123 protein-coding genes, 2 tRNA genes and 1 pseudogene (2 of these 126 running past the window's edge) are annotated in these 107,935 nt (G+C 62.0%); 63 read left to right on the top strand and 63 right to left on the bottom strand.

Annotation, left to right across the window (positions count from 1 at the left end; all coding sequences use genetic code 11):
- The 9 genes from ACGYK9_RS02285 to ACGYK9_RS02245 all read right to left on the bottom strand — a co-directional run.
- On the bottom strand, window positions 1–32 hold the beginning of the coding sequence (locus tag ACGYK9_RS02285) for a DsbE family thiol:disulfide interchange protein (protein ID WP_394408084.1). It extends 547 nt beyond the left edge of the window; 32 of the gene's 579 nt are visible here — the first part of the coding sequence; it begins with the start codon at window positions 30–32; the stop codon falls past the left edge of the window.
- Entirely contained in the window at window positions 29–505 is a 477-nt protein-coding gene (locus tag ACGYK9_RS02280; protein WP_394408081.1) for a c-type cytochrome, read from the bottom strand. Before ACGYK9_RS02280 ends, ACGYK9_RS02285 begins: the two co-directional genes overlap by 4 nt.
- Window positions 502–639: a hypothetical protein gene (locus ACGYK9_RS02275; RefSeq protein ID WP_394422374.1), complete on the bottom strand. Its 138-nt coding sequence runs from the start codon at window positions 637–639 to the stop codon at window positions 502–504. The genes ACGYK9_RS02280 and ACGYK9_RS02275 overlap by 4 nt, the downstream gene beginning before the upstream one ends.
- Before the next feature lie 16 nt (window positions 640–655).
- Window positions 656–1,150 carry a DUF411 domain-containing protein gene (locus ACGYK9_RS02270; protein WP_394408075.1) on the bottom strand — a complete coding sequence of 165 codons (495 nt, stop codon included), beginning with the start codon at window positions 1,148–1,150 and terminating at the stop codon, window positions 656–658.
- A complete protein-coding gene (locus ACGYK9_RS02265; RefSeq protein WP_394408072.1) occupies window positions 1,147–2,094 on the bottom strand; it encodes a WD40/YVTN/BNR-like repeat-containing protein in 948 nt (315 codons plus the stop codon). The genes ACGYK9_RS02270 and ACGYK9_RS02265 overlap by 4 nt, the downstream gene beginning before the upstream one ends.
- Window positions 2,095–2,192: 98 nt before the next feature.
- Window positions 2,193–2,621: a hypothetical protein gene (locus ACGYK9_RS02260; RefSeq protein WP_205570872.1), complete on the bottom strand. Its 429-nt coding sequence runs from the start codon at window positions 2,619–2,621 to the stop codon at window positions 2,193–2,195.
- Between the two features lie 54 nt (window positions 2,622–2,675).
- Complete coding sequence (locus tag ACGYK9_RS02255) at window positions 2,676–3,623, bottom strand: cation diffusion facilitator family transporter (protein ID WP_394408068.1); 948 nt, start codon at window positions 3,621–3,623, stop codon at window positions 2,676–2,678.
- A gap of 118 nt (window positions 3,624–3,741) precedes the next feature.
- The gene (locus ACGYK9_RS02250) at window positions 3,742–4,176 is read right to left on the bottom strand and encodes a CBS domain-containing protein (protein WP_120351831.1); all 435 of its coding nucleotides are present in this window, start codon (window positions 4,174–4,176) and stop codon (window positions 3,742–3,744) included.
- A 97-nt stretch (window positions 4,177–4,273) separates the two neighbouring features.
- Window positions 4,274–4,741 (bottom strand): DUF411 domain-containing protein, encoded by a 468-nt coding sequence (locus ACGYK9_RS02245; RefSeq protein WP_394408063.1) that lies wholly within the window; start codon window positions 4,739–4,741, stop codon window positions 4,274–4,276.
- 451 nt (window positions 4,742–5,192) lie between these two features.
- Here ACGYK9_RS02245 and ACGYK9_RS02240 point away from each other — a divergent pair, with 451 nt between their 5' ends.
- On the top strand, window positions 5,193–5,825 hold the full coding sequence (locus ACGYK9_RS02240) for a tyrosine-type recombinase/integrase (protein ID WP_394374508.1): 633 nt from the start codon (window positions 5,193–5,195) through the stop codon (window positions 5,823–5,825).
- A gap of 94 nt (window positions 5,826–5,919) precedes the next feature.
- Here ACGYK9_RS02240 and ACGYK9_RS02235 read toward each other — a convergent pair whose 3' ends face one another.
- Window positions 5,920–6,399, bottom strand: a complete 480-nt coding sequence (locus ACGYK9_RS02235; RefSeq protein ID WP_394408060.1) for a GNAT family N-acetyltransferase — start codon at window positions 6,397–6,399, stop codon at window positions 5,920–5,922.
- Window positions 6,400–6,719: 320 nt separating this feature from the next.
- Window positions 6,720–7,061 carry a winged helix-turn-helix transcriptional regulator gene (locus ACGYK9_RS02230; protein WP_394408057.1) on the bottom strand — a complete coding sequence of 114 codons (342 nt, stop codon included), beginning with the start codon at window positions 7,059–7,061 and terminating at the stop codon, window positions 6,720–6,722.
- A 106-nt stretch (window positions 7,062–7,167) separates the two neighbouring features.
- Here ACGYK9_RS02230 and ACGYK9_RS02225 point away from each other — a divergent pair, with 106 nt between their 5' ends.
- The 5 genes from ACGYK9_RS02225 to ACGYK9_RS02205 are packed head-to-tail and all read left to right on the top strand — an operon-like array spanning window position 7,168 to window position 10,737.
- Window positions 7,168–8,097 (top strand): ring-cleaving dioxygenase, encoded by a 930-nt coding sequence (locus ACGYK9_RS02225; protein ID WP_394408054.1) that lies wholly within the window; start codon window positions 7,168–7,170, stop codon window positions 8,095–8,097.
- On the top strand, window positions 8,094–8,798 hold the full coding sequence (locus tag ACGYK9_RS02220; protein ID WP_394408051.1) for an alpha/beta hydrolase: 705 nt from the start codon (window positions 8,094–8,096) through the stop codon (window positions 8,796–8,798). The genes ACGYK9_RS02225 and ACGYK9_RS02220 overlap by 4 nt, the downstream gene beginning before the upstream one ends.
- 11 nt (window positions 8,799–8,809) lie before the next feature.
- Window positions 8,810–9,109 carry a GNAT family N-acetyltransferase gene (locus tag ACGYK9_RS02215; protein ID WP_394408048.1) on the top strand — a complete coding sequence of 100 codons (300 nt, stop codon included), beginning with the start codon at window positions 8,810–8,812 and terminating at the stop codon, window positions 9,107–9,109.
- A gap of 13 nt (window positions 9,110–9,122) precedes the next feature.
- Window positions 9,123–10,100, top strand: a complete 978-nt coding sequence (locus tag ACGYK9_RS02210; protein WP_394408045.1) for a pirin family protein — start codon at window positions 9,123–9,125, stop codon at window positions 10,098–10,100.
- Between the two features lie 46 nt (window positions 10,101–10,146).
- The gene (locus ACGYK9_RS02205; protein WP_394408042.1) at window positions 10,147–10,737 is read left to right on the top strand and encodes a hemerythrin domain-containing protein; all 591 of its coding nucleotides are present in this window, start codon (window positions 10,147–10,149) and stop codon (window positions 10,735–10,737) included.
- Window positions 10,738–11,014: 277 nt separating this feature from the next.
- Here ACGYK9_RS02205 and ACGYK9_RS02200 read toward each other — a convergent pair whose 3' ends face one another.
- Window positions 11,015–11,719: a MauE/DoxX family redox-associated membrane protein gene (locus ACGYK9_RS02200; RefSeq protein ID WP_394422372.1), complete on the bottom strand. Its 705-nt coding sequence runs from the start codon at window positions 11,717–11,719 to the stop codon at window positions 11,015–11,017.
- A 100-nt stretch (window positions 11,720–11,819) separates the two neighbouring features.
- Window positions 11,820–12,338 (bottom strand): DUF305 domain-containing protein, encoded by a 519-nt coding sequence (locus ACGYK9_RS02195; RefSeq protein ID WP_394408036.1) that lies wholly within the window; start codon window positions 12,336–12,338, stop codon window positions 11,820–11,822.
- A gap of 98 nt (window positions 12,339–12,436) precedes the next feature.
- On the opposite strand from ACGYK9_RS02195, the gene ACGYK9_RS02190 reads away from it, so the two are divergent.
- The 10 genes from ACGYK9_RS02190 to ACGYK9_RS02145 all read left to right on the top strand — a co-directional run bounded on the left by ACGYK9_RS02190 (window position 12,437) and on the right by ACGYK9_RS02145 (window position 20,294).
- Window positions 12,437–12,709 carry a metal-sensitive transcriptional regulator gene (locus tag ACGYK9_RS02190; protein WP_394408033.1) on the top strand — a complete coding sequence of 91 codons (273 nt, stop codon included), beginning with the start codon at window positions 12,437–12,439 and terminating at the stop codon, window positions 12,707–12,709.
- Between the two features lie 180 nt (window positions 12,710–12,889).
- Window positions 12,890–13,270 (top strand): hypothetical protein, encoded by a 381-nt coding sequence (locus tag ACGYK9_RS02185; RefSeq protein ID WP_394409433.1) that lies wholly within the window; start codon window positions 12,890–12,892, stop codon window positions 13,268–13,270.
- Window positions 13,271–13,352: 82 nt separating this feature from the next.
- Window positions 13,353–13,646, top strand: coding sequence for a hypothetical protein (locus ACGYK9_RS02180; protein ID WP_136720347.1), 294 nt, complete (start codon window positions 13,353–13,355; stop codon window positions 13,644–13,646).
- Window positions 13,646–15,109 carry a TolC family protein gene (locus tag ACGYK9_RS02175; RefSeq protein ID WP_276153990.1) on the top strand — a complete coding sequence of 488 codons (1,464 nt, stop codon included), beginning with the start codon at window positions 13,646–13,648 and terminating at the stop codon, window positions 15,107–15,109. The genes ACGYK9_RS02180 and ACGYK9_RS02175 overlap by 1 nt, the downstream gene beginning before the upstream one ends.
- Before the next feature lie 17 nt (window positions 15,110–15,126).
- Window positions 15,127–16,485, top strand: coding sequence for a multicopper oxidase family protein (locus ACGYK9_RS02170; protein ID WP_394408026.1), 1,359 nt, complete (start codon window positions 15,127–15,129; stop codon window positions 16,483–16,485).
- Between the two features lie 46 nt (window positions 16,486–16,531).
- Entirely contained in the window at window positions 16,532–17,266 is a 735-nt protein-coding gene (locus tag ACGYK9_RS02165; protein ID WP_394408023.1) for a copper-binding protein, read from the top strand.
- Window positions 17,267–17,334: 68 nt separating this feature from the next.
- Window positions 17,335–17,907, top strand: a complete 573-nt coding sequence (locus ACGYK9_RS02160; protein WP_394408020.1) for a helix-turn-helix transcriptional regulator — start codon at window positions 17,335–17,337, stop codon at window positions 17,905–17,907.
- 41 nt (window positions 17,908–17,948) lie between these two features.
- The gene (locus ACGYK9_RS02155; RefSeq protein WP_394408017.1) at window positions 17,949–18,398 is read left to right on the top strand and encodes an ion channel; all 450 of its coding nucleotides are present in this window, start codon (window positions 17,949–17,951) and stop codon (window positions 18,396–18,398) included.
- A gap of 175 nt (window positions 18,399–18,573) precedes the next feature.
- Window positions 18,574–19,872, top strand: a complete 1,299-nt coding sequence (locus tag ACGYK9_RS02150) for a multicopper oxidase family protein (RefSeq protein WP_394408014.1) — start codon at window positions 18,574–18,576, stop codon at window positions 19,870–19,872.
- Window positions 19,869–20,294 (top strand): c-type cytochrome, encoded by a 426-nt coding sequence (locus ACGYK9_RS02145; protein ID WP_394408011.1) that lies wholly within the window; start codon window positions 19,869–19,871, stop codon window positions 20,292–20,294. Before ACGYK9_RS02150 ends, ACGYK9_RS02145 begins: the two co-directional genes overlap by 4 nt.
- 195 nt (window positions 20,295–20,489) lie before the next feature.
- Here ACGYK9_RS02145 and ACGYK9_RS02140 read toward each other — a convergent pair whose 3' ends face one another.
- The 5 genes and pseudogenes from ACGYK9_RS02140 to ACGYK9_RS02120 all read right to left on the bottom strand — a co-directional run bounded on the left by ACGYK9_RS02140 (window position 20,490) and on the right by ACGYK9_RS02120 (window position 24,347).
- Window positions 20,490–21,461 (bottom strand): alpha/beta hydrolase family protein, encoded by a 972-nt coding sequence (locus tag ACGYK9_RS02140; protein ID WP_394408008.1) that lies wholly within the window; start codon window positions 21,459–21,461, stop codon window positions 20,490–20,492.
- 239 nt (window positions 21,462–21,700) lie between these two features.
- Window positions 21,701–22,900, bottom strand: a complete 1,200-nt coding sequence (locus ACGYK9_RS02135; RefSeq protein ID WP_394408005.1) for an IS91 family transposase — start codon at window positions 22,898–22,900, stop codon at window positions 21,701–21,703.
- 12 nt (window positions 22,901–22,912) lie between these two features.
- Window positions 22,913–23,800, bottom strand: coding sequence for a tyrosine-type recombinase/integrase (locus ACGYK9_RS02130; protein WP_394408002.1), 888 nt, complete (start codon window positions 23,798–23,800; stop codon window positions 22,913–22,915).
- Window positions 23,801–23,943: 143 nt separating this feature from the next.
- Window positions 23,944–24,129: pseudogene (locus ACGYK9_RS02125) on the bottom strand (transposase); the annotation flags it as partial.
- A 50-nt stretch (window positions 24,130–24,179) separates the two neighbouring features.
- Window positions 24,180–24,347 (bottom strand): hypothetical protein, encoded by a 168-nt coding sequence (locus ACGYK9_RS02120; RefSeq protein WP_394407999.1) that lies wholly within the window; start codon window positions 24,345–24,347, stop codon window positions 24,180–24,182.
- A 208-nt stretch (window positions 24,348–24,555) separates the two neighbouring features.
- Between ACGYK9_RS02120 and ACGYK9_RS02115 the strand changes: the two genes are divergently transcribed.
- The 6 genes from ACGYK9_RS02115 (at window position 24,556) to ACGYK9_RS02090 (ending at window position 30,544) form a co-directional block, all read left to right on the top strand.
- Window positions 24,556–25,098 carry a transposase gene (locus tag ACGYK9_RS02115; RefSeq protein WP_394407996.1) on the top strand — a complete coding sequence of 181 codons (543 nt, stop codon included), beginning with the start codon at window positions 24,556–24,558 and terminating at the stop codon, window positions 25,096–25,098.
- A 702-nt stretch (window positions 25,099–25,800) separates the two neighbouring features.
- Complete coding sequence (locus ACGYK9_RS02110; protein WP_394407993.1) at window positions 25,801–25,956, top strand: hypothetical protein; 156 nt, start codon at window positions 25,801–25,803, stop codon at window positions 25,954–25,956.
- Window positions 25,953–26,732: a hypothetical protein gene (locus ACGYK9_RS02105; RefSeq protein WP_394407990.1), complete on the top strand. Its 780-nt coding sequence runs from the start codon at window positions 25,953–25,955 to the stop codon at window positions 26,730–26,732. Before ACGYK9_RS02110 ends, ACGYK9_RS02105 begins: the two co-directional genes overlap by 4 nt.
- Complete coding sequence (locus tag ACGYK9_RS02100) at window positions 26,729–28,945, top strand: hypothetical protein (protein WP_394407987.1); 2,217 nt, start codon at window positions 26,729–26,731, stop codon at window positions 28,943–28,945. The genes ACGYK9_RS02105 and ACGYK9_RS02100 overlap by 4 nt, the downstream gene beginning before the upstream one ends.
- 77 nt (window positions 28,946–29,022) lie before the next feature.
- On the top strand, window positions 29,023–29,904 hold the full coding sequence (locus ACGYK9_RS02095; RefSeq protein ID WP_394407984.1) for an ATP-binding protein: 882 nt from the start codon (window positions 29,023–29,025) through the stop codon (window positions 29,902–29,904).
- A 301-nt stretch (window positions 29,905–30,205) separates the two neighbouring features.
- On the top strand, window positions 30,206–30,544 hold the full coding sequence (locus ACGYK9_RS02090; RefSeq protein WP_394402671.1) for a hypothetical protein: 339 nt from the start codon (window positions 30,206–30,208) through the stop codon (window positions 30,542–30,544).
- A gap of 6 nt (window positions 30,545–30,550) precedes the next feature.
- On the opposite strand, the gene ACGYK9_RS02085 is transcribed toward ACGYK9_RS02090, so the two are convergent.
- Together ACGYK9_RS02085 and ACGYK9_RS02080 are read right to left on the bottom strand one after the other, a co-directional pair.
- Window positions 30,551–31,261 (bottom strand): endonuclease/exonuclease/phosphatase family protein, encoded by a 711-nt coding sequence (locus tag ACGYK9_RS02085; protein ID WP_394407981.1) that lies wholly within the window; start codon window positions 31,259–31,261, stop codon window positions 30,551–30,553.
- The gene (locus tag ACGYK9_RS02080) at window positions 31,258–32,628 is read right to left on the bottom strand and encodes a phosphatidylserine/phosphatidylglycerophosphate/cardiolipin synthase family protein (protein WP_394407978.1); all 1,371 of its coding nucleotides are present in this window, start codon (window positions 32,626–32,628) and stop codon (window positions 31,258–31,260) included. Before ACGYK9_RS02080 ends, ACGYK9_RS02085 begins: the two co-directional genes overlap by 4 nt.
- A 449-nt stretch (window positions 32,629–33,077) precedes the next feature.
- Between ACGYK9_RS02080 and ACGYK9_RS02075 the strand changes: the two genes are divergently transcribed.
- Window positions 33,078–33,677 (top strand): outer membrane protein, encoded by a 600-nt coding sequence (locus tag ACGYK9_RS02075; protein ID WP_394407975.1) that lies wholly within the window; start codon window positions 33,078–33,080, stop codon window positions 33,675–33,677.
- Between the two features lie 67 nt (window positions 33,678–33,744).
- On the opposite strand, the gene ACGYK9_RS02070 is transcribed toward ACGYK9_RS02075, so the two are convergent.
- Window positions 33,745–34,926: a pyridoxal phosphate-dependent aminotransferase gene (locus ACGYK9_RS02070; RefSeq protein ID WP_394407972.1), complete on the bottom strand. Its 1,182-nt coding sequence runs from the start codon at window positions 34,924–34,926 to the stop codon at window positions 33,745–33,747.
- 272 nt (window positions 34,927–35,198) lie between these two features.
- Between ACGYK9_RS02070 and cysS the strand changes: the two genes are divergently transcribed.
- The 4 genes from cysS to ACGYK9_RS02050 all read left to right on the top strand — a co-directional run bounded on the left by cysS (window position 35,199) and on the right by ACGYK9_RS02050 (window position 39,859).
- Complete coding sequence (gene cysS / locus ACGYK9_RS02065; protein ID WP_394407969.1) at window positions 35,199–36,569, top strand: cysteine--tRNA ligase; 1,371 nt, start codon at window positions 35,199–35,201, stop codon at window positions 36,567–36,569.
- A gap of 196 nt (window positions 36,570–36,765) precedes the next feature.
- On the top strand, window positions 36,766–38,382 hold the full coding sequence (cimA, locus tag ACGYK9_RS02060) for a citramalate synthase (RefSeq protein WP_394407966.1): 1,617 nt from the start codon (window positions 36,766–36,768) through the stop codon (window positions 38,380–38,382).
- A complete protein-coding gene (locus tag ACGYK9_RS02055; protein ID WP_394407963.1) occupies window positions 38,379–39,098 on the top strand; it encodes a class I SAM-dependent methyltransferase in 720 nt (239 codons plus the stop codon). Before cimA ends, ACGYK9_RS02055 begins: the two co-directional genes overlap by 4 nt.
- Window positions 39,095–39,859, top strand: coding sequence for a squalene/phytoene synthase family protein (locus tag ACGYK9_RS02050; protein ID WP_394407960.1), 765 nt, complete (start codon window positions 39,095–39,097; stop codon window positions 39,857–39,859). Before ACGYK9_RS02055 ends, ACGYK9_RS02050 begins: the two co-directional genes overlap by 4 nt.
- A 4-nt stretch (window positions 39,860–39,863) precedes the next feature.
- Here ACGYK9_RS02050 and ACGYK9_RS02045 read toward each other — a convergent pair whose 3' ends face one another.
- Window positions 39,864–41,138 (bottom strand): MFS transporter, encoded by a 1,275-nt coding sequence (locus tag ACGYK9_RS02045; protein WP_394407957.1) that lies wholly within the window; start codon window positions 41,136–41,138, stop codon window positions 39,864–39,866.
- 60 nt (window positions 41,139–41,198) lie between these two features.
- Here ACGYK9_RS02045 and ACGYK9_RS02040 point away from each other — a divergent pair, with 60 nt between their 5' ends.
- Genes ACGYK9_RS02040 through ACGYK9_RS02030 form a run of 3 tightly spaced genes read left to right on the top strand, consistent with a single transcriptional unit; the run spans window position 41,199 to window position 43,236 of the window.
- Window positions 41,199–41,945, top strand: coding sequence for a precorrin-6A/cobalt-precorrin-6A reductase (locus ACGYK9_RS02040; protein ID WP_394407954.1), 747 nt, complete (start codon window positions 41,199–41,201; stop codon window positions 41,943–41,945).
- Window positions 41,942–42,574 carry a DNA-3-methyladenine glycosylase family protein gene (locus tag ACGYK9_RS02035; protein WP_394407951.1) on the top strand — a complete coding sequence of 211 codons (633 nt, stop codon included), beginning with the start codon at window positions 41,942–41,944 and terminating at the stop codon, window positions 42,572–42,574. Before ACGYK9_RS02040 ends, ACGYK9_RS02035 begins: the two co-directional genes overlap by 4 nt.
- Entirely contained in the window at window positions 42,571–43,236 is a 666-nt protein-coding gene (locus tag ACGYK9_RS02030; protein ID WP_067267442.1) for an alpha/beta hydrolase, read from the top strand. Before ACGYK9_RS02035 ends, ACGYK9_RS02030 begins: the two co-directional genes overlap by 4 nt.
- On the opposite strand, the gene ACGYK9_RS02025 is transcribed toward ACGYK9_RS02030, so the two are convergent.
- Complete coding sequence (locus tag ACGYK9_RS02025; protein WP_394407948.1) at window positions 43,233–43,676, bottom strand: VOC family protein; 444 nt, start codon at window positions 43,674–43,676, stop codon at window positions 43,233–43,235. The two genes, ACGYK9_RS02030 and ACGYK9_RS02025, sit on opposite strands and share 4 nt — an antisense overlap.
- Before the next feature lie 145 nt (window positions 43,677–43,821).
- Between ACGYK9_RS02025 and ACGYK9_RS02020 the strand changes: the two genes are divergently transcribed.
- Window positions 43,822–44,406, top strand: coding sequence for an HNH endonuclease (locus ACGYK9_RS02020; protein WP_067265843.1), 585 nt, complete (start codon window positions 43,822–43,824; stop codon window positions 44,404–44,406).
- Window positions 44,407–44,408: 2 nt separating this feature from the next.
- Here ACGYK9_RS02020 and xth read toward each other — a convergent pair whose 3' ends face one another.
- Entirely contained in the window at window positions 44,409–45,191 is a 783-nt protein-coding gene (gene xth / locus ACGYK9_RS02015; protein ID WP_394407944.1) for an exodeoxyribonuclease III, read from the bottom strand.
- 347 nt (window positions 45,192–45,538) lie between these two features.
- Here xth and ACGYK9_RS02010 point away from each other — a divergent pair, with 347 nt between their 5' ends.
- Both ACGYK9_RS02010 and ACGYK9_RS02005 read left to right on the top strand, forming a co-directional pair.
- A complete protein-coding gene (locus ACGYK9_RS02010; protein ID WP_394407941.1) occupies window positions 45,539–45,796 on the top strand; it encodes a hypothetical protein in 258 nt (85 codons plus the stop codon).
- A gap of 57 nt (window positions 45,797–45,853) precedes the next feature.
- Entirely contained in the window at window positions 45,854–46,912 is a 1,059-nt protein-coding gene (locus ACGYK9_RS02005; RefSeq protein ID WP_394407938.1) for a DUF6902 family protein, read from the top strand.
- Between the two features lie 14 nt (window positions 46,913–46,926).
- Here ACGYK9_RS02005 and ACGYK9_RS02000 read toward each other — a convergent pair whose 3' ends face one another.
- The gene (locus tag ACGYK9_RS02000; protein WP_209217699.1) at window positions 46,927–47,250 is read right to left on the bottom strand and encodes an iron-sulfur cluster assembly accessory protein; all 324 of its coding nucleotides are present in this window, start codon (window positions 47,248–47,250) and stop codon (window positions 46,927–46,929) included.
- Window positions 47,251–47,346: 96 nt separating this feature from the next.
- Between ACGYK9_RS02000 and ACGYK9_RS01995 the strand changes: the two genes are divergently transcribed.
- The 7 genes from ACGYK9_RS01995 (at window position 47,347) to scpB (ending at window position 54,569) form a co-directional block, all read left to right on the top strand.
- The gene (locus ACGYK9_RS01995) at window positions 47,347–48,504 is read left to right on the top strand and encodes a deoxyguanosinetriphosphate triphosphohydrolase (RefSeq protein WP_067265853.1); all 1,158 of its coding nucleotides are present in this window, start codon (window positions 47,347–47,349) and stop codon (window positions 48,502–48,504) included.
- 48 nt (window positions 48,505–48,552) lie between these two features.
- Complete coding sequence (locus ACGYK9_RS01990) at window positions 48,553–49,173, top strand: hypothetical protein (RefSeq protein WP_394407933.1); 621 nt, start codon at window positions 48,553–48,555, stop codon at window positions 49,171–49,173.
- A 106-nt stretch (window positions 49,174–49,279) separates the two neighbouring features.
- Window positions 49,280–51,025 carry an arginine--tRNA ligase gene (gene argS, locus ACGYK9_RS01985; protein WP_271687167.1) on the top strand — a complete coding sequence of 582 codons (1,746 nt, stop codon included), beginning with the start codon at window positions 49,280–49,282 and terminating at the stop codon, window positions 51,023–51,025.
- A gap of 79 nt (window positions 51,026–51,104) precedes the next feature.
- A complete protein-coding gene (locus ACGYK9_RS01980; protein WP_394407930.1) occupies window positions 51,105–52,115 on the top strand; it encodes an SPOR domain-containing protein in 1,011 nt (336 codons plus the stop codon).
- On the top strand, window positions 52,115–53,122 hold the full coding sequence (gene nagZ / locus ACGYK9_RS01975; protein WP_394407927.1) for a beta-N-acetylhexosaminidase: 1,008 nt from the start codon (window positions 52,115–52,117) through the stop codon (window positions 53,120–53,122). The genes ACGYK9_RS01980 and nagZ overlap by 1 nt, the downstream gene beginning before the upstream one ends.
- On the top strand, window positions 53,115–53,909 hold the full coding sequence (locus ACGYK9_RS01970) for a segregation and condensation protein A (RefSeq protein ID WP_394407924.1): 795 nt from the start codon (window positions 53,115–53,117) through the stop codon (window positions 53,907–53,909). The genes nagZ and ACGYK9_RS01970 overlap by 8 nt, the downstream gene beginning before the upstream one ends.
- Before the next feature lie 3 nt (window positions 53,910–53,912).
- Window positions 53,913–54,569: an SMC-Scp complex subunit ScpB gene (gene scpB, locus ACGYK9_RS01965; RefSeq protein ID WP_067265864.1), complete on the top strand. Its 657-nt coding sequence runs from the start codon at window positions 53,913–53,915 to the stop codon at window positions 54,567–54,569.
- A gap of 14 nt (window positions 54,570–54,583) precedes the next feature.
- Here the strand turns inward: scpB and ACGYK9_RS01960 are convergent, their stop codons facing one another.
- The 8 genes from ACGYK9_RS01960 to ACGYK9_RS01925 form a co-directional block, all read right to left on the bottom strand.
- Window positions 54,584–55,660, bottom strand: a complete 1,077-nt coding sequence (locus ACGYK9_RS01960; protein ID WP_394408955.1) for a 2'-deoxycytidine 5'-triphosphate deaminase — start codon at window positions 55,658–55,660, stop codon at window positions 54,584–54,586.
- A 79-nt stretch (window positions 55,661–55,739) separates the two neighbouring features.
- Window positions 55,740–55,816, bottom strand: a tRNA-Pro gene (locus tag ACGYK9_RS01955).
- Window positions 55,817–55,883: 67 nt separating this feature from the next.
- Window positions 55,884–56,801, bottom strand: a complete 918-nt coding sequence (locus ACGYK9_RS01950; RefSeq protein WP_394407921.1) for a MerR family transcriptional regulator — start codon at window positions 56,799–56,801, stop codon at window positions 55,884–55,886.
- Between the two features lie 3 nt (window positions 56,802–56,804).
- Window positions 56,805–57,107: an integration host factor subunit alpha gene (gene ihfA / locus ACGYK9_RS01945; protein ID WP_067265868.1), complete on the bottom strand. Its 303-nt coding sequence runs from the start codon at window positions 57,105–57,107 to the stop codon at window positions 56,805–56,807.
- Between the two features lie 109 nt (window positions 57,108–57,216).
- Complete coding sequence (locus ACGYK9_RS01940) at window positions 57,217–58,188, bottom strand: beta-ketoacyl-ACP synthase III (protein ID WP_394407918.1); 972 nt, start codon at window positions 58,186–58,188, stop codon at window positions 57,217–57,219.
- A complete protein-coding gene (gene plsX / locus ACGYK9_RS01935) occupies window positions 58,185–59,261 on the bottom strand; it encodes a phosphate acyltransferase PlsX (protein WP_271687173.1) in 1,077 nt (358 codons plus the stop codon). Before plsX ends, ACGYK9_RS01940 begins: the two co-directional genes overlap by 4 nt.
- 50 nt (window positions 59,262–59,311) lie before the next feature.
- Window positions 59,312–59,518, bottom strand: coding sequence for a 50S ribosomal protein L32 (rpmF, locus tag ACGYK9_RS01930; RefSeq protein WP_067265873.1), 207 nt, complete (start codon window positions 59,516–59,518; stop codon window positions 59,312–59,314).
- A gap of 200 nt (window positions 59,519–59,718) precedes the next feature.
- A complete protein-coding gene (locus ACGYK9_RS01925) occupies window positions 59,719–60,270 on the bottom strand; it encodes a YceD family protein (protein WP_394407915.1) in 552 nt (183 codons plus the stop codon).
- 90 nt (window positions 60,271–60,360) lie between these two features.
- On the opposite strand from ACGYK9_RS01925, the gene ACGYK9_RS01920 reads away from it, so the two are divergent.
- From ACGYK9_RS01920 to ACGYK9_RS01910, 3 genes are all read left to right on the top strand, one after another.
- Complete coding sequence (locus ACGYK9_RS01920; RefSeq protein WP_067265877.1) at window positions 60,361–60,825, top strand: outer membrane protein assembly factor BamE; 465 nt, start codon at window positions 60,361–60,363, stop codon at window positions 60,823–60,825.
- A gap of 62 nt (window positions 60,826–60,887) precedes the next feature.
- Window positions 60,888–61,607 carry a GNAT family N-acetyltransferase gene (locus tag ACGYK9_RS01915; RefSeq protein WP_394407912.1) on the top strand — a complete coding sequence of 240 codons (720 nt, stop codon included), beginning with the start codon at window positions 60,888–60,890 and terminating at the stop codon, window positions 61,605–61,607.
- A 55-nt stretch (window positions 61,608–61,662) separates the two neighbouring features.
- Window positions 61,663–63,474: an ABC-F family ATP-binding cassette domain-containing protein gene (locus tag ACGYK9_RS01910; protein WP_394407909.1), complete on the top strand. Its 1,812-nt coding sequence runs from the start codon at window positions 61,663–61,665 to the stop codon at window positions 63,472–63,474.
- On the opposite strand, the gene ACGYK9_RS01905 is transcribed toward ACGYK9_RS01910, so the two are convergent.
- From ACGYK9_RS01905 to tyrS, 3 genes are all read right to left on the bottom strand, one after another.
- Window positions 63,471–64,082, bottom strand: a complete 612-nt coding sequence (locus ACGYK9_RS01905; protein ID WP_394407906.1) for a hypothetical protein — start codon at window positions 64,080–64,082, stop codon at window positions 63,471–63,473. The genes ACGYK9_RS01910 and ACGYK9_RS01905 overlap by 4 nt on opposite strands.
- Window positions 64,082–64,837 (bottom strand): 3-hydroxyacyl-CoA dehydrogenase, encoded by a 756-nt coding sequence (locus tag ACGYK9_RS01900; RefSeq protein WP_209217712.1) that lies wholly within the window; start codon window positions 64,835–64,837, stop codon window positions 64,082–64,084. Before ACGYK9_RS01900 ends, ACGYK9_RS01905 begins: the two co-directional genes overlap by 1 nt.
- Window positions 64,838–64,974: 137 nt before the next feature.
- A complete protein-coding gene (gene tyrS / locus ACGYK9_RS01895; protein WP_209217713.1) occupies window positions 64,975–66,225 on the bottom strand; it encodes a tyrosine--tRNA ligase in 1,251 nt (416 codons plus the stop codon).
- A gap of 66 nt (window positions 66,226–66,291) precedes the next feature.
- On the opposite strand from tyrS, the gene ACGYK9_RS01890 reads away from it, so the two are divergent.
- Together ACGYK9_RS01890 and ACGYK9_RS01885 are read left to right on the top strand one after the other, a co-directional pair.
- The gene (locus tag ACGYK9_RS01890; RefSeq protein WP_394407902.1) at window positions 66,292–67,419 is read left to right on the top strand and encodes an anhydro-N-acetylmuramic acid kinase; all 1,128 of its coding nucleotides are present in this window, start codon (window positions 66,292–66,294) and stop codon (window positions 67,417–67,419) included.
- A gap of 233 nt (window positions 67,420–67,652) precedes the next feature.
- The gene (locus ACGYK9_RS01885) at window positions 67,653–68,291 is read left to right on the top strand and encodes a hypothetical protein (protein ID WP_394407899.1); all 639 of its coding nucleotides are present in this window, start codon (window positions 67,653–67,655) and stop codon (window positions 68,289–68,291) included.
- 49 nt (window positions 68,292–68,340) lie between these two features.
- Here ACGYK9_RS01885 and ACGYK9_RS01880 read toward each other — a convergent pair whose 3' ends face one another.
- Genes ACGYK9_RS01880 through ACGYK9_RS01870 form a run of 3 tightly spaced genes read right to left on the bottom strand, consistent with a single transcriptional unit; the run spans window position 68,341 to window position 71,090 of the window.
- Entirely contained in the window at window positions 68,341–68,877 is a 537-nt protein-coding gene (locus tag ACGYK9_RS01880) for a GNAT family N-acetyltransferase (protein ID WP_394407896.1), read from the bottom strand.
- On the bottom strand, window positions 68,877–70,154 hold the full coding sequence (eno, locus tag ACGYK9_RS01875; RefSeq protein WP_394407893.1) for a phosphopyruvate hydratase: 1,278 nt from the start codon (window positions 70,152–70,154) through the stop codon (window positions 68,877–68,879). Before eno ends, ACGYK9_RS01880 begins: the two co-directional genes overlap by 1 nt.
- A 33-nt stretch (window positions 70,155–70,187) precedes the next feature.
- Entirely contained in the window at window positions 70,188–71,090 is a 903-nt protein-coding gene (locus ACGYK9_RS01870) for a DMT family transporter (RefSeq protein WP_394407890.1), read from the bottom strand.
- Window positions 71,091–71,220: 130 nt separating this feature from the next.
- Between ACGYK9_RS01870 and ACGYK9_RS01865 the strand changes: the two genes are divergently transcribed.
- Window positions 71,221–72,282 (top strand): AbrB family transcriptional regulator, encoded by a 1,062-nt coding sequence (locus tag ACGYK9_RS01865; RefSeq protein WP_394407887.1) that lies wholly within the window; start codon window positions 71,221–71,223, stop codon window positions 72,280–72,282.
- Window positions 72,283–72,289: 7 nt separating this feature from the next.
- Here ACGYK9_RS01865 and ACGYK9_RS01860 read toward each other — a convergent pair whose 3' ends face one another.
- On the bottom strand, window positions 72,290–72,988 hold the full coding sequence (locus ACGYK9_RS01860) for an NYN domain-containing protein (RefSeq protein ID WP_209217720.1): 699 nt from the start codon (window positions 72,986–72,988) through the stop codon (window positions 72,290–72,292).
- The gene (locus tag ACGYK9_RS01855) at window positions 72,985–73,404 is read right to left on the bottom strand and encodes a Fur family transcriptional regulator (RefSeq protein ID WP_067265902.1); all 420 of its coding nucleotides are present in this window, start codon (window positions 73,402–73,404) and stop codon (window positions 72,985–72,987) included. The genes ACGYK9_RS01860 and ACGYK9_RS01855 overlap by 4 nt, the downstream gene beginning before the upstream one ends.
- A gap of 348 nt (window positions 73,405–73,752) precedes the next feature.
- On the opposite strand from ACGYK9_RS01855, the gene ACGYK9_RS01850 reads away from it, so the two are divergent.
- Window positions 73,753–75,063: a DEAD/DEAH box helicase gene (locus ACGYK9_RS01850; protein WP_394407884.1), complete on the top strand. Its 1,311-nt coding sequence runs from the start codon at window positions 73,753–73,755 to the stop codon at window positions 75,061–75,063.
- A gap of 92 nt (window positions 75,064–75,155) precedes the next feature.
- Entirely contained in the window at window positions 75,156–76,043 is an 888-nt protein-coding gene (locus ACGYK9_RS01845; protein ID WP_394407881.1) for a DMT family transporter, read from the top strand.
- A gap of 2 nt (window positions 76,044–76,045) precedes the next feature.
- Here ACGYK9_RS01845 and ACGYK9_RS01840 read toward each other — a convergent pair whose 3' ends face one another.
- From ACGYK9_RS01840 to mazG, 4 genes are all read right to left on the bottom strand, one after another.
- Window positions 76,046–77,455, bottom strand: a complete 1,410-nt coding sequence (locus ACGYK9_RS01840) for a YdiU family protein (protein ID WP_394407879.1) — start codon at window positions 77,453–77,455, stop codon at window positions 76,046–76,048.
- Entirely contained in the window at window positions 77,455–77,904 is a 450-nt protein-coding gene (locus ACGYK9_RS01835; protein ID WP_067265911.1) for an N-acetyltransferase, read from the bottom strand. The genes ACGYK9_RS01840 and ACGYK9_RS01835 overlap by 1 nt, the downstream gene beginning before the upstream one ends.
- On the bottom strand, window positions 77,901–78,842 hold the full coding sequence (locus tag ACGYK9_RS01830) for a nucleoside hydrolase (RefSeq protein WP_394407877.1): 942 nt from the start codon (window positions 78,840–78,842) through the stop codon (window positions 77,901–77,903). The genes ACGYK9_RS01835 and ACGYK9_RS01830 overlap by 4 nt, the downstream gene beginning before the upstream one ends.
- Window positions 78,843–78,919: 77 nt before the next feature.
- Window positions 78,920–79,744: a nucleoside triphosphate pyrophosphohydrolase gene (mazG, locus tag ACGYK9_RS01825; RefSeq protein ID WP_394407875.1), complete on the bottom strand. Its 825-nt coding sequence runs from the start codon at window positions 79,742–79,744 to the stop codon at window positions 78,920–78,922.
- A gap of 64 nt (window positions 79,745–79,808) precedes the next feature.
- On the opposite strand from mazG, the gene ACGYK9_RS01820 reads away from it, so the two are divergent.
- The 3 genes from ACGYK9_RS01820 (at window position 79,809) to ACGYK9_RS01810 (ending at window position 82,471) form a co-directional block, all read left to right on the top strand.
- Window positions 79,809–80,978, top strand: coding sequence for a M20 aminoacylase family protein (locus ACGYK9_RS01820; protein WP_394407873.1), 1,170 nt, complete (start codon window positions 79,809–79,811; stop codon window positions 80,976–80,978).
- Entirely contained in the window at window positions 80,978–81,943 is a 966-nt protein-coding gene (gene speB, locus ACGYK9_RS01815; protein WP_394407871.1) for an agmatinase, read from the top strand. The genes ACGYK9_RS01820 and speB overlap by 1 nt, the downstream gene beginning before the upstream one ends.
- Window positions 81,944–82,045: 102 nt before the next feature.
- Window positions 82,046–82,471 (top strand): DUF1499 domain-containing protein, encoded by a 426-nt coding sequence (locus ACGYK9_RS01810; RefSeq protein WP_394407869.1) that lies wholly within the window; start codon window positions 82,046–82,048, stop codon window positions 82,469–82,471.
- Here ACGYK9_RS01810 and ACGYK9_RS01805 read toward each other — a convergent pair.
- Window positions 82,409–82,708, bottom strand: coding sequence for a hypothetical protein (locus ACGYK9_RS01805; RefSeq protein ID WP_271687199.1), 300 nt, complete (start codon window positions 82,706–82,708; stop codon window positions 82,409–82,411). The two genes, ACGYK9_RS01810 and ACGYK9_RS01805, sit on opposite strands and share 63 nt — an antisense overlap.
- A gap of 60 nt (window positions 82,709–82,768) precedes the next feature.
- On the opposite strand from ACGYK9_RS01805, the gene prfA reads away from it, so the two are divergent.
- From prfA to ACGYK9_RS01790, 3 genes are all read left to right on the top strand, one after another.
- Window positions 82,769–83,824: a peptide chain release factor 1 gene (gene prfA / locus ACGYK9_RS01800; protein ID WP_322327676.1), complete on the top strand. Its 1,056-nt coding sequence runs from the start codon at window positions 82,769–82,771 to the stop codon at window positions 83,822–83,824.
- Entirely contained in the window at window positions 83,821–84,663 is an 843-nt protein-coding gene (gene prmC, locus ACGYK9_RS01795; protein ID WP_394422368.1) for a peptide chain release factor N(5)-glutamine methyltransferase, read from the top strand. Before prfA ends, prmC begins: the two co-directional genes overlap by 4 nt.
- 208 nt (window positions 84,664–84,871) lie before the next feature.
- Window positions 84,872–85,468, top strand: a complete 597-nt coding sequence (locus ACGYK9_RS01790) for a DUF4167 domain-containing protein (RefSeq protein WP_394407865.1) — start codon at window positions 84,872–84,874, stop codon at window positions 85,466–85,468.
- 62 nt (window positions 85,469–85,530) lie between these two features.
- On the opposite strand, the gene ACGYK9_RS01785 is transcribed toward ACGYK9_RS01790, so the two are convergent.
- Genes ACGYK9_RS01785 through lptF form a run of 7 tightly spaced genes read right to left on the bottom strand, consistent with a single transcriptional unit; the run spans window position 85,531 to window position 93,527 of the window.
- Window positions 85,531–86,109: a hypothetical protein gene (locus ACGYK9_RS01785; RefSeq protein WP_394407863.1), complete on the bottom strand. Its 579-nt coding sequence runs from the start codon at window positions 86,107–86,109 to the stop codon at window positions 85,531–85,533.
- Between the two features lie 2 nt (window positions 86,110–86,111).
- A complete protein-coding gene (gene rsmA / locus ACGYK9_RS01780) occupies window positions 86,112–86,954 on the bottom strand; it encodes a 16S rRNA (adenine(1518)-N(6)/adenine(1519)-N(6))-dimethyltransferase RsmA (protein ID WP_394407861.1) in 843 nt (280 codons plus the stop codon).
- Window positions 86,951–87,925, bottom strand: a complete 975-nt coding sequence (gene pdxA, locus ACGYK9_RS01775; RefSeq protein WP_394407859.1) for a 4-hydroxythreonine-4-phosphate dehydrogenase PdxA — start codon at window positions 87,923–87,925, stop codon at window positions 86,951–86,953. Before pdxA ends, rsmA begins: the two co-directional genes overlap by 4 nt.
- Window positions 87,922–89,160 (bottom strand): peptidylprolyl isomerase, encoded by a 1,239-nt coding sequence (locus ACGYK9_RS01770; RefSeq protein WP_394407857.1) that lies wholly within the window; start codon window positions 89,158–89,160, stop codon window positions 87,922–87,924. Before ACGYK9_RS01770 ends, pdxA begins: the two co-directional genes overlap by 4 nt.
- Window positions 89,148–91,298: an LPS-assembly protein LptD gene (locus ACGYK9_RS01765; protein ID WP_394407855.1), complete on the bottom strand. Its 2,151-nt coding sequence runs from the start codon at window positions 91,296–91,298 to the stop codon at window positions 89,148–89,150. Before ACGYK9_RS01765 ends, ACGYK9_RS01770 begins: the two co-directional genes overlap by 13 nt.
- 1 nt (window position 91,299) lies before the next feature.
- Window positions 91,300–92,397 (bottom strand): LPS export ABC transporter permease LptG, encoded by a 1,098-nt coding sequence (lptG, locus tag ACGYK9_RS01760; protein WP_394407853.1) that lies wholly within the window; start codon window positions 92,395–92,397, stop codon window positions 91,300–91,302.
- A complete protein-coding gene (gene lptF / locus ACGYK9_RS01755) occupies window positions 92,394–93,527 on the bottom strand; it encodes an LPS export ABC transporter permease LptF (RefSeq protein ID WP_394407851.1) in 1,134 nt (377 codons plus the stop codon). Before lptF ends, lptG begins: the two co-directional genes overlap by 4 nt.
- Before the next feature lie 131 nt (window positions 93,528–93,658).
- Between lptF and ACGYK9_RS01750 the strand changes: the two genes are divergently transcribed.
- Window positions 93,659–95,131 carry a leucyl aminopeptidase gene (locus ACGYK9_RS01750; RefSeq protein WP_394407849.1) on the top strand — a complete coding sequence of 491 codons (1,473 nt, stop codon included), beginning with the start codon at window positions 93,659–93,661 and terminating at the stop codon, window positions 95,129–95,131.
- A 7-nt stretch (window positions 95,132–95,138) separates the two neighbouring features.
- Window positions 95,139–95,597 carry a DNA polymerase III subunit chi gene (locus ACGYK9_RS01745; RefSeq protein WP_394407847.1) on the top strand — a complete coding sequence of 153 codons (459 nt, stop codon included), beginning with the start codon at window positions 95,139–95,141 and terminating at the stop codon, window positions 95,595–95,597.
- A gap of 52 nt (window positions 95,598–95,649) precedes the next feature.
- Here ACGYK9_RS01745 and ACGYK9_RS01740 read toward each other — a convergent pair whose 3' ends face one another.
- The 4 genes from ACGYK9_RS01740 to ACGYK9_RS01725 all read right to left on the bottom strand — a co-directional run bounded on the left by ACGYK9_RS01740 (window position 95,650) and on the right by ACGYK9_RS01725 (window position 99,508).
- Window positions 95,650–96,135: a hypothetical protein gene (locus ACGYK9_RS01740; RefSeq protein WP_394407845.1), complete on the bottom strand. Its 486-nt coding sequence runs from the start codon at window positions 96,133–96,135 to the stop codon at window positions 95,650–95,652.
- A gap of 153 nt (window positions 96,136–96,288) precedes the next feature.
- Entirely contained in the window at window positions 96,289–96,870 is a 582-nt protein-coding gene (locus ACGYK9_RS01735) for a TIGR02281 family clan AA aspartic protease (RefSeq protein WP_209217741.1), read from the bottom strand.
- Between the two features lie 45 nt (window positions 96,871–96,915).
- The gene (locus ACGYK9_RS01730) at window positions 96,916–97,554 is read right to left on the bottom strand and encodes a MarC family protein (protein WP_067266625.1); all 639 of its coding nucleotides are present in this window, start codon (window positions 97,552–97,554) and stop codon (window positions 96,916–96,918) included.
- Window positions 97,555–97,645: 91 nt separating this feature from the next.
- Window positions 97,646–99,508 (bottom strand): ABC-F family ATP-binding cassette domain-containing protein, encoded by a 1,863-nt coding sequence (locus ACGYK9_RS01725; protein WP_394407842.1) that lies wholly within the window; start codon window positions 99,506–99,508, stop codon window positions 97,646–97,648.
- Window positions 99,509–99,614: 106 nt separating this feature from the next.
- Here ACGYK9_RS01725 and ndk point away from each other — a divergent pair, with 106 nt between their 5' ends.
- Entirely contained in the window at window positions 99,615–100,037 is a 423-nt protein-coding gene (ndk, locus tag ACGYK9_RS01720) for a nucleoside-diphosphate kinase (protein ID WP_067266630.1), read from the top strand.
- A 61-nt stretch (window positions 100,038–100,098) separates the two neighbouring features.
- Here ndk and ACGYK9_RS01715 read toward each other — a convergent pair whose 3' ends face one another.
- From ACGYK9_RS01715 to ACGYK9_RS01705, 3 genes are all read right to left on the bottom strand, one after another.
- Window positions 100,099–100,521, bottom strand: a complete 423-nt coding sequence (locus ACGYK9_RS01715; RefSeq protein WP_271687216.1) for a DUF4112 domain-containing protein — start codon at window positions 100,519–100,521, stop codon at window positions 100,099–100,101.
- Window positions 100,522–100,617: 96 nt separating this feature from the next.
- The gene (locus ACGYK9_RS01710) at window positions 100,618–100,740 is read right to left on the bottom strand and encodes a hypothetical protein (RefSeq protein ID WP_269451603.1); all 123 of its coding nucleotides are present in this window, start codon (window positions 100,738–100,740) and stop codon (window positions 100,618–100,620) included.
- A 145-nt stretch (window positions 100,741–100,885) separates the two neighbouring features.
- The gene (locus ACGYK9_RS01705; protein ID WP_394407840.1) at window positions 100,886–101,800 is read right to left on the bottom strand and encodes an MBL fold metallo-hydrolase; all 915 of its coding nucleotides are present in this window, start codon (window positions 101,798–101,800) and stop codon (window positions 100,886–100,888) included.
- 44 nt (window positions 101,801–101,844) lie between these two features.
- Here ACGYK9_RS01705 and ACGYK9_RS01700 point away from each other — a divergent pair, with 44 nt between their 5' ends.
- The gene (locus ACGYK9_RS01700) at window positions 101,845–103,167 is read left to right on the top strand and encodes an ATP-binding protein (protein WP_394407838.1); all 1,323 of its coding nucleotides are present in this window, start codon (window positions 101,845–101,847) and stop codon (window positions 103,165–103,167) included.
- A gap of 69 nt (window positions 103,168–103,236) precedes the next feature.
- Entirely contained in the window at window positions 103,237–103,686 is a 450-nt protein-coding gene (locus ACGYK9_RS01695) for a DUF4442 domain-containing protein (RefSeq protein ID WP_394407836.1), read from the top strand.
- Window positions 103,687–103,713: 27 nt separating this feature from the next.
- On the opposite strand, the gene ACGYK9_RS01690 is transcribed toward ACGYK9_RS01695, so the two are convergent.
- Window positions 103,714–103,790: transfer RNA gene (locus ACGYK9_RS01690), tRNA-Ile, on the bottom strand.
- 128 nt (window positions 103,791–103,918) lie between these two features.
- Here ACGYK9_RS01690 and purM point away from each other — a divergent pair.
- From purM to rnd, 3 genes are all read left to right on the top strand, one after another.
- The gene (gene purM / locus ACGYK9_RS01685; RefSeq protein WP_394408952.1) at window positions 103,919–104,965 is read left to right on the top strand and encodes a phosphoribosylformylglycinamidine cyclo-ligase; all 1,047 of its coding nucleotides are present in this window, start codon (window positions 103,919–103,921) and stop codon (window positions 104,963–104,965) included.
- Entirely contained in the window at window positions 104,962–105,558 is a 597-nt protein-coding gene (gene purN / locus ACGYK9_RS01680) for a phosphoribosylglycinamide formyltransferase (RefSeq protein ID WP_394407834.1), read from the top strand. Before purM ends, purN begins: the two co-directional genes overlap by 4 nt.
- A gap of 79 nt (window positions 105,559–105,637) precedes the next feature.
- The gene (gene rnd / locus ACGYK9_RS01675) at window positions 105,638–106,795 is read left to right on the top strand and encodes a ribonuclease D (protein WP_394407832.1); all 1,158 of its coding nucleotides are present in this window, start codon (window positions 105,638–105,640) and stop codon (window positions 106,793–106,795) included.
- 58 nt (window positions 106,796–106,853) lie between these two features.
- On the opposite strand, the gene ACGYK9_RS01670 is transcribed toward rnd, so the two are convergent.
- Window positions 106,854–107,372, bottom strand: a complete 519-nt coding sequence (locus ACGYK9_RS01670) for a hypothetical protein (protein WP_394407830.1) — start codon at window positions 107,370–107,372, stop codon at window positions 106,854–106,856.
- Between the two features lie 126 nt (window positions 107,373–107,498).
- Between ACGYK9_RS01670 and ACGYK9_RS01665 the strand changes: the two genes are divergently transcribed.
- On the top strand, window positions 107,499–107,909 hold the full coding sequence (locus ACGYK9_RS01665; RefSeq protein WP_394407828.1) for a SufE family protein: 411 nt from the start codon (window positions 107,499–107,501) through the stop codon (window positions 107,907–107,909).
- Window positions 107,910–107,912: 3 nt separating this feature from the next.
- Here ACGYK9_RS01665 and ACGYK9_RS01660 read toward each other — a convergent pair whose 3' ends face one another.
- Window positions 107,913–107,935: the 3' end of a DUF1638 domain-containing protein gene (locus ACGYK9_RS01660; protein WP_394407826.1), read on the bottom strand. Its footprint extends 622 nt past the window's final position; only the last 23 of its 645 coding nucleotides appear in the window; its start codon lies beyond the right edge, outside the window; the stop codon is at window positions 107,913–107,915.

Genomic DNA, 107,935 nt, shown 5'->3' with positions numbered 1-107,935 from the left:
CACTTGGGCGCAGCTTGATCTTGGTTGCTCATGATCCTTCCTCGTTCTTCGAGGTGATCTCGGCCTGATAATTGCGTTCACGCTCGGGCCATGTGCTCTTGATATAGCCAAGGATCGCTGTGATTTCCGCGTCACTCAGAATGCCCTCGAACACGGGCATGTCGCTTTCATAACCCGGCACGACCGAGGCCAGCCCGTTCTTGGTAATGTCGAAAAGCTGCTGATCGGCATGGTGCCATGTATGGCCCGTTTCATCATGCGGCGGCGCAGGAATGCGACCATTGTCGAGCCGCCTGCGCCAGTCCGGTTGGCCCTCGAGGTCTGCGCCGTGGCAGGAGGCACAGTTCTCCGCATAGAGGTCAGCGCCCTGATCGAGCATTTCCGCATCCACAGGCACGCCAAGCACGGTGAGCGCCGGGGGGGCGTCTTCCTTCCCCCCGGCCCAGACAGCAACCGCAGCGGCGCCCGTGATGCCAACCACAGCGGCTACGATCAACGCTCTCATGCCGAGCGACTCAGGTATTTGACCAGAGCCAACACGCCCAGAACCAGCACCGCCAGCACCAAAAGGAACAACAGGCCGCAGCCGATCATCATTCCGGCCGACATCGGCCCATTCATCATAGATCCGTTCATCATTTCCATCATTCCATCCTCACTCATTTGAATACACGGCCACGCCGTCCTCGCCGAAGGCATAGGTCTTGAGGGTGCCACTCTTGCCCGCCATGCCGGGTGCGTTGCTGGGCATACCCGGCAGCGTAATGCCGGTGATCTCGGGGCGTTCAGACGTTAGGCGTTGAATGACCTCCACAGGGACCACACCACTGATGTAATAGCCATCGACCTCAGCGAGGTGGCAACCGAGCCCCTGTTCTGGCACGCCAACTTCGACAGAACGCTTGTCAAAATCGCGGTCGTCAATGCGGGTGACATGATAACCGTTTTCTTCTGCATAATCGGCATAGGCGTCACAGCAGCCACAGGACGGATCGCGCCAAATGGTCATCTGGCGGTCAGCCGGAACGGTGATCGCAGCGGTATCCGTGTCAGGCGCTCTGTCGCTTTCGGCCATGCCGAAGGTGGCAAAACCAATGATGCCGGCGGCTGTGATTGCGGCAACCGTGCCGAGGGTGAATTTACTGTTCAATTCTTGTCTCCTTCAAAGATGTCGAGAGTGTCGAACGTCAGGCCGCCATCGCGGCTGACAGAAAGATTGCCGTCGCGAACGACGGTCAGACGCTGAGGATCGGCAGGATCGACAGCCAGTGCGTCGATTTTTCCATCAGCAACCAGCGACCAATTCACCCCTGCGTCTGCCGAAGCCCAAAGGCCACTGTCGAGGCCCACGTAGAGTTGCTCCGGTGCTTTGGGCGAGAGCGCGAGATGTGGGACAGGCTGCCCTACAGGCAGCGGTGTCGTGGGCGGCAGCGCTTTACCCTCGACCAGAGCATCCATGGCATTACCCGCCGTCACATCCTGCCAGCGACAAAAGCAATCGGGCACGCGGGTCAGTCCTGCCTCAGTTCCGGCATATAGCCAGATGCCGCCCATGCCAGTCGGATTTCCCACAGAAACGAGCGTGAGCACCTCCTGCTCGGCTCCGTTCAGATAGGGCCGGTCCATCACGAACTCCCAGCTTTCCCCGGCGTCTTCGCTGCGCCAGAGCCCGTCACCCGCAAGCGCAGCATAGAGCAAATCTGGCTCAAGGGCCGCTTGGGTCAGAGCAGTAACCCGGACTGGAGGCAAACCTGCACCTGCGTTGGTCCACGTGCGCCCGCCGTCGCTGCTGCGCAAGAGACCGGTTGGCTCGACCGCCGCAAAGAGACTGCCCGAAGCCTCGGGGTGGCTGGCGATCGCGGTGACTGTCTGATCAAGTGGCCGTTCGCTTATTTGATTTGCGGTGGAGACGCGCCAGAGAGCATGCTCAGACGCGACGATCAATAAGTTGCCGTCGTATCCGAGGGCCCGGATCGAAGCCCCCTGAGTGGTTGCATATGACACATGAGGTAGGGTCAGCGCCGCACCCATGGCGGCGAGTCCGCTGGACAGCATGCGTCTACGCGAAATATCGCGCGATTGATAAAGTGACATGAAGGTCGTTCCCGAAAGTGACGGATAAGGTCGATCGCTCTGCCATCGCTTGGCAGCAGACAACGCGAGACCGGGCCGTCACGCTTCGGTGCGGCCGGTCAACTCAGGAAGGTGGTTCTTGGTGGGAAAGGATCAGACCCGGGATTAAGCCCGGCAAGGCTGAGATCCGCAGGCGCAGGCATGAAGAAGCGCTGAATGCTCTCTATGGGTGACTGATGCATCTGCGAAAAGATAAAGACAGGTGCCGTGCAATCGATGTCGCAGACAACCTCGCTCTGCTCCCCCGGCAAACAAGCTGCGCAGGCTTCTTCCTCATCACTTGTCGAGGATGCGGTCATGCCGGACATCTCCATCGACATGTTCGCCGCCGCCAGATCATGCGCCAACACACCCGTTAGCAGAACGAGTGATAGGCAGAACGTGGCAAGGCGAAGCAGAATGCGCATGACGGTGATATAGGAGCACGTCGTTGAAATGTCGATCCTTGGTCGAAAAAGGAAAGCGGAAGAATGGCGGAATGCGCTCATATGGGCGGGACGCTGCTCAAGGCGGCGCGCAGCCTTCGCGAGTTCGGCTGCCGCTCAATCTGTGCCGGTTCCTTCGCCTTTACTCTTTCGCCGATCCGCATGACCGAACAGTGATGCATTCTCATGCGCATTGCCGAGGGTTTCAAACTCAAGGCTTGAATGGGTGATGCCAAAGTCGTCTGCCAATATTCCTTTGAGGGTATCTTTTGCAGATTCAAGGTCCTCGAGACCTGTTCCCTCCAAAACCACATGACAATCGAGTGCGACCTCATGTTCCTGCATTTGCCATAGGTGAACGTGATGCACATCGCGCACACCCTCGACGTTCGTCATCGCTTCAACCACCGCACCCGCATCCATGTCAGGCGGGCTGCCCAGCATCAGCATACGTATAGGATCGCCGATCTCAGTTAGAGCGAGGTATAGGATATAAAGGGCAATGCCGATGGTGATGGCCGGATCAACCCACCGAAGATCGTAAAGGATGATCAGGATGCCGCCGATGATTACGGCAACTGAAGCCAAAGCATCCGATAAATTGTGCAGGAACAGCGCTCTGATGTTCACGCTGCCCTTTTGCATTGAGTAGGTCAGCAGCGCCGTAAGAATGTCGACTACAAGCGCGACCCCGCCCAAAATCACGACAGTCCAACCCGCCACTTGCGGCGGGTCAATCATGCGCATCCCGCCTTCATAGATCAGGTAAAGCCCGACAAGGATAAGCGTGGTGTAGTTGATCAGGGCGGCAACGACTTCGATCCGGCCATAGCCGAAGGTCATGCGTTCATCCGCTGGACGTCGCGCGATTTTTCGGGCGACGAAGGCGATAACCAATGAGGCCATGTCAGAAAAGTTATGCAGCGCATCAGCAATAAGCGCCAGCGAACCGGCGAAAATCCCGCCGACGATCTGTGCCGCCGTAAGCAGTGCGTTCGCCCAAATCGCAATGGATACCCTGCGATCACCATTCTCGGGATCAATATGGGCGTGATCGTGAGCCATCGGCCGCGCCTCTTTCTGTTGGCCTGATTAGAACGCGGTCCAACACCGCGTTCTAATCTTTTCCATTGGCAAAAACGGAAAGCCCTTATCCGGATGAACCGTTGGGCTCATTGAGCTGTCAGCAGCAGCCCGATTTCTCCTTGGGTTGCGAAACTTCTTCCACCAACTCCGCGGTCTCCGCCCCGCTGGCCTCTCGGGCGACGTCCGCTTGGGCGACGACGCCACAGCATTTACCACTTTCGTCGGTGACCACACTACGCCGAACCTGTTTTTCTTCCATCTTGTTGCAACAGCTTTCAACGTCGTCGTCAGCAGACACGGTCAGAAGGTCGTTCGACATGATTTCTGAAACCGGCGTCTCGACCGTCTTGCCCTGCGCAACGGCACCACAGCAGATATCGCGGTCCGTCACGATGCCAACGGGCTCACCGGCATCATTAAGCACCGGAATGGAGCCGACAGACTTTTCAGCCATAAGGGTTGCCGCTTCCTGAATCGAAGTGTCGGGGCCGCAGCAGGTGGGATTGCTTGTCATGATGTCCTGAACTTGCATCATCTTACTCCTTGCTTTGGTTGACAAAGTGCAAACCAAAAGACGGACGCTGAGGTTCCTGTCACCTTTTTTTTCAGCAAGTTCCAGCGCAGTGTCCTCACGCGGGGTCGTAATGTGAAAACACTTTTGTGCTGCCGTCCCGGGAGATTAGAAAGACCTCATAGGCTTCGCGTTCATCTTCTGGCCCCATACCTGGTGAGCCATAGGGCATCCCCGGCACGGCAAGGCCGGTGGCATCGGGGCGCTCGGCCAGCAGTTTGCGGATGTCGGCGGGGGGGACGTGACCTTCGATCATATAGCCTTGGATCTCGTCGGTGTGACAGGAGGTCATATTCTGCGGGATGCCGCTGTCCAACTTGTGCCGGGTCAACAGCGTCCCAAAGCTGCGTTCAGTGGTTACGTCAAAACCGTCTTTTTCCAAGATGTCGATCCAAGCCGAACAGCAACCGCAATTAGGATCTTTCATCACGTGGATGGTGGGCTTTTCTTCAGCCCGAACCGCAAATGGCGCAGCGACGAAAAAGCTCGCGGAATAGGCCAGCAGGCGGCGGCGTGTGAGGGTCATGTGAAGTCCTTCCAAGGAAACAAACTCTGGTAGCGTAGAGTGTGCAGTATGTATCGCGGCGAGTTGGTTCGACCAGCTCCTCCGCGCAGCACGGCCGAAAAAGAGCAGGCGCAGGATGTCGAGTGTCACTTCACTTTCGCGCCTGTATCACGGTGCTGCGGCAAACGGGAGCAAGGTCCGCTGAATGGATCATGGGAGCCGATCATGCTGGGCAACGCATCAGTGTCTGCTTTAGGTAAGCTGCGAAGCAGCATGTAGATGGAGTGCGGACGGCAGGTTTGGGCCATCCTTTTCGGATCACCTTATGCTGAAACTGCGATGGCCTCCGACCCTTGCGCGGTCAGTTTGGGCTCACTGCGGACCTCGGAGGCAGCGCAGCATCATGTGATATGATGTCTTGTCAACGTCGGGTTGTCGATGTGGGAGGGCGTGGTGGATGGGAGGATCCATCATGGAAACATCAAACTTACCGGCCATCCGCGCCTTGCGCCCAGCCTGGAACAAAGGCCGGATCGTCGGCCAGAAAAGGCCGCTCAAGCCCAAACACGTCTGGGCGATCAGGGTGCGGCTGGAATTGGCCGAGAACCACCGTGATCTGGCCCTCTTCAATCTTGCCATCGACAGCAAGCTGCGCGGCTGCGATCTGGTGAAAATGAGGGTGGTCGATGTTATGGCATCCGGCCAAATCAAGGAACGCGCGTCGGTTCTTCAGAGCAAGACCCAGAAACCTGTGCGCTTCGAAATCTCCGAAGGCACCCGTGCATCGCTGGTAAGATGGATGCGGGAACCGCTGATGGTCGGATCCGAATACCTCTGGCCTGGGCGTTTTCACGAACGGCTTCACATCTCTACCCGCCAGTACGCGCGCATTGTGCGTGACTGGGTGACATCCATTGGTCTGGAGGCAAGCGCCTATGGCACGCACTCGATGCGGCGAACGAAAGTTACGCAGATTTACAAGAAAACAGGCAACCTGAGGGCGGTCCAACTGCTGTTGGGTCACACCAAGATGGACAGCACTGTCAGGTACCTCGGCGTCGAGCTTGAAGATGCGCTGGTGATCGCCGAAGCTATCGAAATCTGAAGGCTTGGGCCGTCGTCACGGACGGCCCAGTGCCGCCATTCGCACCTGGTGCGGCGGACGGCCGGAACGAGCCCAAACCGTCTATCACAGATGGTTATGGCTTGCCCTCGAATGCCAGAGCATTTGATTTCAGATCGTCCGGCGTAAACCTGAAAATCGTCATCTCGTCTACGCTATAGGCGCCAAGGCTTCTGTAGAATTCGATGGTGGGTTTGTTCCAGTCCAGAACCCCCCATTCCATCATCTCGCAGTTTCTCTCGAGGGCAAGAGAGCAAAGATACCCCATAATGATCTTGCCAAGACCCTGATGGCGGACTTTCGTATCCACGAAGAATCCATCGATATAGATTCCTGACCGTCCAGTAAATGCAGATGACTTCTGGCAAAAATAGGCAAAGCCCGCAATTTCGCCCTTGTAGTATCCAAACAGCGCCTCGCCCAGTTTTTCATTCAGAAGCCGTTTGATCTGAGGCTCAGTTGCCGTGATCTTGTTCGACATCTTTTGATAGGCGCCCAGTTTTTTCATGTATTCGACAACAAGCCCCGCATCATCCGGAGAAGCGTGTTGGATCATGAAATTCGGATTGGATGTCGCTATTTTCTGCACAGTTTCATTCTCCCATACCTGTGTTTGCGAAGGTAAATGTCCTGCTAGTCATAGCAAGTCAGAAGATGTCTGCTTTGTCCGCACTGCCGACCTTCAGTCTCCGAAAATGCTGCAAGTGGCACGAATGGCCGCTTAGACGGGCCGCAACGCAGCGTACCGAATGACTGACGAACGGCAGCTAAGGGCCGAAAGCACCAATAAGTGCCAACTCAAAAGTTGCTGCGATTCCCGTTGCTAAGGGTTTTGATAGATTGATTGACCCGATTTACTCCGGTTTTTTTACGCACTTAGACTTTAATCCTTTCAAGACTCTTCAGCACTGCATGCACGGCAAGGCCTGTTTCAGTCAGCCCATAGGTCACCTTGGGCGGAATGGTATTCTCCTGTTCGCGCCAAACCAGCCCATCGGCTTCCAACTCCCGCAGGCGGGTGGTCAGCACCTTGGGAGAGATGCCGGTGATCTGGCGTCGCAACACACCGAAGCGGCAGGCACGCTGATCGCCTAACACGTAGATCACATGGGTTTTCCATTGTCCCCAGAGCTTGCGCAGCAGCGTGTCCGCCGCGCAGGGGATATCAACTGCGTCCCGGTCCCCGGGGCCGGGTGCCTTTTTCTGGGTGGTTTCCATTTGGTAACGACTTTCACTTGGTAACTCTCGCCTTACATAAGTTCCCAACCGACCGACACAATAAGCCGGAAGCGCTTCGCGCCGCTGGCATCGAAAGGAGAGCACCATGTCCCAAGGCACTTCCCGAGCCATCCCCGGCCTGCACCACGTCACCGCTATCTCCGGCCCGCCGCAGGACAACCTTGACTTCTGGGTGCGCACCCTCGGGCAGCGGCTGGTCAAACGCACCGTGAACTTCGACGATCCCGGCACCTATCACCTTTACTACGGGGATAAGGACGCGGCGCCCGGGTCGATCATGACATTCTTTCCATTCGTAGATGCAGGCCCGGGGCGCGCGGGGCCCGGCATGACGTCGGCGGTGGCCTATGCGATCCCCGACTTGGACCGGCGCATGGGGGAACTGGCGGAGGCCACCATCGACTTCGAAGGACCTTTCGATCGCTTCGGCGAACGCGCCATCGCGCTGCGTGACCCCGACGGGCTGCGGGTCGAGGTGATCGAAGGCGGCGCGCGGGACGAGGGGTTTCACAGCGTGACCCTTTGGCTTGAAGAGGTCGCGGCCACCGCCGCTGTGCTTGAGGCAATGGGCTACGTGCGCGAGGGCGAGGAGGCCGCCGCCACGGGCGGCACCGGCGGGACGGAGACCCGTATTCGCTACCGCTCGACCGAACCCGAGCGTGGTTCGGCCGTGGACCTAATGACCTCGGACGTTCGTTCAATCGGGCGCTCAGGCGCAGGCACTATCCACCATGTCGCCTTCCGTGCGCGCAACGAGGAAGAGCAGCTGGCATGGCGGGCGCGGCTCTCTGCCGCGGGCCAACAGGTCACCCCGGTCATCGACCGGCAGTATTTCGACGCGATCTATTTCCGCACGTCCGGCGGCGTATTGTTTGAGATCGCCACCGATCCACCGGGATTTGCCGTGGACGAAGACCCGGCTCACTTGGGTGAGGCGCTGAAACTGCCCGAGAAATTTGAGCCTCACCGCGCTCAGATCGAGCAGGTGCTGCCGCAGATCCGGGTCCCGTCGTGAGCGGCCTCGGGGCGGTGACGCGCGGCACCGGTCCGCACGCGGGACAAAGGCTGGTCAGCGCTGGTGCTCCGGTGGAACGCGCACGGCTGGCTCTGGTGATGATCCACGGCCGCGGCGGCGCGCCGGAGGATATGTTCGGTCTGGCCAAACACTTTGCCCTGCAGGATCTCGCCGTGCTGGCCCCGCAGGCGGCCGGGCAGTCTTGGTGGCCGGACAGTTTCCTGGCGCCGCTCACGGCCAATGAGCCGGGGCTCGGCAGCGGGCTGAGCGTCATCTCCTCGCTGCTGGATGACCTGTCTGAGCAGGGTTTCGATCCAACACGCGTGGCGCTGATCGGCTTTTCGCAGGGGGCTTGTCTGGCGTTGGAGGCGGCGGCGCGGCTGGCCTGTCCGTTCCGCGCTGTGGCCGCGCTCTCCGGGGGGCTGGTCGGCACGGGCGAGGCGGGCGGCGTTCCGCGGGCCGACCTCTACGACCGTCCGGCCAAGACCTTCGACTATGCGGGCCGGCTGGCCGATGTGCCGGTGCTGCTCGGTTGTCACGAACGCGATCCGCATATTCCGCTGGCGCGGGTGCAGAAGAGCGCCGATGTGCTGCAGAACATGGGGGCCAAGGTCGAGACGCTGATCCTGCCCGGCGCCGGACATGGTATCGTCGCCGAAGAGGCCGACTGGCTGCGCAGGCAGCTGAACACCGAAATGTAAGGAGAGCACCCATGGACAGCGAGATCGAGATTACCCGCGAAGAGGGCGACAGCAAGGGCCGCTACCTGGCGGTGGTCGACGGCTACGAGGCCGAGATGACCTACTCCCGCCTCGGCGCCCGCGCGATCATCATCGACCATACCGGCGTGCCGGAGGCCCTGCGGGGCCGCGGCGTCGGCGAAGCGATGGTACGCCGCGGCGTAGAGGACGCCCGCGCCGAGGGCCGCAAGATCGTGCCGCTTTGCCTCTTCGCCAAGGCACAGATCGACCGTCACCCCGAATGGCAGGACGTCCTGCAACGAAAAAGCTGAAAGGAGACACGTCATGAGCTGGAGCCCCTGTCCCGACCCAATCCCCGGGGACGCGAAGAGCGTCGATGCGGTGGAGACGTTGATCGTCCCGCGCGCCGTCGATATCGGCGAAATGGAAGTCCGCCGCGCGCTGCCTTCGGACAAGCGCCAGATGGTCGGCCCGTTCATCTTCTTCGACCAGATGGGGCCGGCGGAATTCCTGACCGATCAGGGCATCGACGTGCGCCCGCATCCGCATATCAACCTCGCTACGCTGACCTATCTCTTTGAGGGACAGGTCCATCACCGCGACAGCCTCGGCACCGATCTGGCGATCGAACCCGGCGCGGTAAACTGGATGAAGGCGGGCAGGGGAATAGTCCATTCCGAGCGCACCGCGCCCGAGCGCCGCAAGACCGGCCAGCGCTTGTTCGGCCTGCAAACATGGATGGCGCTGCCCGAGGCGGAGGAGGAAAGCGACCCCGCCTTCCTGCACTACGGCAAGACCGACCTGCCCACGGTTGAGGTCGAGGGACTGACCGCCCGGCTGATCGCCGGATCAGCCTTCGGCGTCGCCTCACCGCTCAAGACGGCCTCGGACACGCTTTACGTCGACGTGACCCTTGCGCCGGGGGCGAAGGCACCGATCGTGGCGAATACCGAGGAACGCGCCCTCTATACCATCCACGGCGGGATCGACGTGGCTGGGGATACCTTCGCGCCGGGGCAGCTACTGGTCCTCCGCCCCGGGGACGAGGTCACCGTAACGGGCGTCGATGACGGCACCGGCGCCCATGCGCGCTTCATGCTCTTCGGCGGCGCGCCGATGGAGGGGCCGCGCTACATCTGGTGGAATTTCGTCTCCTCGCGCCGCGAGCGCATCGAAGAGGCGCGCGAGGAATGGCGGCAGGGTAAGTTCTCGACGGTGCCGGGGGACGAGGCCGATTTCATCCCGGCGCCGGAGGGCAAGCCCAAGATCAAACGGGCGCAGGGAGGCGTCTTCTACCCATGACGTTGCCTCCTGCACCGGCGGTCGACGTTCACGAACAAGGACTTGCATGTCTATCATGACCGAATTTTCTAATCAGCCACTGGATCAACTCAGCCTCGACGAGGCTGCCCGCCCGACAGCGCCGCCGGTGCCGGAGGCGACGGATAGGCACCGTGCTCAGGGGCGACAGCTGGCGGCCATTCATCGGCACTATCTGATGGAGATGGCCCAAATCGGAGCGGTTCTGGCGCGGATCGAAGCGGGGGACAGCCCGCCCGATGACCTCAAGCGGATCGTGCTTTCGCTCGATATGGCAGAGAATTTCCGCGCCTTCGGTTCGCTTTGCGGACGCGAATGCCAAATTCTGAAGTTCCACCACGACATCGAGAGCACCGACATGTTCCCTCGGATCGAGGCGGCGGGTAAAGGCAAGTTCCGTGAGGTCGTCGCCAAATTGAAGGCGGAGCACGCGGTGGTGCATGAGTTGATCCTCCGCCTCGACCGCGCGGCGGACGTATTGACGGAAGATCCGAACGATGCGAATTTCCTTCATGCCGCCACCGCCTTCAGAAAGTTGGAGGAGGTCGTGCGATCTCATTTCAGATACGAGGAAACTGAACTGGCAGAGGCCATCGGTTATTATCTCGGATCGGTCTAACTATTCCTAATGGCCATCACTGCATTATTGAGATCGAAAAGCCTTTCGACAACTTGGAAGGGGCAAGCAATCTTCAATTCAAAAAGACCCTTCGTTTCGCAGCGAACGGCGGCTCCTAATCTACACCAAGGGCGGAGAGCCGCCGTTCGCCGCAAAACGCGCGAACGGCAGCTATGCGAACAAAGCTGAGTCAAGCACTCGTCCCATGCACGTTTGCTTCAGTTGACCATTTCCGCCCTGCTAACTCGTGCTAAGCGCAAGATGCTGCGCCCGACCTTCAGGTAAACATCTTGGCCAACATCACGATGGCCATGCCCATCATCATTAGATTTTCGGACAGGCTCACAAATCCGAGAGGCACGTTCGAATTGCCGCCAACGCAGGCGCATTTTAACTCGCGCTTGTCGATGTAGACGGCCTTGAACACGCTTGCTGCGCCAACCGTGGCTATGAAGAGTGCGGCTGGGGCGGCAATTGAGGTTAGCAACATCCCGGTCATCAATACGCCCGCCCCGGTTTCAACCCATGGATAAACGTAGGCATATGGCACCCATTTGCGTGCCAGCAGGTCGTAGTTGAGGAACATCGTAGTGAAGCTTTCGATATCACGCAGCTTCTGCATCCCCAGTAGGATCATTGAGACCGAAATGAACCAACCGAGCGTCTGCCACGTGATCGCGCCGAGAAAGCCGATGGACAGAGCAAGCGCTGTCGCCGCAGCCACGGCAAAGAGATAGATCACCGGTTTGTAAGTGGTCGCCGCAGGTTCATAGTCGGTAAGTTCCTGGCGCAGAGCGTCATAGCCGCCGATGCGTCTCCCTTCGATCCAAACTTGTGGCGTTGTGGGAACATCGTATTGCGCCTTGAACGCGTCGACTTCGGACCGCGCGCGGAATAGGCGGTCATCGACCTCGTAGCCTTTGCGCTCCAAAAGCCATCGCGCCTTCTGCCCTGACGGGCACAGGTGGTTTGGCAGGGCCATGCGGTATAGCACGGCGGTTTTCCCTGTCGCGGATGCGGCTGGGTCAGCTGTTACGTCTGCGACATCGCGGGTGTCACATGGCATGATATGCTCCTTTATCTTAGGGTTTGGTGCGGGGCGTGCCAGGCGCTGCATCCCCGTTCGCTTCGATGTCTTCGATATAGAGCTTCATCTCTTCGATCTCGCTGCGCTGTGCCTCGATGATCGCGTCGGCCAACTCGCGCACGCGCGGATCGGACAGGTTTGCGCGTTCGCTGGTCAGGATCGCGATGGAATGGTGAGGGATCATGGCTTTCATCCAAGCGGTGTCGCCTACCGTATCTTGCGACCGGACCAAGTAGACGCCGGCCGCAAAGGCGATGGCAGCCCCAGTGAAGATCGCAAAATTCGTCTTTCGATTGGAATACATGCCGAGCATGAAGGCGAGCATGATGATTGCCATTACCCCGCCCATATAGAGCGCCATCCACATCCGAGTCTGCGAGAAGAAGACATGGTCAAGGGCATAAGTGTTAAGATACATCAGGCCATACATCACGACCGTCGAGGTGCCGATCATCGCAAAGAACCGACCATAGCCGCTGCTTGTTCTATCGTCGTGCTTATTCTTTGAATCCATTGTATTGTCCTCCTAAATTGCCAATGTGTGCCTTCGTTTTATACCCATATGGGGTATATTATCCGGTTGGCAACAAATCTCAAATGGAGCGCCGCCTCATGAAGGCTAACAAGGAAAAGACGCTGGACCGCCTATCACGGCTCGAAGGACAAGTGCGCGGCATCGCGAAAATGGTTGAGGGCGACCGCTACTGCATGGACATCTTAGCACAGACTGCGGCCATCCGATCCGCCGTTCTGGGGGTCGAAAAGCTTGTGTTGGAGAACCACGCCCAGCATTGCGTCGAGGCTGCGATTGCCAGCGGCGACCCGAAAGAACAACGCGCCAAATTTGACGAGTTGATCGGCCTTTTGCAGAAGGCGTCGAAGTAGGCGTTTCGGACCGAATGCCCATCGCGCTCTGGCACCGGAGCCAGCGCCTCTGGCCTCCACTTTGGGTCAGAACGTCAATCCGCTGCCCCGCACTTTAGGCCGTTTTCCGCCAGAAAACCGCAATCCTTCCAGCGCTGGACGCGTTGACAGGCTCTGCGACTTACGACACTGATAACACCTATGCGTGCTCTGGCAAACATATCCAACCTTTGTCGCGTCCTTCTCGGCGTGGTTTTGGCCTGTGGTCTGTTGCTGCTCCCGCCCTCTTCGATTCACGCACAAAGCGGGATGCATGAGAGCGCGCAGGCAGCGCATCACGCGGGCCACCAGATGGCCGCAGCGTCCGAACTGCATCAGGGCGCAGCGGCCATGCTGGACCAGACAGAAACACCAGACAGTTTCGAAGGCGAGCCTTGCTGTGGTGGTATCTGCCTGACGGCGGCGCTGACCACCTCGCAGGACGCGAAAATGACGGCTGCGCGATCCGTTGAATACACCAGCGTGTCCCATTCTGTCGCCTCTGGCCAACCCGCTGGTCAATTGCGTCCGCCTCGAGCCTGAGTTGATCCCGGCCGACTAACGGCCTTTGCATCCGCGGCGTCTGGCTGCGGGTAAGATCACCTTATTCTCAGGCAAAAAACCAATGAAATTACCACTGATTGCAGGGGCGATGTCCCTGACCCTTGGGGCTTGCGCCACGACGCTCCCCCCATTTCCAGACGTCACTGCCGCCTATGTGCAGCAGCCCACGCCTCTGCCCGAAGTCGCCGCGATGACCGCCGCCGACAACAGCACGCGCGGCAGTGCCACGACCGCCGAAGAGCAACCCTTTGCAGGCTACCGGCGTCGCGGCGTGGTGGAGCCGCTCGATTGGCGACGGTTGAACGCTGAACAGGCACCTATGCAAGGGATGGATATGCAGGGGATGAACCACTGATGCGTTGGAAATTGAAAACCGCCGCCGTCATTACACCACTGATCTTGGGCGCCTGCACGGCAACGGACCTGCCGGTGAGTTTCTCGGCCCGTGATGCTGGCTTTGCCACCGTGGAGGCACGCACCTCCAAGGCCATCGGCAAGCGCACCGTCTGGGCGCAGTCGCAGGCCGAGACCGTCGCGGCCTCCAAACAGGTCCGCGCCATGGTGCAGGGTAAAACGATCAGTGCCGAAACCGCTGTGCAGGTCGCGCTTTTGAACAACAAGGGGCTTCAGGCGTCCTATGCGCAGATCGGCCTCTCGGCGGCCGAAGCATGGCAGCAGTCCACGCCAGAAAACCCCGTCGTCTCCATCGGCTTGCTGGGCATCGGCGCGCCCGAGGTCGGGCTTTACCGTGCCTTGGAAAGCATGATCGCCGTGAACCTGCTGGACGCTCGCACCCGCAAACAGCGCATCGCCGCTGCCGAGGCGGAATTCCAGCACGCGCAGATGCAGGCGGTGAGCGACACGCTGGCACTGGCCAATGAAACGCGCGAGGCATGGATCAACGCGGTCGCCGCCTTTGAGGCGGTGGGCTACCTTAAACGTGCTGCCGTCACCACCGATGCGGCGGCGGAACTGGCGCAGCAGCTGGGCAAGACCGGCGCGCTCAACAAGGCCGCACAGGCCCGCGAGCAGGCGTTCAATGCCGAGATGGCCGGACAGCTGGCGCAGGCGCGGCTGGATGCGCAATTGGCTAAGGAACAGCTGACCCGGCTCATGGGGCTCTGGGGGCAGGACGTGGCCTATTATGTGCCCGATGCTCTGCCCCGCGTGCCCAATACGGTCAGCAGCCACAAGGGCATCGAACGGCTGGCGCTCGCCAATCGTGTTGATTTGGAAGTCGCCCGGCTGGGGTTGGCAGCAACGGCCAAGGCCTATGGTCTGACCGATGCCACCCGCACCCTGACCGACCTCGAAGTCATCGCTGGTGCCGAGATCGAGCGTGAGGAAGAGGACGGGGAAGTCGAGACCAGTATCTCACCTCAGGTCGAGTTCGAGTTCGTCATCCCAATTTTCGACAGCGGCAAGGCGCGAATGCGCAAGGCCGAGCTTAGCTATCTTCAAGCCGCCAATGTGCTGGCCGAACGGGCGGTGAACGTCCGCTCCGAAGCCCGGGCGGCGGCCACGGCCTACCGCTCAAGCCACCAGATCGCACGGCACTACTCAGACGTGGTGCTGCCTTTGCGCCGCACCATCGATGAAGAGGCTCTGCTCAGCAACAACGGCATGATCACCAGCACCTTCGATCTGTTGAACGATGCCCGCGAAAAGATCGGAAGCCAGCTTGAGGCAGCCAATGCCAAGCGTGAGTTCTGGCTGGCCTCTGCCGGTCTGACCGCCGCGATCTACGGCGGTGGCAGCGGCGGCGGCGGTGCCGGCGGAGAGACACAGATCGCCGCCAGTGGCGGCGCAGGACATTGAGACAAGGAAGCAACCAGATGATTAACAGACGTCAACTGCTGGGGGCCGGCGCTGCGGGTGCAACGCTCGTGTCCTCCAAAGCATGGGGCCAGACCATGAATATGGGCCTGCCCGAGGCCGCCGAGATGGATTCGGCCCTCACCCAAGCGCCGACCCGTCCCACCAGTGGGCCGGACTATAACCCCGTGGTCACGCTTAACGGCTGGACCCTGCCGCACCGGATGAACAATGGCGTGAAGGAATTTCACCTCGTTGCCGAGCCGGTCGAGCGTGAACTTGCTGATGGTATGGTCGCGCGCCTCTGGGGCTACAACGGTCAGTCCACCGGTCCGACCATCGAAGCCGTCGAGGGCGACCGGGTGCGCATCTATGTTACCAACCGCCTGCCGGAACATACGACGGTGCATTGGCACGGGCTGATCCTGCCCTCGGGCATGGACGGTGTCGGCGGGCTGAGCCATCCGGGCATCCCGCCGGGCAAGACATTTATCTACGAGTTCGACCTGACCAAATCCGGCACCTTCATGTATCACCCGCATGGGGATGAGATGGTGCAGATGGCGATGGGCATGATGGGCATGTTCGTGGTCCATCCCAAAGACCCCGATTTCATGCGCGTTGATCGGGATTTCCTGATTATGCTGAACGCTTTCGACATCGATCCGGGCAGCTACATCCCGAAAATCATGACGATGACGGATTTTAACCTCTGGACATGGAACAGCCGCATCTTCCCGGACATTGACCCCCTGGTCGTCAACCATGGCGACAAGGTTCGCGTGCGCGTCGGCAATCTCACGATGACCAACCACCCGATCCACATGCATGGCTATGACTTCAAGGTCACCTGCACGGATGGCGGCTGGGTGCCGGAATCGGCGCAGTGGCCCGAGGTCTCCATCGACATTCCCGTCGGCGCCATGCGCGCCTATGAGTTCGTGGCCGAGCATCTGGGCGACTGGGCGATCCACTGTCACAAGTCGCACCACACGATGAACGCTATGGGTCACGACGTGCCCACGCTAATCGGCACCAACAGTTCCAACATGACACGTCAGGTCCGCCGCGTGCAGCCTGAGTTCATGCCCATGGGCACGGCGGGCATGGCGGATATGGGCGAAATGTCGATGCCGCTGCCCGACAACACCGTGCCGATGATGGCCGGCTGGGGGCCGCATGGACCCCTTGAAATGGGCGGCATGTTTTCGGTCGTGAAGGTGCGCGAAGGCATCGACGCGGACGACTACGAAGATCCCGGCTGGTATGAAAACCCGCCGGGCACCGAAGCGTATGAATGGACAGGCGAGCTGCCAGACTTCGCGCAGAACCTCAGCCCGGAAACCCAGATTACGCCAAAACCAATCTCCAAGGGCTAAGCGGCCTTTGGACCATAATCACCTCTAAAAACATACAGGAAAAACAATGAACAAACTTCTTCTCTCGACCGCCCTCAACCTTCTCATCACGGCTCCGGCCTTTGCCGCGGGCACCCACGGCGGCAGTCACGGCGATGACGGCCACGGCGATATGCACAAGGAAATGGCCGCAGGCATGCCCGGCAAGGCCGAGGCGGTTGACCGCACCATCGAGGTGACCATGCGCGAAACCGACGACGGCGAGATGATCTTTGAACCCGCCGAGTTCGACATCAAAAAAGGCGATACCATCCGCTTTGCTGTCACCAATAAAGGCGAGATCGAGCATGAGTTCGTCATCGACACGATGGATGGCAATGCTGAGCACAAAGAAGCGATGGCCAAGATGGACATGGAGCATGATGACCCGAACTCCGTTCGCCTTGATCCCGGCATGGAGGGCGAGGTGATCTGGACCTTCGCCAATGAAGGCAGCTTCGAGTTCGCCTGCCTGATCCCCGGCCACTACGAATCCGGCATGCACGGTCCGATCACCGTCGCTCAGTCTAATGAGGCTCCCGAGGCACCTGCCGTCTACTCGACCGGGAAGATCAAGAAGGTCGACGCTAAGGGCAATAAGGTCACCATCATCCACGGCCCACTCGAAAACCTCGATATGCCGTCGATGACTATGGTGTTCAAAGCCGATGAAGCGCTGATTGCTAAAATGAAAGAAGGCCAAGACATCGAATTCGTGGCGGACCGTGTCAAAGGCAAATTGACTGTGACTGAGATGAAGTAAGCGCCAATCGCAGGGCCGGCTGACCGGGCCGGCCCTGTGCTTTCCACAAATATAAGGCACTTCGAGCTATGAAAACGCGTGGAACCATTGCCCTTTGGGCCATTGCAACACTACAGGCCATTGTGGCGATCTTCTTTACCGTCTGCTTCTTGTTGGACGCTATGGGAATGGAATCTGAGTTTCTGATCTGGCAGAGCCATGAGTATCAGCAAACGATCTTGGCCATCGGGTTGAACCTCGGCGTGGCGCTTGGCTGGATCGCCCTCAGGACAAGTCTGCAACGTGCGCGGCTCGCCGAAGAGAAGATGCGCCGATGCACCTCGGAGTTTTCGATGGTGATGACGCAGCATTTCACCGACTGGCGTCTGACGCCCGCAGAGCGGGATGTCGCCGTCTTTCTGGTCAAAGGCCTGAGCACCCGCGACATTGCGGAACTGCGCGGCACCTCTGAAGGAACGATCAAAGCGCAGACAAACGCGATTTATCGCAAGGCTGCCGTCACCGGGCGCACCCAGTTGCTCAGCACCTTCATTGAGGATTTGATGGATGACGCATTGATGCCTGCGGAGGCCCTGCAAACTGCAACTGTGAAGGGCTCAGCGATAGGCCCTGCAACCAGATCAAACGCCGCCCCGGCGTAATCGCTTGAGGAAAAGCCCCCCACAAAGCAGGTTGCCCCGTCATGGTCCAAGCAATGCTTCTATCCGTTCTGGTCGTCAGCATCTGCACGGCGATCCACTATCTCGTGCTCAAACGGGTTTCCGATACCATCGCGCAGCGCAAAAGTGCTGCGCATGGCCAGAACCTTGGCTTGGCCGTCGGCGCAATCACACTCGCGCATGTCATCGAGGCTTTCATCTATACGCTGTTCTTCCTCTGGGCCGAGCAGGGTTTGCAAATCGGCGCGCTGAACGGATCCGGCCCGGCGGGCAAGCCCACCACGATGATGGATTATTTCTATTTCTCGCTGGTCAACTTCACCACCTTGGGGCGCGGCGATTTGACCCCCGTGGGGCACCTGCGCTTCATCACCGGGATAGAGGCATTTCACGGCTTTCTCATGATTACGGCGTCAGGAAGCTTCGTGCTGCAGGTCATGGCGGGACGCGCCCCCTTGTCAGAGAAGGGATGACCCAAGTGGTTCGACATATTCTCTTTCCCGATAGAGAGCGCATAGGCGGTCCACCTCCAACCCGTCATCGACAGTTGGAATTGGCCCCTGCAGGACATACCAACACGCCTCGGACATCAGCGCGCCCTGTGCCCCGTGGCAGCATCAATCGCAATTCATCCCGATAAGGCATGACATGAACAGAAGACAATTCCTCGCCAGTGTTTCCGCCGCTGCGGTTCTGCCCCTTCCAAGCTTTGCTGGCGTCACGCCATTGAAGTTGAAGGCCGAAACAGTAAGCCAGCAGATCCTTCCCGAAGGCGAAGGCACCACCGCAATGCTGGGGTTCAACGGCTCAATGCCGGGGCCTGAGATCAGGCTTAAACGGGGTGCGCGGGCATCGATTGAGGTCAAGAATTCCCTGCAAGAGGGCACCGCCGTTCACTGGCACGGCATCCGGCTGGAAAACCGGATGGACGGCGTTCCGGTGCTGACGCAAGACCTGATCAACCCCGGTGACAGCAAGACCTACAGCTTCGTGCCGCCCGACGCGGGGACCTATTGGTATCATTCGCATTATATCTCGCAAGAGCAGGTGGCGCGCGGCTTGATGGGGCCGCTGATCGTCGAAGACGACGCCCCCCTCGATCTGGATCACGACATCACCCTGATCTTGTCCGATTGGATCATCGACGAAGATGGCAGCCTTGTTGATGAATTCACCGACATGCATAGCGTTGCCCATGCGGGCTATATGGGCAATTTTGCCCGCGGCTTCCTCTCGCGAAGCGAGGTGCGGCAAGGTGATCGCATCCGCCTGCGGCTGATCAATGCGGCGACCAATCGTATTTTCCCCCTGAGCATCTCTGGTGTCTCTGGTTCGGTCGTCGCCTTGGATGGCATGGCACTCAGCCAACCCCGCGCGGCCTCTGACCTCGTTCTGGCGCCGGCCCAGCGGGCCGATCTGATCGTCGATGTCACCGGCCCGGTCACCTTTGACATGCCCACGCGGCAGGAGCCTTACCGTCTCGCCGAATTGTCCATCTCTGGTGAGAATACGGATAGGCAATCGGGGCCTCTGCCGACCTTGGCGGCACCGGACCTCCCGGCACCGGGCGCCCCCTCCCAGCACCTGACGCTGACCATGATGGGCGGTGCCATGGGCGGTCGGCACGGCGGTGCCAATGTCTGGTCCTTCAACGACGTCTCGGACCTGCAACAGGACCCCTTTGCCGCCATCGAACGCGGCGAAACGGTGCGGATCACCTTGGTTAATGATACCGCATTCCCGCACGGCATTCATTTGCATGGACATCACTTCTATGAGGTGGCCCCTGACGGCAGCCTCGGCGATCTCCGGGATACAACCTTGGTCGTTGCTGGCGAAAGCCGCGATGTTCTCTGCGTCTTCGACAATCCGGGGCGCTGGTTGATCCATTGTCATATGTTGAGCCACTCGATCGGAGGGATGCGCACATGGGTAGAAGTTGCATGAAACGGGCTGCTTTGATTTTCTGTGCGGCCGCATCGGCAGCGCAGGCCGATCACGAACTCGAAGGCCGCAATCTCGTCGCGGGGCGCTCGCTCTACGCCGAGCGCTGCGCCGCCTGTCATGGTGCAGACCTCGAAGGACAGCCCGATTGGCGAACCCCAGACGAAGATGGTGTGCTGCCCGCGCCGCCGCATGATGCAACGGGACATACTTGGCACCATGATAATACGCTGCTGTTCGACTACACCAAACTCGGGGGCGAGGTTGCGCTGGCGGCCCGGGGGGTGAAGGGTTTCAACAGCGGCATGCCCGCCTTCGGTGAGGTAATCTCTGACGAAGAAATTTGGACCATACTTGCCTATATCAGGTCGACCTGGCCACCGCGCTCAAAGGCTGCTCAGGCCAGCCGAAATCGACCACATTGAGAGCCGGCAGCTTTGCTGGGGCTCGGCCCCCAAACTGACACCGATAAGCCGTAGGGGCTAAGATGTGCCACTTAAATGAACAGAAAATGCGAACATTCGTCTAAGCCTCGGCACCGGGCGATAGAGGGCGTTTCAGTCATTCGCTGAAACTTGATCTAAGGTCAGCTATGGGCCGGTCTGAGGGTCCGCCTCAGCTTATTCAGGGCCGCCATTCAGGAAGGATATGACTGCGTTAGAGACGTCCTGGTGGATCGCCCGGCGTGCGTCCGAAGATCCACCACAGATCGATGCATCACCTTCTTCCTCCATCAGGATCTTCGGTCCGGCGACCGTGCAAACGGCGAAAGCATCGGATGCCGTCGCTTGGGGCATGACAAAGGACGGAGCCGGCTGACCATCAGCCGATGTGTGCGCGAGCCGGCCGAGGGAAATCGATAGCGCCCGAACATCCGCCGGCACTGAACCCAGGTCTTCCGAGTATTCCGGGTTTATGGCAATCACCGAAGTCACGCGGGGGTCTCGCGCCATACCGGCCAGGCCGTCCAGGTTGGTGGCCGACATGTCCACCCCTTGGGCCGCAAACCATCCGCAATCCGGTCCGGGCTGCTCTCTGTCCGGCGCGCAAGAGTGAAGGTAGCTGGCGACATCCAGCTCCGCTCCGACGACAGACAGGGCCGCGGTCGCGCCAAGTGCAAATCCCGCGACTGACACCGTGGTTTCATCAATTCGCAGCCCCCAAGTCGAGTTGGCCAGCACCAAGTCAATCGCGCGGCTTATATACTGGGGTCTTTGCCAGATTTCGTTCACAGCAGCTTCGGCGTTGTCCGGGCGCGGCGCATTGACTTCGACCACAACAAAGCCTGCCCGTGCGATGGAGGAACTGAGCCAGGCACCTGAGTCAGTCGCGGATCGCAGGCCGCCATGTGATATGACCACCAGCGGAAGCGGGCTTTGCGTGAACTCCGCATCAGGTGCTGCTGCAAGCCCCTCGAACACAGGATTTCCACCGACAGTGCCCGATGCTTTTTCCTCAGACGGATACCAGATCGACATGGACAGAGGACGCGCGTCGTCGGATGTGTCCCGGAGATGGGCAAGTCCCGGAACGGTTTGAGCAAGAGAAGGCACTGCGACCAGGATCAGAGCCAACGACAGACCAAATTTCATTCCGGAACTCCCCGTGCGGGCCAAAAGACCATGTACTTTATCATGGGCTTACTGAAAAAGGGCAATGACCGCTCTGCCCAGGGAGCTGACCTTGACGTGCCAGATCTTGCTGCTGGATGCCACCGATGTCCTGGGTGGATTTGTGGTTTGGGAACCTGCTGATACCTGATCGGCGCAGGTGGCTCGGTCCGGTTCTGCACGGAGCAGCCAGCGTGGGTTGATGATCTGTGACAGGCCGGTCATGCGGCCTGCTCCCGTGGTGGCGCGCGTGACATCGGTTTCTGCCCGCGACGAAAAATTTCGATGATGCGCATGGGTCCCCCGCAGCATGGGCATGGTTCACGCAGCGTGAGCGGGGTGACGTCTGGCTCAGCGTCTTGGACATCTGCCTGATCTGGTGGTTGGACGCAGAGCAGTTTGCGGATCTTTGTGAGATTAGCTTTGCGAGCGCTGCTGGCCAGCAGGCCGTAGTGGCGGATCCGGTGGAACCCGTCAGGAAGGACGTGGATCAAAAAGCGTCGGATGAACTCAGGCGTGGCTAAGCGCATGATCTTCTGGCGGTCCCCATTTTTGAGGCGGTAGTCTTTCCAACGGAAGGCGACGGTGTCGGCATCAGCGCTGACCAAGCGGTGGTTTGAGATGGCGACGCGGTGAGTATAGCGGCTCAGGTAGGCAAGCATGGCCTCTAGGCCGCCAAAGGGCGGCTTGGAATAGACCACCCATTCGGATTTAAGGAAAGGGGTGAGCCAGGTGGTGAAGGCGTCCGTCAGCGCCAGCCGCTCCAAGTCCCCATAGAAAGCCAGGTCTCCGGCTTGGTGCAGCGCCACGAGCCCGTCCAGAAAGAGGCGGCGGAACAGGCGCGACAGCACGCGCACATGCAAGAAGAACCAAGGCTTGCTGGCGACCCATTTGGTGCTGTCCGGCGACAGGCCGCCGCCGGGGACGATCATATGGATATGCGGATGATGGGTCAGTGCCGATCCCCATGTGTGCAGCACGCTGGTCATGCCCACTCGCACGCCCATGCGCTTGCGGTCGGCCGCGATGGTCATGACGGTCTTGGCCGACGCCTTGAACAGCAAGCCATAGATCGCCTTCTTGTTCCAATAGGCGATCTGCGCGATCTCAGCTGGCAGGGTGAAGACGACGTGGAAATATTCCACGGGCAGCAGATCTTCGGCCCGTGCCTCCATCCAGTCGCGCGCGGCCGGTCCCTGGCACTTCGGGCAGTGCCGGTTCTTAAAGGAGTTATAAGCGATGTGATGGTGGCCGCATGTGGCACAGCCAGCCACATGCCCGCCAAGAGCCTCAGTCCGGCAGGCCTCGATAGCCGACATCACTTTTAACTGGGAGAGGCTGACATGCCCCGCATTGGCCAGCCGCCACGCAGGACCATGGGCGCGGAAGATATCAGCAATCTCCAGTTCGGTCCGGGGCACCCCGGCGTCCGGTCACTCCAGACTTCGCTTCACCGTCTGATCCTGCAATTTGGCCAGCATCTCGTAGGGGCTGACAGTGTCGCGGATCGTCTTGGTGGCCTCATGAGTGTATCGCGCAGTGGTCGTCAGCTTGGCTTGGCCGAGCAGCACCTGAATAACCCGCACGTCGGTGTTTGCCTCCAAAAGGTGGGTGGCAAAACTGTGTCGAAACGTGTGCAATGTCGCCGGCTTCTTGACCCCTGGCATATGCTTGGCTGAGGTGAAAGCGCGGCTCAACTGACACGGCGAAATCGGGTTGATCTTCGGCTTGCCGGGAAACAGCCAGCCTTCGGGACGTGCCTCGCGCCACCAGGCCCTTAGCAAATCCAGCAAGCCGGGTGACAGCATCACCTTCCGGTCCTTCTGACCCTTGCCCAACTCGACATGGATCAGCATCGGGTCGCTGTCGATATCGCTGATCTTTAGGTTGCAGACCTCGGACGCCCGAAGTCCTGCGCCGTAAGAGATGCTGAGCGCGGCCCGATACTTCAGCCCCGGTCCGGGTGCTGCCATCAGGATGTAGGACACCTCCTCGACGCTGAAAACCACGGGCAGCTTGCGCGGTTCGGTGCGGATTTGCATGTAGCGCTTCATCTCCTCGCGCCCGCAGGTCATGCTGAAGAAGAACCGCAGCGCGACGATCCGCACGTTGAACGTCGACGGGGTCACCACGCTGTCTGTCATATGCAGCTGATACGCGCGGAGATTTTCCGGTGTCGCCGTGTCGGGTGGCCGCCCAAGAAAGGCCGCGAAGTCCTTGATCGCCCGGATGTGGGACTTCTGCGCCTTCTCGCCCATCCCACGGATGCGCATGTCTTCGATCATCCGCTGGCGCAGCGGGGTTACTATCTCCTCTGTCATGGGAACCTCCTGTCGGTTGATTGAGAAGGCCCCAATCGTCAGACAAGTCAGTCAGATCGCAAAATGCGGGCTGTTACGGAGGACGCAATCCATCAGCCGCAAGCGCCATTGCCGCGGAGCGGCTTAGTCCTTGGGCCGAGAGCCTCTTCCGCCATATCCTTCATTTCAGACATCAAAGACGCATCCATGCCGCCAAACTTTGCCCGCCATTTGTAGAAACTCGCACTGCTCATTCCGTGCTCGCGGCACAGTTCAGAAACCGGAACACCGCCCTCCGCATGCTTCAGGATCGCCATGATCTGTGCGTCGCTGTATCGTCCATTCTTCATCGTAAATCTCCTCAAATATCTTGCCGAGAAAATTCTACTTTTGAACACCACTAATTTGCGGGGGGATTACCACTGAACCGGCCGCGATGGGTTCGTGTTTCGACGACGAGCACGCCATCCTCGATCCCGGCCCGACGGATGGGTGCTTTGGTCAGGGCGATGCCCAGCGGTCGGCCGGCCTCCGTCAACACCCGCACACCCTTGTTCTCGACCAGCAAGACCAAGCCCTCCTCTACCAGCAGGTCGCATTTGGTCGTGTAGTCCGGTGATGCGCCTCCTGTCTCTTTCGCAAAACCACAGGGCAGCAGATTTTCCAGATGGCAGGCTAGACGTTTCCACCAGAGGGAATGCGAAAAACTGTGTTGTTGCAGCTTTCCAACGTGATAGCTCTTTTCACATTAGAAGCGAATACTCACGGACCTATAGATGTTACGGCTTGAAGACGAGATTGACCTTGCTCATTGGCGGACACTGAGTTCGGGTCTGCCGTCGCAACGTGTGTCTGCCGAGTTTCCGACTGAGAAAGACTGCGAAGATTGGTTTTCTCTTAATACATGGCCAGAGGGCTGTACCTGTCCGAAATGTGGCGTGCGTCGTGTTTGGTTCTTAGAGACGCGAAATTTGATCCAATGCTCCGGCTGTGACCATCATTTTTCTGCGCGATCTGTATCCCGTCTCCGCGGTAGGCGCGTTTCACTTCGTTCCTGTTTCTTAGGTGCAGAGTTCATTATTGAAACCACGGCGGCTGGAAAGCACCATATTCAAACAATTGAGAGATTTCAGAAGATAGTTGACCTGTCTTATCGTCCAGCAAGGTCACTTCGGATTGAAATGTTTGAGGAGCTCAAGAAGCCTTTGGGTGGCTTCTGGGGAGGACTCGTCTGCATAAATGAAATGGACGAAACTCATTATATCGAGAACCGCCTTGATGAGCTTTTAGAATACCACGGGTTCGGCGACATCGAGTAGTTCAGCATTTTTGTCGATTGCTTCAGTTGCGAAAGCCAATGCGTTGATTGAATTCGCTGGCCCAGGGTCTGCGAAAACGGTCTGTGTTGCCTCTTGATTGAACAACCTGAGTGTTTCCGGTTTTGAACACCAATTTCCACAAAATCGTCCCTTAACCCGAGTTAAGTGAATAAATATAGCCCCTCAACCTGACCTAAGTGCATAATATTGAGATGTTTTTGTCTTCCAAGGCAGAAACTTGCGCCTAGGTAGGAAGGTGAAGCGACATTGCGAAAACTATGAGGAGCAAGAAATCACTATTGAAGAGAGCGATTTTGACATCTGACTGCTTGCGAGAAACGTAAAGGTTTATCTTTTAAGTCACTGTAATGAAAGAAAGATTCGACTCTTTGCTTGAGCTGTGAGATGCCTCTGCGCCGAAATGGAATCATCAAAGAAGGGAGAAGAAATATCTGCTTGGAATAAAAAAAGGAGAGACGTCGTTGGCGCGACTGATCTCTCCTCTGGTCGGACTGACGCCCAACCTTTCACAGAACAAAGATAGCCGCTTTAGCGCCTTCGTTCAACGGTTTCAGCCCATCGCCCAGATCCAGACCAAGCTCATTTAGAAGATCACCTGCGATAGCCTGGTCGGCTTGCAAGCTGACTATCCCAATACCCTGACACCAACAATGCGCCCGTTTTGGCGCAAACGGAGAAGCTATGCCCGAAACTGAATTTTCGACCGCCTTCACGAAGTCTGTCGCCGAGACGACACTCATGAAGCTGCCGACTGGTCCCGTGGATAAAGCCTATGTCGAGCGACTGTTCGTGTCGCTGTCCAAATCGCTTGAACATTCGATGGGGTGGAAGAAATGACACTTCTCGAAGACGTTCGCGAGACAGCGCGTAAAACGACACATAGGACGAAAGCGCGGAAGGAAGCGGCAAAACGTAAGCCTCGGATTACGATCGGTGACATCGATGGGGTGATTGGCTGGGGCCAGCGGCGCAATCCTTTGTCCCGCAGCAATCGTTCTTATAAATCGGGTATGACCATCCGTACCCGCATGAACAGCATGCAACCGTCTTTGGTCTTGAATGATTCTGAGATCGAAGAGGCATTCAAAATTGATGCTTTGTTGCAGCCGAACGTTGTGGGGGTCGAGTGTCAGCCTCTGACCATTCCCTTGCCGTCGAAGACGGGGAAGAAGTCTCGGCGCTCGCATACCTTTGACGTCCGGATCACGCTTGAAGATGGCAAGGTCTATCTCGCCTACGTTAAAGCGCAACAATCTTTGCGTTCGAGCTCGAGTGTTCCGACGATCTCCGAGATCGTTGCCAATACGCCAGAAAATCTCTGCCATCGTATCGTCGTAATCTCGGATGTGTCTTTTTCCCGCAACTACCGTGACAACAATCGTCGCATCCTTATGTGCCATGAGATGCCGAATGCAGAGGCTGACCGGCGCATCTGTGAACTGATCAACGCGGAGGCATCGCCACTGCGTATTTCCTCTCTCATCGAAAAATCGCGGCTCGCAAAGAGTGACGCTTGGCAAGCCATTTTGCGCATGATCGGCGCAGGAATGGTTGGGACAGAGCGCGATGCCGTGATCGATTATCCTTCCCTCATTTGGAGACCTGAACAATGACGAAACATAACCCGCCCAAGTTCCCTGTGGGGACCGTTGTGACCGAGGGCAACAAAAGCTCGCGCATTATTGCAATCCTCGATGATATGGCGGTCATGCGGCCGACAACGGCCGATGCAAACGACCACCTCGATTTCTTCATGCCGGTTGAAGATCTGACGTCGAAGCTGAACGCTGTCGATTTCGAGATCGATCTGCCGCCATTGAAGTCTCTCTATGGGTCTACCGCTTTGCCGAAAACCGGGCCGGATTTTATCGATCTCGATGATGAGGAACAGCTCAAAGTCCTCTTCGAACTTTGCGCCATGTTGGTTCTGCAAGAGTATCAGAGCAATGGACTCAACAAAGTGACGGAGGCTTGGATCAACGATCATCATGAGGCTATTGAAGGGAAAGTAAAAAAACGCTTTCGTCAGCTGATTGGTCAGACGCAGCGCAAGTCCAAGTCGACGATTTCGTTTGATTTGCCGGCAGGTAAGAAGCTTGCACATCAGTTCAAGGACTATCAGTCCGAGTTTTTCGACCCGAGTGATTTCTCAACCAATCATTGTCGCGCAGGGCGCCCCGAGAAGGAGTTTCCTGACTGGGTTAATAAGCTCATCGACGAGAGCGCGGCGGACTATTGCGAGGGTCGTGAGAAGACAGTGAAGCGCGGCTATACTTTGCTCGAAGGTCGGCTTCTGGAGGAAAACGCGCGACGGGCAAAAACTGACCCTGGCCATGTTGATATCAAGGTTTCGGAGACAAAATACCGTAAGATCGTCAAGGCGATGCCGAAGACTGCGGTCATGGCGACGCGGAAGGGGCGTGCAGAGATGATCCGGAATATGCGCTCGGGCATCGGGGAAACAATTGCGCGCATGGTTGGCGAAGTCATCCAGATCGATGAATGCGAGCTTCCGCTTTGGGTGTTCCTGGAGAAAACCGGCCTTCATCATGTTGTGGGCGAACGCACGATGAAACAGCTTCGCAAAGAAGCTGAAAATGAGACTGTTGGCAAAGTGTGGATCCTTGTCGCTTACGATGTTGCGACGGGCACGCCGCTCGCGTTTAATATTGCGCGCTCTCAGAATGCCAACGATACGCTGGAGCTGATCCGTCGCCTGGTTTCTGACAAGACAAAGCTGGCACGCGAAGCCGGGTGTCAGCATGCTCCTCCGCCAGCAATTCGTCCGTTTCAGATCGTGATGGATACGGGCTCCGGACTTTGGAACCAGCACGTTCCGACGGCAATTCTCTCTCTCGGAGCAATGTTCCGGTTCGGTCGTACGAAATCTCCGACGGACAAAGCTTTTATCGAACGTTTCTTCGCGACTCTTAGCATCGATATCGTTCGGTCTCTTCATGGCCATAGTGGGAACGGTCCTGGGGCTGAGGCCGATTATGATGGGAAGGAGATGACCGCTCTTACGATCGCACAGCTTGAGAAATACATCTGGTGGTATTTCACCGATTGTCTTCCCTTCAAAAAGACACAGCGAAAAGGCGGCTGGGGTATCCAGCAAAAGCAGCTCTTTGATCAGACTGTCGAATACTATGGTTGTCTGCCGCAACTGTCCCGTCGCAAGGTCCGGCGCGCCCTCGGCCTGAAGGTGTGCCGCGTTGTGACAAAGATGGGTATCGAGGCATTCCGTATGCCCTTTCAGGGCGACGAGAATTTCCGGAAATGGGCTTTGGACAATATTGGGGCTGAGGTCACGGTGTACGTGGACCCGCACGCTATCGAGGAAGTCACTGTTAAGGCTGACAAGGGCGAGATTTTCCATTTGCGGGCATCGCTGTCCCAATTCCGCGACTTCACTTTGCAGGAGTGGGTGCATTTTCTCGAGGAATGGCGTGCGTCTGACGCGGTCAGCAAAGAGATTTCGGCCGTGGCTCTGTACCGTTTTTACAAGCGCATTGATGCCGAGACGGAAAAACTCCTCGATTTCTACGGAAAAGAGCACAAGGTCATCACCTTGGATGAGGCACAGTTGCTCTGTGATGAATTGGCCGGCGGCGATTTGACGATCCTTGCGCCAGATGAAGGGAGCAAAGCGGCCGCACCAATGGATGTCTATCTTGGGGGCGATGAAGGGGAGGGCATCTTCGTCCCCGGCGCTGATATTGAAGATACCGAAATCATCGAAGAGACGCTGCCTAAGACACCTGAAAAATCGAAGGCGCCGAAGACATTTACCGGCGTAGCTAAGGGGAAAGGGGAACTGAAATAAACGCTCTTATCGACCCGCAAGCTCATGCTGAAGCCTTCACCACCTACCTGACTCAGTTCAAGAAAAACAACTATGTCTTGCCGCGCTATGCTGGGCTGGAAACTGGGTTCAACAGTGTTCTGGCGCAATTCGTGTCTTCTCGGATGGCTGACGTTCATTTCGAGGGGCGTGGGTTGGTCCTGACTGCCGGCACGCGGTCCGGCAAAACACATGACCTCAAAGAACTTCTTAAGTCGTTCTCGGATGATCCGTCAGAATTGGGCGGTGGCTTTGAGCGCAAGAGCGTCCGTGTGTCGCTTCGGGCCACGACGTCGTGGAAACATCTTGGGTCTGCTCTCTTGAAGGCAACAGGGTACTTTTCCGATCTCGATCATCGCAGCGCTGATTTGATCTGGCGGCGTACCGAGAGCCAATTGATGCGCAAAAGGGTCTTTGTGGTTCATGTCGACGAGGCTCAGCATCTGTTCTACGAAAAAAAATCGGAACAGATCAAAACGATCTTGGCAGGTCTCAAAGACTTGATGAAGCGCGCGGATTGGCCGGTGCTTCTGATCCTGTCTGGCGTGCCGACGCTCCTTGAGTTTCTCAATGGCTCTGATGAGTTGGTGGCACTGCTTGAACCGATTTCGTACGAGGATATTGCCTACAATTCTGAGAGCTTGGAAGAGGTTGATGCGATCCTCTGTGCTTTCGCCGAGGTGGCAGAAATCGACGTATCCACTCTTCGGAACGAAGAGGTCTATAACCGGATGATCCATGCAACAGCGAGACGCTGGGGGCGGCTCATCGAATTGGTGATCCAGTCCCTAGCTTATGCAAAAGCGTCCGGCAAAGGTGAGCTTTCCAATGCTGATCTTGCGGATACTTTTCGTCGGTGGACCGGCGCTGCAGATGGCGCGAATGTGTTTCTGGTAGAGAACCCTTACCGGATCAAGGCGCATATACTTTTTCCGTCATAGATCGGTTTTTCCGAGACCGGCAGTTATGGAACCCGCGATGAATTCATCGCGGGTTTTTTGCATTGGGTATGTCGAAAACTGCGTAATTTCGAAATTCTAGGGAGGGGTTTCAAAGTTTCGAAATTAAAGCATTGAAATCATAAGATTTTGTTTTGTTTTGGTTGGTTTTTCGTAAGAAATTTCGAATTTCTACACTTAGGCGTGGTTGCGCGAAAGGGTTAATCTTTGCGCTGCCATCCGGCTCGCGTTAACCAAAATTAAACCAGTCTCTCCCTATCAAGGTCGTGAAAGGGAGAATTTGATGAAACGTCTTATTATATCGGGCTTTCTTGCCAGCACACTGGCGGGCTGTGTGGAGCCTCCGGCCTCACCGATGGAGGCTGCGGCGCGCAGAGCGGCGGCGGCAGAATTGACGGCGAAACAATGTGCGGGCTTTGCGGGCGGCTATGAAAGCGTGCGCAAACTGCGGCATGATGCGAACCAAAACATCGCCACCGCGCGACGGCTTGGGGCGACGGATGCCACCATCGCCAAAGCGCGGGCGGATGTGCGCATGGCTTTCGATATGCAGGTCGCTTTCTCGACCCCGCAGCAGGCCTGCAACATGATGGTGGGCGAATTGGCTTGGGCCACGGGCTGAGGGCGTCTAGCGATGCGCCACGTCAAGCCAGATCGGCAAATGGTCCGAGGCGCGGCGGGTCCGGGGCGTTTCGACCACGCCGCCTTGGCGCACGGTAAGATGTTGATCCAAGGCGATGCGATCTAGAAAGGCCACGGGCATCCGCGCGTGATAGCTTTTGCCCGGCGCATGAATGGTGAACCGTTTCGCCAAACGCCCCAGCCCGACCTTTTGCGACCATTCGTTCAGATCGCCCGCAATCAAGGTCGGGCAGGCGGCACAGGCGTCGAGATGGGCGATCATGGCGCTCAACTGCTCCTTGCGCGACGGGCGCAGCAGGCCCAGATGCGAGGCGATCACGCGCAACTGGCGCGCCCCGATATGCAGGTCTGCCACCATCGCGCCGCGCGGCTCCACTCCCGGCAGGGTCAGATGTGCCACCCGGTCGATCTTGGCCGAGGGCCGGACCAGAACGGCATTGCCATGCCAGCCGATGCTTACATCGCTTGGCGTGGGCACAGGGCGCAGACCCGTCACCTTTTCGACCCGGTCGAGCGGCAGGGCCGAAGGGCGCGGGGCGCGGCGGCGGTCGGCCTCCTGCAGCACCACAACATCGGCATGCAGGCTGCGGATGATCCGCATGATCCGCTCGGGATCGCGCCGCCGGTCGGTGCCCATGGCCTTGCGGATGTTGTAGCTGACGATACGCAGCGATTGCGGGGCGACGGCGGGGATCATAGAACGGGCGCTCCCAGACGAAACAGCCCTTCGGCCACTTTGCGGAACATCCCGCTCGGCGGTCTTTCCATCGCGCAATGCTCTGAGAGATGTTCGAACCAATCATGCAGCTTCGCGACCGAGCCCGCGTCATAGACAAAAAGCGTGACCTCGAAATTCAGCAACATGCTGCGCACGTCGAAATTGGCGGTGCCCACCAGCCCCATATCGTCGATTATCCCGGCTTTGGCATGGATCATCCCGGGCTGGTAATAGAGCACATGACCGCCTGCCTCATGCAGCTCGCGCAGATAGGCACCCCGCGCAAAGTCCGCCAGCCGTTGGTTTGAGCGCTCAGGGACCAAGACCCGCACATCCACGCCGCGCCGGGCCGCTGTGGTCAAGGCCGCGCCAAGGGCTTCGGTCGGCACGAAATAGGGCGTCACCAGCCAAATCCGCGCCTCGGCCAGATGGATCGCGCGGATCAGCCCATCATGCAGCGGGTCTTCGGCGATATCGGGGCCGGAGGGCACGAGTTGCACCGTTGCCGACCCGCCCGTATGGGCCGCGACCGAGGGGGCGGGGTCCAATGCCTCGCCGCTGGCCACGCTCCAATCCGAGCGGAACACATCGCCGAAACTCTGTACCGCGCGTCCTTCGAGCAGAAAGGCCAGATCGGTCCAGCCGTCCTCCAGCGCCGTGGGTCCGAGGTAATGCGCCCCGATATTCATGCCGCCGGAAAAGACCCGCGCGTCATCGGCGATGATCATCTTGCGGTGGTTGCGCAGGTTCAGATGGCCTGAGCCCGGCAGTTGCAACAAAGGAGAGTAAAAGCGCACGTCGCCGCCCGCCTCGCGCAGATGGCGCAGGGCCGCGGCAGGGCCACGCAGGGTGCCCAAACGGTCCATCAGCAGCCGAACCTTCACGCCCGCCTTGGCACGTTCGGTCAGTGCGTCGACAAAAATGCGCCCGGTTTCGTCATTGGCAACGATGTAGAAAAGCGCGTCAATCCGCTCCTCGGCCCCTTGGATCAGCGCCATCACCGCCTCATGCGCCGCGGTCGGATCGCCCAAGAGCCGCAGGTCTTGGCCATGGGCGGCGGCGGGCAGGCCGAAATACTGCATCGTCGCGTCGAGCGTATGGACAGGGCGGGGCGGGGGGCCGCCGGTATCGCCTTTCAGAAAATGCACCGGCGTGTAGCGCGAGGATTGTTTGCGAAAGCCCAGCCCCAGAAACACCGGCACCGCGACCCAAGGCAGCACGATGATAAAGAGCAGCCATGCGGCAGTCGATTGCGGCGTGCGGCGTTGTTGCAAGATCACGATCGCCGCCAGCAGCGTCAGGATCACGATAATGACGACTTCCAGATGGGTTGTGATCCATGACATGGGGTGGGGCCTGCTCCTTCTTACTGACAATACAAGCAGATAACGCGTTCAGGGGCGACAGCAAGCCTCGGACGGGGTCTACCGTGAGGGCATGGTGCGGGGCCGGGGGCGTTTTAGTGGTTTTCGATCGGGGAGCCTCTTTTGCGCAGTTGTCTCTGGGCCATTTCATCGGCGGAACTTTCGCTGCGGTGAGGGTAAACATGGTTGGGAATCGTGTTGCGGGATCAACCGACTGATTTCACATAATAAAACACGTCTGAGCGACGACCAATTTGACACATGATACATAACTTAAGCGGCCACTAGCCGAGGGTATGTTGCAAATGTGCGACAATCAGCGCATCGCAATTCTGTGATGTGAAAAACCTGAAACCCAACCCTAAATGGGGCGTTGCGTGAGTGACCCTGCGGCGAGGATCGCGGGGTCACCTGTATTTAAGGAGCAGAACATGAAACGCACGACAACAATCGCCAGCATCGCCCTGATCGCATCCAGCGCCTTCGCGGGTGCAGCAGCAGCCGGTTCGCTGGAAGACACCACCGTTGAAGCACCGGTTTTCACACCGGCGGCGACACCCGTGGCCGTTGATGGCGACTGGACAGGCTTCTACACCGGTCTTCAGGTCGGCCAGACCGACGTCGACAGCGACAGCGGCAACCTTGACGGCGACGACACGTCCTACGGTTTCCACGCGGGTTACGACTATGACTTTGGCAAATTCGTTCTGGGTGGTGAACTCGACTACGACAAGACCGACATCGATCTGGGCAACGGCGCAGGCGATGTGGACTCCGTGGCACGCGCCAAGGTCAAGGCTGGCTACGACTTCGGCAAGACACTGGTTTATGCAACAGCCGGTGCGGCCCGTGCCGACACAAGCGTTGGCGATGAAACTGGTCCCTTCGCCGGTCTGGGCGTCACCTATAAAGTGACCGACCGCTACACCGTCGGTGGTGAAGTGCTGCAGCACAAATTCGATGACGTAGGCGGCACAGGCGAAGATCTGGACGCGACCACGATCTCCCTGCGCGGTTCCATGCGCTTCTGATCTGTCTTGGCGGGATGACCCGCTTCGATGAAGGGCCGGCTTCCGTAAGGAGGCCGGTCTTTTTTGTTTACGCGGCGCGGCTGGCGCGCCCTTCGGCAAAGCGGCAGAGGTCGCGGAGGGCCGCCTCAAACGCGCTGTCTTCGATCGTCATGGCCACGCGCACATGGCCCGCCGCCGCCGCGCCGAAACTTTCACCCGGCATCACCGCAATATGCTGGTCTTCCAGCAGGGCATCGGCAAATTCACTGCCGCTGAGGCCCGTGGCGCGGATATCCAGCATCAGATACATCGCCCCTTGCGAGGGCACCGAACGCACCACGTTCTGAGTGCTCAAGATCCGCTGCGCCAGCGCGCGGCGGCGGGCGAAGGGGGCGCTAATTTCCTCTTCGAAAGCGGCGCCCTGGGCGAGGGCATAGTCGCTCGCATCCTGAATGAACCCCGGTACGCCGTAGTTGGTATGGGTGGCAAGGTCGATCAGGTCGGCAATGATGTTTTTAGGCCCGATGATCCAGCCACAGCGGCTGCCTGTCATCGCGTGGGATTTCGACATGGAGCCGATGACCAGCGTCCGCTCCTCCATGCCGGGCAGGGCGCGGGGGCTGAGATGCGTGCCCTCCCAAATCTGCGTGTCATAGACCTCATCCGAGACGAGCCAAAGGTCGTGATCTTGGCAGACCTGTGCGATCTCTTCCAAGGTTTCGCGGCCATAGATCACGCCGGTCGGGTTGTTGGGCGTGTTGATCAACAGCGCTTTTGCGCCCCCGGCGGCTGCCGCCAGATCCGCCCTGCGGGGCAGGAACCCGTGATCGGCCCGCGCTTCGACCGCCACGGCCCGTGCCCCGGCAGCACGCAGGGTGCCGGGGTAGGTGGCATAATAAGGGTCGATGTAGAGCGCCGCATCGCCGGGGTCGCAGACGGCCATGAACGCCGCGAATAGCCCCGCTTGCCCGCCCGGGGTGACCACCACATTGTCGCGCGTCGTTGGCACGCCGGTCCGCTCTTCGGCGCGTTTTGCAATCCGGTCGCGCAGGGCATCGGTGCCCGGCACGGCGGCATAGCCGGTATGGCCACCGAGGGCGCTGCGGTGCATCTCTTGCAGGATCGGGGCTGCGGTGCGGATGTCATGCTCGCCGATGGTAAGCTCGGTCACCGGCACCCCCGCCGCGATCATCGCACGCGATTTGTGAAACACTTCCCAGCCGTCGGACCCTCCGGCCAGAACCCCTTTGATGCGCGATGATCTATCCATGATGCCTCCGAAAATTTCCGCACAAGGGGGCAGAGCCTTGGGGCTTTGTCAATCCGCGCAGGCAAGGCAGAGGGCAGGGTTGCATAAAACTTAACCGGACAAGGGGCTTGGCGCAGGGCGGCGCGCTTGCTACAACCCGGTCATGAACACCGCAACGCTCATTATTTGCTGCATTACCCGCTGAGACATCCTCGCGGGCCGCTGTTCACGTCATTCCCATTCTGACAAAACTATGCCAAGCCCGCGTCACACCCGCGCAAGGACGCCTGCCCATGACCCGTGACCTGACGATCAAGCTGCACAACACCGCCACCCGGAAGAAAGAGGATTTCACGCCGATCGATGCGCAGAATGTGCGGATGTATGTCTGCGGCCCCACCGTCTATGACCGGGCGCACCTGGGCAACGCACGGCCCGTGATCGTTTTCGATGTGCTCTACCGCTTGCTGCGCCATGTCTATGGGCCGGCGCAGGTGACCTATGTGCGCAATTTTACCGACGTGGATGACAAGATCAACGCCCGCGCCGCTGAGAGCGGGCGCAGCATTGGAGAGATCACCGCCGAGACGACGCAGTGGTATCTGGATGACATGGCCGCCGTGGGCGCCTTGGAGCCCGATCACATGCCGCGTGCCACGCAGTATATCCCCCAAATGGTCGCGATGATCCGTGGGCTGATGGATGAGGGCTATGCCTATGAGGCCGAGGGCCATGTGCTGTTCCGGGTGCGTAAATATGCCGAATATGGCGCGCTTTCGGGCCGGTCGGTCGATGATATGATCGCAGGCGCACGGGTCGAGGTGGCACCGTACAAAGAAGACCCGATGGATTTCGTGCTCTGGAAGCCCTCGGACGAAGACACCCCCGGCTGGGATTCCCCATGGGGTGAGGGGCGTCCGGGCTGGCATATCGAATGCTCCGCCATGGCGCATGACCTGTTGGGTGAGCGGTTCGACATCCACGGCGGCGGCATCGACCTGCAATTCCCGCATCATGAGAATGAGATCGCCCAGTCGAAATGCGCGGGCCACGGGTTCGCCAACTACTGGCTGCACAATGAGATGTTGCAGGTCGAGGGCAAGAAGATGTCCAAGTCCTTGGGCAACTTCTTTACCGTCCGCGATTTGCTGGACCAAGGCGTGCCGGGGGAGGTCATCCGTTTCGTGATGCTCTCGACCCATTACCGCAAGCCGATGGACTGGACCGAAAAGAAGCGCGAGGAGGCCGAAAAGACCCTGCGCAAATGGTATCTTCAGGCGGCGGAGGCCGAGGCCGCGACGCCCGGGCCTGAACTGGTGGCGCTTTTGGCCGATGATCTCAACACCCACGGTGCGTTGACCGAATGCCACCGGCTGTCCAACGCGGGCGACACGGCAGGCCTGCGCGGGGCGCTGTCGCTTTTGGGGCTGCTGGATGATCTGATCCCCGAATGGGCCGCGGTTCAGGCGCTGGATCTGACCGATATCGAAGCCTTCCTCAGCGATGCCCGCGCCACTGCGATGGAGACCAAGGATTTCGCCGAGGTGGACCGGATCAAGAAAGCGCTGACCTCTGTCGGGATCGAAGTACAGATGAGCAAGGACGGCGTGAAGCTGACCCCACCGCCCGGCTTTGATCGGAGCCAGTTGGAGGGGCTGTTGTGACCATAGCCCCAACCGCCCCCCGGCGCGCATGCGCCATGCCCGACCTCCCCCCCGGGAGGGCATATCACAACATTCGCCACGCGCGCTGTGATCAGAAAGTGTCAAAGCGCCGGTTGTTCTATTCGGCACGGCCCTCCCGAGGTCGGGCATGGCGCCTGCGCACCTCTGCTGAGGTTCGTGGCAGGAGGGCTACCTCATGACCCGCGCGCGCCTTACCCTCTACGACACCACGCTCCGCGATGGGCAGCAGACCCAAGGCGTTCAATTCTCCACCGACGAAAAACGCCAGATTGCCGAAGCGCTCAACGCGCTCGGCGTGGATTACATCGAAGGCGGCTGGCCCGGGGCCAACCCGACCGACAGCGCCTTCTTCGACGCCGCGCCGCCGACGCAGGCAAAGCTCACTGCCTTTGGCATGACCAAACGCGCGGGCATGTCGGCTGAGAATGACGACGTGCTGGCCGCCGTGCTCAACGCGGGCACCAAATCCGTCTGCATCGTCGGCAAGACCCATGACTTCCACGTCAAAACCGCCCTCGGCATCACGCTGGCGGAAAACACCGACAACATCGCCAAATCTGTTGCCCATCTTGTCGCCCAAGGGCGCGAGGCGCTCTTCGACGCCGAGCATTTCTTTGACGGTTACAAGGCCAATCCAGACTACGCGCTGGAAGCGATCCGCGCGGCCTATGACGCGGGCGCGCGCTGGATCGTGCTTTGCGACACCAATGGCGGCACGCTGCCCGATGAGATTGGCCGCATCACCCACGACGTGATCGCGGCTGGCATCCCGGGGGATCATCTGGGCATTCACACCCATGACGACACCGAAAACGCCGTCGCCTGCACGCTGGCCGCCGTTGACGCGGGCGCGCGGCAGATCCAAGGCACGCTCAACGGGCTGGGGGAGCGTTGTGGCAACGCCAACCTCACCACCCTGATCCCGATCCTGCTGCTGAAAGAACCCTATGCCAGCCGCTATAAGATCGGGGTGAGCCCTGAGGCGCTGCGCGGGCTCACGCGCACCAGCCGCATGTTGGATGAGATTCTCAACCGCGTGCCGATGAAACAGGCGGGCTTCGTCGGGTCTTCGGCCTTTGCGCATAAGGCGGGGCTGCATGCCAGTGCCATCGCCAAAGACCCCAGCACCTATGAGCATATTGACCCCGCACTGGTCGGCAATACGCGCGTCATTCCGATGTCGAACCAAGCCGGGCAATCCAACCTGCGCAAACGGCTGAGCGATGCGGGCCTCTCGGTCGCCAAGGGCGACCCGGCGCTTGGCCGGATCTTGGAGGTGGTCAAGGACCGCGAGGCGCAGGGCTATGCCTATGACACCGCGCAGGCGAGCTTTGAGCTGCTGGCCCGCGACGTGATGGGCCAGTTGCCGCATCTGTTCGAGGTCGAGCGCTACCGCGTCACCGTCGAACGCCGCCGCAATGCCGAAGGCCGGATGGTCAGCCTCTCCGAAGCGGTCGTGGTCATTAATGTGGACGGGGAAAAACGGCTCTCGGTCTCGGAATCGCTGGACGAGGATGGCGCAGACCGTGGCCCGGTCAACGCGCTGTCCAAGGCGCTGGCCAAGGACTTGGGCAAATACAGCAGCCTTCTGGAGGACATGCGTCTGGTTGACTTCAAGGTGCGCATCACCCAAGGCGGCACCGAAGCCACCACCCGCGTCATCATCGACAGCGAAGACGGGCAGGGGCGGCGCTGGTCCACTGTCGGCGTCAGCGCCAACATACTCGACGCCTCATTCGAAGCACTGCTTGATGCGATACGTTGGAAATTGATCCGGGACCGCGCCCAATGACAGACGATATGACCGCCTTTTTCACTCTCCATCGCGATCTGCCGCGCGAGGGGCCGGGGGAGCCTGCGGATGTGAGCTGGGCCGTGGAGCAGGTCGATCTGCCCGCGCGGGCCGAGATTGCCGATGTGGCCTGCGGCCCTGGCAGCGACATCGGCGCCCTGCGCGCGGCGATCCCGCAGGGCCATGTGACGGCCCTCGATCAAACTGCGCATTTCGTCGACACCGCGCGGGGCCGTTTTGTGGCCGATGGCAATGTCACCCTGCTGCGCGCCGATATGGCCGCCATCGCCAATGAATATGATCTCATTTGGTGCGCCGGTGCGGTCTATTTCCTTGGTGTGACCGAGGCGCTGACCCGTTGGCGCAAATCGCTGCGCGCGGGCGGGGTGGTGGCCTTCTCCGAACCCTGCTGGCTGACGGATAGCCAGTCGGAAGAGGCCCGCGCGCAATGGGCGGACTACCCCGCGATGAGCGACGCAAACGGCATTGCCGAGCGGGTCCGCGCGGCGGGCTATGAGGTCGTGGCGACCCGTGTCCTGTCGGATGAAGCTTGGGAGAATTACTACACCCCCTTGGAGGCGCGGATTGAAAAGCTGCGCCCCGGCGCGGATGATGATTTGGCCCAAGTGCTCGACGCCGCCGAGGCGGAGATCGCCTGCTGGCGCGCGCATCGGGATGAGTTCGGCTATCTTCTGACGGTGGCGCGCCCCACATGACCTTTGACGCCGATCTGAACGCCTGCGCCGCCATGGTAGAGCGCGCCGACCCGTGGCGCTTTCGCGCCGCCATGGCCGCCCCCGTCGAGGCGCGCAAGCTGCTCTTCCCGCTCTATGCCTTTAACGTCGAGGTGGCCCGCGCCCCATGGGTCACGCAGGAGGCGATGATCGCCGAAATGCGCCTGCAATGGTGGCGCGACGCGCTGGAGGAGATCGCCAAGGGCGGCCCCGTCAGGCGGCATGAGGTAACCACGCCGCTGGCCCGTGCGATTGCGCCAGAGGATGCCGAACTGCTTGATGAACTCGTCGCCGCTCGGCGGTGGGACATCTACAAAGACACATTTGAGGACGCCGCGCATTTCGAGCGCTACATCGACCAGACCGCAGGCCATCTGATGTGGGTCGCCGCCCGCCGCCTCGGGGCGACGGATGAAGCAGTGGTGCGGGATGCGGCCTATGCCACCGGCATCGCCGCATGGCTCTGCGCCATTCCGAATTTGGAAGAGGCGGGCCGCGTGCCGCTGCTGGATGGTACGGCGGAGGGAGTCTCGGCCCTTGCCAAGGGGGCGCTCGACCGGCTGAAATCGGCGCGTGCCAATCGAGGCAGGATCCCCAAAGCCGCGCGCGCGGCGCTGCTGCCTGCCGCCCATGCGGGTCCGGTGTTGCGGGCCGCGGTGGATGCGCCGGAAAAGGTCTCGCAAGCCGCACTGCCTGACCCGCGGCGTCATTTCGCGCTGCGGGCCATGGCGTCGCGCTGGTAGGCGCTTAGCTCAGCTGCGTCTCCTTGCGGCTGCGCAGCACCAGCCAGATCAGCGATCCGCCCGCAAGCACCAAGAAGGGCACCATCGCAAGGTTCACCGCCGCCCAGCCTTCCTGCGCCGTGCCGCCCGAACAGTTCATCAGCCCGCCCGAGGCCAGCGAGGCCACGGTCACGCCGCCGAACACCAGCAGGTCGTTCAGGCCCTGCATCCGCCCGCGCTCATGCGGCTCATGCGCGCCGGCGAGCATGGTGGTGGCCCCGATGAAGCCAAAGTTCCAGCCCAGCCCCAAAAGGATCAGCGCGACAAAGAAGTTGCCCAGTTCCACCCCCTGAAGCGCCACCACCCCGGCGGCGGCAAGGATCGCGATGCCAAGGCCCATGATCCGCTCAACCCCGAAACGGTTGATCAGATGGCCGGTAAAGAACGAAGGCGCGAACATCGCCAGCACATGGCCGGTGACCACATAGCCCGCGCTGTCTTGGCTATAGCCGCAGCCGACGACCGCCAGAGGGGTCGAGGTCATCACGAGGTTCATCAAGGCATAGGACACCATGGCACAGATCACTGCGACCGCGATGCGCGGCGTGGTCAAAAGCTCCCACCGGCTGCGGCCCTTGGGCGCGTCATGGGCCGGGATCGGTGGCTTCGGAATGTCGATGAAGAGAAACAGCAGCGCCCCGATCAAGTTCACCGCCACCACGGCCATATAGGTGCCGAGGAAGGGAACGACGAGGCTCATCGACGTGGCCGTGGCAAGCTGCGGCCCGATGATGGCCGAGACAAGACCGCCCGCCATGACATAGGAAATCGCCTTGGGCCGGAAGTCATCTGACGCGGTATCGGCGGCGGCGAAGCGATAAAACCCCTGCGCCGACATGTAGATGCCCGTCAGCAGCGACCCCAGCAGGAAGATCGGGAAAGACGCGAGATAAAGCCCGTAGGCCGCGACCGCGCCGCCCAAGGCACCGCCCGCCGCACCCAAAAAGAACCCCGCGCGGCGGCCATAGCGCTGCATGATGGCCGAGACCGGCGTGGCCGAGAGCATGGAGCCCAGAACGATCATCGAGATCGGCAGGGTGGCAAGACAGACATTGGTCGCAAGCGACTGCCCGGCGAGACCTCCGACAAGGAAAATCATCGGCATCTGCGCCCCGAGAAAGGCCTGTGCTGCCACCAGCACCGCTACGTTGCGCCGCGCGCGTCTGTCGTCGATCATGTTTGAATTCCTCACTTCCCGCCAAGGGGTAGCCTTGCCGTCGGGTAAGGGCAAGTCCGGCATCGGTTTTTGCGACTGCGATGTCGCTTGCGCCCGGCGGCAAGCTCGCCGATGATCGCGCCGATGACCGCGCTTGACCGCCCTTCGCTGAACCTCCTGCTGCTCGCTGGCACCGCCGAAGCGCGGCAGCTTGCACGCCCCTTGACGCAGGCCGGGCACCGGGTCACCGCTTGGCTGACGGAGCCGCCGCGCGGCAACAATCCGATGCCGCTGACCTTTGAGATGCGCGATGCCGGGGATGCTGCGGCGCTGCGGCGCGATATGGCGGGCTTTGATGCGGTGCTCGATCTCAGCCACGGGTTCGATGCGGGGCTGAGCCACGCAGGCTATGCCGCCGCCACGTCTTTGGGCAGACCCTTCGTCAGCTTTTCGCGGCCCCTCTGGCCGCTGGACAACCCGCTGCTCCATTCAGTGCCGGATGTCGCGGCCGCCGCCCGTGCCGTGCCGCCCGCTGCCCGCGTCTTTGCCGCGACTGGTTGGGCCAGCCTGTCAGCGTTCCAACCGTTCAAGGGCGCGCGCCTCATGCTACGACAGACGAGCCGCCATGAACGCGCCGCACCCTATGACTTTGTCGACCTCATCTTTGGCAATCCGCCATTCACTGTGGAGAGCGAAACGGCACTGTTCCGCGACCTTGGCGTTGACCTGCTGATTTGCCGCAACCTCGGCGGGCAGGCCAGCCGCCCGAAGGTCGACGCCGCCCTGACGCTCGGCCTACCGGTGATCCTGATCGATAGACCACCGCTGCCAGAGGGCGCGCCCTGTCTGGCCGATCTCGACGCGATGCTCGATTGGGTGGCACAGCTATGAGCCTCGCGCCCCCGATCACCTGCGACGCCGATGTGGCCGAAGGCGCGGCATGGCTGGCCGAACGGGAGCCGCGTTTCGCCATGGCGCTGGCCCAGACCGGCCCGCTGCCTCTGCGCCTGCGCCCGCCCGGTTTCGCGGGGCTGCTCGACATCATTGTGGGGCAGCAGGTGAGCGTGGCCTCGGCCCGGGCGATCTATGCGCGGCTGGTTGCGGCGGGGTTGGATCGGCCCGAAAACGTCCTGCGCGCCGGAGACGACGGCCTGCGCGCTGCGGGGCTGAGCCGCCCCAAGGCGCGCTATGTGTTGGCCTTGGCGGAACGCGATTTCGACTTCGACGCGCTGGACGGGTTGCCCGATGACGCGGCCATCGCCGCGCTGGTCGACATGCCGGGGATCGGGCCATGGACAGCGCAGATCTATGTGATGTTCTGCCTTGGCCGCCGCGATATCTTTCCCAGCGGCGACCTTGCGCTGCAAGAGGCGGCGCGGGGGCTTTTCGATCTGCCTGCCCGTCCCAGCCCGAAAGACCTCTCCGCCATGGCCGCCGCATGGACACCTTGGCGGTCGGTTGCGGCGCGGCTGCTCTTTGCCTACTACCGGGTGTTGAAACAAAAGGAAGGATTGTCATGACACGGGTTTTGAACGCCGAGCGCCGCGCGCCGGTCTCTGGCACCACACGGTCGGTGGTGGTGTTCCTGCATGGCTATGGCGCGAATGGCGCTGACTTGCTGGGCCTTGCCGATCCGCTGAGCGAGCATTTGCCCGACACGCTTTTCGTCGCACCCGACGCGCCCGAGGCCTGCGCCGGTGCGCCGATGGGCTATCAGTGGTTCCCGATCCCTTGGATCGACGGATCGTCCGAAGAGGAATCGATGCGCGGCATGATGAGCGCGGTCGAAGACCTCGACGCCTTCCTCGATGCGCTGATGGTCGACGAAGACGTGCTCCCCGAACAGGTCGTGCTCTTCGGCTTTTCCCAAGGCACGATGATGTCGCTGCATGTGGCCCCACGGCGCGAAGATGCGGTGGCGGGGATCGTGGCCTTCTCGGGCCGTCTGCTCAACCCCGAAGCGCTGGCCGAAGAGGCGCAGGTCAAACCGCCGGTGCTGCTGGTTCATGGCGATGCCGATGACGTGGTGCCGCCGCAATCCCTGCCGCAGGCCGCCGAAGCGCTGCAAGAGGCGGGGTGGCAAGACGTTTACGCCCATGTGATGAAGGGCACCGGCCATGGCATCGCGCCCGATGGGCTGAGCGTTGCGCTCGCCTTCATGCGCGACAAACTAGGGCTTTAACCCTTCATCTCGTCCCAGAGCCAGGGTTCGGCGAACTCGACCGAATTGCCAGCGGGGTCGCGCACATAGAGCGAGCGCGCCCCGTTGGGCCAATCAAAACTGGTGTCGAGCTCGACCCCGGCGGCCCGCAGCCGCGTCTCCATCGCGGCGATCTCATCGCGTTTCATCGCAAAGCAGACATGCCCCGGGCCGCGCGCGCCATGGGGCGGCACAGGCATTTTCGGATTGCCGGGCGGCTGTGCCGTGGCGGTGGGGTTGAAGACCAGCAAGACCGAAGGGCCGAGCGCGAAGAACATATGCCGACCCGGCACCTCCTGAAACAGTTTCAGCCCCAGAATGTCGCGGTAAAACGCGCGTGCCGCGTCCAGATCATCGGCATAGACGGCGGCTTCGAGCAGGGATTGCGGGGCGGGCGCATCGGGCAGGGGGCTTTTCGACATGCCACAAGGTTAACAAACTCTGCCCATCTGTCACGCCTCTGTCGTAATCTTTGGGCAAAACCGGCGACATCTAGTGGTTCACCTTTGTCTTGCCAGAGAGAAACCGCGAGATATAGTGACTAAAACGGGCAGAGGACGCGACCAGATGGACGGCGATTTCAGGACCGAATTTACCCGCCACCCGGCGGCGCTCAAACACCACCCCGCGCTGGTGCTCAATGCGGATTACCGACCTTTATCCTATTACCCGCTGTCGCTTTGGCCATGGCAGGAGGCGGTAAAGGCCAAATGGCTCGACCGGGTCGAGATCGTCGCCGAATATGACGAGGTGGTGCGCAGCCCCTCTACGGTGATCAGGATCCCGTCGGTTGTCGTTCTAAAAGACTATGTGAAACCTCAAAAGCGCGTGGCCTTCACGCGCTTTAATTTATTTCTGAGGGATGAGTTCCGCTGCCAATACTGCGGGGCGAAGGGCGATTTGACCTTTGACCATGTGGTACCGCGCGCTGCCGGTGGGGTGACAAGCTGGCAAAACGTGGTCGCCGCCTGTAGCCCTTGCAACCTGCGCAAAGGCTCGCGGCCCCTGCACCGCACGGGGCTTGCCCTGCGCAAACCGCCGCGGCAACCCGCCGCCGAAGAGCTGCGCAACATGGGCCGCAAATTCCCGCCCGGCCATCTGCATGAAAGCTGGATGGATTTCCTCTATTGGGATGCCGAACTGGAGGCCTGACGTCAGATGTCCAGTTCGACCCAGATGGGCACGTGATCCGACGGCTTGTCGCGCCCGCGCACGTCGCGGTCGATCTGGCAATCGCGCAGCCGGTCAGCCACGGTGGGGGACAGGAGGAAGTGGTCGATGCGGATGCCGTTGTTGCGGTTCCACGCCCCGGCCTGATAATCCCAAAAGGAGTAATGCCCCGGCCCTTGGGTACGCGCCCGGAAGGCATCCGTAAGGCCAAGGTTCTCCAGCCGCCGCCATGCGGCGCGGGATTCGGGTCGGAAGAGCGCATCTTCGCGCCAGCTATCAGGTTTGGCGGCATCCTCGGCCTGCGGGATGATGTTGTAATCTCCCGCCATGAGGAAGGGCGTTTCCTCGGCCAGAAGCGCTTCGGCACGGGCTTGCAGCCGCGCCATCCATGCGAGTTTATAGTCATATTTCGGCCCCGGCGCCGGGTTGCCATTGGGCAGGTAGAGCCCGCAGACCCGCAGCGCCATATCGTCGCCCACAACCGTCGCTTCGATCCAACGTGCCTGATCATCGGCATCGTCACCCGGCAGGCCGCGGGTCACATCCTCAAGCGGGAGTTTCGACAGGATCGCCACGCCGTTAAAGGACTTCTGCCCGTGGGTTTCGACGTTATAGCCGCGCTCTTCGAGCATTTCGCGGGGGAAAGCCTCATCCACCGACTTGATCTCTTGCAGCACGACAACGTCCGGCTGCGCCTCGTCTAGCCAATCGGGAAGGGCCGCCGCGCGGGCCTTGATACCGTTGATGTTGAAACTCGCGATCTTCATATCCGGCCCTCTTTCGACGTCCGACTGCTATCGCGCAATTGGCGTCGCGGAGCAAGGGGAAGGCTTGCGCGCTTAAGGTGATTCTTGGGTCAGATTTCTCGCTATTATAGAAAGTCCGCGAGGCGGTTGCCCGTATTGTCTCGATCCTGCCCTGTGGGCGGCATTTCTTTTTCTCCACAGGGCGCAAGAGAAATTGAGAATTAAGGCGAAACTGTGGCGCGACGTTAATGTGGATAAGTGTTTCAGTACAATGCGTTAGCTGGAAAATGCTTGGATTGACACGCTTAACGTGCGTCAGTCGAAGAACTACATCTTTAAATTGCAAAACCCTTTGAAAGGACCTTACGATGACCGCTATTTTTGCACGCGACTTTGCCCCCGTATCAGCCCCTCAGACAGAGGACAATCCCATGGCGCTTGGCGCCGGTGTCGGCCTTTTCACCACCGGCCTCAACCGTGGGGGCGGTGACATGCTGTTGGGCGAGGGGGTCGAGATGTTCACCACTGGGCTACAGCAGGACGGCAGCAGCATCACGCAAGGCGGCGGGGTCGGCCTGTTCACCACTGGCCTCGTCCCGGCTGAGGTGCTGCCCTTCAGCGGCTGAAGCCCTTTCAAGCGGGCGGCTTTGTTGCCCGCCGTTCCCCCTGTCGGAGGCCATGCGATGACCAATGTTGTTCTGCTCAGACCTGACGAAAGCCAAGACCCGGCCGCGCAAACGGCCCGGCTGATCCAAGCCTTCGCAGAGGGGCGTCGCACGCAGGGGGATGTCTTTTGGCTGAAGGAAAACGCCGAACTGCTCGGGGCGCTGGCGAGCACGGGGGCCACGCTCGACACCGCGGCGCTTCAGCCGCTCGCGGCCTTCCATCGGGGCTGCCGGAACCTGCTGCGCGATTTTCCGCAGTATTACCGTTTCATCCTGTCGATCTGCCTCGATCTCGAAGACCTCGGACTGCCACAGCACCACGGCGCGGCCCTTTGCGCCAAGGTTGCGCGGGCAGGGTTGGAGGGGGCGGAACTGTCGGATCTACAACGGGCCGAGGCGCGTCGTCTGCTGCGCCGTCGAGGTGTCGGGCCACAGGTTGAGGACGGGGCGCTCGGCCAACGGTTGCGCGATTTTATCGCCCGCAGTGCCACCTTCGCGATGCCCAATCGGAAGGCGGCCTATGAGTTGACCCATATCGTTTTCTACCTGTCGGACTATGGCCGCCGGAGCCCCGACCTGCCTAAGGCGGCGCTGAGAAGCTTGCATTTCACGGGGCTGCTGGCTTTTCTCGATCAAGATATGGACCTGCTGGCCGAGGTCTGCGCCGCCCTGCGTTTTGCCGGGCAGGCCCCCAGGCCCCTGTGGGAGGATGCCCTTGCCGCCAGCCACCGTACCATGAGGGTCTACGCCGACGTAGGCGCGCCTTTGCAGGATGATTACCACGAATGGCTCGTCACTGGCTGGGCCATGCAAATTGCGGGCCGCCCGATGCGATCTACCGATATCCCAAAAGGCGCATTGCGTTTTCACAAAGGCCGAAAGGGGGCAGGGGCCCTGCGCCCCTTGGCGGCTTGCCTCAACGACATGGGCGCGAACCGCCGGGCTGACTGGGGGCAGATGCGCCCGCATGTGCTGTCGTATCTTTGCCCGGAAAGCCACGCGACCCTGCTGCGCGCCGAACGCGCCGGGCCTTATTTCGACGAATTCTTCGAGGGGTTCGCCCGGGCGCGCGGTTAAACGCGCCCGAAAACTTACATCGAAAAGGACGTGCCGCAGCCGCAGGCCGCCGTCGCATTGGGGTTCTCGATGGTGAAGCGCGCGCCGATCAGCTCTTCGGTGAAATCGATCACGGCGTCGGCCAGAAACGGCAGGGAGACGCTATCGACCACCACCTTCTGACCGCTGCCTTCGAGAATGAGATCATCTTCGGCGGGCTCGTCCAGCGCGATGTCGTATTGAAAGCCCGAGCAGCCGCCGCCTTCGACAGCGATGCGCAGGGCCTTGCCTTCGTCTGCGGCCCCGATCTCGGCAAGGCGTTCAAAGGCGCGGGGGGTGACTTTGGGGGGCAGGTTCATCTGCGGGCTCCGATGCATCGGTTTTCTTTCGCGTTCCTCTAACATATAGAAAGCACAAGGACAGGTCACAAGGACCGCGAGAGAGGACCAGCCGCGATGCGCGCAGAATTCGCCTCTGATCCGGACACCGCCAAGGGACGGTTGGTGCCGGAAGAGGAAAGCACTTTTCGCTCCTGTTATCAGCGGGATCGGGACCGGATCATTCATGCTTCCGCCTTTCGGCGGCTCAAACATAAGACGCAGGTCTTTGTGGAGCATGAGGGCGACTATTTCCGCACCCGTCTGACCCATTCCATCGAAGTGGCGCAGGTCGCGCGGACTATCGCAGGCGCGCTGCGTCTGAATGGCGAGCTGACCGAGGCGGTGGCACTGGCCCATGATCTGGGCCACACGCCCTTTGGCCACACCGGCGAAGATGCGCTGCACAAGCTGATGGAACCCTACGGCGGCTTCGATCACAACGCGCAGGCGATCAAGATCGTCACCACGCTGGAGCGGCACTATGCCGAATTCGATGGGCTGAACCTGACGTGGGACACGCTGGAAGGCATCGCGAAACACAACGGGCCGGTGACGGGCGAGGTGCCCCATGCGCTGGCCGATTACAACGCGCGGCACGATCTTGAACTGCACACCCATGCCAGCGCCGAGGCGCAGGTCGCCGCGCTCTCCGATGATATCGCCTATAACAACCACGATCTGCACGACGGTCTGCGCGCAGGGCTGTTCACCGAAAGTGAGATTGCCGAACTGCCCATGGTCGGCCCCGCCTACGCCGAGGTTGACCGGCTCTACCCCGAGACCGACAGCTACCGCCGCCGTCACGAGGCGCTGCGGCGGGTCTTTGGGGTGATGGTCGGCGATGTGATCGAAACCTCGGCCAAACTGCTGAAGGACTCGGGGGCGAAATCCCCTGACGACATCCGCCATCTGGGCCGCCCGGTGATCCGTTTCTCCGACCCCGTCTGGCAAGACCTGCGCGAGATCCGCAAGTTTCTTTTCACCCGCATGTATCGCGCCCCCTCGGTGATGGAGAATCGCGAGAAGGTGACCAAGGTGGTCGAGGACCTGTTCCCGCTGTTCCTGTCCCAGCCCAACCTCTTGCCGCGCCATTGGGCGGCGGCGATTGAGGCGGCAGAGGATGAAACCACGCTGGCGCGGATGGTGTCTGATTACATTGCGGGCATGACCGACCGTTTCGCCCTGCAAGAACACGCCCGTCTCTTCGACAGTGACCTGCGCAGCTTCCGCTAGTCTTCGCGGCATGGTAGTCTTCTTTTGATGATCCATAGGTGAGATGACATGATACAAACCCCCGTTCTGCCGGAAAGTCTGGCCGGTGACGCGACATTCGCGATCCTCTCGGCGGGGCAAGCGCCGGGGCCTGCGGTGGCCAAACGCGCGGCGGATCTGGGGGCGGAAGTCGTGGCGATGGACCGCGATCCCACGGTGCTGGCGCGGTTGATGAGCCAATCGGCAGAACGTGTCGAAGCGCTGGCGCTGGCCGGCGATCTTGTCGCGCGGTTTGAGCCGTTGCACCGCAATTGGGGCGGCACGCCGCTGCATATGGTGCTGAACCTGATGCCGCTCGACCCCGACGATTACTGCAAAGGCACGGATGCGCAGATCCGCGGGCTTTCGGCCATGATGCGTGCCTTGGGGCGGGGTCTGGTGGCCGGGCAGGGGGCGGTGGTGACCGTTCTGCCGCAGCCAAGCCAACCATTGGCGCTGGCCGGGCATGCCATGATCGGTGCGTTCGAAGCGGCCAATGCCGCGCTCGACAAGGTGTTCGGGCCGCGGGGGGTGCATTTCCACCTGATCACCGTGCGAGAGGGGCAGGCAGAGCTTGCAGCGGAAAGCGCGCTGTTCCTCGGCTCCGAAGCGGGGCGACGGCTCCGATCTGGGCGTTTGGACCTCGGCTGAGCACGCCGTTTCAAACGCCACTCCCCAACTTGGGCCGCGACGGCCCGACGCTTGATTGACTGCACCCCCGCACATGATAAACGGGCGGGGAACAAGGATACCCGACATGAACCTATTTGCCGAAATTCGCCATCTCATCATTGCGACGCTGGAACAGATGGTCGCGCAGGAAGCCCTGCCTGCGACCCTGAACTTTGACCCGATCACCGCTGAGCCGCCGCGTGACGCGGCCCATGGCGACATGGCCACCAATGCCGCGATGGTGCTGGCCAAACCTGCGGGCATGAAGCCGCGCGACATCGCCGAAGCACTGGCCGCGCAGTTGCAAAACGATCCGCGCATCACCTCTGCCGAAGTGGCGGGGCCGGGCTTCATCAACCTGCGTCTGGCACCTTCGGTCTGGCAAAACGTGGCCCGTCAGGTGCTGAACCAAGGCACCGACTTTGGCCGCGCGATCCTTGGCGCCGGTCAGCGGGTGAACGTTGAATATGTCTCGGCCAACCCGACGGGGCCGCTGCATGTGGGCCACACCCGCGGGGCGGTCTTTGGCGACGCGCTCGCCAGCCTGCTTGATTTCGCGGGCTATGACGTGACGCGCGAATATTACATCAACGATGGCGGAGCGCAGGTCGATGTGCTCGCACGTTCGGTCTATCTGCGCTACCTCGAAGCCAATGGCAAAGAGGTGGCCTTCCCCGATGGCACATACCCCGGCGACTACCTGATCCCGCTGGGCGAAGCGCTTGCCAAGATGTATGGCGACAAGCTGGTCGACCAGCCGGAAAGCGAATGGTTGGATGACATCCGTGAATTCGCCACCGATGCGATGATGAATCTGATCCGCGACGATCTGGCGGCACTGGGTGTCGAGATGGACGTCTTCTATAGCGAAAAATCGCTCTATGGCACGGGTCAGATCGAAGCGGCCATCGCCTCGCTCGAAGCCAAAGGGTTGATCTACGAAGGCGTGTTGGAGCCGCCGAAGGGTAAGAAGCCCGACGATTGGGAACCGCGCGAACAGACCCTGTTCAAATCCACCGAACATGGCGACGATGTCGACCGCCCGGTCAAGAAGTCCGACGGGTCTTGGACCTATTTCGCCCCCGACATCGCTTATCACTATGACAAGGTCAGCCGTGATTTCGACATGCTGATCGATGTCTTTGGCGCGGATCATGGCGGCTACGTCAAACGGATGAAAGCGGCGGTTTCGGCGCTGAGCGACGGGCATGTGCCGCTCGACATCAAGCTGACGCAACTGGTGAAGCTTTTCAAAAACGGCGAGCCGTTCAAAATGTCCAAACGGGCAGGGACTTTCGTGACCCTGCGCGATGTGGTGGATCAGGTCGGCCCGGATGTGACGCGCTTTGTCATGTTGACGCGTAAGAACGACGCGATGCTCGACTTCGATTTCGACAAGGTGTTGGAGCAAAGCCGCGAGAACCCGGTCTTTTATGTGCAATACGCCCATGCCCGGGTCGCGTCGATCCTGCGCAAAGCCGAAGAGGCGGGGATCGAGGTGGCGGATGCCACGCTGCTGGACGCGGACCTGTCCAAGCTCGACCATGAGGCCGAGATCGGCCTGCTGCGCAAGCTTGCCGAATGGCCCCGTTTGGTCGAGACCGCCGCGCGCAGCAATGAGCCGCACCGGGTGGCCTTCTACCTCTATGAATTGGCCTCCGACTTCCACAGCCTCTACCACTTGGGCCGGTCTGAGGATGGCTTGCGCGCCTTGCAAGAAGGGGACGCGGCCACCTCGCAGGCAAAAATCGCGCTGTCGCGTGCCGTTGCGATTGTAATTGCGGCGGGTCTTGGTATTCTCGGGGTCACACCGGCGCAGGAGATGCGGTAACCGCACCAGCGCGCCGAAAACAGGCAACCCCATGACCAGACCCGCGTGGCGATGTATCACGCCGGGCAAAGAGGCAGAGATGGCAGATTTCACGTCTTCCCCGACGACGGCGGGCTATGCGCCCGATTCCGCGCATAGCTACGCAGTGGGCAGCGCGCCCAAGACCCTGACAACGCTCACCAATATCGCGGGCGCCGTGGTGTCCTTGGCGCTGGTGGCGGGCATCGGTGTATGGGGATACAAACTGCTTGTGCGTGACGTGACCGGCATCCCGGTGGTCCGCGCGATCGAAGGTGAGATGCGCGTGCGCCCTGAAGAGCCGGGAGGCGAATTGGCCCGTCATCAGGGGCTTTCGGTCAATGTCGTCGCCGCCGAAGGCAGCGCCGGGCGCCCGGCGGATGAGCTGCGTCTCGCGCCGCGCCAGATCGAATTGCAAGACGAAGACCAGCCCGTCAAAGCGGCAATGGTTGCCGCAAAGACACAAGGCAACGTGACGCCAGCCGTGGCGCTCGAGGATGACGGCGACCTGATCGACGCCTCCGAAGCGATCCGCTCGGGCAATGTCCAAGACCTCGTGGCGCAATCGACCAATGGCGTGGCACCGCTCACCGGTGAGGAGGCCGCCGCTGGCGATCCTGTCGATGCCGCGGTGGCGATGGCGCTGGCCGATACATCCGTGCAGCCAAAAGTAGTCAAGGCCGTGCTGAACGCGCCGGGCGTGCGCAACTCCCTGCGCCCGCGCCGCCGTCCTGCGGGCGGTGCCGTGGTGACACCCGCCGCCGTGCAACCTAATCCAGTGGCCGCGGCCACCCAAGAAGTCGATCCCGCATCGCTGCCCGCTGGCACCCGCATGGCCCAGCTTGGCGCCTTTGACAGCCCCGAGGTCGCGCGCGAACAATGGGACCGTTTGCAGGGCCGTTTCGGTGCCTATCTCGAAGGCAAGAGCCGCGTCGTGCAAAAGGCCACCAGCGGCGGGCGGGTCTTCTACCGCCTGCGTGCCATGGGCTTTAACGACATCGCCGACGCACGCCGCTTCTGCTCCGCCCTCGTGGCCGAAAACGCGGATTGCATCCCGGTGGTGATGCGCTGATGCCCCCCTTCGGGGCCACGATCCTCGACGCGACGGGCCATCGGCTCAGCGTCGAGGAAAAGGCGTTCTTTCGGGACGTGCGGCCCTTTGGCTTTATTCTCTTCGCCCGCAACATCGACAGCCCCGAGCAGCTCCGCGCGCTCTGCGAAGAGATGCGCGAGGCGGCGGGGCATGAGGCCGTCATCACCATCGACCAAGAGGGCGGCCGCGTGCAGCGCATGCGCGCGCCCCACTGGCGCGATTGGCTGCCGCCGATGGACCTCGCCGCCCGCGCGGGGGATCAAGCGCGCCACGCCTTTTACCTGATGTACCGGATCATCGCCCATGAGCTGCACAGCGTCGGGATCGACAGCAACTGCGCCCCGCTGATCGATGTGGCCGGGCCGGACACCCACCGTTTTCTGCGCAACCGCTGTTACGGCGAAACGCCGGGGCAGGTGGCCGAGATTGGCCGCGCCGTGGCGGATGCGCTGCTGGCCGGAGGGGTCTTGCCGGTGATGAAGCACATGCCCGGCCATGGCCGCGCGACGCTTGACAGCCACCACGATCTGCCCCGGGTAGCGGCCCGCCGGATCGATCTGGAGGCGGTCGATTTCGCCCCCTTCCGCAGCCTCCGCGGCCTGCCGATGGGGATGACCGCGCATCTGGTCTATGACGCGCTGGACAATGCCCCGGCGACCCTGTCGCCCGAGGTGATGCGGCTGATCCGCGAAGAGATCGGCTTCGACAACCTCGTGATGACCGACGACATTTCGATGAAAGCGCTGCAAATGACCCCAGCGGAAAGCACCTGCGCCGCCATCGCGGCGGGCTGTGACGTGGCACTTTTCTGCAACGGGCCGCTCGAAGAGCGCCGCGCCGTGGCCGAAGCCGCGGGTGAGATGACCCCCGCCGCCCAAACCCGCGCCCTGCGCGCGATGGATGCGCGGCAAACCCCCGATGACGTTGACATCGACGCCCTCAGCGCCCAGCTTGAGACGCTTCTGGGCGGGACATTGCATGGCTGACACGACATTTCAGGAAGACCGGGGCGGGGCGGGCAGCACCGTGGCCGACCGGCTGGCCGCCGAAGCCTTCATCATCGATGTCGAAGGCTATGAAGGGCCGCTCGACCTGCTGCTGTCGCTGAGCCGCACGCAAAAGGTCGATCTGCGCAAGATCTCGGTGCTGCAACTGGCGCGGCAGTATCTGGCCTTTGTCGAACGGGCCAAGGAGTTGCGGCTGGAACTGGCGGCGGATTACCTCGTCATGGCCGCTTGGTTGGCGTTCCTCAAGTCGCGCCTGCTGCTGCCCCCGGACCCTACCGAAGAGGGGCCGTCGGGCGCGGAAATGGCCGCGCATCTGGCCTTCCAACTGGAACGTTTGCAAGCCATGCGCGACGCCGCCGCGCGTCTGATGGCGCGGGATCAGCTTGGCCGGGAATTCTTTGCCCGCGGCCAGACCCAAGAAATCGTCAGCGTCAAAAAGGTCACCTATACCGCGACGCTACTGGACCTGATGCAGGGCTATGCGCGCACCCGCACGCGCGAGGATTTCCGCCCTTTCGTGATGGACCGCGACAAGGTCTTCACCATGGAAGAAGCGCTGGACCGCATGCGCGGGCTGATCGGCTATGCGGGCGATTGGGGCGATCTGAACAGCTACCTGCCCGAGGGTTGGGAAAGCGACCCGGAACGCCGCCGCTCGGCCACGGCGGCGACCTTTGCCGCCTCTTTGCAACTGGTCAAAGAGGGGCATATGGAGATCCGGCAGAAAGAGATTTTCGCCCCCATCCAACTGCGCAAGAAGGATTGATGCGTGTCGGAAGAGATTGAAACCAAAGAAAAGAAACTGTTCGACGCGCCCTCGCTCGCCGAGCAGGAGCGTATGATCGAAGCCGTGCTTTTCGCCAGTTCCGAGCCGATCACCCTGCGCGAACTCGAAGAGCGTTTGCCGCGCGGCTCAGACGTGGGCGAGGCGATGGCCTTCCTGCGGCACCGGTATCAGGGGCGCGGCGTGCAGGTGATGAAAGTCGGCGATGCCTATGCCTTTCGCACCGCGCCGGACCTTGGTTTCCTGATGCATAAGGAAACGGTCGAGACCCGCAAGCTCAGCCGCGCCGCCATCGAGACTTTGGCGATCATCGCTTATCACCAGCCCGTCACCCGCGCCGAGATCGAAGAGATTCGCGGCGTATCGGTGTCGCGGGGCACGGTGGACCAGTTGCTTGAGATGGAGTGGATCCGTTTTGGCCGCCGCAAGATGACTCCGGGCCGTCCGGTGACTTTTGTCGTCACGCAGGAGTTTCTGGATCACTTCGGTCTGGAAAGCGCGCGGGACCTGCCGGGGCTGAAAGAGCTGCGCTCTGCCGGGTTGTTGGAGAACCGTCCGCCCGCCGGTCTGCTGCCCACCGTCGGCGATGGCGAAGACGAGCCGGAAGCGACCGAAGGGCAGAGCGAGCTGTTCGAGGATTGACCGGCGCCGCGTCTTTACGCGGAGCGGAAATGTTTCGACAGTTTCAGGCCCTGACCTTGGTAGTTCGACGCGATGTCGGCGCCGTAAAGCTGGCTGGGGATCTGCGCCATATGCTCATAGACCAAACGGCCCACGACTTGCCCATGCTCCAGCACAAAGGGCGCCTCGTGACAGCGCACTTCCAGCACCCCGCGTGAGCCTGCGCCGCCTGCCTCGGCATGGCCGAAGCCCGGATCGAAGAAGCCCGCGTAATGCACGCGGAACTCTCCGACCATCGCCAAATAGGGTGCCATTTCAGCGGCATAGGCAGGCGGGATCGTCACTGCTTCGCGACTGACGAGGATGTAAAAGGCGCCGGGGTCGAGGATGATCTGACCGTTGGTGCTGTGCACCTCTTCCCAATAGGCGGCGGGATCGTAGTGGCCAATCTTGTCGAGGTCGATCACCCCGGTATGCGGCTTCGCGCGGTAGCCGACGAGGCTGGTGCCGGGCAGCCGCAGATCGACGGAGAAGCCCAGCCCCTCATCGATCACGGCGGTGCCATCCACCAGCGGCGTCTTGACATGCAGCGCGCGCAGCGCGTCGTCGTCGAGGGTCGCATCCCCGCTGCCGAAACGAATCTGATTGAGCCGCATCCCGGGCCGCACCAGCACCGAGAAAGAGCGCGGGCAGATCTCGGCATAAAGCGGCCCGGTATAGCCCGGCGCGATGCGGTCGAATTCGGCGCCACCATCGGTGATGGTGCGGGTCAGCAGGTCAAGCCGCCCGGTGGAGCTTTTCGCATTCGCCACGGCCGAAACGCCTTCGGGCAGCGCCAATTGCTCCATCAGCGGCACCACATAGACACAGCCTTTCTCCAGCACGGCCCCTTCGCTGAGGTCGACGCGGTGCATCTCGAACTCCGCCAAACGATCCGAGACCTTGGCCCCATGCCCGGCAAGGAAAGACGCGCGGACGCGATAGGCGACGCTGCCGAGGCGGAGGTCAAGACTGGCGGGCTGGATCTGGGCAGAGGTGACCGCGGGATCGGCGGCAATGGCGCCGCTTTCGATCATCGCTGTAATCTTCTGGTTGGGGAGCACCCCGTTCATCGCATTGGGCATCGGGCGCGGCCTTCTTAAATGACAAACGCCCGCGCGTTACCGGCGCGGGCGTTTTGTTGTAGTCGGTTGGTCGGGCTAGCAGGACTCGAACCTGCGACCTTCCGTCCCCCAGACGGACGCGCTACCAGGCTGCGCCATAGCCCGACTACGTGGGCTTCATAACCGATCTCGCAGGGGGTGCAAGAGGGAATTGCCAATCTTTTCATCGGGATTAGAAATTTGTTTCCGCGCCGGCTTCTGCGGCCATGCGCGCGCGCAATTCAGCCAAATCCAACAACAGACCGGCGACTTGCGGTTGCACGTCACGGGGCAGGCGATGGACACGCGCCCCCACGCTGAGCAGCCCCGGACGGGCGGGGAAATCGGCTTCCGGAGTGAAATCGGGCAGGTCAATGATCGCGGGTTTTGGCGTGTGGTCCTCGGGGTCTTCCGCCTCGGCTTCAGCGGGGGCGGGCGAAACCTCAGCGGTCTCCTCCGGCTCAGCCGCCAGCGGGCGCTTGAGGAACTCGGGCAGGCCGGTCTCTGGTGTAGGTTCCGGCGCGGGTTCCTCTTCGGGCTCCAATTCGGACGCAGGGAGTTGCGGCGCATCGGGCGTGCTGCTGTCAGAGGGGGCCAGCGGATCGGGCGTGACGCGTGGATGATCGTCGGCGGGCGGCATGGGCGAGGGACGTTGTGCTACGGCAGGGGCAGGCTCTTCTACCTCCGCCGTGTTCTCCTGCCGCGTGTCTACCGTCTCAGCGCTCACCTCATCCCCGCGCGCTTCCGTCTTTGCGCCGAAGTTCAGAACCACACCGGTCTCTGGGCGGATAATGTCCGGCTTCGGCGCAGGGCGCGGCTCCACGAAATCCAACTCATCAAGCGGGGCGGAAAGGGAGGAGACATGCGTCATCCCTTCCTCACGTAGTATTTTCTGAACGCCTTTGATGGTCAGCCCATCGTCGTGCAGCAGTTTCTTGATCCCACCAAGCAACAGCATATCGGCCGGGCGGTAATACCGCCGCCCCCCCGCCCGTTTGATGGGTTTCACTTGGGTGAACTTACTCTCCCAAAACCGCAGAACATGGGCTTGGATACCGAGCCAGTCAGCGACTTCGGAGATGGTACGAAAAGCGTCCGGCGATTTGACCATGGGTCAGGACTTGTTGCCTTCGGCAACGCGGTCTTTCATCAGATGTGAAGGGCGGAAGGTCAGCACCCGGCGCGGGTTGATCGGAACCTCCTCGCCGGTTTTCGGATTGCGGCCCACTCGCGCGGTCTTGTCGCGCACCGAAAAAGTGCCGAAAGAGGAAATCTTGACCTGTTCCCCGTCGACCAGAGCGTCGGACATATGCTCAAGCACGGCTTCGACCAGTTGAGCACTCTCATTGCGAGAAAGACCGACCTCACGAAATACAGCTTCGCTTAAATCCATGCGCGTCAATGTCTTGTTCGGCATTATATCCCCCATGCTTTCCAATAGCATATGCTGCTCAGATTTTTAGAGTCAACATCAATGCCCGGATCGAGCACGATTCGGCAGAGATTTTCCGCGTTAGCTCAGGGACTTACCAGCGCAGGACAACAGAGCCCCAAGCCAGACCGCCGCCAATGGCTTCGGTGACGATCAGATCGCCCCTGTTGATCTGACCACGCTCACGGCCCACCGACAGCGCCAGCGGGATCGAGGCGGCAGAGGTGTTGCCGTGGTCCTGCACGGTCACGACAATGCGCTCCATCGGCAGGTTCAATTTCTTCGCGGTGCCTTGGATGATACGGATGTTGGCCTGATGCGGCACGATCCAATCCACATCTTCGGCGCTGACGCCGGCGCGGTCCATGGCGGTATTGGCCGTGGCGGCGAGTTTTTCGACCGCGTGGCGGAACACCTGATTTCCCTGCATCCGCAGATAGCCGGTGGTGCCGGTGCTGACGCCACCATCGACGTAGAGCAACTCGCGGTAGCGCCCGTCGGAATTCAGGTCAGTCGCGAGGATCCCGCGATCCTCGGGCGTGCCTTGTCCATCCTGCGCCTCAAGCAGCAGCGCGCCTGCGCCGTCGCCGAAAAGCACACAGGTCGACCGGTCGGTCCAGTCCATGATGCGGCTGAACGTCTCGGCCCCGATCACCAGCACATTGCGCGCCTGACCGGAAACGATAAGCGCATTGGCGTTCGCCAGCGCATAGACAAAACCCGCGCAAACCGCCTGCACGTCAAAGGCAAAACCATTGGTCATGCCCAATTCGGCCTGCACCATGGTCGCGGCCGACGGGAAGGTCAGGTCGGGTGTGGAGGTGGCCACGACGATCGCGTCAACATCAGAGACATTGCGCCCTGCGTCTTCGAGCGCCTTGCGTGCGGCGGCGCTGGCCATGGAAGAGGTCGTTTCACCTTCGGCGGCGAAGTGGCGGCGTTCGATGCCCGAGCGCGAGCGGATCCATTCGTCATTCGTGTCGAGGGTCGCTTCAAATTCGGCATTTTCCACGACACGGGCGGGCAGGTAGTGGCCACAACCAGTGACAACGGCGCGCAGGCTCATTTGACGGACTCCTCAGCTGGCAGCGTCGCAGCGACGCGAGCGGCTAGCTTGTCATTGAATTTATTCTGCGACAACTGCGCGGCGAGTTTGATCGCAGCGGAGATGCCAGTCGCATCGGCGGAGCCGTGCGATTTCACCACCGTGCCGTTCAGACCCAGAAAGACGCCGCCGTTCACACGGCGCGGGTCGATCTTTTTGCTGAGACGGCGCAGAGAGGTATAGGCCAGCAGCGAGGCGAGCCGCGACAGGGGCGAGTATTTGAACGCTTCGCGCAGCCTGTCGCCGATCATGCTGGCCGTGCCTTCGCCGGTCTTGATCGCGACATTGCCGGTGAACCCATCGGTCACGATGACATCGGCGCGGTTGCCCGAGATATCGCCGCCCTCAACGAAACCGACGAATTCAAACCCGGTGGCATCGCCTTGGGCGCGAATCAAATCATAGGCTTCTTTGAGTTCGGTGCGGCCCTTATGCTCTTCGGTGCCGACATTCAGCAGCCCCACGCGGGGGCGCTGCAAATCCATACCGTTGCGGGCGTAGGAGGTGCCCATCAGCGCGAAACGCAACAGATCATCGGCGTCGGCGCGCACATCGGCGCCCACGTCGAGCATCACGTTGAAACCCTGCGGGTTGGAAGAGGGGTAGAGCACCGCAATCGCAGGGCGATTCACGCCCGGCAATTTTCGCAGCCGTATCATCGACATCGCCATCAGCGCGCCGGTATTGCCGCAAGAGACAGCCACAGCCGCCTCTCCGCTGCGCACGGATTCGATGGCAGACCACATGGAACTGTCTTTGCCGGTGCGCACGACTTGGCTGGGCTTGTCGTCCATCGTGACCACATCCGTGGCGTGACGTATCTCGCAACGGTCCGACAACTCACCACGTTTGGCGATCAAAGGCTCCAACTGATCACGGGGACCATGCAGGATAAAACCGATATCGGGATTTGCTGTCGCAGAAAGCGCACACCCGGCAACAACTGCTGCCGGGCCTTCGTCACCCCCCATCGCGTCGACCGAGATCAGGGTGTGTCCGGCTTTCGCGTTGGGGTGATCGGGCTGGGCCGTCATCAGTGCGAATGCCTCACTGCCTAAGAGAAAACCTTAAAAACTACCGCAGCTTATGCTGCGTCGTCTTCCAGGTCCACTTCTTCGGTCAGGGCGACAACTTCGGCGTCGTCATAGTGACCGCAAGCCGCGCAGATGTGGTGGGGGCGCTTCAGCTCACCGCAGTTCGAACATTCGTTCGGGTTCGCCGCAGAAAGCGAATCGTGGGCGCGGCGGTTGTTGCGGCGGGATTTGGATACTTTATTCTGTTGGACAGCCATGTCTGGTGCCTTTGCCTTCGGGGTTGCTGACTTGTCAAAGCAGGCCGCAACCGTGTTTCAATTCGGACCCCGTTTCGGGCGTGACGACGCTTTAGGGCCGCAGCCGCGCAATGTCCAACCTTAATTCGGGTGAGGGCGGCAAAATAACGCGAAACCGGCGCGATGCAAGCGCGAATTTCCGCGCTTTTCCGCCTGTTTCTTTAGGTTTCGTCTTTCTTCAGCGCATCGCGCAGCGCGCCCAAGCCCGCGAAGGGCCGTGCGTCTTCGTCCGTCATCGGCTTTTGCCCCGGTTCGGCATGGACCATCTGGCCCAGTTCGGCATCGCCCTTGCGGGGATATTCCGGCACCTCCAGCGCCAGCGCCTCGATCATGACCTGCGCGGGGTCGATCCATTGGCCCAGAGGCTCTGTCGTATCGTCCTCGGGCATTTCGACCTCCTCTTCGTCGGGGAGTTCGAAATCATGGATGAAGCGGCGGGTAATATCGGCGTCGATCCGCGTGGTCACTGGCTCAAGCGTGACGACGCAGGGCTGCACCACGGTCGCGCCCAGTTTCCCGTCCAGCTGCCAGTCCTGTTTGCCGAGCGGTTTGATGCTGCCCGAAAAGCTAAGTTTGCGCAGGGCCGAGAGATCGAGTTCCTCGGCGATCTGCGCCAGCGCTTCCGCCTCAGGGCGCAGCGCGAACGCGTTTGGCTCCGTCTGGGACAGGTCCGCGACCCGAAGAGCGGTTGGCGTAGGTGATTTGCGCGACATGAGATCCGACTTTCGTTTCTTGTACACTTGGGGTGCCTTGGTGTATGCGAAATAAAAGCCATAATCCGTCAGGGCAAGAGGGCAGACCAAATGCGCAAAACCAAACAGACCGGCAAGACGCACCTCCGGATCGCGGGTATGGGCCTTGCACTGCTTCTGACCGCCTGTAGCCCGCAGTATGAGAACCACGGCTATGTGCCACCGCAAGACCAGCTTGAGCAGGTCGTTGTGGGCAGCGATACCAAAGAAAGCGTCGCGCAGAAGATCGGTGTGCCCACGGTTTCGGGTGTTTTGAGCGATGATAGTTACTATTACGTTAAGATGCGCAAACGCGCTCTTGGCTTCATGGCCCCGAAAGAGATCGAGCGTGAGGTGGTGACCGTCAGTTTCAACGAAGCCGGTGTGGTGTCGAATGTCGAACGCTTCGGGCTTGAACGCGGGCAGGTCGTGCCGCTGTCGCGCCGCGTGACGACATCGCCTGTGGCCGACAACACCTTCCTGCGCCAGCTTCTGGGCAACCTTGGCCGCTTTAGCCCGTCGGCCTTCGGCAGCTAAGTTCCCCTTGGCATGTCCCCGCAGAGGGGCAGGGCCGCGGATAAGCGAAGGCGACCTCGCAGATGACCCAAGCGCCCCCGGGCCGATATCTGACGCGCGAAGCCCTCACGTCCGGGGACATCACCCGGGCGCACACGCTGCGGACGCAGTGTTTTCAGACCGGAACCGCCGACCGTGATGCATTCGACGCGGCAGCACGGCATTTTCTGATCGAGGATCGCGACAGCGGCACATTGGTCTGCTGCTTTCGCCTGACCCGGTTTCAGGGCGCGGAGCTGGCCCAGAGCTATGCCGCGCAGTTTTACGATCTGAGCCGTTTGGAGCGCATGAAAGGCGCCATGCTGGAACTGGGCCGCTTTTGTATCCACCCAGAATGGCAAGACCCCGATATTCAGCGCCTCGCTTGGGGGCAATTGGCGCGGGAAGTCGATGACAGCGGGGCGGCGCTTTTGTTTGGCTGTTCCTCTTTCACGGGCACCGATCCGACCCGCTACCGCGATGCCTTTGCCCTATTGAAACAGCAGCATCTTGCCCCCGCGGAATGGCGCCCCCGCGTCAGGGCGGCTGAGGTCCACCCCTATGCCCGCGACCGCCACAGCCCCGATCCGCGGCGCGCGCGCCAGCAAATCCCGCCGCTGCTGCGCAGCTATCTGGCGATGGGGGGCTGGGTCAGCGATCACGCCGTGATCGATCGGCAAATGGGCACGCTGCATGTCTTCACCGGGCTGGAGATCGCCGGGATCCCGCCCAACCGCGCGCGGCTTTTGCGGGCGCTGGCCTGAAGCCGCACCGCCTTTGGACATTGACCTTGCCCGCGCCGAAAGATAGCTGGCAGGCATGGCACGCGCACCCCTTTTACAACTCACCGACATTTCGCTGACCTTTGGTGGCGATCCTGTTTTCGAAGACCTCTCCCTCGTGGTTCAGACCGGCGATCGGTTGGCCTTGGTGGGCCGCAACGGCTCGGGCAAATCGACGCTGATGAAGGTCATGGCCGGGCTGGTAGAGCCCGACAGCGGGGCGGTTGTGGCCGGGCCCGGCGTCTCGGTCGGCTATATGGAGCAGGAGCCGGACCTCTCGGGCTTTGAGACGCTTGGCGACTTCGCGGCCCATGGGCTGGATCCGGGTGAGATGTATAAGGTGGAACGGGCAGGCGAGGGGTTGAAGTTTGACCCCGCACGCCCTGTGGCCACCGCATCAGGCGGGGAGCGTCGCCGCGCGGCACTGGCGCGGCTGATGGCCGAAGAGCCGGAGCTGATGCTGCTGGACGAGCCGACCAACCACCTGGACATCGAAGCCATCGCATGGCTCGAATCCGAGCTAAAGGGCACCCGCACCGCCTTTGTCATTATCAGCCACGACCGCGCCTTCCTGCGCGAACTGACCCGCGCGACTCTCTGGGTCGACCGCGGCACCGTGCGCCGCCAGGACATCGGCTTTGAAGGGTTCGAGGCATGGCGCGATCAGGTCTGGGAAGAAGAGGACATGCAGCGCCACAAGCTGAACCGCAAGATCAAGGCCGAGGCGCGTTGGGCGGTCGAGGGGATCTCGGCCCGGCGCAAGCGCAATCAGGGCCGGGTGCGCGCGCTTCAAGAGTTGCGCGCTGAACGCTCGGCGCAGATCAAACGGCAGGGCACGGCAGCCATGGCGCTGGAGGCCGGGCCGAAGTCAGGCCGCAAGGTGATCGAAGCGAGCGGTATCGCCAAGAAATTCGGCGACAAACAGATCCTGCGCGACTTTTCGATCACTGTGCAGCGCGGCGACCGGATCGCGCTGGTGGGGCCAAACGGCGTGGGCAAGACCACGTTGTTGAACATGCTGATCGGCAAAGAACAGCCCGACGCGGGCGAGATCAAACTGGGCACCAATCTGGAACTCGCGCTGTTCGATCAGGCGCGCGCACAGCTTGATGGGGACATGACCCTTTGGGACAGCCTCACCGGCGATCCCGAGATGCGCGTCTCGGGCAAGGCCGATCAGGTGCTGGTGCGGGGTCAGCCGAAACATGTGGTCGGATACCTCAAGGAATTCCTTTTCGATGAAGCTCAGGCCCGCGCGCCGGTCCGCTCGCTTTCGGGGGGCGAAAAGGCGCGGCTGCTCTTGGCCAAGATCATGGCGCGCTCCTCGAACCTTTTGGTGCTCGACGAACCGACGAATGATCTCGACGTTGAGACGCTGGACCTGATGCAGGAACTCTTGGGCACCTATGACGGCACCGTGCTGCTGGTCAGCCACGACCGTGACTTCCTCGACCGGGTGGCGGCGACCACCATCGCGATGGAAGGCGATGGCCGCGCCACGGTCTATGCGGGCGGCTGGTCCGATTATCTGGCACAGCGCGGGCAGGATGATTTCGCCCAAAGCGTGGTTAAACCCAAGCCGAGCAAACCCGAGCCGAAGGCGGAGAAAAAGCAATCCGCGGGCGGGCTCAGCTTTACCGAAAAACACCGGCTCGAAGCCTTGCCTGCTGAGATCGAGCGATTGGAGGCCGAGATTGGCAAGCTCGAAGAACTGCTTAGCGATGCGGAGCTTTTCACCCGCGAGCCGGTGAAGTTTCAGAAAGCCACCGATGCGCTGGTGCAGCGGCATGAAAAGCTCTCTAACGCCGAAGAAGAGTGGATGGCGCTTGAGGAGAAGGCGCAGGGTTAACCCCGCGCTTCTGCCAAGGCGATCTGCGGGCCGTAGCCGTTGCGGAATGCCGCGACGATGCTCGGCGGGGTGAGGAGGGTAACGCGGCCCTGCGGGCGTCGCTGCGCAGCCCCGTAGCCCTCCGGCGCATAGGGGTGAAGGGCATCGCCGAGAAGCACGCCGCTCTGGCCGTCGTGATCCAAGACGAAACTGCCGTCGGGCAGATCGGCCGCTTCTACATCCCCATGGCGGCGCTGACGAAAAACGCGCGGCACGGCGCGTTCTGCGTGCAACTGACGGTCCAGATCCGCGGCGGGGCCGGGGAGGTCGCAACACGCGCGAAACCGTCGATAATCCGCAGCCCGGCATTCCGCGCAGGGGCGGTGACCGGCGGCAAAGGCCACGGCCTCATCAAGAAAGAACAGCTCGGTATAGTGGCGGGGGGCCATCAGCTTGCGACGGCGCCCCTTGAATCTGAGCCGACAGCAGACCCAATTCTGATGCGCCCAACGGCGTTTGGGGTGCAGGCCGTTTTCGTCATGCAGGATGCCACGGTTGCCCATGAAGCTGCCCCGCGCCGGGTGGGCGATGATCTCCCCATCAGGTTGCACGCGGTTTTGCAGCGGCATCAGCGCATCCTGAGCGCGCCGTCGAGGCGGATCACCTCACCATTGAGATAGCCCATTTCGACGATGAACCCGGCCAGCCGTCCGTATTCCGCCGGATCACCCAGGCGCGGCGGGTTGGGCACATCCTTGGCTAATTCGGCCTGCACCTCTTCCGGCAGCCCGGCCAACATCGGCGTTTTGAAAATCCCAGGCGCGATGGTCATCACGCGAATCCCTTCCTTGGCCAGATCCCGCGCCATCGGTAGGGTCATGCCCGCGATCCCGCCTTTGGAGGCAGCATAGGCGGCTTGGCCCTTCTGCCCGTCGAAGGCGGCGATGGAGGCGGTGTTGATGATCACCCCGCGCGCGCCGTCGTCTTCGGGGGTGTTCTTGGCCATGGCCACCGCCGCCAGCCGCGCCACGTTAAAGCTGCCGACGAGGTTGATGTCGATGGTGCGTTGAAAGGCGTCGAGCGGATGCGGCCCGTCGCGGCCCGTGGTTTTGATCCCAAGTGCGATGCCCGCGCAATTCACCGCCGCGGTGATCCAGCCCATCTTTTCTTGGGCATAGTCCACCGCTTCCTGCACCGAGGTCTCATCCGTCACATCGGTCAAGACGTAGTGGCCGCCGATCTCTTTCGCGATGGCTTCGCCCCGGGCAGCGTCACGGTCCAACAGGGTGACCTGCGCGCCCTGCGACGCAAAATAGCGCGCCGTGGCTTCGCCAAGCCCCGAGGCACCCCCGGTGATGATGGCGGCTGTACTGTCTAGTTTCATGATGGCTCCCCCCCCCGATATGAACACTTGTTCAGTTCAGCACGAAGTCTCACCCCATGCAAGAGATGCCGTTGCGGCGGCTTTAGGGCGGCGGGAGTGGGGAAGACGGGGCAGACCGAAGCCCGCCCCGTGAGAGATCAGCCGACCTGCACCAGCGCATGGCGCTTCTTGCCCGCGCTGAGTTTGACCGGAGAGGACAGCGCGCCCGCATCCAGCATCAGGCCCGCATCGGTCAGCGGCTTGTCGTCGATCCGTGCGCCGTTCTCAGCGATCAGGCGCTTGGCTTCTTTGCCAGAACCGGCAAGGCCCGATTTCACCAGCAATTGCACAATGGAAACCCCATCGCCCACATCAGCCGCCGACAGGGTCAGGGTGGGCAGGTCATCGCCCACACCGCCTTTTTCAAAGACTTCGCGCGCGGTGGCTTCGGCGTTGCGGGCGGCCTCTTCCCCGTGGAGGAGACCCGTGACCTCATTGGCCAGACGCACCTTTGCCTCGTTGATCTCGGACCCGGCGAGCGCGCCCAGACGGTCGCATTCATCGACCGGCAGCTCGGTGTAGAGCTTGAGGAAACGACCCACATCGGCATCGGTGCAATTGCGCCAGAACTGCCAGAACTCATAAGGGCTCAGCATATCGCCATTGAGCCAGACCGCACCGCCCGCCGATTTGCCCATCTTCTTGCCGTCGCTGGTGGTCAAGAGCGGTGACGTCAGGCCGTAAACCTCCCCATCGATCACCCGGCGCGTCAGGTCGATGCCGTTGACGATATTGCCCCATTGATCCGACCCGCCCATCTGGAGAATGCAACCATAGCGGCGGTGCAGCTCCATAAAGTCATAGGCTTGGAGAATCATGTAGTTGAACTCAAGGAAAGACAGCGACTGCTCGCGGTCCAGACGGGATTTCACGCTCTCAAAGCTCAGCATCCGGTTAATCGAGAAATGCCGCCCGATGTCGCGCAGGAAGTCGAGGTAGTTCAACCCGTCGAGCCATTCCGCGTTGTTCAGCATCAGGGCACCAGTCTCGCCCTCGCCGTAATCAAGGTATTGCGCAAAGACCTGACGGATGCCTTCGATATTGTCGTCGATCGCCTCGGGCGTCAGCAGCGGGCGTTCGTCCGAGCGGAAGGAGGGATCGCCCACCTTGGTCGTGCCGCCACCCATCAGGGTGATCGGCTTGCCGCCACATTTCTGCAGCCAGCGCAGCATCATGATATTGACCAGATGCCCCACATGCAGAGACTTGGCCGTGGCGTCATAGCCCACATAGGCCGGGGCCGCGCCTTTCAGCAGGGCTTCGTCCAACCCCTGATAATCGGTGCAATCGGCCAGAAAGCCGCGCTGCATCATCGTGTGGATGAACTCCGATTTGGGATGGTATGTCATGGTGACTTGCCTCAAAACTGTATTGCGGGGCAATCTATATGCGCACGAGCGGCAAAGGAAAAGGCCATGAATAGGGCCATGCACAGGCAAGATGCCGGAACCGAAGTGGTGACGGCTTTGGGAATGATGTCGGGCACCTCTCTGGATGGGGTGGACGCCGCTATTTTGCGCACCGATGGGCAGGGCATCGCCAGCTTTGGCCGCAGCGCCTACCGCAGCTATGCCGCCGAAGAGCGGCGCGTGATCGCCGCGGGCTTCGGCAAGTGGCACGGGGCCGAGGTTGAGGAAGCCGCCAAGGCGGTGGAGGCCGCGCATCTGGCGCTCTTGGCCGACCTGCTGAAGGATGAGGCCGAAGTCGAACTCATAGGGTTCCACGGCCAGACGTTGGCCCACGCCCCGCGCCTGCAGGGCACATTGCAGGTCGGTGACGGCGCGCTGTTGGCGCGTGAGATTGGCCTGCCCGTGGTCTGGGATTTCCGCAGCGCCGATGTTGAACTGGGCGGCGAGGGCGCTCCGCTGGCGCCGTTCTTTCACCATGCCTGCGCGCGTTATGCCGGGCGAACCGGGCCGGTGGCTTTCTTGAACCTTGGCGGCGTCGGCAACCTCACTTGGGTCGACCCGCGCGTCGCCCGCCCCGAAGAAGAGGGCGCGCTGCTGGCCTTTGACACCGGCCCCGCCAATGCGCCGATCAACGATTTGATGCAGACCCGCCTTGGCCAAGACTATGACGAAGGCGGCAAGCTAGCCGCGCGGGGCAGGGTGGAGCAGGGCGCCTTGGAGCTGTTTCTGGCCGAGCCTTATTTCGCGCGCATGCCGCCCAAATCCCTCGACCGAAATGATTTTGCCGAGATGGTGGCCCTTGTGGGTGAGCTCTCCGATGCCGATGCCTGCGCGACCCTCACTGCCATGTGCGCGGCTGGCGTGGCCGAGGCGATGCAGCATTGCCCAGCCCCGCCCGAACGCGTCTATGTGACGGGCGGCGGGCGGCATAACCCGGTGCTGATGCGAATGTTGGATGTCAGCCTCGATTGCCCCGTCACCCCGGTGGAGGAGATCGGCCTCGATGGCGACATGCTGGAGGCGCAGGCCTTTGCCTATCTGGCAGTACGCGTGGCGCGCGGGCTGCCAACCTCGTGCCCCGGCACGACAGGCGTCCGCGCTGCCGTTGGCGGGGGCACCGTCAGCCGGGAGTGAGGTGAGCGGGGCGTTCCCTCACTTTGACGGAAATGTGCCGAAGAAGGATTTTAAGGCCCCAGCGTGCAGCCGCTATGCCGTCATATCGGCAAGAACGCCAATTTGCTACCAAAGTTGCGAAAAATATACCTATAGCGCAATTTTCTTGAAACGCAATCGCGACTTCCCGCGTAGGTTCCCTGTGGGGGCTAAGGGTCGAAGGCATTCGACCGGCTTTGAGAAGGAGATTCGCTATGACTATCTTTCACACAGGTGCTTTCAAAAACAGCCTCGCCGCTACGGCAGTGACGCTCACGCTCGCGCCCGCGGCGCAGGCCGAAATCGGCCTCGGGGTTGGGGTCAGCGTCGGGGGCCATGGCGACCATGGCGGCGCGGATGTCGGTGTCGGTGCTTCGGTTGGCGGCAGTGACGGCATCGGGGCCGGAGTTGGCGCTTCGGTCGGCGGGGGCGACGGTGTGAACGCAGGCGTCGGCGCTTCGGTGGGCGGCGGTGACGGTCTGGGGGCCGGGGCTGGCGTCTCGGTCGGCGGGGGCAGCGGCCACAGCGGGACGGATGACCCCGATAACACCCCCACGGCGACCGCAGGCCGGGCAATCACCGGCGGCGACAACAGTGCCACCACCCCAAGGCCGATCAACATCGCGACCCTCATCGGCGCGCCGGTCTGGAGCAAAGACAGTGTCTTGGTAGGCATGATCGAAGAGGTCGCCCCGGGGCCAAACGGCAAGGTGGACGCGGTGCTGCGCCTCAACGCAGCCCTTGATACCGATCGGGACATCATCCGCATGCGCATCGCGCCGCGCCTGTCGGACCGTGGGGCGCTGAAGCTGGGGTATTCGAAGCAGAAGTTCCTACAGCTCTTCGCTGGGTAAACCGCGCGGCTATAAAAAACGGGGCGGCAATCTGGCCGCCCCGCTTGCGTTAGTCGGCTGGCGCAGCCACGTCCCTCAGCGGCATCTCGAAGAAACAGATCGCATCCCGCGTGAAATCCGGCATCGGTTGATAGGGCCCGCGCTCAACAAACCCAAGCGAGCGATAAAGCGCGCGGGCAGGGGCGAAGCCCACGGAGGTATCAAGATAGACCTTCTCGAACCCGTCCTCCCGTGCTTGATCGACAAGGCGCTGACAGATCGCCCGACCCGCCCCCGTGCCACGGGCCGCATCGGTGACGAAGACGCGTTTGATCTCGCTCTCCGTCTCGGTCAGTGCATGGGACATGCCGCAGCCTAGGGGGATGCCATCCCGCTCGGCCAATAGGATGATGCCGCGTGGGCGGGCGTGTTCCTCGGGCAAGCGCGCCATCAGGGCGCTGTATTTGTCTTGGGGGTAAAAAGTCTCGACGATCCGTTGTTCGGTTGGGCCGAAGTGGTAGAGAAAGTCACGATAGGCCCAGCAGAGGTCCACCACCGCCGCGAGGTCCGCGGCGGTGGTGACAGGGCGGATGGTGAGCGCCGACATCAGCCGCGCAGGATCGAGCAGCCCGCGTATTGAGCGGTCTCGCCCAGCATTTCTTCGATACGGATCAACTGGTTGTACTTCGCCAGTCTGTCAGAACGCGCCAGCGAGCCGGTTTTGATCTGGCCGCAGTTGGTGGCGACTGCAAGGTCGGCAATCGTGGCGTCTTCGGTCTCGCCCGAGCGGTGCGACATGACATTGGTGTAGCCCGCGCGATGCGCGATATCCACGGCTTTGAGGGTCTCGGTCAGGGTGCCGATCTGGTTGACCTTGACCAGCATGGAGTTCGCCGCGCCGCGCTGGATGCCATCGCTCAGACGGGCAGGGTTGGTGACGAAAAGGTCATCGCCCACCAGTTGGACCTTGCCGCCCAGAAGGTCGGTCAGCGCCTTCCAACCGTCCCAATCGTCTTCGGCCATGCCGTCTTCGATGGAGATGATCGGGTAGTCGTTCACGAGCGCCGCGAGGTAGTCGGCGTTCTCTGCGCTCGACAGGGTTTTGCCTTCGCCGGAGAGGACATATTTGCCGTCTTTGTAGTATTCCGTCGCCGCGCAATCGAGGGCGAGATACATGTCTTCGCCCGGTTTGTAGCCTGCTTTTTCGATCGACTTCAGAATGAAATCAAGCGCATCGCGCGAGGAGTTGATGTTCGGGGCAAAGCCGCCTTCGTCGCCGATCCCGGTCGACAGACCCGCGGCAGAAAGCTCTTTCTTCAGCGTGTGGAAGACCTCGGCCCCCATGCGCACGGCTTCGCGGATATTTTCCGCGGCGACCGGCATGATCATGAATTCCTGAATGTCGATCGGGTTGTCGGCATGTTCGCCGCCGTTGATGATGTTCATCATCGGCACCGGCAGAACGCGGGCGGTGGTGCCACCGACGTAGCGGTAGAGCGGCTGCGCGCAGTAGTCCGCCGCCGCCTTGGCCGCGGCCATCGACACGCCCAAGATCGCATTGGCGCCGAGGCGGGATTTATTGTCGGTCCCGTCGAGTTCGATCATCATCTCGTCGATCTCGACCTGTTCCGTCGCCTCGACCCCCACGAGCGCCTCGGCAATCTCGCCATTAACGGCGGCGCAGGCTTCGAGCACGCCTTTGCCCAGATAGCGCGACATGTCGCCATCGCGCCGCTCGTTCGCCTCATAGGCGCCGGTCGAGGCACCGGAGGGGACAGCGGCGCGGCCCATGGTGCCGTCTTCGAGGATAACGTCGACTTCGACCGTCGGGTTGCCCCGGCTGTCGAGGATTTCGCGGGCGTGGATGTCGATGATCGTGCTCATGGGCTTTGTCCTCATGTTCGGGTTTGTGGCGGTTTACCCCGGCAGGCCCGGCTTGGAAAGACCGCGGCGGGGCCGGGGGGTGATTTTGCGTTCGCGCAGCAGGGTATAGACCCCCGAGGCGATGATGATCCCGGCCCCAACCAGCGTCAGGCTGTCGGGGGATTCGTCGAAAACCACGATCCCCGCCACCAGCGCAAAGAGCATGCGTGTATAGCGAAAGGGGGTGACAAAGCTCACCTCGCCCACACGCATGGCGGCGACGATGGCGTAATAGGCCAGCACCCCGATCACCATCGCTCCGGCGAGATAGAGCACCTCGGCCCCGCCGGGCATGGCGGCGGGCGTGCCTGCGGCCAGCATCAGGATCAGCCCTGCGGGGACCAAGACGATAAAGGCCAGAAAGCTAAGCTGCATGGAACTGATGCTTTTGGGAACTTTGCGCGTCGCCAAGTCGCGCAAAGCGAGGCCGATGACACCGGCCACGGCGAAAAGCGACAGCGCGTTGAACCCCTCCAGCCCCGGGCGCACGATCAAGAGCACGCCAAGGAAGCCCACGATGATCGCGCTCCAGCGCCGCCAGCCGACTGGCTCGCCAAGGAACAGCGCCGCACCGAGGGTGACGGCCAGAGGGGTCGCCTGCAAAATAGCCGAGGCCGAAGAGAGCGGCGTCAGCACGATGGCGGTAACGAAACAAAGCGTGCCCAGCACTTCGCCCACGGCACGCAGCAGGATAGGCTGGGTCAGCATATCGGCAGAGAAGAGGCGCTTTCCCTGAATGCGCAGGATCACGGCGAAGATCGCCCCGCCGCCCGCGCCCAAAAGCGCGATGATCTGACCGACGGGAAGCGCATCGCTCGTCAGTTTGACGAACATGTCCTCGACCGCGAAACCGGCCATGGCCAGCACCATCAGCATCGCGCCGCGCAGATTGTCCATGATCACGCCCCTTCATCCCGTGGTATTGCCAGTCGCCCATGAACCTTTTGCGACGAAAGGGCAAGGGCGCGCGATGCGCGTCATGCGTGTGGCGCTGGCGCAGGCTCTACCGGAGTGCTAGCCCTACCGCATGAGATGGCCGATCCCCTCGCTCGCCCCGCGCGACACAGTGCTGACCCTTGCGGCCGGGGCCTTTGGGGCGCTGCTGTTCTGGTGGCTGAATGCGCCGGTCTATATGCTGCTTGGCCCGGTGATCGCGGTGAGTGTCTTAGGCCTGATGGGGGTGCGCACGGCGGTCGATCCGCGGCTGCGGGATGCCTGTTTCGTCGTGCTGGGCATCGCCGTGGGGGCAGGGTTCAACCAAGATGCGGTGAACGCCATGCTGCGCTGGCCACTGGCCTTTGTCTTTATGACCGGGGTGATTTGGGGGATCATGGCGCTGTGCCGTTGGATGCTGGCGCGGTATTTTGGCTTTGACCCACGTTCCGCGCTTCTGGCCTCGGCCCCCGGACATCTGAGTTTCGTCATGGCGATTGCCAGCGACAGCGGGTCGGACGTGCCGCGCATTTCGATCACGCAGTCGGTCCGGCTTTTGGCGCTGACCATCGTCGTGCCTTTCGCGGCTTTGCTGATGGGCGTCGACATGACCGGCAATATCGCCCCTGCGGGCGCGGGGATGAGCCTGCTGTCGATCCTCGTGATGGTCTCCGTCTCCGTTGTTGTGGGGATGATCTTCGCCCGTCTTTCGGTGCCCGCGCCGCTTCTGATGGGGGCGATGGTGGTCTCGGCCCTCGCGCATTTGACAGGGCTGGAAACCGGTGTGCTGCCGGGTTGGCTGACCCTTGTCGCCTATCTCGTGCTCGGCAGCCTCATCGGTACGCGGTTTTCCGGCATCACGCCTGCGCGTCTGGCAAGCGGGCTTGGCGCGGGGCTGGCGATTACCGGCGTGGCGGTGGGTCTGGCGGGCCTTGGCGCGGTGCCGGTGGCCTGGGTGCTTGGGATGCCGCTGGGGCATGTGCTGGTGGCCTTCGCGCCCGGCGGGCTGGAGACGATGATCGCCCTCGGCGCGGTGCTGGCTGTGGTGCCGGGCTTTGTCGCCGCCTGCCACATCATGCGTCTGGTGGTGCTGAGCGTACTGCTGCCCGCCATGCTTTCCCGCGTGGCGAAGCAAGAGCAGAGCGCCGCCGAGTGATCCGGCGTTAGCTTTTCAGGCGGACCATCAAGCGGTTGCCGTCTTTGCGCGTTTCCAAGGCTTTGAGGTCGGCGGCCAAGGCGCTCAGCTTGCCATGGCCATAGGTGCGGCTGTCGAAGTCGGGATGCGCTGCCTGAATGGTCTGGCCGATCTGGCCGAGGTTGTACCAATCGTCTTCGGTGTCGATCTTGTCCATCGCGGCTTTGAACAGGGGCAGGGCATCGCCCACCTTGGCCTTGGCCCGCGAGGGGGTGTCGGGCTCTACCTCGTCGAGGTTTTCGATCAGGATGAAGCGGTTGTAGACATTGCGCAGCGAATCGTGGGTCTTCTTCTCGCCAATGCCGATAACGGTCACCCCATCTTCGCGCAGGCGGTTCACCAGCGCGGTGAAATCGCTGTCGGAGGAAACGATCACGATAATATCGAAGCGGCGGCTGTGCAGGATGTCCATCGCCTGAATGACCAGCCCGATGTCGCTGGCGTTCTTGCCCTTGGTGTTCGCCGTCTCCTGATGCGCCACCAAACCCAACTCGCGGATCGGTGCTTTCCAGCCCTTGAGGTGATCGTTGGACCAATCGCCATAGACCCGGCGCAGGGCGGGCTCTCCAATCGTCGTGACCTCCCGCATGATGGCTGCGGCATGTTTTGCGGGCACGTTGTCGGCGTCGATCAACACGGCCAGCAAAGGGCGGTCACGTTCTGTCATGGGTCATCCTTCTTGATCGGCACACCGTAGAGTTCCATCCGGTGGCCCTGTAATTTGTAACCCAGTTTGCGCGCGATGCGTTCCTGAAGCTCTTCGATTTCCGCATCGACGAATTCGATGACCTCGCCTGAGTTCACGTCGATGAGGTGATCGTGATGCGCCCGCTGCGCGTCTTCATAGCGCGCCCGGCCATCGCCGAACTCCAACTTGTCGAGGATGCCCGCTTCCTCAAACAGCTTCACCGTGCGGTAGACCGTGGCGATGGAGATGCCGCTGTCGATCACGCTGGCGCGGGTCAGGATCTCTTCGGCATCGGGGTGGTCTTCGCTGTCGTGAATCACCTGTGCGATGACCCGGCGTTGACCTGTCATGCGCAGGCCCATCGCCTCGCAGCGTTTGATGATCGGGTTGCGCATCGTCTCGCCCTTCGTCCGTCGGACTACGGTCCTAGCATTTTAGCACCGCCGGACGCCACCGGAATTGACCACGCAGGTTGACTTTTGCGCCCGCGCCGCCCATGTGGGGATCAAGCGAAGCCTTCTGCCGCGTGAGCAGTATCAGCGCCAAGCCCCATGAGGGGCCTCTGGGACGCTGACGACAAGGCCCGCCGATGTTCCCAAAATCACGCGTGGGGCCAAGCGCGACAGACGGGTGTGAGGCATGTGGCCTGCGCCCGCGATCTGGCTTGCGCGACCCCGTGGCGCCTGTTGAGTGGCGCGGCGAAAGAACATGGCGCGCGTTTTCGCGGGCCGGAAAGTGAACGAATGAGCGATTTTGACATGATGGGCCTGCCTGCCAAACTGGTGGCCCGATTGAAAGAGATGGGGCTGAACGAGCCGACCCCGATCCAGAAACAGGCGATCCCCCATGCGCTGAACGGGCGCGACGTGATGGGCCTTGCCCAGACCGGCACCGGCAAGACCGCCGCCTTTGGCGTGCCGCTGCTGGCCCAGATGATGGAGATCGAGGGCCGCCCCGCAGCGCGTTCCGTGCGCGGGCTCGTGCTGGCCCCTACGCGCGAGCTGGCGCAGCAGATCGCCGTGAACCTGCGCGGCTATGCCGAAGGCACGCCGATCAAAGTGGCGATGGTGGTTGGCGGCCAGTCGATCAACACCCAGATCAAACGTCTGGAACGGGGTGTCGATCTGCTGATTGCCACACCGGGCCGTCTGCTGGACTTGCTCGACCGCCGCGCGGTCAAGCTCGACGCAACGACCTTCCTCGTGCTGGATGAGGCCGACCAGATGCTCGACATGGGGTTCATCCATGATCTGCGCAAAATCTCGAACATGATCCCGAAAGAGCGGCAGACGATGCTCTTCTCGGCGACCATGCCCAAGCTGATGAACGAGATCGCCAACAGCTATCTCAACAGCCCAATCCGCATCGAAGTCTCGCCTCCGGGCAAGGCGGCAGACAAGGTCACGCAAGAGGTGCATTTCATCGCCAAGGCTGAGAAGACCGAACTGCTGAAAGAACTTCTGGCCAAACACAAGGGCGAACGCGCGTTGGTCTTTGGCCGCACGAAACACGGCTCGGAAAAGCTGATGAAGACGCTGGTGAAGGCCGGCTTCGATGCCGCTTCGATCCATGGCAACAAAAGCCAAGGTCAGCGGGATCGCGCGATTGCGGGGTTCAAGAATGGCGACATCACCGTGTTGGTGGCCACCGATGTGGCGGCGCGGGGCTTGGACATTCCGGATGTGAAACACGTCTATAACTTCGACCTGCCGAATGTGCCGGACAACTATGTCCACCGCATTGGCCGGACCGCGCGGGCGGGCAAAGATGGGGCCGCCGTGGCCTTCTGCGCCCCCGATGAAATGGGCGAACTGAAGGCGATCCAAAAGACCATGGGTATTTCGATCCCCGTGGCCTCGGGCCGTCCTTGGGAAGTGATCGATGAGCCTGCGAAACCCAAGGGCCGGGGCCGCAGACGCGGTGGCCGCCCCGGTGGTGGTGGCGGTCGTCCCGGTGGCGGCGGCGGCGGTGGTGAAGGCGCGGGCAAGCCGAGCGGCGGGCGCCGTCGCAGGCGTGGCGGCGGCGGCAAGTCGGGCGGCCAGCAGGCGGCCTGAGCCGAGGCACATCACTGAGACAGCGAAATGGCGCGCCCGGAAAACCGCGGCGCGCCATTGACTTATCTGATCCGGGCAGCGCTTTTGTCAGGATGGAACGCAAATCACATATCGACACATTTGGCGCCGTGGCGCTGGTGCTCTTCGCGCTGAACCTCGGTTTTAACCAAGTCGTCATCAAGGTCAGTACTGGCGGCTTCAACCCGGTCTTTCTGGCCGGGCTGCGCTCTCTCGGGGCGGTGTTTTTGCTGCTGATCTGGATGCGGTTGCGGGGCGTCAGCCTGTCGATCCCGCGTGCTGCGCTATGGGGCGGTGTGGCCGCGGGGCTTTTCTTTACGCTTGAGTTTGTCTGCCTGTTCCTCGCGCTCGATCTGACTACGGTCAGCCGCGCGTCGATCCTGCTTTACTCCATGCCGGTCTGGCTTGGCATTGCCGCGCATCTGTGGCTACCGGGAGAGCGGCTAAGCGGGGCGCGGCTCATCGGCATGGGGCTTGCTATGGGCGGCGTGGTGCTGGCGCTAAGCGATGGTGGAACTGCAGGGGCGCATTGGCTGGGCGATCTTCTGGCGCTTTTCGCCGCCCTCTGCTGGGCGGGGATCGCGCTTTGCGTTCGTGTCACGCCGCTGGCCAAAGTGCCGCCCGCGCAGCAACTGATGATGCAACTGGTGGTCTCCATCCCGATCCTTCTGCTGCTTGCGCCGCTTTTTGGCCCGCTGCTGCGCGAGGTGGCCCCTGTGCATCTGGCGGGGCTTGCCTATCAGATCATCGCGGTGGCGAGCTTTGGTTTTCTGGCGTGGTTCTGGCTGCTGACGATCTATCCCGCAGCCTCCGTCGCCTCGTTTAGCTTCCTGTCGCCGGTCTTTGCCGTGCTTCTGGGCTGGCGGTTCCTCTCGGAAGAGGTGGGGCTGAGCATCTGGGCCGCATTGCTGCTGGTGGCGGCCGGGATTTACCTGATCAACCGTAAACCCCGCGGCCACTAAGCTCAGGTGCCGCAGAATGTGGCGGGCACGATCTCGTCCTCGGTCGGCGGGCGCTGAAGCTCGGGGTCCGTCTCGTCAAAGGGGGTGGCCAGCGCTCTCATCAGCCGCTCAAAAGGGGCCATGTCGCCCGCGACGGCGGCCTCGATCATCTCTTCGATCCGGTGGTTGCGGGGGATCACGGCGGGGTTCGCCGCATTCATCACCGCTTGCGGATGGGGCTCCCCTTCGATCCGCGCGCGCCAGCCCTCGGCCCATTTGTCAAAGGCGTCGCGGTCGGTGAACTGATCGCGGGCTTGATCTGTGGGAAGCGCGCGGAAGGCATTGGTGAAGTCCGCACCATCCTTTTGCATCAGCCCCAGCAATTCGTTGATCAAGTCGACATCCTCGGCCCGCGGTGTCGAGATGCCGATCTTCGCCGCGAAACGGCGCAGCCATGCGGCTTCGATCAAGTCGGGCATGTCGTGGACGATCTCGGTGGCCTCTTCGACAGCGCTCTCCTTGTCCTCCATCTGCTGCAAGAGCGAGGTCGCCAGCTGCGCCATGTTCCAGACCACGATCTGCGGCTGGTTTCCATAGGCATAGCGCCCCTGCCGGTCGATGGAGCTAAAGACCCGGCCCTGATGGAAGGCATCCATAAAAGCGCAGGGGCCATAGTCGATCGTTTCGCCCGAGATGCTGCAATTGTCGGTGTTCATCACGCCGTGGATAAAGCCCACCGACATCCATTGCGCCACGAGTTCCGCCTGCGCGGCACAGACCGCGCGCAGAAGGCCAAGCGGGCCGTCGGCCTCGGGGTAATGCCGTGCAATGGCGTAGTCGGTGAGGGTCTTGAGCCCCTCCGTCTCCCCGCGATGGGCGAAGACCTGAAAGGTACCGACGCGCAGATGGCTGGCTGCTACACGGGTCACGATGGCACCGGGCAACGGGCCGCTTTCGCGCAGGATTGGCTCTCCGGTAGCGATGGCGGCCAAGGCGCGTGTGGTCGGCACGCCGAGGGAATGCATCGCTTCGCTTATCAAATATTCGCGCAGCACCGGGCCAACCCATGCCCGGCCATCACCCATCCGCGAATAGGGCGTGGGGCCTGAGCCTTTGAGCTGAATGTCACGGCGCTTGCTGCCCTGATCGACGACTTCCCCCAGCAAAATCGCCCGGCCATCGCCTAGTTGCGGGTTGAAGTTGCCGAATTGATGCCCGGCGTAAAGCTGCGCCAAGGGGTCCGCGCCCTCGGGTACTTCGTTCCCTGCGAAAACCTGCGTAATCTGCGCGGGTTGAGCCCCTTCGATACCCAGTTCTGCCGCCAATGCCGCATTCCACGCCAAAAGCTTGGGCGCTTTTACAGGCGTCGGGCCCAGCCGGGTAAAGAACCCGTCGGGCAGGGCAGCATAGCTGTTATCGAAAGGAATACGCATCACAGGGTCCGGGACATAAGCATGTAATCCTCGCGCGGGCGAAAGCCCGCACGGGTATAGAGTTTCATCGCCGCGGCATTGTTGCGATCCACCTCAAGATGGACGGCCCGCAGCCCGCCCGCCGCCAGCGCACGGGGCAACGCGATCAGCGCTTCCGAGGCGATGCCGCGACCCCGCACGCCGGGACGGACGTAAATTTCATCAATGATGGCGTCCAAGCCGCCGAATTCAACCGACCAACCGAAACAGATCACCACATAGCCGATGGGCGCGCGGGGCGGGCCGATCAGATAGGCGGCGCCATGGGGGATGCCATCCAACAGCGGGGCCAGCCCGCGGCGACGCTGTTCATCGCTCATCTCGATCCCCGCTTCGGCGTGGAATGCCGCGACAAGCGCTACAAGCTTGTCGAGATGCTCAGGCGCGCCGAGGGTGAGATGGGCGCTCATAGGCGGGCCAGCCTTTCGGTGAGCAGGGAAAAGAACCCGTCGGCATCAAGATCGCCTACGAAGAGCGCGTTGGGCGCCCGGTCGGTCACGCGCCACCAGTCGGCGACGGTCATGCCCATGGTCAGTTCCGACTGGGTCTCGATCTCGACATTGATATGACGGCCTTGGAAAAGATCGGGGTTGATCAAATAGGCGGTGACGCAAGGATCATGCAGCGGCGCGCCTTCCGAGCCGTATTTCTCTTTGTCGAACCGCTCGAAGAAATCGGTCATCTCGGCCACCGCGACGCCGACCTTGGTGCCAAGTGCGCGGAAGGCATCGTTGCGCGGTTTGGTGACCAGCGCCTTATGGGTGACATCAAGCGGCATGACGACGATCGGAATGCCGGATTTGAAAACGATATCAGCGGCATGGGGGTCGACGTAAATGTTGAATTCCGCCGTGGGCGTGATGTTGCCCCCCTCGAAATAGCCGCCGCCCATCAGCACGATCTCTTGCACCTTCTTGGCGATGTCGGGCGCTTTTTGCAGGGCGGTCGCGATATTGGTCAACGGCCCCAAGGGGCAAAGGGTTACGCTACCTGCGGGATGGGCGCGGACCTGTTCGATGATGAAATCCACCCCATGCCCCTCGGCCAGCGGCATGGTTGGATCGGGCAGGTCGGGGCCGTCGAGGCCGGTCTTGCCATGCACATGTTCCGCCGTCACCAGATCACGCCCCAGCGGGCGGTCGCAACCGGCAAAGACTTTCACATCATCCCGCCCCGCCAATTCGCAAACGATCCGGGCGTTTTTCGAAGTCAGATCCAGCGGCACGTTGCCCGCGACACAGGTGATGCCCAGAACCTCGATCTCTCGCGGGCTGGCAAGGGCAAGGAGGATCGCCACGGCGTCGTCCTGTCCGGGGTCGGTGTCGATGATGATTTTGCGCGGGGTCATGGGCTTACTTTCGTCAAATTGCTTGGGGCAGAGCCTTGCCGGAGGGGCGGGTCTTTGTCCAGCCGCAGACCCGGCGATTAGCCGCGTTCCGCCAGTTTCACCGCATCCCACAGCGCGTCCATCTCGGCCAGATCACTGTCTTGCGGGGTTTTGCCCATGGCGGCAAGCCGGGCCTCGACCCCTTCGAACCGGCGGGTGAATTTGGCATTCGCGGCGCGCAGAGCGGCTTCTGGGTCCAGCCCCAGATGGCGGCCCAGATTGGCCATGACGAAGAGCAGATCGCCGTATTCTTCCTCGACCTCCGCTTGGCTCAGCTGGTCCTTGGCCTCGACCAATTCGGCGGCCTCTTCGGTGATCTTGTCGAGCACCTGCGTCGTCTCGGGCCAGTCGAAGCCCACACGCGCCGCGCGTTTCTGAAGCTTCATCGCCCGCAACAGCGCAGGCAGGCCGATCGCCACCCCGTCCAAGGTGCCCCCCTGTGCCTTGCCCGCACGTTCGGCGGCTTTGATCTTTTCCCAATCGGCGGTCTGCTGTTCGGCGCTCTTGTCGCGGGATTCGTCGCCAAAGACATGCGGGTGCCGCGCTACCATCTTATCGCTGATGTTGCGCACCACGGATTGAAAGGTGAAATGCCCCGCTTCTTCACCCATCGCCGTGTGATAGACCGATTGCAGCAGCAGATCGCCCAACTCCCCCTCAAGCTCGCCCCAATCACGCCGGACGATGGCATCGGCGACTTCATAAGCCTCTTCAATGGTATAGGGGGCGATGCTGTCGAAATCCTGCTCGATATCCCAGGGGCAGCCCGTCCCAGGGTCGCGCAGGCGGCGCATGATTTCGAGCAACCGTTCGATCCCGGCATCTGAATCGTGAATGAGATCGGCTTTTGTGTTGTCCGGCATTGCAGGCCCCGTATGTCTGGTGTCAGATGCACCCTGACCAAACCAAACCCAAGGAGTCCAGCCCATGTCCGTGGTGAACCGCATCAATGCCTTTGCGGAGGATATGACAGCATGGCGGCGCCATTTGCACGGGATTCCCGAATTGGCGTTTGACTGCCATGAGACGGCGGCTTTCGTGGCCGAGCGGCTGCGCGCGTTTGGTGTGGATGAGCTGCACGAGGGCATCGCGACGACCGGTATCGTGGCGATCATCGAAGGGCAGGGCGAAGGCCCGACCATCGGCCTGCGCGCCGATATGGATGCGCTGCCGATCCAAGAGGCAACGGACAAGGAATATGCCAGCACGCGAGAGGGCAAGATGCACGCCTGCGGCCATGACGGGCACACCACCATGCTTCTCGGCGCGGCGCGATATCTGGCCGAGACACGCAATTTCGCAGGCCGGGTGGCGCTGATCTTTCAACCCGCCGAAGAGGCGGGCGGCGGCGCGGGCGTGATGGTCGAAGAGGGCATCATGGAGCGGTTCGAGATCGCGCAGGTTTACGGCATCCACAACGTGCCGGGCTTTGACGAAGGCGCATTCTATACTACGCCGGGGCCAATCATGGCGGCGGTGGATGAATTCCACATTCATATCAAGGGCAAAGGCGGCCATGGCGCGATGCCCCATGAGAGCCGCGACCCCGTTGTGGCGGCCTGCGGCATCGCCACGGCCATTCAGACCATCGTCAGCCGCAACCATGTCGCGGCGCAGGATTTGGTCGTCTCAGTCACGCAGATCCACACCGGCACCGCCGATAACATCATCCCCGAAACCGCCTATATCAACGGTACCGTGCGCACCTTTGACCGTGAGGTGCAGGCCATGGTGATGCGCCGGATGCAGCAGATCGTGGACGGGCAGGCGGCGAGTTATGACGTCACCGCCGAGTTGGACTATGAGGTCGGCTATCCCGCCACGGTCAATGATCCCGCCAAGGCCGAGGCCGCCATTGCGGCAGCGACAGAGGTGGTGGGCGCGGCTCAAGTGCACGGCGATTATGGCCGCGAGATGGGTGCGGAGGATTTCAGCTTCATGCTTGAAAAACGCCCCGGCGCCTATCTCTTCCTCGGGGCCGGGGAAGGCGCGGGTCTGCACCATCCGGAATACGACTTCAACGACGAGATCGCGCCGCTTGGCGCATCCTTTTTCGCCCGTATCGTTGAGCGGGCACAGCCAGCAGGAGGCAACTAATGGCATTGGAAGACGCGGCCAAACAGATGGATATGGCCTTTACCCGCGAGGACCTCAAAGGGCCGAGCTATGAGTTGACCTTTGGCGGGGCGACCTCCTTCTTGCGACGGAAATACACCAAGGATCTGACCGGCGTCGACATCGCTGTGACCGGCGTGCCCTTCGACCAAGCGGTGACAAATCGCCCCGGCACCCGCCTTGGCCCCCGCGCCATCCGCGAGGCCAGCGCGCTGCAAGCCCCCGACGCGCCCTATGGCTGGGATTTCGATGTGCTGAGCGAATTCGCCATCGCGGACTATGGCGATCTGGCCTTCGACTATGGCCATGTCAGCCAGTTTCCCGCTGCCCTGACCGCGCATATCAAAACCATTCTGGATGCCGGTGCGGCCTCGGTCGTGCTGGGCGGGGATCACTATGTCTCATTCCCGATCCTCAAGGCCTATGCGGAAAAATACGGGCCTATCAGCCTGTTACAGTTCGATGCGCATACGGACACTTGGCAAGATGACGACATGGACCGGATCGATCACGGGACGATGTTCTACAAGGCCGTGAAGTCCGGCATCGTCGACCCGTCTACCAGCGTTCAGGTCGGCATCCGCACCACCAATGAGGACACGATGGGCGTCAATATCATCGACGCGCGTGAGGTGCATGAGAAGGGCCCGCAGGCCACCGTTGCCAAGATCAAGGAGATCCTCGGCGATCATCCCTGCTATCTGACCTTTGACATCGACGCGCTGGACCCGGCCTTTGCCCCCGGCACCGGCACCCCGGTGTGGGGCGGGCTGACCTCGGCGCAGGCGTCGATCATGCTGCGCGATCTTGCGGGGATCAACATCATGGGGGGTGACGTCGTCGAAGTCTCGCCCCCCTTCGACACCACCGGCGCCACGGCGGTGGCGGGTGCCCATGTCGCGACCGAGATTCTGTCGCTGTTGGGTCACCGCATGAGAACCGCGTGAGCGAAAGCCACGACATCACGCGCCGGTCCGCTGAAAGGCGGGCCGGCTTGCTTACTGCGACCTCCGTCGCCCCTGACCGCCGAGTTTTGAAAGGTGTTTAAAATGCTGTTCTGGATCATCGTGATCGCCCTCGTCGCCTTGGTGGCCTATATCCGCCTTGCGCCCATCGACACCGCGCGTTGGCATGTGCAGGCAGACGGGCAGAAGATGGGCAAGACCCAAGGCACCAACAGCTATGTCTGGCGCGCCCCGGTCGAGGGCGACGGGGCCGAGGCTTTGGCCCAGCTTGACCGGGTGATCCTGCAAACCCCGCGCACCGAAGTCGTCGCCGGATCGCTCGCCCAGGGGCAGATCACCTATGTCACCCGCACCAAATTGATGGGCTATCCCGATTTCACCACCATCGGCATCTACGGTGACAACCCGCGCTATGTCGAAGTCTATGGCCGCTCGCGTTTTGGCCGGTCAGATCTGGGGGTCAACGCCAAGCGGGTCAACGGATGGCTTGATCAGATCGAGGCGCGATGACAGGCAGCCTTGCTGCACTTCCCGCCACATTGGCACATTGAGCGACATCTGACATTGCGCCATGAACATGCGCCCATCCACTTGTAGGCAAATCGTCTCACCCAGTTCCACCCGGGCGCCGCTGCTGTTGGTGCAATAGCAATCAATCGTCTTGCCGCCCGGCGCTTTGACATCCGCAAGGGCAGGGTGCAGGGCCGTCAGGCCCATAAGGCAGATGAGCGGCATAAGACGTGTCATAGCCCATGATAGCACAAGCCGCCTCTTGACCAAAGCATTTGCATAAGCGACAGGAACCCCATGATCCCGATGCACCGCCTCGCGCAAATCTCGCAACGCTTCCAGTTTCTGGAGGCCAGCATGTCTGCGGGCTCCGATGGGGCCGATTTTGCAGCCCTCGCGAAAGAATACAGCGATCTCAAGCCCGTGGTCGATCAGATCGACCTCTACCAGCAGCTCCAGCGCGACCTTGAAGAGGCCGAAGAGATGCTGAAAGACCCCGAGATGGCTGAGCTTGCGCGGGATGAACTGCCGCGCCTGCGCGCCCGCCTGCCGGAGGTCGAGGAGGGGTTGCAACTTGCACTTCTTCCGCGCGATGCGGCAGATGCGAAACCCGCCATGTTGGAGATCCGCCCCGGCACGGGCGGCGATGAGGCGGCGCTTTTCGCCGGTGACCTTCTGCGCATGTACCAACGCTATGCCGAGGCACAGGGCTGGGGGTTTGACCTGATCGAAAGCCAGATGACCGAACTCGGCGGCGTGAAAGAGGTCGTGGCCCATATCACCGGTCAGAATGTCTTTGCCCGGCTCAAGTTCGAAAGCGGTGTGCACCGCGTACAGCGCGTGCCCACCACCGAAAGCGGCGGGCGTATCCATACTTCGGCGGCGACCGTGGCGGTCCTGCCCGAAGCCGAAGATGTGGATATCGAGATTAACGCAAATGACCTGCGGATCGACACGATGCGCTCTTCGGGCGCCGGTGGCCAGCACGTCAACACCACCGATTCCGCCGTGCGGATCACCCATATTCCGACCGGGATCGTCGTTACCTCGTCGGAGAAGTCCCAGCACCGCAACCGCGACAAGGCGATGCAGGTGCTCAAAGCGCGGCTCTATGATATGGAGCGCAGCCGGATGGACAGCGAGCGCTCTGCCGACCGGGCGGCGCAGGTGGGATCCGGTGACCGCTCTGAGCGGATCCGCACCTATAATTTCCCCCAAGGTCGTATGACGGACCATCGGATCAACCTGACGCTATACCGGCTCGAAGCGGTGATGCAGGGCGATCTGGATGAGATCGTCGATGCCCTGACTGCCGACGCCCAAGCGCGGCAATTGGCGGAGATGGAGGGGTGAGCCCCCAAACCGCCGCCCAAGCCATGGCCGCCGCCGCCGGACGGCTGCGTGCCGCCGGTGTGCCCGATCCGGCGCGGGATGCGCGGCTGTTGCTCGCCCATGCCGCCGCTGTCGATGCCGCCCGCGTGACCCTCATCGCGCCCGAGGAAATCGCCCCCGAGGTTGCCGAACGCTTTGACCAGCTCATCTCCCTGCGCGCCGTGCGCGTGCCTGTCTCGCAACTCATTGGCCGGCGAGCCTTTTATGGCCGCGATTTCGCGATCAGCCGCGATGTGCTTGACCCGCGGCCCGAGACGGAGACCCTGATCGACCTTGCCCTCGGCGAGGATTTCACCCGCATTCTGGACCTCGGCACCGGCTCGGGCTGTATCCTCGTCACCCTGCTGGCCGAACGGGCTGCGGCGACGGGGCTGGGGGTGGACCTCTCGGAAGCCGCCTGCCTTCAGGCCAGCGCCAATGCGGTGCAGCACGGGGTGGCCGACCGCGCCGATATCCGGCAGTCCGATTGGTTCAGCGCCGTTGAGGGGCGGTTTGACCTGATCCTGTCGAACCCGCCCTATTTGGCCGCTGAGGAAATGGCCGATGTCTCACCGGAATTGCGCCAGCATGAGCCGGAAATGGCGCTGACCGACGGCCAAGACGGGCTGAGCATCTACCGCATCATCGCCGCCGAGGCGCAGGGCTACCTCACGGCTCAAGGCCGCGTTATGGTCGAAATCGGCTGGCAACAGGGCGAAGCGGTGCAGGAAATCTTTACCGCGGCGGGCTGGGGCCGGGTCACGCTGGCGCATGATCTCGATGGGCGGCCAAGGGTCGTTTCAGCCGATAAACCGGCGTGAAATCGCGAAAAAACCGCCATTTGGCGGGCTAAGTGGCAGTTTCTTCTTGCCCAAGCCTTTCTGGCATGGTTAGTCAGGGGTGTTGCAGCGGTGGATGCCACAGGCGGTCCCGCGCGGCACTATGCCCAACATATCGCTTAGGCCGGGTTCAAGACGTGCTTTGCACCCCCGGTGAACGACACACAGCACACAAGGCTGACATCATTCCATGAATTCTCCCAGATCACGCTCCCGGTCGAAGAATAACCGCAAACGCTCGTCGCAAGGTGGCGGCGGCAATGTCGTCAACCGTGTTTTCGACAGCTCCGGCCCCGAGGGCAAGGTGCGCGGCACGCCGCAGCAGGTTATCGAGAAATACAACCAACTGGCCCGCGATGCCCAGTTGAGCAATGACCGTGTGGCCGCCGAGAACTTTCAACAGCACGCCGAACACTACCTGCGTCTGCTGAGCGAGGCACAGCGCGAAGTGGACCAGCGCCGCGAGGAGCAAGAGCGCCAGAACCGTGAGCGACAAGCCGAGCGGGATCGCGAGCGGGCCGAGCGTCAGGAGCGTGAGGCACAGCAGGGCGGCCAGTCGCAGGGCGAGCAGCCGAAAGCCGACAAACAGCCAGAGCAGCAAGAGCCCGCGCAGCAGCAGGCCGAGGCCGAGACGAACAGCGAAGAGAGCACGCTGGTCGACACGCCCGAGAGCAAGCCCAAGCCGAAACGCGCCCCGCGCCGCAAGCCCAAGCCGAAAGCGGCAGAGGCGCAGCCGCAGGACAATAGCAGCGCCGGCAACAACGACACCGCCAAAGCCGCAGAATAAGAAAAGCCCCGCAATTTGCGGGGCTTTTTCGTGGGTGGTGATGGTCGGCAGGGCAGGCAGATTTACCCTTCCATCCCCGCCTGCACATATCTGATCCGCCCGTTGCGCCGCAACACCTCTTCGCGCGGCGCCCAGTCATACCGCGGGTCGCTGGTGACCGGCGACCAGAACAGCTCACCCCCGCGCCGCCAAGGGTCAAGGACAAGCCCCGCCTGCATCGGTGCCCCGGCGGCCGAGATGATGGCGGTGGAATGGTCCAGCAGGATCCGCGAGTCGCCATTGGCGATGGCGCGGTGCAGGTCGAGTGTCGCGAACCCCTCGGCCTTCAGCCGTTTCTCCAAATCCTCTGCCCAATGCCAACACAGGCCGCGCGGCTTGCTGCCGTTGTTGACCTTCACGTTATGGATCAGCGGCGGGTCGGTGATCTGATAGGCGATCGCCAGTTCATGGGTATGCCGGTAAGCGATCCGCGCGGCACGGGCGGCCTCTTCGGGATTTACCTGCGGGGAGAGGTTTTCGATAGCGCGGGCGAGTTCCGTGATCTCGGGCTCGGTGCCCAGAGGTGGTGGGCCGTTGCGCGGCAGGGCGCAGGCGGAAAGCCCCAGCAACAGGGCAAAGACGAGCAATAGTCGGTAGAACATGGTTACCCCTTGGCAATCTCGCGGGCGAGGGCGCAGAACCCCTCAAGCGGCACCTGTTCGGCGCGGTCAGTGGGTTTTAGCCCCGCGGCGGTCAAACGGTCCTCGATATCCGGCGCGGCACCTTTGAGCGCCGAGCGCAGCATCTTGCGCCGCTGGTTGAAGGCCATCGCGACCACATGGCTCAGCACCTTCGGATCGGCAGGGAAGCGCGGCTCGGGCAGGGCGGTCAGATGCACCACGCTCGACGAGACCTTGGGCGGCGGGGTGAAAGCGCCCGGCGGCAACTGCATCACGATCCGCGCATCGCTGCGCCACTGCGCCAGCACGGCCAGCCGCCCATAGGCTTTCGCCCCCGGCTGCGCCACGATCCGCTCCGCCACCTCGCGCTGGAACATCAGCGTGAGGCTTTGCCAAAACGGCGGCCACTCGGGCGGGGTGAGCCAGCGGACCAGCAGTTCGGTCCCGACGTTATAGGGCAGGTTGGCGGCCACCCGGATGGGCGGGGTCAGATGGCTCAGCGGGTCGATCTCAAGCGCATCGCCTTCGATCACGGTCAGGCGACCGGGGTAATGTTCCGCCACCTCGGCCAGCGCGGGCAGGCAGCGGCGGTCCTTCTCAATCGCCAGAACATGACGCGCGCCTTCGGCCAGCAGACCGCGGGTCAGGCCACCGGGGCCGGGGCCGATCTCAAGCACATCGCAATCGGCCATATCCCCGGCCTGCCGCGCGATCTTGGCCGTGAGGTTCAGATCCAGCAGAAAGTTCTGGCCGAGGGACTTGCGCGCCGCCAATTCGTGGGTGTTGATCACCTCGCGCAGCGGCGGGAGATTGTCGATTGCACTCATGTCTTCTGGCCCATCTGCCATGCCAATTTGATCGCTTCGATCATGCTGGTCGGGTTGGCGCGCCCTTGGCCCGCGATGTCAAAGGCGGTGCCGTGATCGGGCGAGGTGCGCACGAAGGGCAGCCCCAACGTCACATTCACGCCCCGGTCGAAATCCAAGGTCTTGATCGGGATCAGCGCTTGGTCGTGATACATCGCCACCGCCGCGTCATAGCCTTCGCGGGCGCGGGCGTGGAACATCGTATCGGCAGGCAACGGCCCGGTCAGCGCAAAGCCTTCGCCCTGCATCTCAAGGATCAGCGGCGCGATCCAGTCAATCTCTTGCCGGCCCATGCTGCCGCCTTCGCCCGCGTGCGGGTTCAGCCCAGCGACGGCAATCCGGGGGCGGGCGATGCCAAAGCGGTTTTCCAATTCCTGCGCGGTGATCTCAATCGTGCGGCGCAGGCCCGAAGGGGTCAGCGCCTGCGGCACCTGATCGAGCGCGATATGGATCGTGGCAGGCACGACGCGCAATTGATCAGAGGCGAGCATCATCACCACGTCGTCGACGCCTGCAAGTGCGGCGAGGTATTCGGTATGGCCCGGATAGGCGAAACCGGCCCCGTCTTGCAGCGCCTTCTTGTGGATCGGCGCGGTGCAGACGCCGCAGGCGGCGCCAGTCTGCACCAGATCGACCGCCCGGGCGATCACATCGATCACCCCCTGCGCATGGCCAGGCTGCGGCACGCCGGGCAGGGCGGCGCTGTCGAAGGGATGGGGGAGCACGGGCAGCGCATCGGCACTGGGCGCGCGCAGGTCATCCGGGCTGTCGATCAGGCGGTGCGGGACATCTTGCGGCAGATGACGCGGGTCGCCGATCCAGACCATTGGGATGTCCTTCGAGAGCGCCGCCCAAGCGCGGGCGGCGATCTCGGGGCCGATCCCGGCGGGTTCACCGCAGGTGATGGCCACCGGCCGGGACGGGCGGCTCATTGGCGGGTGATACGGGCTTCGGCGCGGGCCTGTTCCAGCAGCTGAGTGGCATAGCCCTCAAGCTTGCGCTGCCGGATCGAACTGACCACCGCCTCGCGGTTCACATCGGCATTGGCCGCCGTGGTGCGGTTGCAGAGCATCAGGAAGACCAAAGTCTCCCCATTGGCACGGGTCAGCGCGGTGGAGACTTCGCCGGGGTCGAGTTTCGCCAGTTCAATGGCCACGTCCTGCGGAATCTCTGCCGGGGCCTTGGTGCCGCGGTCGAGCACATTGGCAGGCTGGCCCTTGGCCACGCCATAGAGATCGTCACATTGATCTACCTGACCGCGCAGCTGTGCCGCGCGCGACAGGGCAGCCTCGGAACGGCCGCCGGGGATGTAATAGGCGGCATAATCGATCTCGGAATACTCGACGCTCGGCTTGCCGGTCTCTTCGATGCCGCGCAGTTGGAACAGGGCCACGGCATTGGGGATCGGCAGCGGCGCTGTCACCTCACCCGGGGCGAGGGCCAAGAGGATGGGCCGCAGGCTGGCGGGCAGTTTTTCAAGCGGTGTCCAAGGCATCCGACCGCCGCGCCCGCGCGAGGCGGTGGCGGAATGCTTGCTGGCATAGGACGAGAATTCGGCTTCCGAGCGGCTTTCCGAAATGCGTTCGGCCAGCGCGTTCACCTGATCGGCATTCTGCGGCGGGGCGGGAATGATGATCTCTGACAACAGCACGCGCAGGCCGTTGTTGCCCCGGCTGCTGCCAAGGGCGCGGTCGACCTCTTCGTCGGTGATGTTGACCCGGCCATTATAGCGCGCGCGAATAAGGTCACGCCAGGCGGCGCTGATCACGATGAAATCGCGAAAGGTCTCTTCGGAAATCTGGGCTTGGCCCAGCACTTTCAGAAACTCCTCGGTCGTCAGATCCGCGCGGCTGGCAAATTCCGCCATGCCGGATCGAATGCCCTCGGGGGTGACTTCAAGCCCGGCTTGATCAAGGATCTGCCCACGCAGGCGGTCGTCGATCAGACTGTCGATCACGCTGTCGGTATCGGCCCCGGGCGCGCCGATCAGCTGCATGAAACGCTGGCGCTGCTGCACTTCGTAGCCGGTGATCACCTCGTCATTGACACGGGCCACAGGCGCAAAGAGGTTCTGCGCCGCTGCGGATTGGCCGATGACCAGAGCAAGGGCGAGTGCCGCAGTCCCACGGATCCCGGCGCGGACGGTCTGTTTCGTTACTTCCCACATGAGCGTACGTATCTTTCTGTTCCGGTGTTTGCGGCAAAGCCCCTGAGGCCGATGTTAAAACCGATATCCGTTGAGGGCTCAACACTTGTTGAGGATGAATAGCTGCGGTTCACCGAAAGGTCGACCTGCACGCATTCATTGTTGTAGCTCAGGCCAAGACCCGCCGTCGCCGCGCGTTCGTCAGCAAGATCGAACCGCCATTCGGCGGAGGCCTGCCACTGGCTGTTGATCGAATAGCTGCCGTCGAAGGTGATCTCAGACACGTCTTCGTTGCGGTCCTCGGCGGCGTCTTCGTGCAGCCAGACATAGCTGCCCGAGATCTGCCCGCGTTTGAAATCCCAGACCCCGCGCAGCTCGGCCTTGGCGACCTCGAAGTCATCATCGACCAGCCCGCGCCCGATGAGCGCAAGACCGTTGTCGCTGCGCAATTGCCCGGCCAGCAGGAAATCGGAATAGGTGCCTTGCAGGCCAGAGCTAAAGCTAAAGGCATCATCCGCATCGGCGCGGATCACCTGACCGAAAGACAGGCTGGCATCCATGCCATTGGGATCGAGCCGCGCCCAATTCACCCCGATGGCCGCCACGGCACCCCGTTCGCGCCGGTCGGGCCGGGGGAAGCGGCTGAGCGACAGAAGGTTGCCCTCATCATACTCCACCAGCGTGCTTTCCTCATTCGGAATGTCGAGCCGATCACCGCCAGTCCAGCCCAATTGCACCAGCGGTTCAAGCTGTTGCACCACGCCCGCGGCGTCGCGGCGCTGCATGGGGTAGCGCATGGTGACGGCGGCATGGGGCACAAGGTCGGAGTAGCGCCCGTCATAGACGGCATCCTGCGCGATGTTGAACAGACCAAAGCTCGCCCCCGCCTCAACATCGGTCACCAGACCGTTGCCGAAGGTGAAGCGGCGCAGCCACGCGGCCTCCCCGTTGAGCCGCGACACATCGCGCCCGTCGGCTTCGCCATCCCCGTTACCATCGGTGCTGAGGTCCGACGACCGACGGTGGCTATGGGCCTCAAGCGTCAGGTGGAGTTCGCCGCCCACGGAAGTCGGGAAATAGCGCCGCTCAAATTCACCATCCAAGACCAGATTGGGCAGCAGATCATTGTCTTCACCATCGCGGAGCGATTGGTAGTTCAGCAGGGTTGCCCGCATATACTCATCGCGCCGCGCGCGGCTGACGGTCAATTCGCTGGTCAGACGGTCTTTGCCCGAATAGCCGTAGTCGCTGAGATAGGAACTGTCGCTCGTGGTCTCGATATCAAAATACAGTTTGTAGTCGCGCCGCAGATCGAAACTGCCGGTGCCGAAAAGGTAGCCACGGGTCTTGCCGGGGTCCAACTCATCATCGGTGATCGCCCCCTCGAACTCGATCCGCCCCGAAACGAAAGCCTGACGGTAGCGGAACTCAAGCGTGCGGGTCTCGGCGGAAAGATAGGGCGTCAGCGTCAGATCGCGGTGGTCGCCGATCTTGATGAAATAGGGCAGTTTCAGCCCGACACCCAATTGCGAGGTCGAGCGGATCGTGGGCGCCAGAAACCCGGTCGCGCGGTCCAATGTGGGGTCTGGCAGGCGCAGGCGGGGCAGATAGGCGATGGGCACGTTCTTGATGCGGAACTGCGCCTCGTCAAAGTAAAGCTGCTGCGCCAGCTGATCATGCACCACCCGTTTTGCGCGGATCTGCCAAAGCGGCGTTTCGCCGTCTTCGCAGACTTTGCAAGAGGTTACGGCGGCTTTGTAAAGTTGGCTATAACGCCCTTCGACCCGGTTGATCTGCACGGCGGCAAGCTGCAACTGCTGCTCAAGGATCATCCGCGCGCCGCGCAAAAGGCCGGACTGCAAACCCGTATCAAGTGAGGCCGCATCGGCGAGGATCGTGGTATTCTCCCCCTCAGACAGCACGATCGGCCCTTCGATGCTAAGCGCGCCCGTGGCTTGATCATAGCGGATCGCCGTGGCGCGCAGCCGCGTCTCCCCTTGGAAGGCTTCGACATTTCCTCGCGCGACCAAGACCTTATCGCGTGTAATGAAGACCTGATCGGCCACCAGAACGGCGGGGCGGTCGCTGGCAGGCGCGGTCTGGGCGGCAAGGCTCAGAGGCGCGAATGAAAGGGCAAGTCCAACAAGGGCCGCGCGCATGTCAGCCGTCCTCCGCATGCAGTAGCAGGCCTAGCGCCAGAAAGATCGCCGCCACGGGCGGCGCCCAAGCGGCAAGGATCACGGGGATCTGGCCATTCTCGCCAAGGATCTGTGCGAAACTGCGAATGAAATACAAACCGAACCCCAGCAAAATCGAGGCCAGCACAGCGACGCCGGTCCCCCCAAAGCGGGTATGGCGCATGGTGAATGCGCTCGCAACCAGAACCATGGCCACTAGAAAGAAGGGCCGCGCAAGCTCGGCCTGAAGCCAGACCTCATGCTGGCGCGTGCTGAACCCGGCCTGTTCCAATTGCCGGATGAACTCGGGCAGTTCATAGATCGAGACGGCAGCGACACGGCCAATGCTTTCGCGGATACGCTCGACGGTGAGGGAAGAGGGGATCGTCAGGGTCTCATGCACCTCCGCCGCGCCTTCGGCGTTCACCCCGGCCGCCAGCGGCCAAATCTTCGCCCCGGTGAGCTCCCAGTCGCCGCTGCTAAGTTGTGCGCTTTCGGCTTCAATGCGCCGGATCGGACCCTTCTCGGCGTCATAGCTGATGATCGTGACGTTATAGAGGACGGAGGCGTCGGCGTTGGTGCGCCATGCGCGAATGACCGATTGGCCTTCCTCCGTGCCTTGCCGCAGCCACAGCCCCTCGTCACTGACCGAGAGCGCCGCGCGGCCATTGGACCGGTACTCTTGGGTCAATTGCTCGGCCCGCTCACTTGTCGCCGCGACGATGGGGTTGAGCATGGCCACGGCCAGCGTGCCGATGATCAAGGCCACCACCACCGGGGCCACCAGCGCGCGCAGGGCCGAGCGGCCCGCGGCCCGGGTCACCACCAATTCAGAAGACCGGGCAAGCCCAATGAAAAGCGCCACCGTGGCGAGGATCATGATCAGCGGCAGGATCATGTTGATGGTCTGGGGCATGTGCAGCAGCGTCATGCCCAGCACCTGATCCCAGCCCACATCGTCATCGGCGAAACGCCGGGCCTGATCGACACCGTCGACCAGCATCACCAGCGCGGCCAGCACCCCGGTGATGACGAGAAAGCTCATGAAAAAGCGGCGGGCGAAATAGAAATGCAGGATCATGTGGCGGCCTTCTTGCCACGCAGACGCCGCCTTATCCAGCGCGGATGTGCGGCTTGCCAAAGCATCGCCAGCGTCAGCATGGCCCCGATGAGCGAGGGCAGATAGGCCAGCGGCCAGAGCGCCGCCGCCTCGCGGATTTGCACGACCATCGTGCCCCGCAGCCCGTCGATTGCGATGAGCAGGCCAAAAGCGATCACCGCCTCGCGCCAGACGCCAAAGCGGGAGAAACCGCCGAGGATCAAAGTCGCAAAGCCAATCATCGCGGCGACGAGACAGAACAGCGGCTGCGCGAAGCGGCCATGCAGCTCTTCGGCCACCACGCCCGGCGAGGTGTCGGTCGCCGCCGCGACCCCGTCCCAATCCCAAAGCAGATAAGGCGTGACCATTGCGCTGACCGACAGGTCGATCGCGTCTCCGCTGCTGACCAGCGGGGAAATATCGAACGAAAAGTCGCGGAATTTGGCCGTGGCCAAGCGGTTGGTCTCGGTGTCCAGCCGTTGCGCCATGCCGTTGAGCATGATCAGCGTCGTGTCGTCGCCGTTGCGGGCGAGGTAGGCTTCGGCGGCGGTGTAGATCACGCCCTCGTCGGCCTTGCGCCGATCCGACAGGAAAACATCGCGCAGCACGCCGTCACTGTCGATGGCGCGGGTATAAAAGGTGACATCGTCGGAGGGATGCAGAAAAGTCCCCTCCGTCAGCAGCCGCGCAGTGAGGTTGCGCGAGATTTCGGCCTCGCGCTGTTTCAACTGGCCCTGCGCCATGGGGACCAGAAAGTGGCTCAGCACCGTCATCATGGCCGCCACGCACAGGCCAAAGACGAAGACGGGCCGCGCCAGCCGCCACGGGCCGGAGCCTGCGGCTTGGAGCACCGTCAACTCGGATTCGCCCGACATGCGGTTGGTCACATAGACCGAGGCGGCAAAGGTCGCGATGGGCAGGACGGTGACGATGAGTTTCGGCAGGCCGAGGGCCGTAAACTCCAAAAACACCAAGGCGGACTGGCCGTCGCCGATCAAACGGTCGAACAGGACAACCGCGCGGTTGATCCAGAAAAGCGCCACCAGCACCAAAGCGAAAAAGCCGAACATAACCAGAAGTTGCGACAGCATGTAGCGGTCAATTCTTGCCACTCTGATCCCCCGAGATGCTCTGACGGCCTTTGCGCAGATCTTAGAGCAATTCGCGGGGCGGGAAAACTGCTATCTGGCCATGCGCCGCGCGGCGCGCTAGGTCTGGGGCAAAATCAACCATGAGGCATGCCATGACCGATCTGACCCCCATCACCTTCGCCGAGACCGACATCGACCGTATCGCGGGGCATTCCGGGCGGATCGCGGTGTTTCTGGAGCCAGAGGGTCGTTTGGATGCCGGGGCGCGGCGGGTGAACCGTCTGACCAAAGGCGCTTTGCAGCGGCTGGTAGAGAGTGAGCGTTTCGCGGCGCTGAAACCCGGTGACGTGTTCAGCATGGGATATCCTGCGGGCATGGCAGCAGAGGCAGTCGACGTGGTTCATATGCCGCGCCGGGCCGAGGTGATGACCGCGCGCAAGGCTGGGGCGGCGCTGGCCAAACGCCGGGGTGACAGCGATCTGCTGATGCTCGCCGCCGCGACACGCCGGGTGGCCGATGTGGCCTTTGGTCTGGCAATGCGGGACTACGGCTTTGAAGATCACAAATCCGCGCCCAAGGCGCGCAAAGGCACGGTCGAGGTCATGTGTTCCAAACCCGATGACGCGCGTGAGGCCGCCGCACCGCTTATGGCCGTGGCCGAGGGGGCCTTCATGACCCGCGATCTGACCAACGCGCCCGCCAATATCCTGACCACCACCAATTTTGCCGAACGACTGGCCGAGATGGAGAGCTTGGGCCTGAAGGTTGAAGTTCTGGATGAGGAAGAGCTTGCAACGCTCGGAATGCGCACGCTTTTGTCTGTGGGCCAAGGGTCGGACAGCCCGTCGAAAGTGGTCGTGATGCGGTGGGAAGGCGGCGCCGATGACTCAGCCCCTCTGGCGCTGGTCGGCAAGGGTGTGGTCTTTGACACCGGCGGCATCAGCCTTAAACCCGGGGCTGGCATGGAAGACATGACCATGGACATGGGCGGCGCGGGCGTCGTCTCGGGCGTGATGCGCACACTTGCACTGCGCAAGGCCAAGGCGAATGTCGTGGGGCTTGTGGGTATCGTTGAAAACATGCCCTCGGGCAATGCCACCCGCCCGGGCGATGTGATCACCACGATGAAGGGAGACACGGTAGAGGTCATCAACACCGACGCCGAGGGGCGTTTGGTGCTCTGCGATGTCATGTGGTACGCGCAAGACCGTTTCAAACCCGCGGCGATGATTGATTTGGCCACGCTGACCGGGGCCATCATCATCGGGCTGGGCCATGAGAACGCCGGGGTCTTTTCGAATGACGACGGGCTGTGCAACGATTTCCTGAAAGCCGCTGAGAGCGAAGGCGAAGGCGCGTGGCGGATGCCGCTGGGGCAGGGCTATGACGACCTGCTGAAAAGCCGCGTCGCCGACATGAAAAATATCGGCGGGCGTCCGGCGGGGTCGATCACTGCGGCGCAGTTCCTCAAGCGGTTCGTCAAGGATGAGACACCTTGGATTCACCTCGATATTGCCGGCGTCGCCTCGTTGAAATCCGAAAGCACGCTGGCGCCTGCGGGCGCGACGGGCTGGGGCGTGGCGGCGTTGAACCGTCTCGTCGCCGATCGTTTCGAGAAGGGCTGAGCGACTGATGGGGGCGGCTTACTTCTATCACCTGACCCAGCGACCTCTGGTCGAGACGCTGACGATGCTGCTGGAAAAGTCGCTCGCCAATGGCTGGCGCGTGGCTCTGCGCGGGACGGATCGGGCGGGGCTACATGCGCTGGACCGGGCACTTTGGACCTATTCAGAGGATAGCTTTCTGCCCCACGGCATGGCAGGCGGGCCGCAGGACGCGGATCAGCCCGTGCTGCTGACGCTGGAGGATGGCGCCCCCAATCGGGCGGATTGTCTGATGACGGTGCATGGGGCCGATGTCACCGCTGCGGAAGTGGCAGCGCACCAGCGGGTCTGTGTGTTGTTCGACGGACATGATCCCGTCGCGTTGGATCAGGCACGCGGCCTGTGGAAGCGGCTGAAATCCGACGGCGCCTCGGCCCAATATTGGTCCGAGGAAAGCGGTCGCTGGGAAAAGAAGGCCGAGACTTAAAGGACGGCAGTGCAGGGGCAGGGGCCGAAAGCCCGCCGCCCCTGAACGCGGATCAGGCTGCTTTGTCGAGCGCGGGTTTCGCGGCAGCGGCGGATTTGGTCGCCTCGGCCTCCGGTGCTGCGGGTTCGACCTTGCTGACATAGGATTTGGCCGCTTCGACCGCGCTGTTGTTCACGGGCGCGATCGTGTCCAGCAGGGCGCGGGTGCGCTGGCTATCGACGCTGCGCTGTGCTGCGGCGCGGACAAAGGCTTCGTCATCCGCGCTCGTGGCCTTTTGAGCCGTCTCGACCGGCTTTGCCTGTGCCACAGCTTGCACCGTTTCGACCTTGGCAGGCGCTTGCACGGCTTGAGGTTTGGATGCCTCCTGCGCCGCCGCGCTGTTCTGCGCGTTCTGCCCGTCATTGGCGGGTTTCGCCTGCAACTGGGATGGCTTGTCCTTGGCCTTTTCGGCCTCTTGCGGCTTTTCAGCCTTCTCCGCCTTAGCGGGTTTGTTGCTTTGTTGGTAGGAGGATGACCCACCAAAAATGTTCATCAGCATAGCAGCACTTTCTCCAAAATTGGGTACAGTTGTGCCCTGCAGATATCCGCTCAAAAGGGCGGGAACCTGTTCAATTTACGGCGAATGCGGCGTCATTTTACGGCGTGTTTGATGTCTTGCCCCGTATTTCCGGCAAGGTCTTGCCCTATTCCGTCAGCGGCTCAGGCGCAGTTCACCGCCGCTGATCTCAATCCGGCCCCAGCGTTGCAGGTAGCCCATGCCGAGCAGTGATTGCGACATGATCCCGTCATTCACTACCGCGGGGACGTTGTGATCGACCGCATGGCCCACCACCACCTCGTCGAGACGCACGAAGGCGGTGCGCGTTTCGCCATTGGCGGTGCCCGCGCGGCCAAGGTAATCCAGCCCCTCGGGGTCGATGCCGATGCGCGCCGCGTCGGATTTGGTCAGCACGATATCGGATGCGCCCGTATCGACGACAAAGCGCACCGGCGCGCCGTTGATCTGGGCCGTCAGGTAGTAATGCCCATCGCGCCCGCGGGGCAGGACGATGTCACCCTCTTCGCTGATGGTGAGATGTTGGCGGGCGCTGTCGCGGGTGATGTCTTGCCACAGGCCGACCCCCGCCGCGGCGCCGGTAAAGATCAGCCCCCAGACCGCCGCCTGTTGCAGGGTCTTGTTCATATTCGGGCGGCTGTGCATGAAAAACCAGCCCGCCACCATCGCCAGGAGAACGATGAGATAGATCAGATGTGCTGTGTCGATTTCGGCCATGAACGCGCCCCCTTAGATCTCATATAGGAAGGCCGCGCGGAAATGTCAGCCGGACGTGGGGCCGGGGCCAAAGCCAAAGGCCGCCAAGCCGTCGAGCACGAATTGCACCGAGAGCGCCGCCAGCAACATGCCAAGCAGACGGGTCACGATGTTGATGCCCGTCTTGCCCATCGCCCGCTCCAGCGCGCCGCTGACCTGCATGGTCAGCGCCATGACCACCAGTGTCAGCGCGGTGATCACGATAATGGTCAACAGCCCTTCGCCGCCCGGTTTTTCCCCCGTCAGCAGGATGACCGAGGCGATGGAGCCGGGGCCCGCAATCAAAGGAATGGCCATGGGGAAGACGGAAGGGTCGTCGTGGTCATCCTCATCTGCGCGGTCTTCGCGCCGCTTGGTGCGGCGGTCAAAAAGCATGTCGAGGGCGGTGATGAACAACAGAATGCCGCCCGCGACGCGGAAGGCGGGCATCGAGATGCCGATGAAACCCAGCACTGCCTCGCCGAAGGCTGCGAAGATCAGCAGCACCAACCCGGCCACGCCTACCGCGCGCCATGCGATCTTGCGCCGCTCTGCGTTGCTCATCCCGCGGGTAAGCGCGAGGAAGACCGGCGCGATGGCGATGGGGTCGATCACCACGAACATCGTGACGAGGGCGGTGATCATATAGGCGGTGTCGAGGGTCATGGGGTTTCCTTGGCGCGGGGCTTCTTGCCAGAATGCACGAGGGCCGCCCCTTAGGCGACCCCTGCGATGTGATAAAGTGAACGCTTCCGGGTCAGGCCGTGGCCTTCTCCAGCTTTTCCTGTGCGCCCATCCAAAGCGATTCCGCGCGGTCCAGCGCCTCCATCACCTCGGCGTATTTCTTGTTCCAGACCTCAAGCTCACCGGTTTTGGCGTCTTCATAGAGCGCGGGATCGGCGAGTTTCTTGGCGAGCTTGTCGCGCATCTCGTTGATCTTTTCCATCCGCGCTTCGGCCTTGCGGACCTCGCTGCGCAGGGCCAACACCTCATCGCGGCTTGCGCGTTTGGGCTTGGGCGCTTCTTTCGGCTTGGTGGGGTTCTTGCTAACCGGCTTTTCCGGCGTCAGCAGCATTTTACGATAGGCTTCGAGATCTTCCTCATAGGGTTTGACCGTGCCTTTCGACACCAGCCACAGCCGGTCGGCCACCAGCGACAGCAGGTGCATGTCGTGGCTGACGAGGATCACCGCGCCCGAGTAGCGCGTCAGCGCCTCCACCAGCGCCTCACGGCTTTCGATGTCGAGGTGGTTGGTCGGCTCGTCGAGGATCAGCAGATGCGGGGCGTGCAGCGTTGCCAAGAGCAGCGACAGCCGCGCCTTCTGCCCGCCCGAAAGCCGCCCGACCTCGGTCTCGGCCTGTTCGGGGCCAAGGCCGAAGCCCGCAAGCTGCGCGCGCAGCTTGGATTGCAGCACGCCGGGGCGGGCGGCGATCATGTGTTGCAGCGGGGTTTCCTCAACAATCAATTCGTCCACCTGATGCTGGGCGAAGAAACCCACGCGCAGCTTGGAGGAATTGACCTGCCGCCCGGCCATCAGGGGCAGGCGGTCCGACAGCAGTTTCGCCAGCGTCGATTTGCCCTGACCGTTCTTGCCCAGAAGGGCGATCCGGTCGTCTTGGTCGATGCGCAGGTTCAGGCGCGTGAGCACCGGGTTGTCGTCGCTATAACCGACTGCGCCGTTCTCGATGTTGATGATCGGCGGCGAGAGTTCCTCGGGCTCGGGGAAGGTGAAGACCTTGCGCGCCGCCTCCTCGGGCGCGGTGATCATGTCCATCTTCTCGATCATCTTGAGGCGCGATTGCGCCTGCTTGGCCTTGCTGGCCTTGGCCTTGAAACGGTCGACAAAGGCCTGCATGTGATCGCGCCGGGCCTGTTGCTTCTTGGCCATCGCCGCCTGCAACGCGCGTTTCTCGGCGCGCTGGCGGGCGAATTGGTCGTAGGGGCCTTGGTAATAGGTCAGCTTGCGATCTTCGAGATGCAGGATGCCGCCCACGGCGCGGTTCAACAGGCCGCGGTCGTGGCTGATGATCAACACCGTATGGGGGTATTTCGCCAGATAGCTTTCCAGCCAGAGCGCCCCTTCAAGGTCGAGGTAGTTGGTCGGCTCGTCCAAAAGCAGCAGGTCGGGCTGGGCAAAAAGCACGGCGGCCAGCGCCACGCGCATCCGCCAGCCACCGGAGAAGGCGGAGCAGGGCATCTGCTGCTCTTCGTCGTCGAAACCAAGCCCCTTGAGGATCGACGCCGCGCGGCCTTCGGCGGACCAAGCGTCGATATCGGCCAAACGGGTCTGGATGTCAGCGATGCGGGCGGGGTCCTCGGCGGTCTCGCTCTCTTTCATCAACCGGGCACGTTCAATGTCGGCCTCCAGCACCGTGTCGATGAGCGAGGTCTCTGACGAGGGCACCTCTTGTGCCACACCGCCGATCTTGGCGCGGGAGGGCAAAGAGATATCGCCGCTGTCGAGTAACAGCTCACCACGGATGATTTTGAACAGCGTCGTCTTGCCCGCGCCGTTGCGCCCGACGATGCCGACCTTATGCCCCTCGGGGATCACGGCGGAGGCTTCCTCGAACAGGGGGCGGCCTTCGACGGAGTAGTTGATTTCTGAAATGCGTAACATGAAAGCCGTTTGGAGCAAGCGGGGCCGAAGGTCAATCACGGCTTTTCATGGGCCAGACCCCATGCTAGGGAGCGCGCAAATCAACACCCGCTATGGAGTACAGCCAATGGCCCTCGAACGCACATTCTCGATCATCAAGCCCGACGCAACCCGCCGCAACCTGACCGGCGCCATCGTCAAGAAATTCGAAGACGCGGGCCTGCGCGTTGTCGCACAAAAGCGCATCCACCTGACCAAAGCGCAGGCGGGCGAGTTCTACAAAGTGCACGCCGAGCGTCCCTTCTACGACGAACTGTGCGAGTTCATGGCCTCCGCGCCGATCGTGGCCCAGGTTCTGGAAGGTGAAAACGCCATCGCGAAAAACCGCGAAGTGATGGGCGCGACCAACCCTGCCGATGCGGCAGAGGGCACCATCCGCGCAGAATTTGCTGAAAGCGTTGGCGAAAACTCCGTCCACGGTTCCGACGCACCGGAAACCGCAGCGGTTGAGATCGCTTACTTCTTCTCCGGTCTGGAACTGGTCGGCTAAGCCACCCATTCTTCGGAAAGACTGAAAGGGTCGCCTTCGGGCGGCCCTTTTTCTTTGGTGATCAGTTGTTGAGCGTCGGGTGGTGCGAGGACATGCGCCCTTCGACATTGCCCAGCGGCGGGGCTTTAGCCGCCTGGTCTTTTAGGTGACGCTCCAGCAAGTCGACGTTGCGCAGTTTCGACTTCCAACCGATATCGAAGAGGTCACCGACAAGCGGGACGGAGCCGATCACATAGTCGACCCCGGTGTTCACCAGCATTTTTGCCAGTACGCTTTTCGGCGCGCCCATGCGGTGCGATTCTTTCAGGATGTAGGCCGCGGGCAGAAGGGCGAGCGTATCGCCCACCACCGGCACGAGGCCCAGAATCGAATCCCATCCCATCCGAACGCCGACGATCGGCAGCTTATAGGCGCTGTCCATGCTGACGGCCAAACGGCGCAGACGGGCGAGGTCAGCTTCGTGAGAGGGGGTATGGGGTTTCATATCTGTCCTTGCGTGTTGCTCTAGGCGGCAAACGCATGGTCCGGCCCCAAAGTTCCCCCCATCCACCAGCCCCATCCGGTGCGCGGGGAGCGCCGTTCAAAGACTGGCGTAGTCGGTGATCAGCGGCGTGGGGCGCTGCGGTGGTTGGGCCGAGGTGCCGTTCGGCTTCGGCGCAGGCTTTGGTTTTTGCGGTTGCGGCGTTCTGTCTAGTCGGGCCATCGGGTAGCTCCTTTGCTGCTCGCTGGGGTTTGATGTCTCTCACCCCCGCAACCAGCTTGGGCGTGGTTCGGGTCCATAAAGGGGCCAGATTGCGCCCAGAATGGGGCGTTTGTTGCGATTTTGCGACGGAAAGGCCCGCATTCCCCTATGAGTTGAGAGTGAAACGCGCCTCTGCCTGCAAGGTGCCCTCTGGGGCAACACGCCCACGGCCTGTCAGATCGACCAGATGTGCGAGCACGTTTCGCGTGGCCGCCCCCAAGAGCGCGGCAGGCGTTTCGGTATAGATGGCGCGAGCGAGGTCCTCTGCCGTCGCGGGCCCGGCAGCCAGCGCGTCGAGGATCGACACCTCCCGCGCGCGACGATGCGCCACCAACCAGTCGAGCCGCGCGTTGGGGTCGCTCACCGGTGCGCCGTGACCGGGGTAGAACACCCGCCATTGCCGCGCGCCCAGCTTCTCGCAGGAGGCCATGAAATCAGTCAGGTCCCCATCAGGGGGCGAGACGAGGGAGGTCGCCCAGCCCATGACGTGATCCGCTGTCAGACAGGCATCGCCCCAAGCGAGGCTAACGTGATTGCCTATATGGCCTGGCGTGTGCAGCACCTCCAGCGTCCAGCCGTCCCCCTTCAGTACATCCCCATCGGCCAAAGTGTGATCAGGGCGAAACCCGTGGTCCACACCTTCGCCGCCGCCCATCAACCCCGCCTCAGCAAGCCCCTGCATCACCGTCGAACGGCCCTCCGTGGCCTCACCGAAGGCCCATACCTCGGCCCCCGTACGCGCGGCCAGCGGGCGGGCGAGCGGCGAGTGATCCAGATGCGTATGGGTCACGATGATATGGCTGATCCGCTGCCCGGGCTGGATTGCGGCGAGGATCGCCTCAAGATGCGCGGGGCTGTCGGGGCCGGGGTCGATCACCGCCACGCCGGTCTCGCCCAAGAGATAGGTATTGGTGCCGCGATAGGTCATCGGTGAGGGGTTGGGCGCCACGATCCGCCGCAGCCCGGGTTCCAGGGTTTCGGCAAGGCCAATCTCGGGGTCGAAGTTGTCGGGCGGCAGCATGGTTTCACCTTTCGCTGGGGCAGGGGGCTGGCTAAGGTCTAGCCATGAATTTTGCCTGGCTCAAACGATATGTGCCGCGCGGCATCTACGGACGTGCCGCGCTGATCCTTCTGTTACCAGTGGTGTTTTTGCAGTTGGTCGTCGTGGTGATCTTTGCGCAGAGGCATTTCGAAGGTGTCACCGGCCAGATGACCGATACGGTTCTGCGGGAACTGGAACTGGTCATGCTGGCGGTCGGAACGGCCCCCGATGCGCAATCCGTGCCCACGGCGGTTGAGGCGCGGGCGGGTCCGCTTGATTTCGTGGTGACGCCCGCCAACCGTCCGCTGCCCGAAGAAGACAGCATGCTGTGGTACGACTATTCGGGCCGCGTGCTGATCCCGCGCTTGCGCAGCAAGATGGACGGGATCGAAGCGGTGGACCTCAGCGATGACGATTTCGTCGTGCTCTATATCGAGAGCGTGCACGGGCCGCTGCGCATCCAGTTCGAGCGGCGGCGCATATCGGCCTCGAACCCGCATCAGCTTTTCGTCTACACCGTGTTTTTCGGCGTGCTTTTGAGCTATATCGCCACGATCTATCTGCGCAATCAGCTGCGCCCCATCAAACGTCTGGCCCGCGCGGCGGAGGCCTTTGGCCGGGGGCGGCATGAGCCTTATACTCCCACCGGCGCCATCGAAGTCCGCGCGGCGGGCAACGCCTTTGTCGACATGCGCGCCCGGATCGAGCGGCAGATCGAGCAACGCACGCTGATGCTTTCGGGGGTGAGCCACGACCTGCGCACGCCGCTGACCCGGATGCGCCTCGGCCTGTCGATGATCGACGAAGAGGATGCAGCCCCGCTGCTGGCCGATGTGGATGACATGCAACGGATGCTGGACGAATTCCTGAACTTCGCCAAGGGCGCCGCTGAGGGTGAGCCTGAAGAGGTTGCCCCGCATGGGTTCGTCAGCGCCATTGTCGAAGACGCGCAGCGGGCCGGGCGCAGGGTCACGCTGCTGCCCCCCGAAGGCGCGGGCGAGGGGATCGTAAAACTGCGCCGGGTGGCGATGCGCCGGGCGGTCGACAACCTGATCTCAAACGCCGTGCGTTATGGCACGCAGGCCGAAGTCTCGGTCATGCTGAGCGATCGCACCCTGCGGATCCGGGTCGAAGACGACGGCCCCGGCATTCCAGAAGCGCGGCGGGACGAGGCGACGCGGCCCTTCTCGCGGCTCGATCCTGCACGCAATCAGGACAAGGGCGGCGGCGTGGGCCTTGGCCTTGCCATCGCCTCCGACATCGCCCGCGCCCATGGCGGGGTGCTGCGGCTTGGGGAATCGGACCGCCTAGGCGGGCTGCGCGCCGATATCGTCATCGCGCGGTGACCCGGCGGCATGATTGTGCGACGCGTCCGGCTTTGCCACAGTGAGGGGACCCTAATACGGAGCGCAGCGATGACCCCCTATGACATGATCAAAGCCCATCTCGACACGGCCGTGCCCTTTGCCGCCCATGTCGGGGTGAAACTGCTTGAGATCGGAGACGGCACCGCCGGCGCCGAATTGGTGCAGCGGCATGAGACGTCGAACCACATCGGCACGCAGCACGCCGGCGCGATGTTCACGCTGGGCGAAGCCGCCTCGGGGGCTGCCATGGCGGGGGCTATTGCGCCGGTGATCATGGACATGCGCCCCGTGGCGGCCATGGGGCAGATCACCTTCAAGAAGATCGCCGAAGGCACGCTGACCGCCTTTGCCAAAACCTCGCGCCCCGGGGGTGACCTGCTGAGCGCGCTGCAAGAAGACGGCAAAGTCGCCTTTGACGTGGCGGTCGACATTCAGAACGAGGCGGGTGAGACGGTGGTCGAGATGCAGGTGAACTGGCACGTCAGCGCCAAACGGTGACGGCCACGAAAGGCGGGGGCGGAAGTATGGTAGGCCCGGCAGGACTTGAACCCGCAACCAAAGCGTTATGAGCGCTCTGCTCTAACCAATTGAGCTACAGGCCCGCCATGAGCGTTTGGGTATGACGCCGCAGGCCGAGCGTCAAGACATTAGCTGCACCAAATGATTGCAGTGGGCCGCGCAATACTCTAACCCCGCGCGCAAGGGAAAATGCGCGCCGGGGGCCATGACCATGACAAAATCCGACAACGGAATCACCTATGCCGAAGCAGGCGTGGATATTGACGCAGGCAACGCGCTTGTAGAGCGGATCAAGCCGGCGGCGAAATCCACCGCGCGGCCCGGCGTCATGTCTGGCCTTGGCGGCTTTGGCGCGCTGTTCGATCTGAAAGGCGCAGGGTTCACGGACCCGGTGCTGGTCGCCGCGACCGATGGCGTGGGCACCAAGTTGCGCATTGCCATCGACACCGGTAATGTCGACAGCATCGGCATTGATCTGGTGGCCATGTGCGTCAACGATCTGGTCTGCCAAGGGGCGGAGCCGCTTTTCTTCCTCGACTATTTCGCGACCGGCAAACTGGAGCTCGACAGCGCCGCGCGGATCATCGAAGGCATCGCCAAGGGCTGCGCCGATTCCGGTTGTGCCTTGATCGGGGGCGAGACGGCTGAAATGCCGGGCATGTATCACGCGGGCGACTTCGATCTCGCTGGTTTCTCGGTCGGCGCGATGGAGCGGGGAACCGAGCTGCCGCGCGACGTGAAAGAGGGCGACGTGCTCTTGGGCCTGCGGAGCGACGGGGTCCATTCCAACGGCTACAGCCTTGTGCGGAAGATCGTTGAACGGAGCGGTCTGGGCTGGAGTGACGATTGCCCATGGGGTGAAGGTGATCTCGGCAATGCGCTGCTCACACCCACGAAACTCTACGTCAAAGGCGCCGTCGCGGCTCTGCGCGCGGATGCCGTCTCGGCTCTGGCGCATATCACGGGCGGTGGCCTGACCGAGAACCTGCCGCGTGTCCTGCCCGTGGGGCTGGCTGCTGAGATCGACCTCCATGCATGGGAACTCCCGCCGGTGTTCAAATGGCTGGCCGCCGAAGGGGGCATGGCCGAGGCCGAGATGCTCAAGACCTTCAACGCCGGGATCGGCATGGTCGCCGTGGTTTCCGCCGACAAGGTCGAGGCCGCCAAGGCCGCCTTTGGCGAGGATGGCCATAGCGCGATTGAGATCGGGCGCATCACCACCGGCAATGGCGTCACCTATTCCGGTGCGCTGCTTTGACCAAGCGGGTTGCGATTTTCGTCTCGGGCGGCGGCTCCAACATGCGGGCGCTGGTCGAGGATATGACCGGCGACCATGCAGGCCGCCCCTGTCTGGTGCTGTCGAACAACGCGGATGCGGGGGGGATCGCTTGGGCGCAGGGGCAGGGGATCGCGACCGAAGTGGTCGATCACCGCCCCTTCGGCAAGGACCGCCCGGCCTTTGAGGCGGCGCTCAGCGCCGCGCTTAAGGCCCATGCGCCTGACATCATCTGCCTTGCTGGTTTCATGCGCAAACTGACCGAAGGGTTTACCGATGCCTGGGCCGGGCGGATGATCAACATCCACCCTTCGCTATTGCCGAAATACCGCGGGCTGCACACCCATGCCCGCGCGCTGGACGCTGGCGATACCGAACATGGCTGCACCGTGCATGAGGTGACCGCCGCACTTGATGACGGTCCGATCCTTGGTCAGGCGCGCATCCCCGTCCTGCCCGGCGACACGACCGAGAGTTTGGCCGAGCGGGTGCTGGTGCAGGAACACCGCCTCTACCCCGCCGTGCTGCGCCGTTTCGCCGCTGGTGGGCGAGAGCCGGTCCTTCTCACGGGCTGACGCTGGTCAAACCCTCTCGCGTGATGTACCTCTTTGGCAAAGCCCGATGACCGGGCGTGCAACATGTCAAAGAGCATATATGAAAACCATCACCACGACCGCCGACCTCGCGCAATTCTGTGAAGAGGCTGCGCGCCATGATTACGTGACCGTCGACACGGAATTCCTGCGTGAGCGGACTTATTACTCCAAACTCTGCCTTGTTCAGCTTGCCATGCCCGGCACCGATGACAGCAACGCCGTGTTGGTCGACCCTTTGGCCGATGGCATCTCGCTTGAGCCGCTGTACGATCTGTTCCGCGACACGTCGGTGGTCAAGGTCTTCCACGCCGCGCGGCAGGATCTCGAGATCTTCTATGTCGATGCCAAGGTCTTTCCCAAGCCGCTGTTCGACACGCAAGTCGCCGCGATGGTCTGCGGCTTTGGGGAACAGGTGGGCTATGAGACCTTGGTGCGCAAAATCGCGCATCAGTCGCTCGACAAGACCTCGCGCTTTACCGATTGGTCGCGCCGCCCGCTGACCGAGGCGCAGAAGACCTATGCGCTGGCCGACGTGACCCATCTGCGCCAAATCTACGAATTTCTCGCCCACAAGCTTGAACAGACCGGGCGTGCGCGGTGGGTGGCCGAAGAGCTTGAAACGCTGCTCAGCCCCGACACCTATGTCACCCAACCGCAGGATGCGTGGAAACGGGTCAAGACCCGGACCAATTCGCCCAAGTTTCTGGCGATCGTCCGCGAGTTGGCGGCCTTCCGTGAGGATTACGCCCGCAGCCGCAACATCCCGCGCAACCGGGTGTTCAAAGATGACGCGCTGGTCGAATTGGCGAGCCTCAAGCCGTCGAATGGCGAAGAGTTGAACCGCGCCCGGTTGCTGCTGCGTGAAGCCCGCAAGGGTGAAATCGCCGAAGGCATCCTGAAAGCCGTGGCCGCAGGCGTGGCCTGCAAACCCGCCGACATGCCGCAGCCCGACCGCAAACGCGACAAGCTCCAAGTGAACCCGGCGCTAGCCGATCTTCTGCGCGTGCTGCTCAAGGCCAAGACCGAGAGCGCGGGCGTTGCCGCCAAGCTCATCGCCTCGGCCAGCGATCTCGACATGCTCTCGGCGGGGGAGCGTGACGTGCAGGCGCTGCGCGGCTGGCGACATGAAGTCTTTGGCGCCGATGCGCTACTGCTCTGCGAGGGCAAGATCGCCTTGGCCGCTGATGGCAATGACGTGAAAGCCGTCAAAGTCTGAAACGAAAAGAGCCGCCCGATCAGAGGCGGCTCTTTCTCAATAGAGGGCATGCGGCGTCTTAGCGGCGAGAGACCAGCGCGTTTAGCTGCCCTTCGACGCGAATCTCACGCACGCCGGCCAGCATCTGATCGGTCAGGCGACGCCCGGCAATCACTTCGCGCGTGGGGCGGCTGCCTTGCGGGGTGGCCTTGTCGGGCCGGACCCCTTCCAAACGATAGGTCAGAACACCGTGTACGGGCGTCTCATCCGGGGTCGCGGGGGTCAGGCGCACTTTGTAGATGCCTTGGCGTGCCGCCAGCCCGGTGGCGCGCAGAATCGCACCGCCCGGCACCGGCTCAATGGTCAGATCGGTGATCTGCTCGAACGGGCGCCCCTCATAGGTGTCGACCTCAACCGCGCGCCGCGCGAACAGCCCGCTGCGCTGCGGGATCAGGGGGTTCGTGCTCTCCGCCGGGGCGGCCTCCACCGAACGGGCGGGGCCGAACCAATTCAACGGATTGATGCGACTGTCACGGACCGTGCCGCAGGCGGATACCAAAAGGGTCGAAGCCAAAAGAGCGAGGATTGTCTTGCGCATGGGAACCGCCGTTAAGTTTACTTGCCTTGTGCTACCCCATCCCGCCAGCCTTGGGAAGGGGGTGGACCTTTGCCCATCGGCATCCTACCTGTCACGCAATGGAATTCACCCAAAGAGAGTGCACAGATGGCGACGCCTGCCTTTGAAGAACTGGTCGAGGATTTCGAGTTTCTGGACGATTGGGAAGACCGTTATCGTCATGTGATCGACCTTGGCAAAGCGATGGAGCCATTGCCCGAGCCGCTGCGCGTGCCCGCGACCAAGGTCGATGGCTGTGCCTCTCAGGTTTGGCTGCACGCGCAGTTCGAGGGCGGCAAGCTGCATTTTGACGGGGCCAGCGATGCGATGATCGTTTCGGGGCTGATCGCGGTTTTGCGCAAACTTTACAACGACTTGTCGCCCGCCGAAGTGGGCGGCGTCGACGCCAAAGCGGAACTGGCGCGGCTGGGTTTGAACGATCACCTCTCGGCGCAGCGGTCCAACGGATTGCGCGCGATGATCGAGCGGGTGCGCGAGACGGCCGCTCAGGAAGCGTAGCGATCAAAGGGCGCGCAATGCGCTCT

It is taken from the genome of Sulfitobacter sp. 1A15258 (assembly GCF_043557045.1).
Lineage (GTDB): Bacteria > Pseudomonadota > Alphaproteobacteria > Rhodobacterales > Rhodobacteraceae > Sulfitobacter > Sulfitobacter faviae.
The sequence above is the reverse complement of the archived record's forward strand: the minus strand, read 5'-3'. Positions and strand labels throughout refer to the sequence as shown.

Coding starts and splice junctions, on each gene's coding strand:
- ACGYK9_RS02280 (WP_394408081.1), bottom strand. CDS start 505: ATGAGAGCGTTGATCGTAGCCGCTGTGGTTGGCATCACGGGCGCCGCT.
- ACGYK9_RS02275 (WP_394422374.1), bottom strand. CDS start 639: ATGATGAACGGATCTATGATGAATGGGCCGATGTCGGCCGGAATGATG.
- ACGYK9_RS02265 (WP_394408072.1), bottom strand. CDS start 2,094: ATGTCACTTTATCAATCGCGCGATATTTCGCGTAGACGCATGCTGTCC.
- ACGYK9_RS02260 (WP_205570872.1), bottom strand. CDS start 2,621: ATGAGCGCATTCCGCCATTCTTCCGCTTTCCTTTTTCGACCAAGGATC.
- ACGYK9_RS02255 (WP_394408068.1), bottom strand. CDS start 3,623: ATGGCTCACGATCACGCCCATATTGATCCCGAGAATGGTGATCGCAGG.
- ACGYK9_RS02250 (WP_120351831.1), bottom strand. CDS start 4,176: ATGCAAGTTCAGGACATCATGACAAGCAATCCCACCTGCTGCGGCCCC.
- ACGYK9_RS02245 (WP_394408063.1), bottom strand. CDS start 4,741: ATGACCCTCACACGCCGCCGCCTGCTGGCCTATTCCGCGAGCTTTTTC.
- ACGYK9_RS02240 (WP_394374508.1), top strand. CDS start 5,193: ATGGAAACATCAAACTTACCGGCCATCCGCGCCTTGCGCCCAGCCTGG.
- ACGYK9_RS02235 (WP_394408060.1), bottom strand. CDS start 6,399: ATGATCCAACACGCTTCTCCGGATGATGCGGGGCTTGTTGTCGAATAC.
- ACGYK9_RS02230 (WP_394408057.1), bottom strand. CDS start 7,061: ATGGAAACCACCCAGAAAAAGGCACCCGGCCCCGGGGACCGGGACGCA.
- ACGYK9_RS02225 (WP_394408054.1), top strand. CDS start 7,168: ATGTCCCAAGGCACTTCCCGAGCCATCCCCGGCCTGCACCACGTCACC.
- ACGYK9_RS02215 (WP_394408048.1), top strand. CDS start 8,810: ATGGACAGCGAGATCGAGATTACCCGCGAAGAGGGCGACAGCAAGGGC.
- ACGYK9_RS02210 (WP_394408045.1), top strand. CDS start 9,123: ATGAGCTGGAGCCCCTGTCCCGACCCAATCCCCGGGGACGCGAAGAGC.
- ACGYK9_RS02205 (WP_394408042.1), top strand. CDS start 10,147: ATGTCTATCATGACCGAATTTTCTAATCAGCCACTGGATCAACTCAGC.
- ACGYK9_RS02200 (WP_394422372.1), bottom strand. CDS start 11,719: ATGGCCCTGCCAAACCACCTGTGCCCGTCAGGGCAGAAGGCGCGATGG.
- ACGYK9_RS02195 (WP_394408036.1), bottom strand. CDS start 12,338: ATGGATTCAAAGAATAAGCACGACGATAGAACAAGCAGCGGCTATGGT.
- ACGYK9_RS02190 (WP_394408033.1), top strand. CDS start 12,437: ATGAAGGCTAACAAGGAAAAGACGCTGGACCGCCTATCACGGCTCGAA.
- ACGYK9_RS02185 (WP_394409433.1), top strand. CDS start 12,890: ATGCGTGCTCTGGCAAACATATCCAACCTTTGTCGCGTCCTTCTCGGC.
- ACGYK9_RS02180 (WP_136720347.1), top strand. CDS start 13,353: ATGAAATTACCACTGATTGCAGGGGCGATGTCCCTGACCCTTGGGGCT.
- ACGYK9_RS02175 (WP_276153990.1), top strand. CDS start 13,646: ATGCGTTGGAAATTGAAAACCGCCGCCGTCATTACACCACTGATCTTG.
- ACGYK9_RS02170 (WP_394408026.1), top strand. CDS start 15,127: ATGATTAACAGACGTCAACTGCTGGGGGCCGGCGCTGCGGGTGCAACG.
- ACGYK9_RS02165 (WP_394408023.1), top strand. CDS start 16,532: ATGAACAAACTTCTTCTCTCGACCGCCCTCAACCTTCTCATCACGGCT.
- ACGYK9_RS02160 (WP_394408020.1), top strand. CDS start 17,335: ATGAAAACGCGTGGAACCATTGCCCTTTGGGCCATTGCAACACTACAG.
- ACGYK9_RS02155 (WP_394408017.1), top strand. CDS start 17,949: ATGGTCCAAGCAATGCTTCTATCCGTTCTGGTCGTCAGCATCTGCACG.
- ACGYK9_RS02150 (WP_394408014.1), top strand. CDS start 18,574: ATGAACAGAAGACAATTCCTCGCCAGTGTTTCCGCCGCTGCGGTTCTG.
- ACGYK9_RS02145 (WP_394408011.1), top strand. CDS start 19,869: ATGAAACGGGCTGCTTTGATTTTCTGTGCGGCCGCATCGGCAGCGCAG.
- ACGYK9_RS02140 (WP_394408008.1), bottom strand. CDS start 21,461: ATGAAATTTGGTCTGTCGTTGGCTCTGATCCTGGTCGCAGTGCCTTCT.
- ACGYK9_RS02130 (WP_394408002.1), bottom strand. CDS start 23,800: ATGACAGAGGAGATAGTAACCCCGCTGCGCCAGCGGATGATCGAAGAC.
- ACGYK9_RS02115 (WP_394407996.1), top strand. CDS start 24,556: ATGTTACGGCTTGAAGACGAGATTGACCTTGCTCATTGGCGGACACTG.
- ACGYK9_RS02110 (WP_394407993.1), top strand. CDS start 25,801: ATGCCCGAAACTGAATTTTCGACCGCCTTCACGAAGTCTGTCGCCGAG.
- ACGYK9_RS02105 (WP_394407990.1), top strand. CDS start 25,953: ATGACACTTCTCGAAGACGTTCGCGAGACAGCGCGTAAAACGACACAT.
- ACGYK9_RS02100 (WP_394407987.1), top strand. CDS start 26,729: ATGACGAAACATAACCCGCCCAAGTTCCCTGTGGGGACCGTTGTGACC.
- ACGYK9_RS02090 (WP_394402671.1), top strand. CDS start 30,206: ATGAAACGTCTTATTATATCGGGCTTTCTTGCCAGCACACTGGCGGGC.
- ACGYK9_RS02085 (WP_394407981.1), bottom strand. CDS start 31,261: ATGATCCCCGCCGTCGCCCCGCAATCGCTGCGTATCGTCAGCTACAAC.
- ACGYK9_RS02080 (WP_394407978.1), bottom strand. CDS start 32,628: ATGTCATGGATCACAACCCATCTGGAAGTCGTCATTATCGTGATCCTG.
- ACGYK9_RS02075 (WP_394407975.1), top strand. CDS start 33,078: ATGAAACGCACGACAACAATCGCCAGCATCGCCCTGATCGCATCCAGC.
- ACGYK9_RS02070 (WP_394407972.1), bottom strand. CDS start 34,926: ATGGATAGATCATCGCGCATCAAAGGGGTTCTGGCCGGAGGGTCCGAC.
- cysS (WP_394407969.1), top strand. CDS start 35,199: ATGACCCGTGACCTGACGATCAAGCTGCACAACACCGCCACCCGGAAG.
- cimA (WP_394407966.1), top strand. CDS start 36,766: ATGACCCGCGCGCGCCTTACCCTCTACGACACCACGCTCCGCGATGGG.
- ACGYK9_RS02055 (WP_394407963.1), top strand. CDS start 38,379: ATGACAGACGATATGACCGCCTTTTTCACTCTCCATCGCGATCTGCCG.
- ACGYK9_RS02050 (WP_394407960.1), top strand. CDS start 39,095: ATGACCTTTGACGCCGATCTGAACGCCTGCGCCGCCATGGTAGAGCGC.
- ACGYK9_RS02045 (WP_394407957.1), bottom strand. CDS start 41,138: ATGCCGGACTTGCCCTTACCCGACGGCAAGGCTACCCCTTGGCGGGAA.
- ACGYK9_RS02040 (WP_394407954.1), top strand. CDS start 41,199: ATGACCGCGCTTGACCGCCCTTCGCTGAACCTCCTGCTGCTCGCTGGC.
- ACGYK9_RS02035 (WP_394407951.1), top strand. CDS start 41,942: ATGAGCCTCGCGCCCCCGATCACCTGCGACGCCGATGTGGCCGAAGGC.
- ACGYK9_RS02030 (WP_067267442.1), top strand. CDS start 42,571: ATGACACGGGTTTTGAACGCCGAGCGCCGCGCGCCGGTCTCTGGCACC.
- ACGYK9_RS02025 (WP_394407948.1), bottom strand. CDS start 43,676: ATGTCGAAAAGCCCCCTGCCCGATGCGCCCGCCCCGCAATCCCTGCTC.
- ACGYK9_RS02020 (WP_067265843.1), top strand. CDS start 43,822: ATGGACGGCGATTTCAGGACCGAATTTACCCGCCACCCGGCGGCGCTC.
- xth (WP_394407944.1), bottom strand. CDS start 45,191: ATGAAGATCGCGAGTTTCAACATCAACGGTATCAAGGCCCGCGCGGCG.
- ACGYK9_RS02010 (WP_394407941.1), top strand. CDS start 45,539: ATGACCGCTATTTTTGCACGCGACTTTGCCCCCGTATCAGCCCCTCAG.
- ACGYK9_RS02005 (WP_394407938.1), top strand. CDS start 45,854: ATGACCAATGTTGTTCTGCTCAGACCTGACGAAAGCCAAGACCCGGCC.
- ACGYK9_RS02000 (WP_209217699.1), bottom strand. CDS start 47,250: ATGAACCTGCCCCCCAAAGTCACCCCCCGCGCCTTTGAACGCCTTGCC.
- ACGYK9_RS01995 (WP_067265853.1), top strand. CDS start 47,347: ATGCGCGCAGAATTCGCCTCTGATCCGGACACCGCCAAGGGACGGTTG.
- ACGYK9_RS01990 (WP_394407933.1), top strand. CDS start 48,553: ATGATACAAACCCCCGTTCTGCCGGAAAGTCTGGCCGGTGACGCGACA.
- argS (WP_271687167.1), top strand. CDS start 49,280: ATGAACCTATTTGCCGAAATTCGCCATCTCATCATTGCGACGCTGGAA.
- ACGYK9_RS01980 (WP_394407930.1), top strand. CDS start 51,105: ATGGCAGATTTCACGTCTTCCCCGACGACGGCGGGCTATGCGCCCGAT.
- nagZ (WP_394407927.1), top strand. CDS start 52,115: ATGCCCCCCTTCGGGGCCACGATCCTCGACGCGACGGGCCATCGGCTC.
- ACGYK9_RS01970 (WP_394407924.1), top strand. CDS start 53,115: ATGGCTGACACGACATTTCAGGAAGACCGGGGCGGGGCGGGCAGCACC.
- ACGYK9_RS01960 (WP_394408955.1), bottom strand. CDS start 55,660: ATGAACGGGGTGCTCCCCAACCAGAAGATTACAGCGATGATCGAAAGC.
- ACGYK9_RS01950 (WP_394407921.1), bottom strand. CDS start 56,801: ATGGTCAAATCGCCGGACGCTTTTCGTACCATCTCCGAAGTCGCTGAC.
- ihfA (WP_067265868.1), bottom strand. CDS start 57,107: ATGCCGAACAAGACATTGACGCGCATGGATTTAAGCGAAGCTGTATTT.
- ACGYK9_RS01940 (WP_394407918.1), bottom strand. CDS start 58,188: ATGAGCCTGCGCGCCGTTGTCACTGGTTGTGGCCACTACCTGCCCGCC.
- plsX (WP_271687173.1), bottom strand. CDS start 59,261: ATGACGGCCCAGCCCGATCACCCCAACGCGAAAGCCGGACACACCCTG.
- rpmF (WP_067265873.1), bottom strand. CDS start 59,518: ATGGCTGTCCAACAGAATAAAGTATCCAAATCCCGCCGCAACAACCGC.
- ACGYK9_RS01925 (WP_394407915.1), bottom strand. CDS start 60,270: ATGTCGCGCAAATCACCTACGCCAACCGCTCTTCGGGTCGCGGACCTG.
- ACGYK9_RS01920 (WP_067265877.1), top strand. CDS start 60,361: ATGCGCAAAACCAAACAGACCGGCAAGACGCACCTCCGGATCGCGGGT.
- ACGYK9_RS01915 (WP_394407912.1), top strand. CDS start 60,888: ATGACCCAAGCGCCCCCGGGCCGATATCTGACGCGCGAAGCCCTCACG.
- ACGYK9_RS01910 (WP_394407909.1), top strand. CDS start 61,663: ATGGCACGCGCACCCCTTTTACAACTCACCGACATTTCGCTGACCTTT.
- ACGYK9_RS01905 (WP_394407906.1), bottom strand. CDS start 64,082: ATGCCGCTGCAAAACCGCGTGCAACCTGATGGGGAGATCATCGCCCAC.
- ACGYK9_RS01900 (WP_209217712.1), bottom strand. CDS start 64,837: ATGAAACTAGACAGTACAGCCGCCATCATCACCGGGGGTGCCTCGGGG.
- tyrS (WP_209217713.1), bottom strand. CDS start 66,225: ATGACATACCATCCCAAATCGGAGTTCATCCACACGATGATGCAGCGC.
- ACGYK9_RS01890 (WP_394407902.1), top strand. CDS start 66,292: ATGAATAGGGCCATGCACAGGCAAGATGCCGGAACCGAAGTGGTGACG.
- ACGYK9_RS01885 (WP_394407899.1), top strand. CDS start 67,653: ATGACTATCTTTCACACAGGTGCTTTCAAAAACAGCCTCGCCGCTACG.
- ACGYK9_RS01880 (WP_394407896.1), bottom strand. CDS start 68,877: ATGTCGGCGCTCACCATCCGCCCTGTCACCACCGCCGCGGACCTCGCG.
- eno (WP_394407893.1), bottom strand. CDS start 70,154: ATGAGCACGATCATCGACATCCACGCCCGCGAAATCCTCGACAGCCGG.
- ACGYK9_RS01870 (WP_394407890.1), bottom strand. CDS start 71,090: ATGGACAATCTGCGCGGCGCGATGCTGATGGTGCTGGCCATGGCCGGT.
- ACGYK9_RS01865 (WP_394407887.1), top strand. CDS start 71,221: ATGAGATGGCCGATCCCCTCGCTCGCCCCGCGCGACACAGTGCTGACC.
- ACGYK9_RS01860 (WP_209217720.1), bottom strand. CDS start 72,988: ATGACAGAACGTGACCGCCCTTTGCTGGCCGTGTTGATCGACGCCGAC.
- ACGYK9_RS01855 (WP_067265902.1), bottom strand. CDS start 73,404: ATGCGCAACCCGATCATCAAACGCTGCGAGGCGATGGGCCTGCGCATG.
- ACGYK9_RS01850 (WP_394407884.1), top strand. CDS start 73,753: ATGAGCGATTTTGACATGATGGGCCTGCCTGCCAAACTGGTGGCCCGA.
- ACGYK9_RS01845 (WP_394407881.1), top strand. CDS start 75,156: ATGGAACGCAAATCACATATCGACACATTTGGCGCCGTGGCGCTGGTG.
- ACGYK9_RS01840 (WP_394407879.1), bottom strand. CDS start 77,455: ATGCGTATTCCTTTCGATAACAGCTATGCTGCCCTGCCCGACGGGTTC.
- ACGYK9_RS01835 (WP_067265911.1), bottom strand. CDS start 77,904: ATGAGCGCCCATCTCACCCTCGGCGCGCCTGAGCATCTCGACAAGCTT.
- ACGYK9_RS01830 (WP_394407877.1), bottom strand. CDS start 78,842: ATGACCCCGCGCAAAATCATCATCGACACCGACCCCGGACAGGACGAC.
- mazG (WP_394407875.1), bottom strand. CDS start 79,744: ATGCCGGACAACACAAAAGCCGATCTCATTCACGATTCAGATGCCGGG.
- ACGYK9_RS01820 (WP_394407873.1), top strand. CDS start 79,809: ATGTCCGTGGTGAACCGCATCAATGCCTTTGCGGAGGATATGACAGCA.
- speB (WP_394407871.1), top strand. CDS start 80,978: ATGGCATTGGAAGACGCGGCCAAACAGATGGATATGGCCTTTACCCGC.
- ACGYK9_RS01810 (WP_394407869.1), top strand. CDS start 82,046: ATGCTGTTCTGGATCATCGTGATCGCCCTCGTCGCCTTGGTGGCCTAT.
- ACGYK9_RS01805 (WP_271687199.1), bottom strand. CDS start 82,708: ATGACACGTCTTATGCCGCTCATCTGCCTTATGGGCCTGACGGCCCTG.
- prfA (WP_322327676.1), top strand. CDS start 82,769: ATGATCCCGATGCACCGCCTCGCGCAAATCTCGCAACGCTTCCAGTTT.
- ACGYK9_RS01790 (WP_394407865.1), top strand. CDS start 84,872: ATGAATTCTCCCAGATCACGCTCCCGGTCGAAGAATAACCGCAAACGC.
- ACGYK9_RS01785 (WP_394407863.1), bottom strand. CDS start 86,109: ATGTTCTACCGACTATTGCTCGTCTTTGCCCTGTTGCTGGGGCTTTCC.
- rsmA (WP_394407861.1), bottom strand. CDS start 86,954: ATGAGTGCAATCGACAATCTCCCGCCGCTGCGCGAGGTGATCAACACC.
- pdxA (WP_394407859.1), bottom strand. CDS start 87,925: ATGAGCCGCCCGTCCCGGCCGGTGGCCATCACCTGCGGTGAACCCGCC.
- ACGYK9_RS01770 (WP_394407857.1), bottom strand. CDS start 89,160: ATGTGGGAAGTAACGAAACAGACCGTCCGCGCCGGGATCCGTGGGACT.
- ACGYK9_RS01765 (WP_394407855.1), bottom strand. CDS start 91,298: ATGCGCGCGGCCCTTGTTGGACTTGCCCTTTCATTCGCGCCTCTGAGC.
- lptG (WP_394407853.1), bottom strand. CDS start 92,397: ATGATCCTGCATTTCTATTTCGCCCGCCGCTTTTTCATGAGCTTTCTC.
- ACGYK9_RS01750 (WP_394407849.1), top strand. CDS start 93,659: ATGACCGATCTGACCCCCATCACCTTCGCCGAGACCGACATCGACCGT.
- ACGYK9_RS01745 (WP_394407847.1), top strand. CDS start 95,139: ATGGGGGCGGCTTACTTCTATCACCTGACCCAGCGACCTCTGGTCGAG.
- ACGYK9_RS01740 (WP_394407845.1), bottom strand. CDS start 96,135: ATGCTGATGAACATTTTTGGTGGGTCATCCTCCTACCAACAAAGCAAC.
- ACGYK9_RS01735 (WP_209217741.1), bottom strand. CDS start 96,870: ATGGCCGAAATCGACACAGCACATCTGATCTATCTCATCGTTCTCCTG.
- ACGYK9_RS01730 (WP_067266625.1), bottom strand. CDS start 97,554: ATGACCCTCGACACCGCCTATATGATCACCGCCCTCGTCACGATGTTC.
- ACGYK9_RS01725 (WP_394407842.1), bottom strand. CDS start 99,508: ATGTTACGCATTTCAGAAATCAACTACTCCGTCGAAGGCCGCCCCCTG.
- ndk (WP_067266630.1), top strand. CDS start 99,615: ATGGCCCTCGAACGCACATTCTCGATCATCAAGCCCGACGCAACCCGC.
- ACGYK9_RS01715 (WP_271687216.1), bottom strand. CDS start 100,521: ATGAAACCCCATACCCCCTCTCACGAAGCTGACCTCGCCCGTCTGCGC.
- ACGYK9_RS01710 (WP_269451603.1), bottom strand. CDS start 100,740: ATGGCCCGACTAGACAGAACGCCGCAACCGCAAAAACCAAAGCCTGCG.
- ACGYK9_RS01705 (WP_394407840.1), bottom strand. CDS start 101,800: ATGCTGCCGCCCGACAACTTCGACCCCGAGATTGGCCTTGCCGAAACC.
- ACGYK9_RS01700 (WP_394407838.1), top strand. CDS start 101,845: ATGAATTTTGCCTGGCTCAAACGATATGTGCCGCGCGGCATCTACGGA.
- ACGYK9_RS01695 (WP_394407836.1), top strand. CDS start 103,237: ATGACCCCCTATGACATGATCAAAGCCCATCTCGACACGGCCGTGCCC.
- purM (WP_394408952.1), top strand. CDS start 103,919: ATGACAAAATCCGACAACGGAATCACCTATGCCGAAGCAGGCGTGGAT.
- rnd (WP_394407832.1), top strand. CDS start 105,638: ATGAAAACCATCACCACGACCGCCGACCTCGCGCAATTCTGTGAAGAG.
- ACGYK9_RS01670 (WP_394407830.1), bottom strand. CDS start 107,372: ATGCGCAAGACAATCCTCGCTCTTTTGGCTTCGACCCTTTTGGTATCC.
- ACGYK9_RS01665 (WP_394407828.1), top strand. CDS start 107,499: ATGGCGACGCCTGCCTTTGAAGAACTGGTCGAGGATTTCGAGTTTCTG.